The organism is Kocuria sp. UCD-OTCP (assembly GCF_000349605.1).
Taxonomy (GTDB): Bacteria; Actinomycetota; Actinomycetes; order Actinomycetales; family Micrococcaceae; genus Kocuria; species Kocuria rosea.
This window is the reverse complement of record NZ_AOSQ01000003.1, coordinates 1-101,460: the sequence shown is the minus strand read 5'-3', so window position 1 is coordinate 101,460 and position 101,460 is coordinate 1. Positions and strand designations below refer to the sequence as shown.

At 73.0% G+C, this 101,460-nt stretch carries 93 protein-coding genes, 1 tRNA gene, 1 pseudogene and 1 riboswitch; of the genes and pseudogenes, 41 read left to right on the top strand and 54 right to left on the bottom strand.

What is annotated here, in order from left to right; all coding sequences use genetic code 11:
• Both H488_RS21865 and H488_RS21855 read right to left on the bottom strand, forming a co-directional pair.
• On the bottom strand, positions 1-1,370 hold a 1,370-nt coding region (locus tag H488_RS21865), incomplete at its 3' end, for an AI-2E family transporter (RefSeq protein ID WP_081615682.1).
• Positions 1,371-2,182: 812 nt separating this feature from the next.
• Positions 2,183-3,055 (bottom strand): Bax inhibitor-1/YccA family protein, encoded by an 873-nt coding sequence (locus H488_RS21855; RefSeq protein ID WP_017832220.1) that lies wholly within the window; start codon positions 3,053-3,055, stop codon positions 2,183-2,185.
• A 213-nt stretch (positions 3,056-3,268) separates the two neighbouring features.
• On the opposite strand from H488_RS21855, the gene H488_RS21850 reads away from it, so the two are divergent.
• The 7 genes and pseudogenes from H488_RS21850 (at position 3,269) to H488_RS37335 (ending at position 9,046) form a co-directional block, all read left to right on the top strand.
• Positions 3,269-3,535: a hypothetical protein gene (locus tag H488_RS21850; RefSeq protein ID WP_017832219.1), complete on the top strand. Its 267-nt coding sequence runs from the start codon at positions 3,269-3,271 to the stop codon at positions 3,533-3,535.
• Positions 3,536-3,550: 15 nt separating this feature from the next.
• Positions 3,551-3,811 (top strand): hypothetical protein, encoded by a 261-nt coding sequence (locus H488_RS21845; protein WP_017832218.1) that lies wholly within the window; start codon positions 3,551-3,553, stop codon positions 3,809-3,811.
• Positions 3,812-3,949: 138 nt separating this feature from the next.
• Positions 3,950-4,753 (top strand): annotated as a pseudogene (locus tag H488_RS38465) (S8 family serine peptidase); the annotation flags it as partial.
• A 127-nt stretch (positions 4,754-4,880) separates the two neighbouring features.
• A complete protein-coding gene (locus H488_RS38460) occupies positions 4,881-6,551 on the top strand; it encodes a S8 family serine peptidase (RefSeq protein ID WP_017832216.1) in 1,671 nt (556 codons plus the stop codon).
• Positions 6,552-6,711: 160 nt separating this feature from the next.
• Positions 6,712-7,545 carry a hypothetical protein gene (locus tag H488_RS21830; RefSeq protein WP_017832215.1) on the top strand — a complete coding sequence of 278 codons (834 nt, stop codon included), beginning with the start codon at positions 6,712-6,714 and terminating at the stop codon, positions 7,543-7,545.
• Between the two features lie 290 nt (positions 7,546-7,835).
• The gene (locus H488_RS37340) at positions 7,836-8,021 is read left to right on the top strand and encodes a hypothetical protein (RefSeq protein WP_017832214.1); all 186 of its coding nucleotides are present in this window, start codon (positions 7,836-7,838) and stop codon (positions 8,019-8,021) included.
• 266 nt (positions 8,022-8,287) lie between these two features.
• Entirely contained in the window at positions 8,288-9,046 is a 759-nt protein-coding gene (locus H488_RS37335) for an MBL fold metallo-hydrolase (RefSeq protein WP_017832212.1), read from the top strand.
• An 82-nt stretch (positions 9,047-9,128) separates the two neighbouring features.
• On the opposite strand, the gene H488_RS21810 is transcribed toward H488_RS37335, so the two are convergent.
• The gene (locus H488_RS21810) at positions 9,129-9,548 is read right to left on the bottom strand and encodes a hypothetical protein (protein WP_237740408.1); all 420 of its coding nucleotides are present in this window, start codon (positions 9,546-9,548) and stop codon (positions 9,129-9,131) included.
• A 169-nt stretch (positions 9,549-9,717) separates the two neighbouring features.
• Positions 9,718-10,149, bottom strand: a complete 432-nt coding sequence (locus H488_RS21805) for a DUF3592 domain-containing protein (RefSeq protein ID WP_017832211.1) — start codon at positions 10,147-10,149, stop codon at positions 9,718-9,720.
• A 274-nt stretch (positions 10,150-10,423) separates the two neighbouring features.
• Here H488_RS21805 and H488_RS21800 point away from each other — a divergent pair, with 274 nt between their 5' ends.
• A complete protein-coding gene (locus H488_RS21800) occupies positions 10,424-11,257 on the top strand; it encodes a hypothetical protein (RefSeq protein ID WP_109243283.1) in 834 nt (277 codons plus the stop codon).
• Between the two features lie 80 nt (positions 11,258-11,337).
• The gene (locus H488_RS21795) at positions 11,338-11,874 is read left to right on the top strand and encodes a hypothetical protein (protein ID WP_017832209.1); all 537 of its coding nucleotides are present in this window, start codon (positions 11,338-11,340) and stop codon (positions 11,872-11,874) included.
• Positions 11,875-12,253: 379 nt separating this feature from the next.
• Here the strand turns inward: H488_RS21795 and H488_RS21790 are convergent, their stop codons facing one another.
• From H488_RS21790 to H488_RS21775, 4 genes are all read right to left on the bottom strand, one after another.
• Complete coding sequence (locus tag H488_RS21790; protein ID WP_017832208.1) at positions 12,254-12,730, bottom strand: hypothetical protein; 477 nt, start codon at positions 12,728-12,730, stop codon at positions 12,254-12,256.
• Between the two features lie 28 nt (positions 12,731-12,758).
• Complete coding sequence (locus H488_RS21785; RefSeq protein ID WP_031282350.1) at positions 12,759-13,328, bottom strand: dihydrofolate reductase family protein; 570 nt, start codon at positions 13,326-13,328, stop codon at positions 12,759-12,761.
• Between the two features lie 39 nt (positions 13,329-13,367).
• Positions 13,368-13,880 (bottom strand): hypothetical protein, encoded by a 513-nt coding sequence (locus H488_RS21780; protein ID WP_017832206.1) that lies wholly within the window; start codon positions 13,878-13,880, stop codon positions 13,368-13,370.
• 112 nt (positions 13,881-13,992) lie between these two features.
• Positions 13,993-14,400, bottom strand: a complete 408-nt coding sequence (locus H488_RS21775; protein WP_017832205.1) for a hypothetical protein — start codon at positions 14,398-14,400, stop codon at positions 13,993-13,995.
• Positions 14,401-14,580: 180 nt separating this feature from the next.
• Between H488_RS21775 and H488_RS35930 the strand changes: the two genes are divergently transcribed.
• From H488_RS35930 to H488_RS21760, 3 genes are read left to right on the top strand one after another with little or no spacing between them, the layout of a single operon-like run.
• Complete coding sequence (locus H488_RS35930) at positions 14,581-15,027, top strand: hypothetical protein (RefSeq protein ID WP_017832204.1); 447 nt, start codon at positions 14,581-14,583, stop codon at positions 15,025-15,027.
• Complete coding sequence (locus H488_RS35925) at positions 15,024-15,593, top strand: hypothetical protein (protein WP_017832203.1); 570 nt, start codon at positions 15,024-15,026, stop codon at positions 15,591-15,593. Before H488_RS35930 ends, H488_RS35925 begins: the two co-directional genes overlap by 4 nt.
• Positions 15,590-15,934: a hypothetical protein gene (locus H488_RS21760; RefSeq protein WP_017832202.1), complete on the top strand. Its 345-nt coding sequence runs from the start codon at positions 15,590-15,592 to the stop codon at positions 15,932-15,934. The genes H488_RS35925 and H488_RS21760 overlap by 4 nt, the downstream gene beginning before the upstream one ends.
• Positions 15,935-16,128: 194 nt before the next feature.
• Here H488_RS21760 and H488_RS21755 read toward each other — a convergent pair whose 3' ends face one another.
• The gene (locus tag H488_RS21755) at positions 16,129-16,401 is read right to left on the bottom strand and encodes a hypothetical protein (RefSeq protein WP_031282344.1); all 273 of its coding nucleotides are present in this window, start codon (positions 16,399-16,401) and stop codon (positions 16,129-16,131) included.
• A gap of 36 nt (positions 16,402-16,437) precedes the next feature.
• Positions 16,438-16,511, bottom strand: a tRNA-Leu gene (locus H488_RS21750).
• A gap of 288 nt (positions 16,512-16,799) precedes the next feature.
• Between H488_RS21750 and H488_RS21745 the strand changes: the two genes are divergently transcribed.
• On the top strand, positions 16,800-17,045 hold the full coding sequence (locus tag H488_RS21745; RefSeq protein ID WP_017832201.1) for a hypothetical protein: 246 nt from the start codon (positions 16,800-16,802) through the stop codon (positions 17,043-17,045).
• Positions 17,046-17,177: 132 nt separating this feature from the next.
• Here the strand turns inward: H488_RS21745 and H488_RS21740 are convergent, their stop codons facing one another.
• From H488_RS21740 to H488_RS21665, 17 genes are all read right to left on the bottom strand, one after another.
• Positions 17,178-18,587, bottom strand: coding sequence for an NAD(P)/FAD-dependent oxidoreductase (locus tag H488_RS21740; RefSeq protein ID WP_017832200.1), 1,410 nt, complete (start codon positions 18,585-18,587; stop codon positions 17,178-17,180).
• Positions 18,588-18,662: 75 nt separating this feature from the next.
• A complete protein-coding gene (locus H488_RS21735) occupies positions 18,663-20,126 on the bottom strand; it encodes a S8 family serine peptidase (RefSeq protein WP_017832199.1) in 1,464 nt (487 codons plus the stop codon).
• A gap of 31 nt (positions 20,127-20,157) precedes the next feature.
• Positions 20,158-21,108 (bottom strand): Ppx/GppA phosphatase family protein, encoded by a 951-nt coding sequence (locus H488_RS21730; RefSeq protein ID WP_017832198.1) that lies wholly within the window; start codon positions 21,106-21,108, stop codon positions 20,158-20,160.
• 35 nt (positions 21,109-21,143) lie between these two features.
• On the bottom strand, positions 21,144-21,746 hold the full coding sequence (locus tag H488_RS21725) for a DUF501 domain-containing protein (protein WP_017832197.1): 603 nt from the start codon (positions 21,744-21,746) through the stop codon (positions 21,144-21,146).
• Between the two features lie 8 nt (positions 21,747-21,754).
• A complete protein-coding gene (locus H488_RS37600) occupies positions 21,755-22,591 on the bottom strand; it encodes an FtsB family cell division protein (RefSeq protein ID WP_017832196.1) in 837 nt (278 codons plus the stop codon).
• Positions 22,592-22,715: 124 nt separating this feature from the next.
• On the bottom strand, positions 22,716-23,999 hold the full coding sequence (gene eno, locus H488_RS21720) for a phosphopyruvate hydratase (protein WP_017832195.1): 1,284 nt from the start codon (positions 23,997-23,999) through the stop codon (positions 22,716-22,718).
• 184 nt (positions 24,000-24,183) lie between these two features.
• On the bottom strand, positions 24,184-24,918 hold the full coding sequence (locus H488_RS21715; RefSeq protein ID WP_017832194.1) for a MazG family protein: 735 nt from the start codon (positions 24,916-24,918) through the stop codon (positions 24,184-24,186).
• The gene (locus H488_RS21710) at positions 24,915-26,039 is read right to left on the bottom strand and encodes an adenosine deaminase (protein WP_017832193.1); all 1,125 of its coding nucleotides are present in this window, start codon (positions 26,037-26,039) and stop codon (positions 24,915-24,917) included. The genes H488_RS21715 and H488_RS21710 overlap by 4 nt, the downstream gene beginning before the upstream one ends.
• A gap of 32 nt (positions 26,040-26,071) precedes the next feature.
• Complete coding sequence (locus tag H488_RS21705) at positions 26,072-27,778, bottom strand: hypothetical protein (RefSeq protein ID WP_031282339.1); 1,707 nt, start codon at positions 27,776-27,778, stop codon at positions 26,072-26,074.
• A 113-nt stretch (positions 27,779-27,891) separates the two neighbouring features.
• On the bottom strand, positions 27,892-29,199 hold the full coding sequence (locus H488_RS21700) for a thymidine phosphorylase (protein WP_017832192.1): 1,308 nt from the start codon (positions 29,197-29,199) through the stop codon (positions 27,892-27,894).
• Positions 29,200-29,217: 18 nt separating this feature from the next.
• Positions 29,218-29,646, bottom strand: coding sequence for a cytidine deaminase (locus tag H488_RS21695; RefSeq protein WP_017832191.1), 429 nt, complete (start codon positions 29,644-29,646; stop codon positions 29,218-29,220).
• A 7-nt stretch (positions 29,647-29,653) separates the two neighbouring features.
• A complete protein-coding gene (locus tag H488_RS21690) occupies positions 29,654-31,042 on the bottom strand; it encodes an ABC transporter permease (RefSeq protein WP_017832190.1) in 1,389 nt (462 codons plus the stop codon).
• A complete protein-coding gene (locus tag H488_RS21685; protein WP_017832189.1) occupies positions 31,039-32,319 on the bottom strand; it encodes an ABC transporter permease in 1,281 nt (426 codons plus the stop codon). Before H488_RS21685 ends, H488_RS21690 begins: the two co-directional genes overlap by 4 nt.
• Complete coding sequence (locus tag H488_RS21680) at positions 32,316-33,962, bottom strand: ABC transporter ATP-binding protein (RefSeq protein WP_017832188.1); 1,647 nt, start codon at positions 33,960-33,962, stop codon at positions 32,316-32,318. Before H488_RS21680 ends, H488_RS21685 begins: the two co-directional genes overlap by 4 nt.
• 118 nt (positions 33,963-34,080) lie before the next feature.
• Positions 34,081-35,190: a BMP family lipoprotein gene (locus tag H488_RS21675; protein WP_017832187.1), complete on the bottom strand. Its 1,110-nt coding sequence runs from the start codon at positions 35,188-35,190 to the stop codon at positions 34,081-34,083.
• 107 nt (positions 35,191-35,297) lie between these two features.
• Positions 35,298-36,545 carry an amidohydrolase gene (locus tag H488_RS21670; RefSeq protein ID WP_017832186.1) on the bottom strand — a complete coding sequence of 416 codons (1,248 nt, stop codon included), beginning with the start codon at positions 36,543-36,545 and terminating at the stop codon, positions 35,298-35,300.
• Between the two features lie 39 nt (positions 36,546-36,584).
• Positions 36,585-37,712: a mannose-1-phosphate guanylyltransferase gene (locus H488_RS21665; RefSeq protein WP_017832185.1), complete on the bottom strand. Its 1,128-nt coding sequence runs from the start codon at positions 37,710-37,712 to the stop codon at positions 36,585-36,587.
• 224 nt (positions 37,713-37,936) lie between these two features.
• Here H488_RS21665 and sdhC point away from each other — a divergent pair, with 224 nt between their 5' ends.
• The 4 genes from sdhC to H488_RS21645 all read left to right on the top strand — a co-directional run bounded on the left by sdhC (position 37,937) and on the right by H488_RS21645 (position 41,642).
• On the top strand, positions 37,937-38,317 hold the full coding sequence (gene sdhC, locus H488_RS21660) for a succinate dehydrogenase, cytochrome b556 subunit (RefSeq protein ID WP_017832184.1): 381 nt from the start codon (positions 37,937-37,939) through the stop codon (positions 38,315-38,317).
• Positions 38,318-38,322: 5 nt separating this feature from the next.
• The gene (locus H488_RS21655; protein WP_017832183.1) at positions 38,323-38,811 is read left to right on the top strand and encodes a succinate dehydrogenase hydrophobic membrane anchor subunit; all 489 of its coding nucleotides are present in this window, start codon (positions 38,323-38,325) and stop codon (positions 38,809-38,811) included.
• 108 nt (positions 38,812-38,919) lie between these two features.
• On the top strand, positions 38,920-40,671 hold the full coding sequence (gene sdhA, locus H488_RS21650; protein ID WP_017832182.1) for a succinate dehydrogenase flavoprotein subunit: 1,752 nt from the start codon (positions 38,920-38,922) through the stop codon (positions 40,669-40,671).
• Positions 40,671-41,642, top strand: coding sequence for a succinate dehydrogenase iron-sulfur subunit (locus H488_RS21645; RefSeq protein WP_017832181.1), 972 nt, complete (start codon positions 40,671-40,673; stop codon positions 41,640-41,642). The genes sdhA and H488_RS21645 overlap by 1 nt, the downstream gene beginning before the upstream one ends.
• Positions 41,643-41,718: 76 nt before the next feature.
• Here H488_RS21645 and H488_RS21640 read toward each other — a convergent pair whose 3' ends face one another.
• The 8 genes from H488_RS21640 to H488_RS21605 all read right to left on the bottom strand — a co-directional run bounded on the left by H488_RS21640 (position 41,719) and on the right by H488_RS21605 (position 49,553).
• On the bottom strand, positions 41,719-42,825 hold the full coding sequence (locus tag H488_RS21640) for a YihY/virulence factor BrkB family protein (RefSeq protein ID WP_017832180.1): 1,107 nt from the start codon (positions 42,823-42,825) through the stop codon (positions 41,719-41,721).
• A gap of 11 nt (positions 42,826-42,836) precedes the next feature.
• Positions 42,837-43,400: a 2'-5' RNA ligase family protein gene (locus H488_RS21635; RefSeq protein ID WP_017832179.1), complete on the bottom strand. Its 564-nt coding sequence runs from the start codon at positions 43,398-43,400 to the stop codon at positions 42,837-42,839.
• 28 nt (positions 43,401-43,428) lie between these two features.
• Positions 43,429-44,493, bottom strand: a complete 1,065-nt coding sequence (trpS, locus tag H488_RS21630) for a tryptophan--tRNA ligase (RefSeq protein ID WP_017832178.1) — start codon at positions 44,491-44,493, stop codon at positions 43,429-43,431.
• Between the two features lie 57 nt (positions 44,494-44,550).
• Positions 44,551-45,387 carry an exodeoxyribonuclease III gene (locus H488_RS21625; protein WP_017832177.1) on the bottom strand — a complete coding sequence of 279 codons (837 nt, stop codon included), beginning with the start codon at positions 45,385-45,387 and terminating at the stop codon, positions 44,551-44,553.
• 75 nt (positions 45,388-45,462) lie between these two features.
• Entirely contained in the window at positions 45,463-45,990 is a 528-nt protein-coding gene (locus tag H488_RS21620) for a hypothetical protein (RefSeq protein WP_031282329.1), read from the bottom strand.
• 125 nt (positions 45,991-46,115) lie between these two features.
• Positions 46,116-47,003, bottom strand: a complete 888-nt coding sequence (locus H488_RS21615) for a bifunctional methylenetetrahydrofolate dehydrogenase/methenyltetrahydrofolate cyclohydrolase (protein ID WP_031282328.1) — start codon at positions 47,001-47,003, stop codon at positions 46,116-46,118.
• A 2-nt stretch (positions 47,004-47,005) separates the two neighbouring features.
• On the bottom strand, positions 47,006-48,292 hold the full coding sequence (gene glyA, locus H488_RS21610; protein ID WP_017832174.1) for a serine hydroxymethyltransferase: 1,287 nt from the start codon (positions 48,290-48,292) through the stop codon (positions 47,006-47,008).
• Positions 48,293-48,326: 34 nt separating this feature from the next.
• Positions 48,327-49,553, bottom strand: a complete 1,227-nt coding sequence (locus H488_RS21605; protein ID WP_017832173.1) for a heparan-alpha-glucosaminide N-acetyltransferase domain-containing protein — start codon at positions 49,551-49,553, stop codon at positions 48,327-48,329.
• A gap of 238 nt (positions 49,554-49,791) precedes the next feature.
• On the opposite strand from H488_RS21605, the gene H488_RS21600 reads away from it, so the two are divergent.
• From H488_RS21600 to H488_RS21585, 4 genes are all read left to right on the top strand, one after another.
• A complete protein-coding gene (locus H488_RS21600; RefSeq protein ID WP_017832172.1) occupies positions 49,792-50,538 on the top strand; it encodes a response regulator transcription factor in 747 nt (248 codons plus the stop codon).
• A 25-nt stretch (positions 50,539-50,563) separates the two neighbouring features.
• Positions 50,564-52,189, top strand: a complete 1,626-nt coding sequence (locus tag H488_RS21595) for a sensor histidine kinase (protein WP_017832171.1) — start codon at positions 50,564-50,566, stop codon at positions 52,187-52,189.
• A gap of 196 nt (positions 52,190-52,385) precedes the next feature.
• Positions 52,386-55,709: a beta-phosphoglucomutase family hydrolase gene (locus H488_RS21590; RefSeq protein ID WP_017832170.1), complete on the top strand. Its 3,324-nt coding sequence runs from the start codon at positions 52,386-52,388 to the stop codon at positions 55,707-55,709.
• 35 nt (positions 55,710-55,744) lie between these two features.
• The gene (locus H488_RS21585) at positions 55,745-56,281 is read left to right on the top strand and encodes a gamma carbonic anhydrase family protein (RefSeq protein ID WP_017832169.1); all 537 of its coding nucleotides are present in this window, start codon (positions 55,745-55,747) and stop codon (positions 56,279-56,281) included.
• Positions 56,282-56,299: 18 nt separating this feature from the next.
• On the opposite strand, the gene H488_RS21580 is transcribed toward H488_RS21585, so the two are convergent.
• Positions 56,300-56,881, bottom strand: a complete 582-nt coding sequence (locus tag H488_RS21580; protein ID WP_031282322.1) for a TetR/AcrR family transcriptional regulator — start codon at positions 56,879-56,881, stop codon at positions 56,300-56,302.
• A gap of 84 nt (positions 56,882-56,965) precedes the next feature.
• Here H488_RS21580 and H488_RS21575 point away from each other — a divergent pair, with 84 nt between their 5' ends.
• From H488_RS21575 to H488_RS21565, 3 genes are all read left to right on the top strand, one after another.
• Positions 56,966-58,060 carry a Gfo/Idh/MocA family protein gene (locus H488_RS21575; protein ID WP_017832167.1) on the top strand — a complete coding sequence of 365 codons (1,095 nt, stop codon included), beginning with the start codon at positions 56,966-56,968 and terminating at the stop codon, positions 58,058-58,060.
• 117 nt (positions 58,061-58,177) lie between these two features.
• Positions 58,178-58,702, top strand: a complete 525-nt coding sequence (locus H488_RS21570) for an Hsp20/alpha crystallin family protein (protein WP_255219585.1) — start codon at positions 58,178-58,180, stop codon at positions 58,700-58,702.
• A gap of 211 nt (positions 58,703-58,913) precedes the next feature.
• Entirely contained in the window at positions 58,914-61,136 is a 2,223-nt protein-coding gene (locus H488_RS21565; RefSeq protein ID WP_017832165.1) for an NADP-dependent isocitrate dehydrogenase, read from the top strand.
• A gap of 130 nt (positions 61,137-61,266) precedes the next feature.
• Here the strand turns inward: H488_RS21565 and purH are convergent, their stop codons facing one another.
• Positions 61,267-62,877: a bifunctional phosphoribosylaminoimidazolecarboxamide formyltransferase/IMP cyclohydrolase gene (gene purH, locus H488_RS21560; RefSeq protein WP_031282321.1), complete on the bottom strand. Its 1,611-nt coding sequence runs from the start codon at positions 62,875-62,877 to the stop codon at positions 61,267-61,269.
• Between the two features lie 79 nt (positions 62,878-62,956).
• A complete protein-coding gene (purN, locus tag H488_RS21555) occupies positions 62,957-63,538 on the bottom strand; it encodes a phosphoribosylglycinamide formyltransferase (protein ID WP_017832163.1) in 582 nt (193 codons plus the stop codon).
• A gap of 60 nt (positions 63,539-63,598) precedes the next feature.
• Here purN and H488_RS21550 point away from each other — a divergent pair, with 60 nt between their 5' ends.
• Positions 63,599-64,105: a hypothetical protein gene (locus H488_RS21550; RefSeq protein WP_017832162.1), complete on the top strand. Its 507-nt coding sequence runs from the start codon at positions 63,599-63,601 to the stop codon at positions 64,103-64,105.
• Here H488_RS21550 and H488_RS0117825 read toward each other — a convergent pair.
• A complete protein-coding gene (locus tag H488_RS0117825) occupies positions 63,994-65,646 on the bottom strand; it encodes a cell division protein PerM (protein ID WP_237740409.1) in 1,653 nt (550 codons plus the stop codon). The genes H488_RS21550 and H488_RS0117825 overlap by 112 nt on opposite strands.
• A gap of 115 nt (positions 65,647-65,761) precedes the next feature.
• On the opposite strand from H488_RS0117825, the gene H488_RS21545 reads away from it, so the two are divergent.
• Positions 65,762-66,937, top strand: coding sequence for a glycosyltransferase family 4 protein (locus H488_RS21545; RefSeq protein ID WP_031282317.1), 1,176 nt, complete (start codon positions 65,762-65,764; stop codon positions 66,935-66,937).
• A gap of 3 nt (positions 66,938-66,940) precedes the next feature.
• Here the strand turns inward: H488_RS21545 and H488_RS35915 are convergent, their stop codons facing one another.
• A complete protein-coding gene (locus H488_RS35915; protein WP_017832159.1) occupies positions 66,941-67,324 on the bottom strand; it encodes a PIN domain-containing protein in 384 nt (127 codons plus the stop codon).
• Positions 67,325-67,335: 11 nt separating this feature from the next.
• Positions 67,336-67,563 (bottom strand): hypothetical protein, encoded by a 228-nt coding sequence (locus H488_RS21540; protein WP_017832158.1) that lies wholly within the window; start codon positions 67,561-67,563, stop codon positions 67,336-67,338.
• 13 nt (positions 67,564-67,576) lie between these two features.
• Positions 67,577-67,702, bottom strand: a riboswitch (SAM riboswitch).
• Between the two features lie 418 nt (positions 67,703-68,120).
• Here H488_RS21540 and H488_RS21535 point away from each other — a divergent pair.
• Positions 68,121-68,417, top strand: a complete 297-nt coding sequence (locus tag H488_RS21535; protein WP_017832157.1) for a hypothetical protein — start codon at positions 68,121-68,123, stop codon at positions 68,415-68,417.
• A 102-nt stretch (positions 68,418-68,519) separates the two neighbouring features.
• On the opposite strand, the gene H488_RS21530 is transcribed toward H488_RS21535, so the two are convergent.
• The 5 genes from H488_RS21530 to H488_RS21510 all read right to left on the bottom strand — a co-directional run bounded on the left by H488_RS21530 (position 68,520) and on the right by H488_RS21510 (position 70,449).
• On the bottom strand, positions 68,520-68,708 hold the full coding sequence (locus H488_RS21530; protein WP_017832156.1) for a hypothetical protein: 189 nt from the start codon (positions 68,706-68,708) through the stop codon (positions 68,520-68,522).
• 107 nt (positions 68,709-68,815) lie between these two features.
• Positions 68,816-69,022, bottom strand: coding sequence for a transcription antiterminator/RNA stability regulator CspE (gene cspE, locus H488_RS21525; protein ID WP_017832155.1), 207 nt, complete (start codon positions 69,020-69,022; stop codon positions 68,816-68,818).
• Positions 69,023-69,244: 222 nt separating this feature from the next.
• Complete coding sequence (locus H488_RS21520) at positions 69,245-69,568, bottom strand: DMT family transporter (protein WP_017832154.1); 324 nt, start codon at positions 69,566-69,568, stop codon at positions 69,245-69,247.
• Positions 69,568-69,915 carry a DMT family transporter gene (locus H488_RS21515; protein ID WP_017832153.1) on the bottom strand — a complete coding sequence of 116 codons (348 nt, stop codon included), beginning with the start codon at positions 69,913-69,915 and terminating at the stop codon, positions 69,568-69,570. Before H488_RS21515 ends, H488_RS21520 begins: the two co-directional genes overlap by 1 nt.
• Positions 69,916-69,918: 3 nt before the next feature.
• On the bottom strand, positions 69,919-70,449 hold the full coding sequence (locus H488_RS21510) for a TetR/AcrR family transcriptional regulator (RefSeq protein WP_017832152.1): 531 nt from the start codon (positions 70,447-70,449) through the stop codon (positions 69,919-69,921).
• Positions 70,450-70,625: 176 nt separating this feature from the next.
• Between H488_RS21510 and betT the strand changes: the two genes are divergently transcribed.
• The 3 genes from betT (at position 70,626) to H488_RS21495 (ending at position 75,959) form a co-directional block, all read left to right on the top strand.
• Positions 70,626-72,767 (top strand): choline BCCT transporter BetT, encoded by a 2,142-nt coding sequence (betT, locus tag H488_RS21505; protein WP_017832151.1) that lies wholly within the window; start codon positions 70,626-70,628, stop codon positions 72,765-72,767.
• Positions 72,764-74,257: an aldehyde dehydrogenase family protein gene (locus H488_RS21500; protein WP_017832150.1), complete on the top strand. Its 1,494-nt coding sequence runs from the start codon at positions 72,764-72,766 to the stop codon at positions 74,255-74,257. Before betT ends, H488_RS21500 begins: the two co-directional genes overlap by 4 nt.
• Positions 74,258-74,372: 115 nt before the next feature.
• Positions 74,373-75,959 (top strand): GMC family oxidoreductase, encoded by a 1,587-nt coding sequence (locus tag H488_RS21495; RefSeq protein WP_017832149.1) that lies wholly within the window; start codon positions 74,373-74,375, stop codon positions 75,957-75,959.
• Positions 75,960-76,057: 98 nt separating this feature from the next.
• On the opposite strand, the gene H488_RS21490 is transcribed toward H488_RS21495, so the two are convergent.
• The gene (locus H488_RS21490; protein WP_017832148.1) at positions 76,058-79,183 is read right to left on the bottom strand and encodes a hypothetical protein; all 3,126 of its coding nucleotides are present in this window, start codon (positions 79,181-79,183) and stop codon (positions 76,058-76,060) included.
• A 127-nt stretch (positions 79,184-79,310) separates the two neighbouring features.
• Here H488_RS21490 and H488_RS21485 point away from each other — a divergent pair, with 127 nt between their 5' ends.
• The 5 genes from H488_RS21485 (at position 79,311) to purU (ending at position 88,593) form a co-directional block, all read left to right on the top strand.
• Entirely contained in the window at positions 79,311-82,673 is a 3,363-nt protein-coding gene (locus H488_RS21485; protein WP_017832147.1) for a DEAD/DEAH box helicase, read from the top strand.
• A 208-nt stretch (positions 82,674-82,881) separates the two neighbouring features.
• Entirely contained in the window at positions 82,882-84,294 is a 1,413-nt protein-coding gene (locus H488_RS21480) for a TY-Chap domain-containing protein (RefSeq protein WP_017832146.1), read from the top strand.
• A 188-nt stretch (positions 84,295-84,482) separates the two neighbouring features.
• Positions 84,483-85,709, top strand: a complete 1,227-nt coding sequence (locus H488_RS21475) for a benzoate/H(+) symporter BenE family transporter (RefSeq protein ID WP_017832145.1) — start codon at positions 84,483-84,485, stop codon at positions 85,707-85,709.
• A gap of 252 nt (positions 85,710-85,961) precedes the next feature.
• Positions 85,962-87,107 carry a VIT1/CCC1 transporter family protein gene (locus H488_RS21470; RefSeq protein ID WP_017832144.1) on the top strand — a complete coding sequence of 382 codons (1,146 nt, stop codon included), beginning with the start codon at positions 85,962-85,964 and terminating at the stop codon, positions 87,105-87,107.
• Between the two features lie 619 nt (positions 87,108-87,726).
• Positions 87,727-88,593 (top strand): formyltetrahydrofolate deformylase, encoded by an 867-nt coding sequence (gene purU, locus H488_RS21465; RefSeq protein ID WP_017832143.1) that lies wholly within the window; start codon positions 87,727-87,729, stop codon positions 88,591-88,593.
• A 34-nt stretch (positions 88,594-88,627) separates the two neighbouring features.
• Here purU and H488_RS21460 read toward each other — a convergent pair whose 3' ends face one another.
• From H488_RS21460 to H488_RS21445, 4 genes are all read right to left on the bottom strand, one after another.
• Positions 88,628-89,692, bottom strand: coding sequence for a Gfo/Idh/MocA family protein (locus H488_RS21460; RefSeq protein ID WP_017832142.1), 1,065 nt, complete (start codon positions 89,690-89,692; stop codon positions 88,628-88,630).
• A gap of 85 nt (positions 89,693-89,777) precedes the next feature.
• Positions 89,778-90,662 (bottom strand): ATP-binding cassette domain-containing protein, encoded by an 885-nt coding sequence (locus tag H488_RS21455; RefSeq protein WP_370658532.1) that lies wholly within the window; start codon positions 90,660-90,662, stop codon positions 89,778-89,780.
• A 9-nt stretch (positions 90,663-90,671) separates the two neighbouring features.
• Positions 90,672-91,772 (bottom strand): ABC transporter permease, encoded by a 1,101-nt coding sequence (locus H488_RS21450; protein ID WP_017832140.1) that lies wholly within the window; start codon positions 91,770-91,772, stop codon positions 90,672-90,674.
• Positions 91,773-91,801: 29 nt separating this feature from the next.
• Positions 91,802-92,830, bottom strand: coding sequence for a substrate-binding domain-containing protein (locus tag H488_RS21445; protein WP_109243256.1), 1,029 nt, complete (start codon positions 92,828-92,830; stop codon positions 91,802-91,804).
• Positions 92,831-93,021: 191 nt separating this feature from the next.
• Between H488_RS21445 and H488_RS21440 the strand changes: the two genes are divergently transcribed.
• The 5 genes from H488_RS21440 (at position 93,022) to H488_RS0117810 (ending at position 96,768) form a co-directional block, all read left to right on the top strand.
• The gene (locus tag H488_RS21440) at positions 93,022-93,762 is read left to right on the top strand and encodes a GntR family transcriptional regulator (protein WP_017832138.1); all 741 of its coding nucleotides are present in this window, start codon (positions 93,022-93,024) and stop codon (positions 93,760-93,762) included.
• A gap of 65 nt (positions 93,763-93,827) precedes the next feature.
• Positions 93,828-94,745 carry a 5-deoxy-glucuronate isomerase gene (gene iolB, locus H488_RS21435; RefSeq protein ID WP_017832137.1) on the top strand — a complete coding sequence of 306 codons (918 nt, stop codon included), beginning with the start codon at positions 93,828-93,830 and terminating at the stop codon, positions 94,743-94,745.
• An 8-nt stretch (positions 94,746-94,753) separates the two neighbouring features.
• Positions 94,754-96,241: an MFS transporter gene (locus H488_RS21430; protein ID WP_017832136.1), complete on the top strand. Its 1,488-nt coding sequence runs from the start codon at positions 94,754-94,756 to the stop codon at positions 96,239-96,241.
• A complete protein-coding gene (locus H488_RS37780; protein ID WP_017832135.1) occupies positions 96,238-96,390 on the top strand; it encodes a hypothetical protein in 153 nt (50 codons plus the stop codon). Before H488_RS21430 ends, H488_RS37780 begins: the two co-directional genes overlap by 4 nt.
• Positions 96,391-96,402: 12 nt before the next feature.
• Positions 96,403-96,768 (top strand): aldo/keto reductase, encoded by a 366-nt coding sequence (locus H488_RS0117810; RefSeq protein WP_017832134.1) that lies wholly within the window; start codon positions 96,403-96,405, stop codon positions 96,766-96,768.
• Between the two features lie 78 nt (positions 96,769-96,846).
• Here the strand turns inward: H488_RS0117810 and H488_RS21425 are convergent, their stop codons facing one another.
• Together H488_RS21425 and H488_RS21420 are read right to left on the bottom strand one after the other, a co-directional pair.
• Positions 96,847-97,854, bottom strand: a complete 1,008-nt coding sequence (locus H488_RS21425) for a sugar phosphate isomerase/epimerase family protein (protein WP_017832133.1) — start codon at positions 97,852-97,854, stop codon at positions 96,847-96,849.
• On the bottom strand, positions 97,851-99,029 hold the full coding sequence (locus H488_RS21420; RefSeq protein WP_017832132.1) for a Gfo/Idh/MocA family protein: 1,179 nt from the start codon (positions 99,027-99,029) through the stop codon (positions 97,851-97,853). Before H488_RS21420 ends, H488_RS21425 begins: the two co-directional genes overlap by 4 nt.
• 192 nt (positions 99,030-99,221) lie before the next feature.
• Between H488_RS21420 and H488_RS21415 the strand changes: the two genes are divergently transcribed.
• Positions 99,222-100,229: a LacI family DNA-binding transcriptional regulator gene (locus H488_RS21415; RefSeq protein WP_017832131.1), complete on the top strand. Its 1,008-nt coding sequence runs from the start codon at positions 99,222-99,224 to the stop codon at positions 100,227-100,229.
• Positions 100,230-100,379: 150 nt separating this feature from the next.
• Here the strand turns inward: H488_RS21415 and H488_RS21410 are convergent, their stop codons facing one another.
• Positions 100,380-101,417: a Gfo/Idh/MocA family protein gene (locus H488_RS21410; protein WP_017832130.1), complete on the bottom strand. Its 1,038-nt coding sequence runs from the start codon at positions 101,415-101,417 to the stop codon at positions 100,380-100,382.
• Positions 101,418-101,460 lie beyond the last annotated feature (43 nt).

Genomic DNA, 101,460 nt, shown 5'->3' with positions numbered 1-101,460 from the left:
GAACCCGCCCCCTGGCCGCCCCCCTGCTCGTCGCTGCGGCCGCGGCCCTGACCCGTGCCGGCGGCGGCCCGGGCGCGGTCGTCCCGTCGGCCGCGCTTGAGCGCGGCCTGCAGCCGTTCCTTCGCGCGGGTCCGGCGGAAGCGCTGGAGCTGGGCCATGACCTGGTCGCGGGTGAGATCGTTCTTGCGCGCGTGCTTCTTGATCTCCCACGGGAAGTAGTACGGCTCCCACGGGATCTCGTCGTCCGCCTTCCACGTCCCGCCCACGAGGTAGCGCACCACCGTGTTGAGGAAGGCCATCACGGGCACCGCGAACAGGGCGCCTGCGATGCCGAAGAGGATGGTGCCGGACGCGACGGCGAGGAAGACCGCGAGGGGGTGCAGGGACACGGCCCGGCCCATCACGAGCGGCTGCAGGACGTTGGACTCGATCTGCTGCACCAGCAGCACCACGGCGAGCATGGCCAGGGCGGTGCCGAAGCCGTTGGCCACGAGGGCGACGAGCACGGCGACCGCGCCGGTGAGCACGGCGCCCACGATCGGGATGAAGGAGCCCAGGAACACGAGGATGCCGATGGGCAGGGCGAGGGGGACGCCGAGCAGCGCCGCGCCGAGCCCGATGCCCACGGCGTCCACGAACGCCACGAAGCCCTGGATGCGGGCGTACTGCACGAGCGAGGTCCAACCCCGGCGGCCGGCGCCGTTGACGGCCCGCCGCGCGCTGACCGGGAACAGCCGGACGAGGAAGAGCCAGATCCGCTCGCCGTCCATGAGGAAGAACAGCAGGGTGAAGAGCATGATGATGATGCCGGTCAGCACGTTGCCCGCCGTCGAGCCGAAGGACATGGCGCCCGAGAGGATGGCCTCGCTGTTGTCCTGGATCGTGGTGCCGAGGTCGTCGATCCAGTCGTTCACGCTGTCGGCGCTGAGGTTCAGCGGCCCGTCCTCGAGCCAGCCCAGCAGCTGCTGGGTGCCGACCACCACGTTCTCGGACAGCTGCGCGAAGCCCAGCACGATCTGCCGGCCGGCGAGCACGAGCAGACCCGTCACGAGGCCGATGAGCACGAGCACCGCGGTGCCCGAGGCCAGGCCCGCCGGCACGTGCTGTCCGCGCAGCCACTTCACCAGCGGGAACAGGAGCCCGGCGAGCAGGCCGGCGATGAGCACGGGGATGATGACCACCGTGATCGTCGACAGCATGTACCCGAGCAGCCCCACGGCCGCGAGGATGATGATGAGCCGCCACGACCACGCCGCGGCCACCCGCACCGAGACCGCGACGCCACCCGCGGCGTTGCCGTGCAGCGGGGGGAGCTCGGTGCCGGGTCCCGGCCGCAGCGGCCGCTCGGCGTCGTGCGATGTCGAAGGCATGGAGCCATCTTGGCACGGCGGTCCGACCGCCGGGCGCCCCCCGGCCGGGGCCGGACGACGATTCCGCGGGCCGGTCCGGCACGCGGGGCGCGCGCGGTGGAAGACTGGCGGGATGTCACGCACTTTCCTCCGCGTTCTCGCCCAGCGCCGGCCGGCTCCCGGCCTGACCCCGGACGCTCCGCCGCGGGAGGAGCTGGAGGCCGTGCTCCGCGCCGCCGCGGGGACCTTTTCGAAANGCCGGCGGCCAGAAAAGCTCATCGAAAACCGCCGCTCCGCGCCGGAGCTCGCGGCCGCGCTGGCGGGGCTGACCCGGGTGCCCAACATGTCGGCGCCCTTCCCCCGGCTCAAGGGCAAGCAGCTGCGCCGGCTCGCGGCCTTCCGGGGCGCCCTGAAGTGGGCGAGCACGGGCGGCCTGGGGTGCGCGCTCGTCTTCAGCCCCGACGACACCCTGGGCGTCCCGCGGAAGGAGCAGCTGAACGCGGCGCACGGGGCCCGCCCCCTGCTCGAGGCCGCGTTCTGGGCCGCCGGCTGGGGCACCGTGTGGGCCCACCGGGACGGCGAGGGCGAGGACGCGGTCCGCGCGTTCTACGGGCTGACGGAGGAGGAGAAGCTGCTCGGCTGGCTGTTCGTGGGCCGCCCGCCCCGCGCCGTGGCCGCCGAGCACACGACCACCCGCCCCACGCCCGGACCCCGGATCTCGTACCACTGAGCCCCTCCTCCGCGTCCGCCCGCGGGTCGCGGCACGACGACGGCCCGGGACCCGCGGTGCGCGGGTGCCGGGCCGTCGTGGGTGGTGCAGCCGGGGCCTGGACCTAGTTCGAGGTCATCTCCCGGATGATCGCCAGGATGCGCAGGATCTCGACGTAGGTCCAGATCAGCGTGACCGTCAGGCCGAAGGCCGCGGACCAGGCCATCTTCTCGGGGACGCCGACCTCGACACCGCGCTTGATGTTGTCGAAGTCCAGCACGAAGCTGTAGGCCGCGAGCAGGATGGCCACGGCGCCGATGAGCAGGCCCAGCCAGGGGCCGAGCGGGCTGTCCGTGCGGATGTTGAAGCCGAACAGCAGCACCGCGCCCAGGTTGACCAGCGCGAAGACGGCGTAGGCCATGAGCGCGACCATGAAGATCTTGGTGGCGCGCGGGGAGGCCCGGACCTTGCCGGAGCGGAAGAGCACGAGCACCGAGACGAACACCGCGATGGTGCCGATGACGGCCTGCACCACGATGCCCGGGTACATGGCCTCGAACATCCCCGAGATGCCGCCCAGGAACATGCCCTGGAACAGGCCGTAGGCGAGGATCAGCGCGGGCGAGGGCTCGCGCTTGAAGGCGTTGACCAGGCCGAGGACGAGACCGACGAGGGCACCGGGGATGGTGAGGATCGGCATGATCCAGCCGGCGAGCGCGCCGACGACCACGGCACCGAGCACCGTGGCGGTGCGCATGATGACGTCGTCGTAGGTCATCCGGCCGGTCTGGTTCGTCCCGGCGGCCGGGGCGTTGTACATCGAGTCCAGGCGCTCGGCCGAGTACGGGGCGCCCTGCTGGTAGCCGGTCCGTCCGTAGCCGGGCTGCTGCTGGTAGGGGGTTCCGTAGGAGGTCTGTCCGTACTGGTTCCCGTGGGACTGGGCGCTGCCTGCGCCCGGCTTCGAGAGATCGCGGAGAAGCGGGTTACCGCCGGCCATTGAGGGGTCCTTCCGTGGCACTGATGTGCGAGATGTGCGACCAGCGTAGCAAGGCCTGCCTGACGAAAGCATGAGAACTGCTGTGCTTAAGCCGAGGGCGTGCGGGCGGCCCTGCCGGCGCGGGCCCCGGCCCCCAGGAGAGCGGACAGACAGGCCTTTGCAGGTGCACACATGCTGGGGAGAACGACCGCTGTCCCGATCCGGAGGCCCCTCATGCCCGAGTCCCCCGCCCACTGGGTGCCGCTGGCGGCGATCCCGGTGCTGCTCGCCGTCGGGGCCCTGGCCGTCCTGCACTGGAGCCGCTACCTCGGGGCGATCGGCCGGCTGGAGCGCGCGCGGACCTCTCCGGACGCCGCCCCGGCGACCGCCGCCTGGCTCGAGCTCCGCAGCGAGGAGCACTACCGCAGGGCCTACCGGCTCACCTGGGCGGTGGCCGCGGTGCTCGCCGTGGGCCTGACCGCCGCCGTCCTCGCGGGCTGAGCGGCGGCACGCCCCGTGGTCCCGCTGCCCGGAACCGTCCTCCTCTACGGCTGCCTCGTCGTCGCCGGGGCGGGCGCCACTGCCCTGTGGAGCCTCGTCCAGGTCGCGCTCGACCTGGCCCCGGCCGCCCGCCGCCGGTCCCGCGGCGCCCGTGCCTCCGCGCGGAGGCACCTGGGCCGCGCGACGTCCGCGACCGCCGTGGCCCTGCTGACCGCGGGCGTCCCCTCGCTGCTGCGCCATCTCGAGTGGCTCGCCGTGCTGGTGGGGACGGCCTGAACCGCCCCGACGGGCCGTGGGCCGACGGGACTGGCGTCACACTTCGTGATGAAGCCGTGATCTTGTTTTAGATCTGTTCGCATTGATTTGCATGTGAGAACCTTTTCCGGGATCCCCCCAGCCCCCAGGAGTTCGCCCATGCAACGATCCATGCTCGCCCCCACCCTGTCCGCCCTCTCCCTGGCCCTCGTGCTGGCTCCTCTCACGCCCGCGACCGCCGCCCCCGCCGAGAACGCCACGACCCTGTCCGCCCAGCAGGTCAGCGCCGAGGCCCCGCCCGAGATCACCGACCGGATGATCGTCAAGTACCGCACCCCCGTGACCGACGCCGAGTCGGAGCAGGTCGTCGAGGACGCCGCCGCCGAGGCCCACGTCCCGGAGGCCGAGGACACCACCGAGGTCCGGACCACCGGCGACGGCGCGGCCGTCGTCGAGCTGGCCGGCGAGGTCTCGACCGACCAGGCCGAGAAGCTGGCCGAGGAGCTCACCAAGGACCCGGCCGTGGCCTACGCCGAGCCCGACCGGCTCGTCTCGACCGCCCGGATCCCGGGCTCGGACGAGGCGGAGCCGGAGGACATGGGCTCCGTCGCCGCGACCGCCGCGGACCCGGGCGTCCCGTCCCTGTGGGCCCTCACCAACCTGCGCGCCTTCGAGGCGTGGGACACCGCCACCGGCAAGGGCGTGACCGTCGGGGTCGTCGACACAGGCTTCGCCAACCACCCCGACCTGGACTCCCAGACCATCGGCGGCTACGACTTCGTCTCCACGGCCGCTCTCGGCAACGACGGCAACGGCCGGGACGCGGACCCGCGGGACCCGGGCACCTACTCCACGGCCGGCCAGTGCTACGCCGGCTCCGCGGCCACCAACTCCATCTGGCACGGCACGCACGTGGCCGGCACCGTCGCCGCCAAGCGGGACAGCTACGGCACCGTGGGCATCGCCCCCNGCTCTCGGCAACGACGGCAACGGCCGGGACGCGGACCCGCGGGACCCGGGCACCTACTCCACGGCCGGCCAGTGCTACGCCGGCTCCGCGGCCACCAACTCCATCTGGCACGGCACGCACGTGGCCGGCACCGTCGCCGCCAAGCGGGACAGCTACGGCACCGTGGGCATCGCCCCCGACGCCACCCTGCTCAACGCCCGGGCCCTGGGCGCGTGCGGCTTCGGCTACGTCTCCGACATGGCCGACGCCGTGCGCTGGCTGGCCGGCGACGCCGTGGCCGGGGCCCCCGCCCCGCGCAAGCGCGCCGACGTGATCAACATGTCCCTGTCCATGGGCGGGGGGTGCCCGGCCACGCTGCAGAACGCCATCAACACCGCCTGGTTCCGGAACATCCCGGTGGCCGTGGCCGCGGGCAACAGCGGCCGCCCGGCGATCGAGTACGCCCCGGGCAACTGCTACAACGTCATCACGGTCGGGGCCATCGGCTCGGACCGGGTGCGGGCCAGCTACTCCAACCACGGCGGCGCCGTGGACATCTACGCCCCGGGCCACCACATCCTGTCCGCGGGCAACACGGGCACCCGGGGACCGGTCGCGCCCAACAGCCGCTTCGACTACGGCACGTCGATGGCCACCCCGCACGTGGCCGGGACCCTGGCCCTGCTCAAGCAGAAGAACCCGACGCTGAGCTCCGACCAGTACAAGCAGCTGATCCTCGACTCCGGGGACGCCTGGGACAGCCTCCCCGGGGGCAAGACGCTGAACTCCCACGACGCGCTGTGGATCACGAAGGCCGCCGACACCGCCGCACCGGCCGCGCCCACCCCGACCTACACCACCAAGGGCGCGATCGGGGCCCTGTACCAGCGGATCAAGAGCCAGACCGGGGCCCCGACCTCCCACGAGCAGGCCGTCGCCGGCGGGGTCCGCCAGAGCTTCGCCAAGGGCACCATCTACTGGTCCTCGGCCACCGGCGCCTACTGGGTGCGGGGCGGCGTCGAGACCGCCTACAAGCGCAACGGCACCGCCGCCGGCGTCCTGCGCTTCCCCCGTTCGGACGAGAAGTCCAACGGCATCGGCGGGGCCTACCAGCTGTTCCAGAACGGCCGGATCCTCTGGTCCTCCCGCACCGGGGCCCACGCTTTGACCGGGGACATCGAGACGGTCTTCGCCGCGGCGGGCAACGAGAAGGGCGCCCTGGGCTACCCCACCGCGGACCGGCGGAGCAACGGCATCGGCGGGTTCTACCAGACCTTCCAGAAGGGCCGCATCCTCTGGAGCTCCGCCCACGGCGCCCACCCGATCACCGGCGCCACCAGCGCGGCCTACTCACGGGCCGGCAGCGAGCGCGGGTCGCTGGGCTACCCCACGTCCGGGGCCGTCGCCGACGGACGGGGTGGCACCTCCCAGTCCTTCCAGAAGGGCCGGATCGTCTGGAGCGCCGCCGGCGGGGCGCACGCCCTCAAGGGCTCGATCGGCGCCCAGCACAACCGCTCCGGCGGCACGGCCGGTGCCCTGGGCTACCCCACCACCGACGAGGCGTCCACCGGCACGGGCGGCGTCTACCAGGTGTTCCAGAAGGGCCGGATCTACTGGAGCCCCAGGACCTACGCCCAGGAGACCAAGGGCTCGATCGGCAACGCCTACGTGGCGCTCGGCGGCACGAAGAGCCGCCTGGGCTTCCCCCGGACGGGTGAGATCACCCGCGCCGACCGCTCCGTGGTGCAGTACTACCAGGGCGGTTCCATCACCTGGCGCCCGGGAGGATCCATCCGGATCGACTACCGCTGACCCGGCACCGGTCCCGCCGCGGCCCCGCTCCGTCCTGTCGGAGCGGGGCCGCGGCGCGTCCGGCGCCCTGCTGGGCACCGCACGCGCCGAGGTCCCGGAGTCCACGCGCCGGCCGCCCCACCGGTCCCGCCACCGGCGTCCCCGCAGTAGAGTCACGCCCATGGGGACTCTGCTGTACGAGTGGATGACGGCGCGCCAGGCCGCGGACGCGCTCGACGCGTACCTCGCCGAGCGCGGTCCGGCACTCGAGCGCCTGCGCGCGGCACTGGCCGAGCACGGCCTGGAGCCCGACGAGATGCTCGACGGCTCCCTCTACTCCTTGTCCCCGCTGTGGGCCTGGATCAGCGCCCGGGCCTCCGAGCTCGGCGTGGACCCGCGTCCGCTCGCCGAGGACCCCACCCGCCCCGCGTGGCCGAGCTGGGCCCGGCACGGCAAGCTCGTGGACCCGCACCCGCCGGCCGCCACCATCGCGCTGCTGGACGGCTTCGTCTCCTACCTCGGGCAGCTCGTCGGCGACGCGGCACCGGAGGCGACCTGGCAGGTCGGCGAGCACCTGATCGCCGACCACCCGCTGCTCAACTACCCGGTGCTGGGCTCGGAGCACCACCAGGTCTTCCTCCCCGGCATCCCGCTCTACAGCGCCTACCAGTCCGCCCACGGGCGCGCCCCGATGACCGGGACCGAGATGCTCGCCCACATCCGCCGGACCGTGGACGCCCTCCACGGCGGGGGCCCGGAGGCCGCCGCCGTCGAAGAGCCGCTGGTGACGGTGGTCGCCGAGGTCGACTGCTTCGACGTGGGGCTGCGCGAGGACATCCCGACCCTGCACCCGCAGGTCGTGGAGCAGCTGATCGACGAGCTGTGCGACCGCGACGGCGTCGAGTCGGTGCACCGGTACGGGCCCGCCGCGCTGGTCGTGGACGTCTCCGGCTGGGACGAGCTGCGGCTGAAGCTGTGGTGCACGCTGTGGCTGCAGCGCCACCTGCCGCGCTGAGACACACCTCCGAGCAGGGACTCGGCCGCCTGGACCGCCCGTTCCCCCACCGGGGAGGAATTGGACCCGCTGACGCTGCACACCGCGGTCACCGACTCGGCCTGGGTGACCGGACCCATCATCGGGACGGCGTTCATCCTGGGTGCTCGGACGGAGTCCGCTCACGCCAGGACGATGGACTCCTCCGCGGGATCCCGCCGGCGCCGGCCGCCCCCGAATGAGGGGTCAGACCGTCCTGGTTGCTGCGTGGCACGATGCGAGGACCACGACGGCGATCCGGGAGGTCCACCTTGTCGAGACGGGCCAGGCTGCTGACGCTGGACGTCGTCGTCCTCATCGCCTGGGTCATCGGGATCCGTCTGATTCTCGGCGAGTGGGACTGGCTCATCACGGGCATCGGCGCCGTGTTCCTGGGGGCCCGGATGGCCTGGGACGCCCGTCCCCGCCGCGACCCGGGGATGGAGGCGTCCCGATGACGCAGGACCGGCGAGGTCGTCGCGGCGGAGTGTTTCCGGCGCATGGTGCGGCGGCTGCCCGTGGTCGGCCCACTGGGGGTCGCCATGATCGTCCTGTGCTCGCACGAGCAGGCGCTCAGTTCCGGTCGGTGCCGGCCGGCAGAGCAGCCGGCGGCCCGGGTACGCCGTCCGGGCACGGCCATGGTGGCCCACCGACCGCGGGCAACCATCCAGGTAGGCTCGTTGCACAGCGCCGCCACCGCCTTCCCCCAGGAGCTTCGAGCCGCATGACCCGATGGACCACCGCGGAGAACCTGCACGACCTGGGCTCCGGCACCACCCTGGTGACCGGCCCCGCCGCCAACTGGCTGATCCTGCGCGAAGGCAGCAGCTGCACCCTGATCGACTGCGGCTACCCCGGTGACCGCACGCTCGTCGACGCCTCCCTGCGGGCGGCCGGGGTGCCCGGCCTGCCCGACGCCGTGGTCATCACCCACGCCCACGCCGACCACATCGGCACCCTGGGCCGCTTCGTCGCCGCCGGCGTCCCGGTGCACTGCTCGGCCGCCGAGGTGCCGAACATGGCCGGCACCGCCCGCGAGCAGATCGGGCCCAGGAAGTCCCTCCCCCGGGCTGCCCGCTCGTGGAAGTGGCTCACCTGGAGCATCCACGCCATCCGGGTCGGCGGCCTCAAGGACGTCACCGTGGACCCCGAGGCGCTCACTCCTTTCACCCCCGACGCGACCGCCCTGGACGTCCCCGGGAGCCCGCGCCCGGTGGCGACCACCGGACACACCTCCGGGCACACCTCCTACCTCATCGGTGGCACCGGGGTGCTCGCCTCCGGCGACGCGGTGATCACCGACCACATGGTCGCCGAGAAGCACGGTGTCCCGCAGCTTCTCGCCGACCCGTTCCACCACGATCTGCCGACCGCATCGCGGACCGCGGTCCGGCTGCTCTCCGACACGGACTTCGACGTCCTGGCACCGGGCCACGGCCCGCCCCTGCGCGTGCCGGCCGGCCGGCGTCTGTCAATCCACTAGAGCGCCCGCGCCTCGTGTGCTCGAGGTGGTCCGCTCGGGTCCCGACAGCTTCGACGGCGCCGGCAGAGGCCGCGGCCTGCGGTCATCCGCTACGAGGGCAGGCTCCCGCTGGTGCCGGGCTCGGGGACGCCGCGTTGCTTGCGCACCCTGGACGCGCGGTACTCGTCCCTGGCCATCCTGAGGGTGTACCAGCCGATGAGCCCCCGATCCCGGTGAGGAACAGGGCGCTCCACATCGGCGGCTCGCCCTGCGCCACGGGGGCGAAGAGCAGCATCCAGGAGAAGACGAAGCCGAACCAGAGCACCGTCGTCACGATGCCCATGCCCCACCAGGTGCTGACCTGCACATGGCCGCGGCCCGGAGTGAACCCGATCTCGTCACCGGCGTAGCTGTGCAGCGCGCCGGTGGCCGTCGTGCGGAGCACCCGCTTCTCACCATTCGCCAGCGCCTGCTGGTGCTCTGCCCGGGTGACGTCATCACGCCGCTGGCGGTCCTGCATCATGGCCTGTCCTCGCTGATGGGTGGGATGAACGGTGGGGCGCGCAAGCGCAGCGGCTACTTCTCCCCCGGTCGCCGCTGCCCGGGCATGACGCCCGCGTCTGCTCATCGGTTCGGCGGCCGGGGCCGCCATCGACTGGAGAGCGGCCCCCTCCACGAGGGACAGGTTGCGGTCATGGCAGCGGGAGGACGGTGATGAACCAGAACAGGACGGCGGCGAAGACGACGAAGAACGGGATGAGGCAGCCCAACGCGACCCTCGTCTGGTTCGAGACCTGGAAGGACTCCATCGGGTCCTCCGGGTTGTAGGCCACCTCCACGACCGTCCCCGGCACAGGCCGTGCGCCGCAGGAGATCTCCGACGCCCCGGTGAACGCCGTGCCGTGCAGGTCGGCGAACCGGTACGTGGGCCAGAAGCGGCGTGACCGGCTGGTGCTGCCGACGCCGCTGGTCCAGCCGGCCCGGCTGCCGGTCACGGTGGCCTCCGCCCTCGGCCAGTGGGCGGTCAGCCGCTCGTGCCGCCTGTTCTTCCGGACCGTGTGGACGACGGAGCCGGCGGCCCCGGCGACGAACAGCGCCCAGACCGCGTACAGCACGGTGCTCACCCGGGCATCCCAGAACCGCCGCGCACCAGCGGGGCGGCGGGCATCGTCGATGCCTGACCGGAGTCGAGGACGCAGGGAGCGCAGCAGAGGGCTCGTCGGGGGTCGGCCATGGTCTCAAGCTATCCTCCCACCCGCCGTTGTCCCCGCACCCCCGGGCTGTCACGCACACGGAGGGTGGCAGCCGGGAGGCCTTCAGCACGATCCGCCGGGTCGGCTGGCCGCGAAGCGCACCAGAGGTTCCGCAGCTTGCGAACCCGGCAGTAGGGTCACGCCCATGGGAGACCAGCCGTACGAATCGATGGACGCGCGCCAGACCGCCGACGCCCTCGACGTCTACCTCGCCGAACGCGAACCGGCCCTGGAGAGGCTTCGCGCAGCACTGACCGGCGCCGGCTTGGACACGCGCGAGACGCTCGACGGGTCCCTCTACTCCGTCTCCCCGCTGTGGGCATGGCTCACCGCTCGAGCCGCGCGGCTCGGCGTCGACCCGCGGTCACTGGAAGACGATGCCACCCGCCCCTCCTGGCCGTCCTGGGCACGCCACGGACGACTCGTGGACCCGCACCCACCGGCCGCCACGATCGCACTCGTCGACGGCTTCGCCACCTACCTCGGCCAGCTCCTGACCGCCGCGGTCCCCGCTGCGTCCTGGCAGGTCGGTGAGCACCGCATCAGTGACCACCCGCTGCTGAACTACCCGGTGCTCGCCTCGGACCACCACCAGATCTTCCTGCCGGCCCTGCCGCTCTACAGCGTCTACCAGTCGGCCCACGGCCGCGATCCGATGTCCGGCACCGAGATGCGCACCCACGTCCAGCGGACCGTCGACGCTCTGAACGGGCGAGGACCGGAGGCCGCTGCCGTCGACGAGCCGCTGGTGACGGTCGTCGCCGAGCTCGACTGCTTCGACCTGGGCCTGCGCGAAGACATCCCGGCCGAGCGCCCGGAGATCGTGCCCCTGCTGATCTCCGAGCTGTGCGATCGCGACGGCGTCGTATCGGTCCACCGGTACGGACCCGCCGCCCTGATCGTCGACGTCCCCGGCTGGGACGAGCTGCGCCTGAAGATGTGGTGCACCCTGTGGCTGCAGCGGAACCTCCTGCGATGACCCGCCGGCGTCACGATCTCCGCCGCCGGCCTCGTGGCCGTGCGCGCCGGCGCCCGGACGGGGCCGGTAGCCTCGGCACCATGAACGAGTCCGCCCAGCAGACCGCCGAGGTGCCCGTGCCGACCGGCGGCCAGGTCCTCGCCCGCGCCGTGCCGGCGGCCGCCGTGCTCACGGTCGGGTTCCCAGCCCTGGTCCACTGGGGACTGGACGACAGCGGTACCGCACGCAGCCCCTGGGTCACCTTCGGACCGGCTCTGCTCCTGGGACTGGCGCTCATCGTGCAGCGCCTCGTCCAGGCGCCCCGTGCCCGCCTCGACGTCCACCAGGACAAGGGAGCGCTGCGCCGATCGATCGGGATCACCGCCTCCTCCGGTCTGATCCCGGACGATCCGGGCACCCGCGTCGCCGCCGGGGTGCTGGCTTGCACTCAGCTGGAGTCGGCGACCACGATCGTGGCCGGGATCGCCGGCGTCGTCGCCGTCTGGATCCTGCGCACCGAGACGTGGTGGGCGGTGACCGCCGTCCTGATGATGCTGATCGCAGTGGTCCCGGTCCTCCGCGCCCGCCGCGGCTGGGCCTACCTGGACGCCCTGCACGCCGCCGAGCGCACCGGCTGACGGCCTGCTGCCCCGGCGGGGCACTAGGGTGACGGACATGACAAGCCGTACGTCCGCAGCCCTGGCTGCCGCCGCTGTGCTGCTGATGATCACAGCCTGCGGCCCGTCAACGGAGTCCTCATCGGCTCCCTCGGTCGACCTCGAAACGTGGGCGGCCAACACCCTTCCTGCTGTCGCCGAGGGAGGATTCTCCATCGCCGGCAGCACCGGCACCGACGGCAGTCGCGCCACCGGTTCGACGACCGATGTGGAGCCCGGGTGGTACGCGGTCACGATGGCGTGCGCACCGGCTGACCGGGGGGCTGACGCCGGTCTATCCTCCGGACGGATCAGTCTGAGCGGGGAACACGGGTCCTACGGCGAAGGGGACTGCGCGGGCTCACCGGTGACCACGACCGTGCAGCTCGGCGCCCCCGACGACACGACGCCGGAGACGGTCACGGTGGCAGCTGAAGCCGAGGGCTACGAGGCCTTCTGGGGCGTGTCCGCCGCACCAACGACTGCACCCGAATAGCGCACCTGCCGCACCGGTCGACGACCCGATGACCGGAACGAGCAAGGCCTGCTCGTCCGGCACGTAGGCCGGCAGCTCCGCGTCGTCGGCGACCTCCAGCTGCACCCGGTAGGCCAGCACCTCGTGCTCCCGCGTGCGCCCCGGCAGCTGCGTCCCGGCGCCGGGAACGGCGTCGAGCTCCACGGCCACTTCGCTGTCGGGGCGGATGATCAGCTCGCCGGGGTCCGCGCCCTCGTCGAAGGCGTAGTGCAGCGCCTGGACGGAGCGCACGACGCCGGTGACCGGCAGGTGCGGCACGTGCTCGGGTGTCCGGTCGTGGTGCTCCTCCCAGTACCCGGGCATCGGCCGGCCGCTGTCCTGGCTCGGGTCGTCAGGCCGTCACTCGCGCGGGCCGGTATCGCTGGGCGACCGCCCCCGACCGGAACTCATGGCGGTCCACGAGCTCGAGCTGGACGCGCTCGCGCAGACCGGCGAGCAGCGTCGGCCCGTGTCCGGCAAGAACCGGCTGCACCACGAACTCGTACTCGTCGATCAGCCCCAGATCCACCAACGCCGTCGGCAGCGTCACGCCGCCCACCCACAGACCCTCGCCCGACTCCTGCTTGAGCCGCTCGACCGCTTGCCCCACGTCGCCTTGCACCAGCTCGGCGTTCCAATCGACGTCGCTCAGTGTGCTCGACACGACGTACTTCTTCACCCGGTCGATGGCCTCGGCGAACGGGATCTCCCACTCCTCCATCCAGTCAGGCCACGTGCCCGTGGCCGGCTTCCGCCATGCCGACTCCATCATCTCGTAGGTCACCCGGCCGAACAGCAGGGCATCGGCTCGCTCCATCTCAGCGGTCCAGTAGCGCATCGACTCCTCGTCCGGGGGAAGCCCTGCCTCGTGATGGCAGCAGCCGTCGAGCGTGACGTTGATCGAGTATCGAAGTGGTCTCATCTCGTTGTTCTCCCTTGCTGTGGCGCCGGCGCGGTTGTCTCAGCGCCCGGTCGGTTCCGTGCCTGATGCTCGCTCGGCGATGACGTGCTCGCGCTGACGCTGGATCGCCCCGACGACTCGGTAGGACTCCTCGGCCGAGACCACCACCGACTCCGCCCCGGTGGTGATGCGCACGCTGGGCCCGCCCATCAGGTAGCCGGTGGCCCCATCCGTCAGGCGACGCCGGCCGATGCGCCACCACTCGGTGCGCGGCCCGACGGCTGCTTCGGTGATCTGCTCGTACGGGATCTGCTGCTGCTTGCGCCAGCCCTGCCGGATCTCCACGGCGTGGTCCCCCAGACGGATGGCGACCGATCGGTGCACAGCGAGCGAGAGCGCTGTGTAGCCGACGAAGAAGACGGGTCCGGTCGTCAGCAGATACGGTCCCTCCGGCACGAGCTCGGCCGCGACCACGATCAGCACGAGGAACACGACGACGATCGCGATCCGGATCCGCCACGGCCGGAACGTGACGAACTGCGGTGTCTCCTCCGGGTCTGCGTGCTCGGCCATGCCTCATGATCGCCGACCACACCGGCCGGGGGTAGACCCGATCCCCGGAACAACGGCCGACATCCCTCACGGCCGCCGGCGGCACGCAGTCTGTCGCCGCGACGCGACTGGATCAGCCGGTCTCGATCTGCAGCTGTGGGGTGAGCCGCACCCATCCCTCTGGTTCCTCCCCTGGAAGGCCGGCCGGAGCGAAGTCCGCCTTGATGCCCAACTGCCCGCTGGTGCCCACGCGCCCGCCGGGAGTGCAACCAGCGACCCAGTCCCCGGCTGCCGTCGGGTCGTAGGTGAGCAGGCAGTCGCCTTCCTCCCCGGCCACGAGGTAGAACTCGGCGCCCTCGTGGATGGCCAGCAACCGAGAGCTGTCGGCATCCCAGCCGTACTCCGCGGCATCGATCTCCGCGGGAAGCGTGTCGTCCTCGGTCTGCTCGCCGGCGTACAGGTCGACCGAGTCCTGCGAGCAACCAGCGACGACGAGAGCGATCGTCACCGCCAGCATCGCGCGCGTGCACCGGGTCATCATCTGCTGCTCCTTCGCTTCACCGACACAAGCCTCCGATGCCTTCGACCGTCTCACGGAGGGCGCGCCGAGGGGCTGAGGCCACGCCCGGTGGGGCAGGTGTCTCCGCCCCGGTGTTCGAGTACGAAATGCTCGCCTGCTCGCGGCCCTCAGGTCGTGCGGGTCGGCCGCGGTAGCGGAGGTGTGACGGGTGTCGAGGTGGATGGGGAGTACTGCTTCGAGACCGGAAGGTTGCTGGTGCTGGAGATCCGGGCCACGGGCCGCGTCGCGGTGAACGTCCCCGGTTCCACCCGCTTCGCCGCCGAGGCGAAGATGCTCTCCGTGATGGACCCGCTGCCGCTGGGCCGGCTCGGTTCCGACCTGGACGGCGAGGTTTGCCGTTGGCCGGTGGGCCCTGATGACTTCAACGCCGAGGACGCGCTGAAGGTCCGCGCCTCCTCTGGTCGCCCAAAGCGTTTCGAGGACATCTCTCGAGCAATCCTTCGGCTCGAGCGGCGAACGCGGCCAGACGCTTACCGGCTCTTGAAGGCTCGTTGTCGCCGTCGGGACGACTGCTACGGTGCGACCAGCAGGCACCGGGCGAACACGTCGCTCACCGCCTCCGACCCCCCGAGGAGCACCGCGCGATGAGCACCCCCACCTGGCAGAACCCCGAGGTCCTCGCCGCCGCGGCCGGTCCCCAGGGCCCGCAGGTCCAGGCCGTCTTCGCGAAGGCTGCGGACATCGGCCTCGAGCAGTCGCAGGCGCTGCGCAAGGCCGCCGAGCTCCACCAGAAGTTCGTCACCGACAACACCCCCGTCGAGGTGGACTACGACGCGCTCGGTCAGGGTGCCGTGAAGCTGGCGGTCGGCGCCGCGGCCGCCGCCGGGCGACAGGACGCCCTGGACCAGATCCTCGGGTCGTGGCGGAGCCTGTCGCAGGCGATCGCCACCGACTTGTTCCTCCTGATGCACCGGCACACCCGCCCCGACTCCGCTCCCCCGTCCGGAGACGCCCTGGAGCGCGCCGCCGAAGCCACCGCCACCAGCTTTCAGATGCCCGTGGCCCACGCCCTGATCGCCCTCGCCGCCCGGGACCTGATCGACCCCGACGGCTTCCCGCAGGACGCCTACGACTTCCTGACCACCCCGTGGAACTGGGCCTTCGGCCCCGCCCACCCCGACGACGACACCGGGCAGACGGTGAAGAGCTCATGAGCGAGGACCTGGCCGCCTGGGCACAGTCCCGCCCGCAGTCGCTGCCCGCGGTGCAGTCGCCGGCCGACGGGCGGATGACGCCGATCGAGCTGAAGGTCGTGCGCGAGGACGTGGAACGGATCGAGGCGTACACCGCCGAGGTCGCAGATCACCTGGCCGCCCACCTGCTCGAGCACACCGGGCCCGACCCGGTCTTCGAGGTCTACGACCGCGACGCCGACATGCCGGCCCTCGATCTGCCGGGCGCACCGTTGCCGCTCACGGCCAGGTGGTGGCGGGCCGTCGCCTACCAAGTCGCCGAGGATGTTCCGGGCCTGCGGATCGTCGAGGCGCCGAAGTAGTCCAGGCAATCGGCGTCGCAGCACCACATGCTTGTGCACGGAAGTGGGGCTGCCGGGGTGCGGTCAGGCTCTCTAAGCTGAAGCTGTCGGTGAGCAGCTCATGAGCGGCCCGACACAGCGCAGGCCACGTCGGGGGGCGTGGCCGCGCAGCACGCAACGTCCCTGTCGGCGCGCGCCGCCCGTGGCGAAGGCGATCAGTCCCCGGACATCAGGAAGCCGCCGGCGGCCAGGAACAGCGCGGCCGAGACGGCGAGCAGCACCGGGTAGCAATGCTCGGCCAGAATGACCTCATGGTGGAAATCGTCGGCGTCGAGCCTCGCGTCGAGCCTGGTGGAGTGCTTTTTGGACTGCCAGTCGGATGGCGACCGCTGAACGCGCTCCCACCGGACCTCGGGCCGCCTCTGGTGCAGATTCCATGTCGGAAATGGAGGCCAAATGTCGAATCGGCCCCAAGTGACGGTGAGCAACTCCGCCAGTCTGGGCGGATTGCCAACGATTCTTCGTGCCCCCAGTCAGACTCGAACTGACACTAGGCGGATTTTAAGTCCGCTGCCTCTGCCGATTGGGCTATGGGGGCCGGTCCCGGACGCGTCACCGGGACGCCGCCCACCCTATCGCCTCGTCCCGCTCCCACCACCAGGACGGGCCGGGGCCGCGGCCGGGAACCGCGCCTGTCGGCCGGGCGCAGGATCCAGTACGCTGGCACGGTGGTCGAGCAGCCGGCCGCGATGTCGTCGCATCCGCAGGAGGCTGCTCCCGTGCACCACCCCGCTCTCCCGTCCCACCGGTTCCTGCCGGGATCCGGACGTCCCCCCGTCCCCGCCCCGTACGGGTGCACCCCGATGCCGTTCCGGACGACCGCGGTATGAGCGAGGTCGTCGCCCGGCCCACCGGCAGGACCTACCTGGCGCCGGAGGACGCGTTCCCCGCCGACCTGACCGAGCTGTCCCTGGCCGAGCTGCACGTCCTGCACAGCAGGGTCGGCCGGCAGCTCGACCTCGAGTACCTCGGCAGCGCGTCCGGCGCCCACCCGGTCACGCTCGAGCGCCACCAGGAGCTGAGCGTGGAACTGGACGCCCGCGAGATCGCCCACCCCCGGAACACCCACTGACGGACGGGCGGCCTGCCGGCCCCCGGGGCAGGCGCCACGGGGGCCGGGCCGGGGGCGTCACGGCCCCCGTGGAACAGCTCGACCCCGCCGCGGCACGTGGCCGGGACGGGGTCGAGCGGTGGACGGATCGGATCAGAGGTTGGCCTTGCGCGGGGCGGGGGCCTTGCCGGCGGCGGTCTGGAACCGCGTGCGCGGGTCCCGCTCGTGGCGCAGCGTGGTGGTGTCCCGGCCGAACACGAAGTTCAGGGCCCACTCGGTGAAGACGCGGGCCTTGCGGTCCACGGTGGGGATCGCGTAGCCGTGGTAGAGCCGGTGCATCGCCCACGCGGCGACGCCGGAGAACTCCAGGCCCTTCGCCGGCAGACCGGGGAGGCCCTTGATGCTGGCCACGCCCTTGTAGAGGCCGAGCCCGGCGACCGCGCCGAGGTTCTCGTGGTAGTAGTCCTCGAGCGGCTTGCCCGCGCGGGCGGCCATGATGTTCTTGGCCATCGTGTGCGCCTGGCGCACCGCGTGCTGGGCGTTGGGGACGCAGAACCCGCCGACTCCCCCACCGGTGAGGTCCGGGACGGCGGAGACGTCGCCGGCGGCCCAGGCACCCTCGAGGGGCCCGTCGTCGCCGGTGATCCGCAGGTCGGCCCCGGCACGGACGCGGCCGCGCTCGTCGAGCGGGAAGTCCGTGCTCTTGACGAGCGGGTTCGCCTGCACCCCGGCGGTCCAGATCAGGGTGTCGGTGCCGAACTCGCCGGCCGGGGACTTGTCCTGCATGTTGACGAGCTTCAGGTGCTTGTCCACCGCGGAGGCGAGCGACGTGTTGAGCAGCACCTCGATGCCGCGGCTGCGCAGGTGCGCCACGACCTTCTCCGCGCGCTCCTCGGAGACCTCGGGCATGATCCGGCCCATGGCCTCGATGAGCACGAAGCGCAGGTCGGAGACCGTGAGCCGCTCGTTGCGCTCGACGGCGCTGCGGGCCATGTCCTCGATCTCGGCGATCGTCTCGGTGCCGGCGTAGCCGCCGCCGACCACCACGAAGGTCAGCGCCCGGCGCTTGGCCTCCTCGTCGGTGGTGAGGGAGGCGACCTCGATGCGCTCGAGCACCCAGTTGCGCACCGCCACGGCCTCCTCGATGGTCTTGAGGCCGATGCCGTTCTCGGCGAGGCCCTCGATCGGGAAGGCGCGGGTCACGGAGCCGCCGGCGATGACGACCTCGTCGTAGGTCAGCTCGAAGGTCTCGCCCTCGTCGATGCCCTTGACGGTCGCGGTGCGGTTCGCGTGGTCGACGCCGAGCACGTGCCCGGTGACGATCTCGCAGTCCTTGAGGTGCTGCCGGTGGGGCACCACCGCGCTGCGGGCGGAGACGTTGCCGCCGGCCACCTCGGGCAGGAAGGGGAGGTACATCATGTACGGGTTGGGATCCACCACGGTCACGACTCCGCCGGAGTCCTTGATCCGCTTCTGCAGTTCCTGCGCCACGGTGAAGCCGACGTAGCCGCCGCCGACGATCAGAAGGCGCGGACGGTCCTTGGCCAGTTGAGTGAAAGACATGCCCCCGAGTCTACTCAGAACGCTGTCGATATCGGTTCTCGTCCGGGGCCTCCGCGCCGTGTTCCGGCGCACGCCTCAGGGACGGCCGCCCGGGCCCCCGTCCGGGTCGGCGGCCACGATGCGGCGGATGTGCACCACGGCACCCGCCGTGAGGCCCAGCACGAGCAGCCCGAACCCGGCGAGCACCACGACGGGCAGCAGCCCGGTCTCGTCGATCGGGGCGACGGGCTCGGGCGGGGCGACCTCCGCCTCGACCTCCTCCGTGACGGGCGCCGAGCTCTCGGCCGGGCCCGCCGTGGGGGTCGCCGCGGCGCTGCGGCGGTGCACCCGCACCCACTGCTCCATGCTGCCGAGGGGACTGCGGTCGACCTCGGGGACGTCCTCCGTGAGCGCGGCCTCGACGTCCAGCACCCCGTACCCGTAGAGCGGGTCCTTGCCCGGCGAGCCGGTGTCCCGGGCGGTGGAGACGATGCGGTTGGCGATCTGGGCGGAGCTCATCTCCGGCCACTTCGCCTTGATCAGCGCGGCGGTGCCGGCCACCACCGGGGCGGACGCGGACGTCCCGGCCCACGAGGCGTAGCGGTCGCCGGGGATGGCGCCCACCATGTCCTCGGACGGGCCGGCCACGGCGATCGAGATCCCCTGCGAGGAGGACTCCCAGCTCGCCTCTCCCGTGCGGCCCACGCCGCCCACCGTCAGCACGCCGGGGATGGTGGCGGGGGCGCCGACCTGGACGAGCCCCGACCCCCGGTTGCCCGCGGAGGCGACGACGAGCACGTCCTTCTCCTCGGCGTAGAGGAAGGCCTCGTCCCAGCTCTCGGGCCACGAGGTGGCGTTGGAGCCCACCGACATGTTGATGACGTCCGCCCCGTTGTCCACGGCCCACCGGACGGCGTCCGGGAGCTGCTCGTCGACGCTGCGGACCTCCGGGCTCTCGTCGCCCAGCCAGGTGGACACGGCGAGCACCTCGGCGTCCGGGGCCACGCCCACGATGCCGGCGGGCCGGCCCGGGGCGTCGTCGTCCCGACCGCCCGGGGGCACGTGGCCGCGGCCCGCGGCCACGGACGCCACGAGGGTCCCGTGCTCGGGCTCGGTGCCGAGACCCTCCTGGCCGTCGGCGGAGCCGCCGCCCGAGACGTCGGTGCCGGCCACCACGGCGCCCTCCAGGTCCTGGTGCGAGCCGTCCACCCCGGTGTCGATGACGGCGATGCGCACGCCCTCCCCCGTGGACTCCGCCCAGGCCTCCCGCACGCCGTACTCGTCCAGCCAGTACTGCAGCGGACGGATCCCGTCCTCGGCGATGCGGGAGGTGTCCGGGGCGGGGGTGGCGCCGTCACCGGGTGGGGGTGCCACGCTGACGGGGTCCTCGAGCGGGATGCTGGGGGCGGGGCCGGGCTCCGGGGGCCGGGCCTGCGCCGGCCCCGCCCCGGGCAGGACCAGCGCGCCGGCGCCGACCACGGCCGAGGCCGCCCCCACCGCGCCCCACCGGGTGAGGGCGCGGTGGCGCGGGGGGCGGGGGCGGGGTGCGCTGGAAGACATGTGTCCTTCCGGGTCGGGGGGTCCGGGCGGGTCAGCCGACCTGGGACAGGGCGATCCCGTCCAAAATATCGTGCTCGCTCGCGATCGCCGAGTCCACCCGCCCACCGGTGGCGGCGCCCACCCGCTCGACGATCCGCCGCCACACGAGGGCGCCGCCGCCGATGACGTCGACACGGCCCTCGTGCATGTAGGGCAGCGCGGCGCGCTCCGCGCGGGTCATGGCCGTGAGCTCCCGGCACGCCTGCGCGATCCGCTCGGCGGGCAGCTCGGTGCCGTCGATGGCCGCGGGGTCGTAGGCGGACAGCCCGAGGGCGTGCGCCGTGACGGTCGTGATGGTGCCCGCGACGCCCACGAGGTGGGTGGCCTCCGCGAGGGGCACGGTCTGCAGGACCACGTCCACGGCGTGGTCGACGTCGCGCAGCACGGCCTCCTGCTGGGCGGCGGTGGGCGGGTTGGAGCCGAGGTGGCGCTCGGTCAGGCGGACGCAGCCGATGTCCACGCTGCGCTCCGCGCGCACCCCCTGGGCGTTGCCCAGCACGAACTCGGTCGACCCGCCGCCGAGGTCGATCACCAGGACCCGGTCCTCCGGATCCGCGCCGCCCACGGCGGCCGCGGCGCCGCGGAAGGACAGCTCGGCCTCCTCGTCGCCGCTGATGACCTCGGGGGTCACGCCGAGGCGCTCGCGGATCCCGGCGAGGAAGACGTCCCGGTTGCCGGCGTCGCGGGTGGCGCTCGTGGCCACGAAGCGCAGCTGCTCCACCCCGTGCTCCGCCAGCAGCCGGGCGTACTCGTCCGTGGCCGCGAACGTGCGCTCGAGCGCCGCCTCTGCCAGCCACCCGGTGGCGTCCACGCCCTGGCCGAGCCGGACCACGCGCATCTCGCGCACCACGTCGTCGAGCACCGTGCGGCCCTGCTCCTCCCGGGTGTCGGCGATGAGCAGTCGGATGGAGTTCGTGCCGCAGTCGATGGCGCCTGTGCGCATGGGGAGTCCTCGGGGGTGTCGGGGGCGGGTGGGTCTCAGGCCTCGCGCCAGGCGGGGTCGCAGTGGCAGGCGTCGGGGGTCCACCACTCGGCGATGGCGGTGAGGGTCTCGTCGCCGAGCGGGTTCACGCCGGGCCCGGCCGCGAGCGCGTGGCCGGCGAGCACGTGCAGGCACTTGACCCGCACGGGCATGCCGCCGGCGGAGATGCCCTCGATCTCGGGCACGGGTCCGGTGCCGGCCGCGGCACCGATCCGGGCGCGCTCGGCGAGGTAGTCCTCGTGCGCGGCCCGGTGGGCTGCGGCCAGCGCCTCGTCCTCGGCGATGCGGTCCGTCATCGTGTACATCAGGCCGGCGGCCTCGAGCCGGGACACCGCCGCGGTGATCACGGGGTGGGCCAGGTAGAACACCGTGGGGAACGGGGTGCCGTTGGCCAGCCGCGGCGCGGTGGCCGCCACGAGCGGGTTCCCGCACGTGCACCGGGCCGGGATCTCGACGACGTCGCGCACAGGACGCCCGAGCTGCCGGGAGAGCACCTGGAGGTCCAGGGCCGTGGGCTCGACCGTCGCGGCCGTCACGCCGAGTCCCCGGGGTGCGGGGGCCGGCCGGTCGCCGGGCTCGTGTCCGTGCTGGGGGTTCACGCCGTTCCTCACTCCGCGGCGCTGCCGCGGCTGTCCGTCGCCGCGTCCTGCGGCGCGCCGGCCCCGTCCGCCGGGGCGGCCGGGACGCTCTGCTCTGTCTGCTCTGCCTGCTCGGTGGTGCCGGGGTCCTGGCCCGCGCCGGGCTCGTCCGTGCTGCCCGGCTGTCCGGGGGCCGCGGGCTCGTCGGTGCCGCCCGGCTCGGCGGCGGTGCCCGCGTCCTCGGCGGTGTCCGCGTCCTCGCTGCCGGCCGGTTCCCCGCCGGCGTCCGTGTCCCCGGCGGCGTCCGTGTCCCCGGCGGCTCCCGTGCCCGCCGCGGGACGGGCGTCCTCGTAGGCGGAGGCCACCACGGACTGCCAGAGGGCGTCCACCCAGGCGGGCTTCTCGGCCTCGACCTGCGCCGCCGAGGAGTCCACCACGGCGCCGTCCATCTCCTCGGCGCCCACCACGAGGTAGGACCGCTCCCCCGGCATCACGTAGAGGAGCCGGTCCCGGGCCTGCTGCTTGACGTAGGTCTCGTCCGACCACTGGTCCACCTGGTCCTCCAGGGAGGCCTGCTGGGCCTCCATGGCGGCGATGGCGCGCTCGAGCTGGGCGATCTCCGCCCGCTGCTCGAGGAAGATCTTGGTGGTCGGCGCCGCCAGGAACACGATGAGCACGGCCACGAGGGTGAGGATCAGGAACCGCCCGCTGAAGGTGCGGGCGGGGACCGGCGACCCCACGGCGCTGGACCCGCCACCCGGCCCGTGGCCCGGGCCGCCGCCCGTCCCGCCGTCGCGCCCGCGGGTGCCCGGCGCGGCGTCGCGCCCGCCGAGCAGGCGGGTGGTGCGCGGGCGGGGAGCGGGCATGGCGACCTCACGGGGGAAGGGCGGGGACGGGGACCAGTGTAGCGCTCACGGGGGGAGCGGCCGCCGGGAGCGGCCGCTCCCCCCGCACGACGACGGACCGGCGGGGCCGGTCAGCCGCCGGTGGTCACTTCGCGGTGTAGCGCGGGAACGCGGAGGCCCCCGCGTAGCGCGCGGCGTCCCCGAGCTCCTCCTCGATGCGCAGCAGCTGGTTGTACTTGGCCACGCGCTCGGAGCGGGCCGGCGCCCCGGTCTTGATCTGCCCGGCGTTGGTGGCCACCGCGATGTCCGCGATCGTGGTGTCCTCGGTCTCGCCCGAGCGGTGGGAGATCATGCAGTGGAACATGTGCCGCTGGGCCAGGGAGATGGCGTCGAAGGTCTCCGTGAGGGAGCCGATCTGGTTGACCTTCACCAGCAGGGCGTTGCCGGCGCCCTCGTCGATGCCGCGGGCCAGCCGCTCCGGGTTGGTGACGAACAGGTCGTCGCCCACGATCTGGACCTGGGTGCCCACGGACGCGGTGAGGGCCTGCCAGCCCGCCCAGTCGTCCTCGTCCAGCGGGTCCTCGATGGACACGATCGGGTAGTCGCGCACGAGCTCCTCGTAGTAGGAGGTCATCTCCGCGGCGCTGAGCTGCTTGCCCTCGAAGCTGTACTTGCCGTTCTCGAAGAACTCGGAGGAGGCCACGTCCAGGGCGAGCGCCACGTCGGTGCCCACGGTGTACCCGGCCTTCTCGATCGCCTCGGAGATGAGGTCGAGGGCGGCACGGTTGGACTCGAGGTTCGGGGCGAAGCCGCCCTCGTCGCCCAGCCCGGTGGCCAGGCCGCGCTCCTTGAGCACGCCCTTGAGGGAGTGGTAGACCTCCACGCCGGTGCGCAGGGCCTCGGAGAACGTCGCGGCGCCGATCGGGGCGATCATGAACTCCTGGATGTCCACGTTCGAGTCGGCGTGGGAGCCGCCGTTGAGGATGTTCATCATGGGCACCGGGAGGACGTGGGCGTTGGGCCCGCCCAGGTACTTGTAGAGCTCGAGGTCGGAGGCGTTGGCGGCGGCGCGGGCCACGGCCAGGGAGACGCCCAGGATGGCGTTGGCGCCGAGGCTGCCCTTGTTGTCCGTGCCGTCGAGGTCGAGCATGGTGCGGTCGACCAGCCGCTGGTCGGTCGCGTCGAGACCGATCACGGCCTCGGCGATCTCCTCGTCGACGGCCTTCACGGCGTCGAGGACGCCCTTGCCGAGGTAGACCTTCTTATCGCCGTCACGGCGCTCGACGGCCTCGAAGGCACCGGTGGAGGCGCCCGAGGGCACCGCCGCCCGGCCGTAGCTGCCGTCCTCCAGCAGCACCTCGACCTCCACGGTCGGGTTGCCGCGGGAGTCGAGGATCTGGCGGGCGTGCACTGCGGTGATCATGGCCATGGGTTGCTCCTGACGTTGGTGCTGAGCTTGTCGCTGACGTGGGTGGAACGTGTGTGGTGGGGCGGTCGGGGCCCCCGTGCGGGGCACCGGCCGAGGGTCCGCACCGGCGGGGCCGGGCGCCCCCGGCGGCTCCAGCCTAGCGACTCGGCGCCGGTGGCGGCCGCGGGGGCGGCCCGTGACGGGATCAGTCCCCGTTCCGGGCGGCGGCGTACGCGCGGGCGGCCCCGCGCAGGGCCCGCTCGGCGTCCAGCCCGCGGGCGGAGGCGGAGCGCACGAGCGCGAACAGCGCCTCGCCCAGCTCCTCCTCGGTGCGCGGGCCGCCGGGCTCCTCCGCGGCGGGGACCGCGGGCTCGAGGTCGTGCTTGCGGGCCCGCGCGAGGGTCTTCTCCGCGAGGGCCAGGGCCGGCAGGTGCGGCGGGATGCCGTCGAAGGGCCCGGTCCGCTCGGGCTTCTCGGCCCGCTTGAGGTCCTCCCAGCGGGAGTGCAGCTGCTCGAGGGTCTGCTCCCCCGCGACGTCCCCGGTGGCGCCGGCGCCGAAGACGTGGGGGTGGCGGCGGACCAGCTTGGCGGTGATGGCCTCGAGCACGTCGGCCACGTCGAAGCCGCCCTCGGCGCGCGGGCGCTCCTGGGCGACCCGGGAGTGGAAGACCACCTGCAGCAGGACGTCCCCGAGCTCCTCGACGAGCAGCCCGGCGTGGGCCGCCGGCCCGCCCTCGGCCTCCACGGCCTCGACGACCTCGTAGGCCTCCTCCACGAGGTAGCGCACGAGGGACTCGTGGGTCTGCTGCCCGTCCCACGCGCACCCGCCCGGGGAACGCAGCCGGTCCATGACCGCCACGAGCTCCGCGAAGCGCTGCCCGGTCCGCTCCGGGACGCCGAGCCCCGCCGCGACGTCGTCGGTGCCGTGCCCCTGGCTCATGCGTGCATCCCCTCGAAGCCGTCGGTGATCATCCCGTCCAGGGCGGTGCGGTCCTCGAGCGGGAGGAAGGCGGCGGCCGCGGCGTTGCGCTGCAGCCGCTCCAGGTCCTCGAGCCCGTAGCCGAAGTGCTTCACGAGCAGGGCCAGCTCGTCCGTGACCGTGGTCCCGCTCATCAGCCGGTTGTCCGGGGAGATGGTCACCGTGAAGCCGGTCCGGTAGAGCATGTCCACCGGGTGCCGCTCGGGACCGCCGCCGAACGCCGCCACGGCCCCGGTCTGGAGATTGGACGTGGGGCACACCTCGAGGGCGATGCCCCGGTCCCGGACCCACTCGGCCGTGCGGCCGAGGTCGACGACGGCGACGTCCTCCAGGTAGTCGATGTCGATGTCCTCCGCGATGCGCACCCCGTGGCCCAGGCGCAAGGCGCGGCCCGTGGCCAGCGCGTCCCGGATCGACTCGATGCCGGCGGCCTCCCCGGCGTGGAGGGTGACGGGCACCAGCTCGTCCGCGAGCAGCTCGAGGGCGGCCCGGTGGCGGGCGGGCGGGTAGCCGTCCTCGGGTCCCGCGAGGTCGAAGGCCACCACGCCGCGGTCCCGGTTGTCCACCACGAGGCGGGCGACCTCGAGGGAGCGCTCGGCGTGGCGCATGGCGCAGAGGATCTGGGTGACGGACACGATGTGGCCCGCGTCCTCCGCGGCCAGCACTCCCTCCGAGAGCCCGAGCCGGACGGCCTCGACGGCCTCCGCCATCGACAGGCCGCCGGCGGTGTGCTGCTCCGGGGCCCAGCGCACCTCGGCGTGGACCACCCCGTCCGCCACGAGGTCCTCGACGTACTCCCGGGCGCAGCGCACGAGCGCCTCGGGGGTCTGCATCACGGCGACCGTGTGCTCGAAGGTCGCCAGGTAGCGCAGCAGCGAGCCGGAGTCGGCGCTCTCCCGCACCCACCGGCCCAGCGCCTCGGGCTCCTCGGCCGGCAGCCGGTGCCCGGCGGCTGCGGCCAGCTCGACCACCGTGGCCGGGCGCAGGGCGCCGTCGAGGTGGTCGTGCAGGCACACCTTGGGCAGGTCGCGCAGGACCCGGTCCGGCACGCGGCCCGGGTGCTGTTCGGCGGAGGTCAGCATCACGGTCGGGACGGCCCCTGTCTCGGTCGGTCTCAGTAGTTCCAGTCCTGCAGGGCCTCGTTCATGTGCTGCGGGATGTGCGCCCCGGTGCGGGGGTACATGCGCAGCTCCTCGAGGTAGTTCTGCGCGGGCAGCCGGTCCTCGTAGCGCACGAAGGCCTCCTCGTCCGCGTAGTCGAAGGACACCTCCGGGGGGATGCCCGGGCGGAAGCGGAACATCATCGCCAGCGGGGCCCCGTTGCCCTCCACGTAGGACTCGTCCTTGAGCTCCTGCACGTGCAGCAGCTCCTCGGGGACGAGGTCGAAGGTGCGGCGCTGGTCCCAGAAGCCGTTCTTCCGCACGTGGGTCAGGGCGTCGTAGTAGGTGCCCAGGGCCCGCACCCGCACGAGCACGGTGGAGACGTCCATCGCCGTGCCGTCCTCGCCGAACAGGCGCCGCTGGGCGTCCGCGAGCCGGCGCAGGACGTCGACCTCCTTGAGCACGAGGTTGCCCTCGGCCAGCTTGTCCTGGGAGGGCCGGTCCTGGGCCCCCGCCGGGGCCCGGTAGGACGGGGAGACGTCGGTGGAGACCGCGGTCTCCGGGGCGGAGGAGTCGTGGTCGTCCCCGGCGGCGGTGCCGGCGGCGGCCGCGGCGGCCGTCGCGGCCGCCGCCCCGGTGGGCGCGGCCGGCTCGACGTCCTCGTGCCACTCCTCGTGGTCGACGTGGTCGGGGACCGCGTGCTGGGCGGCGCCGTGGTCGGGGACGTCGTGGGCGGTGGCCTCCCGGTCGGCGGTGCGGTGCTCGTCCTGCTCCCGGCCGGCCGCGGGGGCCTCCGTGGCGGGAGCGGCCCCGGGAACGGGCTCCGCCCCGGTGGTCGGCTCGGTGATCGGCTCGGCGGCCGGCTCAGCGCTCCGCGCGGAGACCGGGACGCCGGTCGGCTCGGAGACGGGGCCACGGGCGGCGCCGGCCGCGGAGGACCCGGCCCCACCGGCAGCGGCTCCACCGGCAGCGGCGGCCGCCGCGGCGGCGGGGACTCCCCCGGCCGAGTGCTCCGCGGCCGGGCCCGTCGGCTCGGACGCGGCGCCGGTCCCGGCCGGCCGGCGCTCGTCGTCGGACCGCTCCCCGGTGGGGCGCTCACCGGCGGGCCGGTCCTCGGCGGAGATCGTCTCCGCAGTGGACCGCGTGCCCGCGGCAGCGGCGCCCGGCGTGGGCCGCCCCGACTGCCAGGTGCGGACGTCCTCGCTGCCGTCGGCGAAGCCGTAGGTCGTCACCACGGGGCGGACCCCGTCCTGCTCCGGGCCCACCTCGATGCGGGCGTTCTGCCACGCGCCGCGGGGCGAGGACATGGCCTCGCTGTAGAGGTCGGCCACGGGGTCGAAGAGCGGTGAGTCCTGGTCCACGGTGCCGGACTCCACGGACGGGTCGGCGTCCCCCACGGACTGCTGGGTCTGGTGGGTCATGGTGTTGCCGCGCTGGACGAGCGTGAGCACGGCGCGGTCGGCCCCCCGGGACGTCAGCCGGTCCACGAGGAAGGGCAGCGGTCCGCGGTCCGGCAGCGGCCGGACCTCCTCCGGGCCGTGCTCCTCGTGACCGTGCCCGTCCGGACCCCGGGAACCGGTGCCCCGGTCGCCGTCCCGGCCCGTTTCCCGGGTCCCGGTGTCGGGGCCGGCGGTCGGACCGGCCGGCTGCTCGGGCCGTCCGGTCTCGTGGCGCGGTGTGCTGTCCTCGGTGTTCTTCCGGAAAATGCCTCGCAGACCCAACTGGACCCACCCTTCCGAGCGTGTGCGCACGCCCTCGGTTCTCGTTTCGCGCTGGTTCTCTCCGCAGTATAGGCGGGCCCGGCATCCGGCCCCGGCGCTTCAGCGGCCGGCGATCACCGCACGGTCTCCAGGACCACGGCGCGGTCCGGCCGGGACGCCGGCGCCTCCGGGGCGATCACGGCGGCGCCCTCGAGGGCCTCCCGGGCCCGTGCGAAGCGCTCGGGGGTGTCGGTGAGCAGGGTCAGCAGCGGCTGCCCGGCCCGGACGGCGTCCCCGGGCTTGGCGTGCAGCAGCACGCCGGCGCCGGCCTGGACGGGGTCCTCGCGCCGGGCGCGGCCCGCCCCGAGGCGCCAGGAGGCCACCCCCACCCGGTGGGCGTCGAGCTCGGCGAGCACGCCGTCGGCCTCGGCCACCACGGTCTCGGACTCCCGGGCCCGCGGCAGCGGGGCGTCGGGGTCGCCGCCCTGGGCGGCCACCATGGCCCGCCACACGTCCATGGCCCGGCCGTCCCGCAGCGCCTCCGCCGGGTCGGCGTCCGGGACCCCGGACGCGGCGAGCATCTCCGCGGCGAGCGCCACGGTGAGCTCCACGACGTCGGCCGGGCCGCCGCCGGCGAGCACCTCGACGGACTCCTGGACCTCCACGGCGTTGCCGACCGCCAGGCCGAGGGGCGTGGACATGTCGGTGAGCAGGGCGGTGGTCGTGACCCCAGCGCCGGTGCCGAGGTCGACCATCGTGCGGGCCAGCTCGCGGGCGGAGGCCAGGTCCTTCATGAACGCCCCGGAGCCCACCTTGACGTCGAGCACGAGGGACTGGGTGCCCTCGGCGATCTTCTTGGACATGATGGAGGACGCGATGAGCGGGATCGACTCGACCGTCCCGGTGACGTCCCGCAGCGCGTAGAGCTTCTTGTCCGCGGGCGCCAGGCCGGAGCCCGCGGCGCAGATCACCGCGCCCACGTCCCGCAGCTGGGCCAGCATCTCCTCGTTGGACAGGGCCGCCCGCCAGCCGGGGATGGACTCGAGCTTGTCCAGGGTGCCGCCGGTGTGGCCGAGGCCGCGCCCGGACAGCTGCGGGACGGCCACGCCGTACACGGCCACGAGCGGGGCCAGCGGCAGCGTGATCTTGTCCCCCACCCCGCCGGTCGAGTGCTTGTCCGCGGTGGCCGAGCGCGCCCCGGAGCGCACGAGCGCGGAGAAGTCCATCCGCTCGCCCGAGGCGATCATCGCCCGCGTCCAGGCCGCGATCTCGTCCCGGTCCATGCCCCGCAGGAAGATCGCCATGGCCAGGGCGCTCATCTGCTCCTCGGCCACGACACCGCGGGTGTAGGCGTCCAGGACCCACGCGATCTGCCCGGGCGAGAGGGCACCGCCGTCGCGCTTGGTCCGGATGACGTCCACGGCGTCGAACTGCTCGGTCATGTGGGGTCCTTTCGGGGACTAGAGGTTCTCGGGGCCGAAGGCGTCGGGCAGCACCTCGGCCATGGTGCGCACCCCGGAGACGGTGAGCAGCCGCAGGCCGGGCGCGCGGTGCTCGTGCAGCAGCTGCCGGCACCGTCCGCAGGGCATGAGGACGTCGCCGTTCCCGTCCACGCACACGAACGCGACGAGCCGCCCGCCGCCGGACATGTGCAGCGCGGACACCAGGGCGCACTCGGCGCACAGGGTCAGGCCGTAGGAGGCGTTCTCCACGTTGCACCCGGAGACCACCCGCCCGTCCTCGGTGAGGGCTGCCGCGCCCACGGGGAAGCGCGAGTACGGGACGTAGGCGTGCTCGCGGGCGGCCACGGCCGCCTCCCGCAGCCGGTCCCAGTCGATCCGGGGCCCGTCGTCGGTCGCCTCGCCGCCGGGGCGCAGGGGCTCGTTCACGGGACGCTCACTCCTTGGTGTAGGGCTTGCCGATGGCCGCGGGACCGCGGGAGACCCCCACGAGCCCGGCCACGGCCAGGATGGTGACGACGTACGGGAGCATGGCCAGGAACTGGCTGGGCACGGGCGTGCCCAGGAAGGACAGGATCGACTGCAGGTTGGACGCGAAGCCGAACAGCAGGGACGCGAGCAGCGCCCCGACCGGGTTCCAGCGGCCGAAGATCAGGGCGGCCAGCGCGATGTAGCCGGCGCCGGAGGTCATGTCCCGGGTGAACGCGGAGACGGAGACCAGCGTGTAGAAGGCGCCGCCGAGACCGGCGACCATCCCGCCGAGCAGCACGTTGCGGAAGCGCAGGGCGTTGACCTTCACGCCCAGGGTGTCCGCGGCCTTGGGGTGCTCCCCCACGGACCGGGTGCGCAGCCCCCAGCGCGTCCGGTAGAGCGCGAACCACACGAGCGCCACCGCGGCGTACATCAGGTAGCCGATCACGGACTGGTCGAAGACGATCGGCCCGATCAGGGGGATCTCCGAGAGCACGGGCACGGCGAAGCGCGGCAGCCGCGGCGGGGAGTTGAACACGCCCGGGTCCGACTCCAGCACCGTGGCGAAGAGGAAGCCGGTCAGCCCGGACACGAGCACGTTGAGCACCACGCCCACGATCACCTGGTTGACCCGGTAGGTGATCGAGAAGACCGCCAGGACGAGCGAGACGAGCCCGGCCCCCAGCACGGCGGCGAGCAGCCCCACCCAGGCGCTGCCGGAGAGGGAGCCGGCCACGGCCGCGGAGAACGCGCCGAACAGCAGCTGGCCCTCGATCGCGATGTTGATCACGCCGGAGCGCTCGCACAGCAGGCCGCCCAGGGAGCCGAAGATCAGCGGGATGGCCAGGGCCACGGACCCGGCCAGCAGCCCGGACAGGGACACGTCCGGGCTGCGCGCGCTGCCAACGACCCACACGAGGAAGCCGCTGACGAAGAAGAAGCCGAACACGAGCACCGCCCACCGGGGCAGGTGCGCCCCGGCCCGGGCGCGCAGGACCGCGAGGACCGTCAGCCCGGCGAGCACGGCCACGGTGACCCAGCCCCACAGCACGCCGTGCACCACGAGGTCCGGCACGCGGAAGAGGTCGCCGGCCTCCGAGACGCGGAAGCTCACCGTGTTGTCCGGGGCGTTGAGCCCGAACAGCAGCAGGGCCACGAGGCTCAGGAGGCCGAGGACCACCGGGGTGCGCCAGCTGGTGACGCCCACGACCTCGTTGGCCGCGGTCGTGGACAGCTCCGCCTCGGCCGGCGGGGGCAGGGTCGTCGCGGCGGTGCCGCCGGACGGACCGCCGGCCGGGCCGCCGGAGTCCCAGGGCGCCTGCTCGGGGCGCGGTTCCGGATGCTGCGAGCTCATGCCCGGCCTCCCTCGGTGGCGGTCGCGGTGGCGGTCGCGGTGGCGGCCGTGGTGGTGGCGCTCCCGCCGCGGCGGGAGCGGACCCGGTCCTGCCCGGTCCGCACCAGCGGCGGCAGGGCGATGAACAGGACGATCAGGGACTGCACGACCAGGACGATGTCGATGTTCGTGCCGGTCATCGACTGCATGGTGACGCCGCCGGCGCGGAACCCGCCGTAGAGCAGGCCCGCGAAGAACGTGCCCCACGGCTTCGACCGGCCCAGCAGGGCCACCGTGATCGCGTCGAAGCCGAAGGACGCGGCGACGCCCGCGGTCAGCGCGCGCTCGGTGCCGGAGATCTGGGCCACGCCCGCGAGTCCCGCGAGGGCGCCCGCGAGGACCATGACGACGACGAAGCCGCGCGTGACCGAGATGCCGGCGGTCCGGGCCGCGCGCGGGTTGGCGCCCACGGCCCGCAGCTCGAAGCCGATCGTGGAGCGCTTGAGCAGCCAGGCGACGAACACCGTGGCGAGGACCGCGAGCACGAACCCCCAGTGCAGCCGGAACTGCTCGCCCAGCAGCTTGGGGAACATCGCGGTGTCCGCGACCTGGGGGCTGACGGGGTTCGAGGAGCCCGGGCGCAGGAACGCCGGGCGGGTGAGCAGCCAGGCGACGAGGTTGAGCGCGATGTAGTTGAGCATGATCGTCAGGATCACCTCGTGGGCGCCGGTGCGGGCCTTGAGCACGCCCACGACCGCCCCCCACAGCGCGCCGCCGAGGGCCCCGGCGAGGATCACGGCGAGCAGGTGCACGCCCACCGGCAGCTGCCAGGAGAAGCCGACCCAGGCGGCCAGCGCCGCGCCGATCAGCAGCTGCCCCTGGGCGCCGATGTTGAACAGCCCGGCCTGGAAGGCCACGGCCACCCCGAGCCCCGCCAGGATCAGCGGCGTGGCCACGGTGAGGGTCTCCGCGAGCGGGTAGACCCGCTGCGCGAACGTGCTGCCGTTCGGGTTGTAGACGGCGCCGTAGAACATCGCCTCGTAGGCGGAGGACGCGGCGGCCCACATGGCCGCGACCGTGTCCCCGGGGCGGGCGAAGAGGTAGCTCGCGGCGTCGGCCACCCGGTCGTCGGTCAGGGCGATGAGGAGCCCGCCCAGGAGCAGGGCGGCGACGATCGCGAGCACGGACTGCACCGCGGAGCCGGTCCAGTCCCGCCGGGAGCTCCCGGGGGCGACGGCTGTGGGCGGCGGCGCCTTCTGCTGGTCGGCGGCCGCGGGGGCCGCTCCGGTGGCACTCATGCCTGCTCCTTCGGGTGCTGCGCCGTGGCCTGCGGGGCGCCGGCCTGCGGGGCATCGGTCGGTGGGGCGCCGGTCTGCGGGGGGACGGCCGGCTGCGCCCCGGTCCGCCGCGCGCCGTCGGGCCGGACGCCGGCCGCGCCGAGATCCTCGGCGGTGGCCCCTGCCATCATCTGGCCCAGGACGTCGCGCGGGGTGTCGGGGCCCACGATCCCCATGATCCGGCCGTGGAAGAACACGGCGATCCGGTCCGCGAGCGCGTACACCTCGTCGAGCTCGGTCGAGACGATGAGCACGGCCACGCCCTTGTCCCGCTCGGCGACGATCTGCTCGTGGATGAACTCGATGGACCCCACGTCCACCCCGCGGGTGGGCTGGGAGGCGAGGAAGAGCTCGAGGGGCCGGGAGAGCTCCCGGGCGATGACGACCTTCTGCTGGTTGCCGCCGGAGAGGGTCTGCACGGGGGCGTCCACGGAGGGGGTGCGGACGTCGAACTGCTCGACGGCGCGGCGGGCGTTGGCCTGGACCTCGCCCAGCCGCAGGGACGGGCCGCGGGAGAAGCGGTCGTCGCCGTAGAGGTCCAGCACGAGGTTCTCGGCGACGGTGAACGGGCCCACGAGCCCGTCCGTGGAGCGGTCCTCCGGGACGAAGCCCACGCCGGCGTCGAGGACCTGGCGCACGGACTTCCCGAGCAGCTCCGTGCCGCCCAGCCGGATCGAGCCGGTGGCCCGCTCCCGCAGGCCGAGGATCGCCTCGGCCAGCTCCGTCTGGCCGTTGCCCTGCACGCCGGCCACCGCGAGGATCTCCCCGCGGGCCACGTCGAACCCGACGTCGTCGAGCAGCTTCACGCCGTTGTCCGCGACCACGGTGAGCCCGGAGACCTCCAGGGCCCGCTCCCCCGGCTCGGCCTCGCCCTTGGCGACGGACAGGGACACGTCCCGGCCCACCATGAGGGCCGCGAGCTCGGAGGTCGAGGCCTCCGGGGACGTCTGGCCCACCACCCGGCCCCGGCGGATCACCGTGATGACGTCGGAGATCGCCTTGACCTCCCGCAGCTTGTGGGAGATGAACAGGATCGACTTCCCGGACCCGCGCAGCTGGCGCATGATCTCGAGCAGCTCGTCGGTCTCCCGGGGCGTGAGCACCGCGGTGGGCTCGTCCAGGATGAGCACCTGCGCCTCCCGCACGAGGGCCTTGATGATCTCGACGCGCTGCTGCACGCCCACGGGCAGGTCCTCGACCACGGCGTCCGGGTCCACGTGGAAGCCGTAGCGCTGGGAGATCTCCCGGATCCGGCGGCGGGTGGTCTCGAGGTCGAGGGTGCCGCCGCGGGTGCTCTCCGCGCCGAGGGCCACGTTCTCCGCGACGGTGAACACCGGCACCAGCATGAAGTGCTGGTGCACCATGCCGATCCCGGCGGCCATGGCGTCCCCGGGGCCCCGGAAGGACACCTCGGCGCCGTCCACCAGGATGCGTCCCCCGCTCGGCCGGTACAGGCCGTAGAGGACGTTCATCAGGGTGGACTTGCCCGCCCCGTTCTCGCCGAGGAGGCAGTGGATCTGCCCGGGCTCCACGACGAGGTCGACGTCCTCGTTGGCCGCGAAGGAGCCGAACCGCTTGGTGATGGACTGCAGTTCCAGCTTCATGGTGGGGTGGTCCTCCTCCTGGGCCGTCCGCCGGCCCGGGGCGGGCACGCCACCGCCGCCAGCTGCGGCCGGGGCCCTCGCTGGCGGCGGTGGGTGCGGTGGTCGGTGTCGTCCGGGATCAGGCCTGCGGCGAGTTCTCGGACTCGACGGTGACCGTGCCGTCGATGATGTCCTGGCGCAGCTGCTCGACCTCGGCGGCGAGCTCCTCGCCCACGGCCTCCTCCTGGTCGTGGAACGGGGCGATGCCCACGCCGTCGTTCTCGAGGGTGCCGACGTAGGGCTCGTTGCTGAACTCGCCCTCGGCGGCCGACTCGACGACGTCCTGCACGGAGGTGCTCATCTGCTTGAGCACCGAGGTGAGCTGGTACTCCTGGCCCTGGTCGAGGGTCTCGTAGCCGTCGGCGTCGACCCACACGAAGCGGACCTCGTCGCCGCCCCCGCCGTTGGCCTCGACCACGGCGTCGAGGGTGCCGAGGGCGGCCTGCCCGGCCACGGGCAGCACGATGTCCGCGCCCTCGTTGATGAAGTTCTGCGTGGTGGTCTTCGCCGCGGAGGTGTCGGTGAAGCTGTTGACGAAGGTGCCGTCCTGGGAGTCCTTGTCCCAGCCCAGGAGCCGGACGTCCTCGCCCTTGGTCTCGTTGTAGTGGTCGATGCCGTCGGCGAAGCCGTCCATGAACACCGTCACGGTGGGGATGTCCATGCCGCCGTAGGTCGCCACGGTCCCGCTCTGGGTGCTGCCCGCCGCCACGTAGCCGGCGAGGAACGCGGCCTCGGCCGTGTTGTAGACGAGCGGCTTGACGTTGTCGAGCTCGATCGAGGCGTCGTCGACGATCGCGAAGTTGGACTCGGGGTTGGCCTCGGCCACGGCCCGGGTGGCGTCGGCGAGGAGGAAGCCCACGGACAGCGTGAGGTCGCACCCGGACTGCACCATGGACGTCAGGTTGGGCTCGAAGTCGGTCTCGGCCTGGGACTCGGCCTGGTTGACCTCGATGCCCATGGACTCCTCGACGGCCTGCAGGCCCTCGTAGGAGTTCTGGTTGAAGGAGCGGTCCTGGAACCCGCCGGAGTCGGAGACGATGCAGCCGGTGAAGTCGGTGGCCTGCTCCTGCGCCTCGCCGCCCTCCTCGGGGGCCGCGCCGCAGCCGGCGAGCACGAGGGCGGAGGCGCCGAGCAGCGCGGCGGCGGAGAGCGGGCGGGTTCCTCGGGACGTCCGGGGCGGGAAGGTCATGGTTCCTCCAGGAGACGGGCGCGGCCGGGCGGTGATCCCGGTCACGCGGCAAGCGCGACGTGGTGCCACTCTACCCACGGGTAGTGGCGGGGCGCCGGAGGCCCGCGTTAATTCGTGGTGACGTCCGGCCGTGTCTGCCGGGAGTGCAGCCGGATGGCGCGCAGGGCCGTGTTGGTCATGACCTGGATGCCGCAGCCGATCGCGGCCTCGTCCGCCACGTAGTCCGACTGGTGCAGGTCGTAGGTGTGCCCGCCCCGCGTGCGCGTGCCCAGCCGCATCATCGCCCCGGGCACCTCCTGGAGGAACCACGCGAAGTCCTCCCCGCCCATCGACTGGTGCACCAGCACCACCGCGTCCTCGCCGAGCTCGGCGCGGGCGGCGTTCTCGATGAGGGTGGTCTCCACCTCCCCGTTGACCACGGGAGGGACGCCGCGGATGTGCTCCAGCTCCACGTCCACCCCGTAGGGCGCGGCCACCTGGTGCACGACCTCGTCGAGCAGCGTGCCCGCCCGGTGCCAGGCGTCGGCGTCGAGGCAGCGCATCGTCCCGGACATGAACCCGGTGGCGGGGATGGCGTTGGGCGCCACGCCGGCGTGCATCTGGCCCCACACCACGGCCACGCCGGAGCGCACGTCGATCCGCCGGGAGAGCACGGCCGGGACGTTGACGGCGATCTGGGCCATCGCGTAGACGAGGTCCTGCGTGAGGTGGGGGCGGGAGGTGTGCCCGCCGCGGCCGGTGAACTCGATGCGCACGGTGTCGGAGGCGGACGTGATCGCGCCGATCCGGGTGCCGACCTGGCCGACGTCGACCTTGGGCTCGCAGTGCAGGGCGAACATCCGGGGCACGCCCTCGAGGACGCCCTGGCGCAGCACGGTGAGGGCGCCGCCGGGCAGCTGCTCCTCGGCGGGCTGGAAGACGATCCGCACGGTCCCGGCGATGTGCGCGGTCCGGTGCAGGTCCGCGAGCACCTTGGCCACGCCCACCATCACCGTGGCGTGGATGTCGTGCCCGCAGGAGTGCGCCACGCCGTCGTTGACGGAGGAGTACTCGAGGCCCGTGCCCTCCTGGATCGGCAGCGCGTCGATGTCCGCCCGCAGGCCCACGCCGATCGGGCCGTGCCCGATGTCCACGTAGCACCCGGTGTCCGAGAGCCGCACCGGGGACAGGCCCATGTTCTCCAGGGCGCCCACGATCCGGTCCGTGGTGCGGAACTCCTGGTAGGACAGCTCCGGGTGGCGGTGCAGGTCCCGCCGGAAGGCGATCAGGTCGGGCAGGTAGCGCTTGAGCAGGGGGCCGATGGCGGGCGGGAGGCCGGCCTCCAGGGCCGCGGCGGAGGATGGCGCGTCAGGCATCTGTCCAGACTACTCCCGGGCGCGCGCCGCTCCCGACGCTCACAGGACGTCCGTGTTGCCGCTCTGCTTGAGGGAGGCCACCGCGTCCTTGACGCGCTGGGCGTGCTCCCGGGTGGTCACCAGCAGCGCGTCGTGGGTGTCGACGACGACGATGTCCTCGACCCCGATCAGCGCGATCAGCCGGCCCGTGTCCGAGACGACGATGCCGCTGGAGCTGTCGGAGAGCACCCGGCTGTTGTCGCCGAGGACCGTGACGTCGGGGTCGGTCTCGGGGTCGACGTGGTTGAGCCGCCGGATCGCGGCGAAGTCCCCGACGTCGTCCCAGGTGAAGCTCGCCGGGACCATGGCCACGTCCCCGGCGGCCGCCGCGGGCTCGGCCACGGCGTAGTCGATCGCGATCTTGGGCAGCCCGGGCCACACCCGGTCCACCACCTCGTCCTGGGCGGGCGTGCCCCAGGCGTCGGCGATCTCGGTGAGCCCCGCGTGCAGCTCCGGCTGGCTCGCGGCGAGGTGGCGCAGCATCAGGGACGCGGGCGCCACGAACATCCCGGCGTTCCACGTGTAGTTGCCGCTCGCCACGTAGTGCCGGGCGGTGTCCTCGTCGGGCTTCTCGACGAACTCCTCGACCTGCAGGGCGTGGGGCGCGTCCGGCAGCCCGAGCTGGGCGCCGGCCCGGATGTAGCCGAAGCCGGTGGCCGGGGAGCTCGGCGGGATCCCGATCGTCACGATCCGCCCCGAGGCCGCCGCGGCCACGGCCTCCCGGACCACGTCCTGGAAGGCGCCGGCGGGCTCGATCACGTGGTCGGCCGCGAAGGACCCGATGATCGCCTCGGGGTCGCGGCGCTGGACGAGCATGCAGGCCAGGCCGATGGCCGCCGCCGAGTCCTTCGGGGACGGCTCGAGCACGAGGTCGCCGGTGGAGAGCTCCGGGAGCTGGCGGCAGACCGCGGCCGCGTGCGTGCGCCCGGTCACGACCATGACCGGGCCGTCGCCCAGGCCCGCGAGCCGGTCGTACGTGGCGCGGAGCAGGGAGGAGCCGGAGCCGGTGAGGTCGAGCAGGAACTTGGGGGCGTCGGCCCGGGAGAGGGGCCACAGCCGGGAGCCCACCCCTCCGGCAGGGATGAAGGGGTGGAAGTGCGCGAGTGGGGAGGTCACGGAGAACACCATACGACGTCGCCCGGGAGCCCGCGGAAAACGACGTGCGCGCGCGGCGGAACCCGTGCGCCCGTGCGGGACAGCCTGTCAGTAAACACCGGTCGTGCTGGTATCGTGGGAGGGAACTCGCGCATCATCCGACACAGAGCCGGAGGGCTCCGCTCACGTCGTGCGCAGTGCGAATTCCCGAACATTTCTAGAGCGCACGACGGCGAGCGACTCAGGGAGGTTTTTCAGTGGCGAAGACATCCAAGGGCACCCTGTACCGCGGCCAGGCTCATGGCCAGTGGTCCTGGGTGGCCCATCGCATCACCGGCGTGGCCATCTTCTTCTTTCTCTTGGTCCACGTCCTGGACACGGCGCTCGTGCGGGTCTCCCCCGAGGCCTACAACGCGGTCATGGCGACCTACAAGAACCCGGTCATGGGCCTGGGCGAGGCCGGCCTCGTGGCGGCCATCGTCTACCACGCCTTCAACGGCCTGCGCATCATCATGGTCGACTTCTGGTCCAGCGGCACCAAGTACCAGAAGCAGATGCTCTGGGGCGTCCTGGCCCTGTGGGTCGTCGTCATGATCCCCTTCCTCATCCGTCACCTGTCCCACGTCTTCGGGGGTTAATCACTATGAGCACTCCGCTCAAGGCAAGCATCTCGGTCCCCCGGAGCAAGGACCTCGAGGTCAACGGCATCAAGTACAACCGCTCCTCGTCCCGCCGCAACAACTTCGAGATGTTCGCGTGGCTGTTCATGCGCCTGTCCGGCGTGATCCTGCTGGTGCTCGTCTTCGTCCACCTCTGGGTCAACCTCGTGGGCCCGGAGGGCGGCGTGAACGCCGTCGACTTCGCGTTCGTGGCCGGCAAATGGGCCAGCCCGTTCTGGCAGGTCTTCGACATGCTCCTGCTGTGGCTGGCGATGCTGCACGGCACGAACGGGCTGCGCGTGATCATCGACGACTACGCGGAGAAGGACCGGACCCGGTTCTGGCTGAAGGTCTTCCTCTTCACCACGTCCGCCTTCGTGATCCTGCTCGGCACCCTCGTCATCTTCACCTTCGAGCCCTGCCCGGCCGGCGCGGACCCCGCGCTGCTCGCGAGCTTCTGCACCGCGGGCTGATCCCTGCCGGAGACGGCCCGCCCCGCGGCGGGCCGTCTCCGCCGTCCGGTCACAGGCGACCGGGCCCCAGCACATCCGACGGAACACCCAACAGAAAGAACAACCGGTATGCAGGTTCACAAGTACGACGTGGTCATCATCGGCGCCGGTGGTGCCGGTATGCGCGCCGCCATCGAGGCCGGTCAGCGCTCCCGCACTGCCGTACTGACCAAGCTGTACCCCACGCGGTCCCACACCGGCGCGGCGCAGGGCGGCATGTGCGCGGCCCTCGCCAACGTCGAGGAGGACAACTGGGAGTGGCACACGTTCGACACCATCAAGGGCGGTGACTACCTGGTCGACCAGGACGCCGCCGAGGTGATGGCCAAGGAGGCCATCGACGCCGTCCTCGACCTCGAGAAGATGGGCCTGCCGTTCAACCGCACCCCCGAGGGCAAGATCGACCAGCGACGCTTCGGCGGCCACACCCGCGACCACGGCAAGGCCCCCGTGCGCCGCGCCTGCTACGCCGCGGACCGCACCGGCCACATGATCCTCCAGACGCTGTACCAGAACTGCATCAAGCACAACGTGGAGTTCTTCAACGAGTACTACGTCCTGGACCTGATCATGACCGAGGTCGACGGCCAGCGCCGCGTCGCCGGCGTCGTCTCCTACGACCTCGCTTCCGGGGAGCTGCACGTCTTCCAGGCCAAGTCCGTGGTCTTCGCCTCCGGCGGGGCGGGCAAGGTCTACAAGACGACCTCCAACGCCCACACGCTCACCGGCGACGGCATGGCCATCGCGTTCCGCAACGGCCTGCCCCTCGAGGACATGGAGTTCATCCAGTTCCACCCCACCGGCCTGGCCGGGCTGGGCATCCTCGTCTCCGAGGCCGCCCGCGGCGAGGGCGGGATCCTGCGCAACGCCGACGGCGAGCGGTTCATGGAGCGCTACGCCCCGACCATCAAGGACCTCGCCCCCCGCGACATCGTGGCCCGCTCCATGGCCAACGAGGTGCGCGAGGGCCGCGGCGCCGGGCCGAACAAGGACTACGTCCTGCTCGACCTCACCCACCTGGAGCCGGCGCACATCGACGCGAAGCTGCCCGACATCACGGAGTTCGCCCGCACGTACCTGGGCGTGGAGCCCTACACCGAGCCCGTCCCGGTGTTCCCGACCTGCCACTACGCCATGGGCGGCATCCCGACCAACATCAAGGCCGAGGTGCTCCAGGACAACGAGAACGTGGTCCCGGGCCTGTACGCCGCCGGCGAGGTCGCCTGCGTGTCCGTGCACGGCTCCAACCGCCTGGGCACCAACTCGCTGCTGGACATCAACGTGTTCGGCAAGCGCGCCGGCATCTACGCCGCCGAGTACGCGCAGCGGGCCGAGTTCGTGCCCGTGCCGGACACCGCCCTGGACAGCACCGTGGCGCTGCTCGACAACGCCCGCAACGGCACCGGCACCGAGAAGGTCGCCGCGATCCGCAAGGACCTGCAGGACACCATGGACCTCAACGTCCAGGTGTTCCGCACCGCCGACACCCTGCAGACGGCGCTGGACGACATCGCCGCCCTCGAGGCCCGGTACGCGAACATCTCCATCCAGGACAAGGGCAAGCGCTTCAACCTGGACCTGCTGGAGGCCGTGGAGCTCGGCTTCCTCCTGCAGCTCGCGAAGGTCATGACCGTGGCCGCCCTGCACCGCACCGAGTCCCGCGGCGGGCACTTCCGGGAGGACTTCCCGGAGCGCGACGACGCCAACTTCATGAAGCACTCGATGGTCTACCTCGACCCCTCCTCCCCCACCGCGGGGATCCGGCAGGAGACGAAGCCCGTCATCTTCACCCGCTACGAGCCCATGGAGCGTAAGTACTGATGTCTACCGCACACACTCCCGACCGGCCCGAGGACGGCCGCGACGACGACCCCCAGGACCGCGCCCCCGAGCACGGCCACGCCCCGGGCCACGCCCAGGACGACCGTGCCGGCTACAAGACCGACGCGGACGCCGGGTCGGTCGACGAGCGCGACGAGGCCGCGGCCCCGGCCGTGGACCCCGCCGCCGAGAACGCCGAGGGCGGGGAGCCCGCCGCGCGCGTGGACCTGCCCGAGGAGCAGCAGGGCAGCGACGAGATCCCGACCTTCGACCTCACCCTGCAGATCCGCCGCTACAACCCGGAGGTCTCCGACGAGGTCCGCTGGGACGAGTACAAGCTGACCATGTACGGCACCGACCGCGTGCTGGACGCCCTGCACAAGGTGAAGTGGGAGATCGACGGCTCGCTGTCCTTCCGCCGCTCCTGCGCGCACGGCGTGTGCGGCTCGGACGCCATGCGCATCAACGGCCAGAACCGCCTCGCCTGCAAGGTGCTGCTCAAGGACCTCGACCTGTCCAAGCCCGTCACGGTGGAGCCCATCAAGGGCCTGCCGTGCGAGAAGGACCTGATCGTGGACATGGAGCCGTTCTTCCAGTCCTACCGCGAGATCATGCCGTTCCTCGTGGCCGGCGGCAACGAGCCGACCATGGAGCGCTACCAGTCCCAGGAGGACCGGGCGCGCTTCGACGACACCACCAAGTGCATCCTGTGCGCCGCGTGCACGTCGTCCTGCCCCGTGTTCTGGACCGACGGCCAGTACTTCGGTCCGGCGGCGATCGTCAACGCGCACCGGTTCATCTTCGACTCCCGCGACGACGCGGGGGACCTGCGCCTGGAGATCCTCAACGACAAGGAGGGCGTGTGGCGCTGCCGCACGACCTTCAACTGCACCGAGGCGTGCCCGCGCGGCATCCAGGTCACGAAGGCCATCGCCGAGGTCAAGAACGCCATCCTGAGCCGCTCCATGTGAGCGTGCCCCCGGACCGCCGCGGCCCGTCCCCTGCACGGCAGGGGGCGGGCCGCCGTCGTCCGTGCGCGGCGGCGGCTCAGCGGCGCCCGGTCAGGGTGGCCATGGGCACCACGGTGATCGCCACGTTCTCGCCGTCGGGGTGCACCCGCCCGCCGCGCTGGTCCGCGTGCACGATCGCCCCGATCGCGGCCGAGAACAGCAGGATCTGGTTGAACAGGTAGAACCACAGGAGCACGCCCACCACGAGGGCGACCGAGAGAAGGTACGGGTTGGTGGTGGCCCCGGCGACCACCGTGCCCCCGATGTAGCGCAGCGCGAAGCTGCCGGCCGCCGCGGCGAGCACGGTGACGGTCAGGGCGCGGCGGGTGATCCGCAGCCCGGCCACGCCCCGCACGAGCTCGAGGGCGAACAGGGCGTCCAGCACGACGACGAGCAGGGTGCTCAGCGCCCAGGTCAGCCCGGTGCGCAGCCAGTCGGGGCCGCTGCCCCAGCCGAGCTCGCCGGCGGTGTCCAGCAGGAAGCCCAGGAGGCCCGAGGCCGCGCCGTTGGCCACGACCGAGAGGGCGAGCAGCACGCCCAGCAGCAGCAGCCCCAGCAGGTCCCGCGGCACGGCCGCGATGGGCAGGCCCTGCGCGGGGGGCACCTCGAAGAGCCGGCGGAACGCGAGCCGCACCCCGGAGACCCAGCGCCAGCCGGAGAAGAACAGGACCGCGGCGCCGATCACCGTGGCCAGGGTGAAGGGCCGGGTGTCCTCGAGCAGCTCGAGGGGGACCACTCCCCCGTCCCCGGTGTCCAGCAGGCCGGGGACGCGCTCGGTCACGGCCTCCACCACGGCGTCGCGCACCAGGGGGTCGTTGCCGAGGAACACGCCGATCACGGAGAAGCCCATCACCAGCAGGGCGGTGGACGCGAAGATCAGCACGAAGGACAGGCCCGCCGCCATGAGGGGCCCGCCGTGGAAGAGGTAGTGCAGGACCACGCGGACCGGCATCCGCCGGTAGGTCTCGGCGAGCGCCACGGCGAGCACCGAGCCGGCCAGCCCGAGGGCGCCGGCGCCGGCGGCCCGCTTCTCGCGCAGCAGCGCCCGCTGGCGCAGGGCCTCGCGCCGCATGCCGTGGCGGTCGATCGCGCGCGGCGGCAGCTCGGGGGCGGGGCCGGTGCGGGGGCCGGCGCGGGTGCTCATGGCCGGGCGGCTCAGCGCCGGTCGCGGTCGCGCCCCGTGAAGGGGAACTCCTCGCGGATCCGCCAGACGCCCCGGCCGTCGAGCTCGTAGAGACCGATCCGGTCCACGAGGAACCCGGCGCGGTAGGTCCGCAGCATCTCCTGGGCGCGGTCGAGGTCCTCCTCCTCCACGGCCTGGGCGATCGTGACGTGGGGGTGGAACTCGAAGGGGGACGCCGAGACGAGCTGCTCCTCGTGCAGGGCGTCGTGCAGCGCGCGGCACTGCTCCTCGCCCTCCTGGATGCGCAGGTAGACCACCGGGCTCACGGGGCGGAACGTGCCGGTGCCGTTGATCTCCACCCGGAACGGCTCCCACTCGCGGGCCACGGCCCCGACCCGCTGCACGACGTCCGCCCAGCGCTCCGCCTGCGGGGCGATCATCAGCGTGATGTGCGCCGGCACGGCGTAGGAGGCGGGGTCCCCGAAGGACGCGCGCCAGTCCTGGAGCTCCCGGCCCACGGGCTCGGGCAGCTCGATCACCACGCCCGCGTACACCTGGCCGGGGCGGATGGTGGGGGACTGCTGCGTTCGGGTCAACTCAACTCCTCACAGGACGGGACCCAGCCTAGCCCAGCCCCCCGGACCCGCCCAGGCGCGGCAGGAAGCCCATCCGGTCGTAGACCCCCGCCAGGGTCCGGACGGTGATCTCGCGGCCCTTCTCGGCGCCCCGGGCGAGGAGGCGGTCCAGCTCCGCGGGGTCGTCCAGCAGCTCCTGGGCGCGGGCCTGGATCGGGTCCAGGGTCTCGGTGACCACCTCGGCCAGCCCCACCTTGAGGTGGCCGTAGAGCTTCCCCTCGTACTCCGCCACGAGGTCGGCCACGGGCCGGCCGGTGAGCGCCGAGTACACGGTCAGCAGGTTGGCGATGCCCGGCTTGGCCTCGCGGTCGAAGCGGATCTCCGTGCCGTCGTCGGTGACCGCGGACTTGATCTTCTTCGCGTTCTTCTTGGCCGGGTCGAGCAGCCGGATCAGCCCGCTCTCGGACGCGGCGGACTTGGACATCTTGGCGGTGGGGTTCTGCAGGTCGTAGACCTTGGCGGACTCGGCGAGGATCTTCGCGTCCGGCACCACGAACGTGTCCCCGAAGCGGGTGTTGAAGCGCTGGGCGAGGTTGCGGGTCAGCTCGAGGTGCTGGCGCTGGTCCTCCCCCACCGGGACCTGGTGCGCCTGGTAGATCAGGATGTCGGCGGCCATGAGCACCGGGTAGGCGAACAGGCCGACCGTGGCGTTCTCGGCGCCCTGCCGGGCGGACTTGTCCTTGAACTGCGTCATCCGGGACGCCTCGCCGAAGCCCGTGATGCAGTTGAGCGCCCAGGCCAGCTGGGCGTGCTCGGGCACGTGGGACTGCACCAGCAGGGTGGAGCGCTCGGGGTCGATGCCCGCGGCGATGTACTGGGCCGCCGTGACACGGGTCCGCTGGGCCAGGGCGGCCGGGTCCTGCTCGGCGGTGATGGCGTGCAGGTCGGCCACGAAGAACACGCACTCGTTGTCGTCCTGCAGGTCCACCCAGTTGCGCACGGCCCCCACGTAGTTGCCCAGGTGCAGGGAGTCCGCCGAGGGCTGCACCCCCGAGACGACACGGGGTCTGCCGGAGGCGGTGGGGACGTCGAACGGTACGGGCTCAGGGGTCACGGTGCGGGGTCCTTCGATCGGGCGGGCGCCGGCGGGGGCGCGGAGCGGGCGAACGGGTCAGAGCTGGTAGTCGACCACCACGGGCGCGTGGTCGGAGAAGCGCGTGTCGTAGCTGGGGGCGCGGTCCACGGCGGCGGTCACCGCCCGGGCCGCGAGCCCCGGGGTGGCCATGTGGTAGTCGATGCGCCACCCGGCGTCGGTGTCGAAGGCCTTGCCGCGGTACGACCACCACGTGTACGGCCCGGGGACCGGTCCGGCCAGCTCCCGGGCGACGTCCTTGTACCCGTGCTCGCCGAAGAAGCGGTCGAAGTAGGCGCGCTCCTCGGGCAGGAAGCCGGCGTTCTTGACGTTGCCCTTCCAGTTCTTGATGTCGAGCTCGGTGTGCCCCACGTTGAGGTCGCCGACGACGAGCACGTGCTCCCGCGTGCGGGCGAGCTCGGGCAGCCGCTCGCTCATGACGTCGAGGAAGCGGTACTTGTCGTCCTGGCGGGGGGTGCCGACCTCCCCGGAGTGGACGTAGGCCGAGACCACGGTGAGCGTGGTGCCGTCGGCCAGGTCGTGGTCCGTCTCGACCCACCGGCCCGCGGTCTCGAAGTGCTCGTGGCCGATGGAGTCGCGCCGCCGCACGGGCAGCAGGGACCCGTCCCGGGCGTCCCGGCGGGTGGCCACGGCCACGCCCGCCCGGCCCTTGTCGGCGGCCTCGGCGTGGTGGACGTCCCACACCTGCTCGTCGAGCAGGTCCCGGACGATCCGGTCGGGGGCCCGGACCTCCTGCAGGCACAGGATGTCGACGTCACGGCCCGCCAGCCAGTCGGCCATGCCGCGCTTGTAGGCGGCGCGGATGCCGTTGACGTTGACGGTGGCGACGCGCAGGACGTTCTCGGGGCGGGACATGCGGGGGCACCTGGCTTCCGGGTGGTGGTGAGCGGGGGTCGTGCTGCGGGGGTTCGTGCCGCGGGGCGGTCGGGGTCAGTCGACCACGGTGCCGCTGAGGGGCTCCTGGCGCAGCATGCTCATCCCGTTGCCGGCCGTGATGTCGATGGTGTCGAGGGCGCGGTCCAGCGCCTCGCGCTCGGGGCCCTCGACGGGCAGCGCGGCGAGCTCCTGCTTGATCACCTTGGACTGGACCAGGACGATCTGGAAGCTGTGGGAGAGCTTCTCGTCCCGCATGGAGCCGGCGGCGGCGGACCCGGTGACGGTGGGGGCGCGGCCGGAGCCGGTGCGCAGCTGCTCCCGGGCCTCGTCGACCTGCCGGCGGCCGAAGCGGGCGGCCTTGCGGACCATGAGCACCACCCAGGTGGCGAGCAGCAGCCAGCCGAGGGCGATGCCGGCGAGCGCCCAGCCCAGCCACGAGTTGGCGTTCGCGGCCTGCAGCAGCGCCACCACGAAGATCACCACGAGCACGGCCAGTCCGATCACCGTGCCCCACAGGGCGGTGCGGGAGGCGGGCTCGGCGGCCGGGGCGGTGGACGGGGTCGGGGATCCGAGGGAGCGCATGGTCCCCATTGTCTCAAATCCCGGCCCGGGCCACGAACCGGCGCGGGCGCCGTCCCCGCCCGGCGCCGGGGACGGCCGCGCCCCGGGAGCGAGGGCTCCCGGGGGCGCGGCGCGGTGGACGGCGCTCAGCGGAGGCCGGCGTGCCGCTCCGCGGTCTCCACCACGTTGAGCAGCAGCATGGCCCGGGTCATGGGCCCCACCCCGCCGGGGTTGGGGGAGATCCAGGAGGCCTTCTGCGCGGCGGCCGGGTCGATGTCCCCGGTGAGCCTCTTCTTTCCCGTCTCGGGGTCCTCCACGCGGGAGACCCCGACGTCGAGGAGCACCACGCCGTCCTTGAGGCTGTCGGCCGTGATCATGTGCGGCCGCCCGGCGGCGGCCACGACGACGTCGGCCTGGGCCAGCAGCGCGTCGAGGTCCTGCGTGCCGGTGTGGGCGAGGGTGACCGTGGCGTTGATCTCCTTGCGGGTCAGCAGCAGCCCGATCGGCCGTCCGACGGTCACGCCGCGGCCCACGACGAGCACGTGCCGGCCCGCGAGCTCGACGTCGTTGCGGCGCAGCAGCTCGATCACCCCGTTCGGCGTGCACGGCAGCGGGGAGGTCATCGGCTCGGAGACGTTGAGCACGAGGCGGCCGAGGTTGGTCGGGTGCAGCCCGTCGGCGTCCTTGTCCGGGTCGATGCGCTCGAGGATGGCGTTGGTGTCGATGTGCCCGGGCAGCGGCAGCTGGACGATGTAGCCGGTGCACGCGGGGTCCGCGTTGAGCTCGTCAAGGACGCGCTCGAGCTCCTCCTGGGAGACGTCCGCGGGCAGGTCGCGGCGGATCGAGGAGATGCCGACCTCGGCGCAGTCCTTGTGCTTGCCGCCCACGTAGGAGTGCGAGGCCGGGTCGTCGCCCACGAGCACCGTGCCGAGGCCGGGGGTGACCCCCCGCTCCGCCAGCACGGCCACGCGCTCGGCGAGCTCGGTCCTGATGGCGGCGGAGGCCGCCCGTCCGTCGAGGATCCGTGCGCCCACGCTCACCACTCCTCGAGGCCGTCGTAGAGCGGGAAGTCCGCGGCCAGCCGGTCCACGCGGGCCCGCAGGGCGTCGATGTCGGCCCCGGGCTTCAGGGCGGTGGCGATGATCTCGGCGACCTCCTCGAACTGCGGTGCGCCGAAGCCGCGCGTGGCCAGCGCGGGGGTGCCGATCCGCAGCCCGGAGGTGACCATCGGCGGCCGCGGGTCCCACGGCACGGCGTTGCGGTTGACGGTGATCCCCGCCCGGTGCAGGAGGTCCTCGGCCTGCTTGCCGTCCAGCTCGGAGTCGCGCAGGTCCACCAGCACCAGGTGCACGTCGGTGCCGCCGGTCAGCACGGACACCCCGGCCCGGGCGACGTCGTCGGCCCCGAGGCGCTCGGCGAGGATCCGGGCGCCCTCGACCGTGCGCTCCTGGCGGGCGCGGAACTCCTCGGTGGCCGCGATCTTGAAGGCCACGGCCTTGCCCGCGATGGCGTGCATGAGCGGGCCGCCCTGCTGGCCCGGGAAGACGGCGGAGTCGATCTTCTTCTTGAGCTCGCCCGTGGTGAGGATCACGCCGGAGCGGGGTCCGGCGAGGGTCTTGTGCACGGTCGAGGTGACCACGTGGGCGTGCGGCACGGGGTTGGCGTGCAGGCCCGCGGCCACGAGGCCGGCGAAGTGGGCCATGTCCACCCACAGCTTCGCCCCGACTTCGTCGGCGACCGCGCGGAACGCCTCGAAGTCCAGCTCCCGCGAGTACGCGGACCAGCCGGCCACGATGACCTGCGGGCGCTCGGCGAGGGCCTGCTCCCGGACCCTGTCCATGTCGATCGTGTAGGTGTCGGGGTCGACCTCGTAGGCCGCGATCTCGTAGAGCTTGCCGGAGACGTTGAGCTTCATCCCGTGGGTGAGGTGGCCGCCGTGGGCCAGGGAGAGGCCCATCAGCTTGTCGCCGGGGGTCATGAGCGCCTGCATGACGGCCGTGTTGGCCTGGGCGCCCGAGTGCGGCTGCACGTTGGCGTGCTCGGCGCCGAACAGGGCCGTGGCCCGGTCCCGGGCCAGGTTCTCGACGACGTCGACGAACTCGCAGCCGCCGTAGTAGCGGCGCCCGGGATAGCCCTCGGCGTACTTGTTCGTCAGCACCGAGCCCTGGGCCTCGAGGACCGCCCGGGGCGCGAAGTTCTCGGAGGCGATCATCTCGAGGGTGCCGCGCTGGCGGCCGAGCTCGTCGGCGATCGCCGCCGCGATCTCCGGATCGACCTCGGCGAGGGGCTGGTTGGTGACGGACGGGGACGTGCTCGTGGACATGCCGCTCCTGAAGTCGGGGACCTGGGTGGACCGTCTACGAGTTTAGGCGATGGCGGAGCACCCGGTCCCGTCCGGCGTGGGCGGCCCGGCCGACGACCCGCTCGAGGGGTCCCTGGCCCCGGGCGCGGTGCCACAGGACGGCGAACACGGTGCCCACCAGGACGTGCACGAGGAACCACAGCACCGGCTGCTCGTAGTGCAGCTCCAGGAAGAGCCCGAGCAGGTGCGCCGAGTACAGGGTGAGCGTCATCGAGCCGGCCGCGACCAGCGGCAGCAGCACGTGCCCGGCCCGGCGGGCCACGAGGAGGCACAGGCCGAGCACGAGGGCGCCGGTGCCCACCCCGCTCAGCAGGGCGAGCGGGGTGTTGGTGTGCGGCCCGGTCACGGCCAGCCACCACCAGGTGGCGGAGGGCAGGACGGGGTCCGGCCCGTACACGAGGACGTCCTGGACGTCCCCCCGGTCCAGGGAGGGGCTCGCGGCGAGCAGCCGCTCGATGCCGCCGAGGGGGTGCAGCAGCAACCAGGAGGTGACGGCGGAGAACACCGCGAGCGCGGCCCCGCCGATCGCGAGGCCGGCCTGCGTGCGCACGGCCGAGAGGTCCAGCCGGCCCAGGGCCAGGCCTGCGAGGAGGTAGACGAGGTACGTCACCCCGGGGTATGAACCGGTCACGAGCAGCTGGGCGAGGGTGGTGCCCGGCTCGGTGACGAGCTCGGCGAGGCCGGGGTTGTAGACGGTGAACCCGGGCAGCACGGGGCCGAGCGAGTGCACCAGCACGGGACCGAGCACGGCGAGCCCCGCCGCCCAGGCGAGCAGGGCGCGCACGGACAGGTGCAGGAAGGGCAGGGCGAGCAGGAAGAACACGCCGTAGTAGACCAGGATGTTGTAGGCGGGCGGGTCGCCGGGCGAGAGCTGGTTGATCAGCAGCCCCAGCGCGGTGATGAGCACCGCGCGCACGAGCAGGCCGGCCCGGTCGGCGGTCGCCCGCCGGCCCTCGTGCACCCGGGTCCCGCCCGAGCCGAGGGCCAGGCCCACGCCGGCGAGGAGGGCGAAGAGGGCGGCGGCCCGGCCCGAGAACAGCGTCCACTGGGCGGTGGCCTCGAAGGTCTCCGGGTCCCAGGACGGCAGGATGTGCACGGAGACCATGCCGAGCAGGGCGAGGCCGCGGGCCGCGTCGATCCCGACCAGGCGCCGGCGGGCGGGCGGGCCCGCGGACGGCGCCGCGGCCCGGGCCTGTCCGGCGGGGTGGCGGGTGTGCAGCATGGCGGTGGTTCCCCTCTCGTGGTGCCCCGCGGGCACCTGCCCGGGGGTCCGGGCCTCCGGGCCCGGTCGTGGATCCACTCCAGCAGACGGGGATGTGGCGCTCTTATCGGGTTCCTGTGCCGGGGCTGTGAAGTGCGTCCGCAAACGATCCGCAGGTGATCGGGGGCCGGTGCGGCGCTACGCTGAGGACGGTCCGAGGACGCCGGTGCCGCCGGCGGGGACCAGGAGGGATTCCGTCGTGACCGAGCCCGTGCAGCGGCCCACCGCCGTGGACCTCCCGCGCCTGCGGCACCCCGACGGGGCACCGGTGCGCGCGCTCGTCGTCGACGACGAGCCGCTGCTGGCCCAGATGGTGTCCATGGGGCTGTCGATGCTGGGCTGGCAGGTGCGCTCCGCCCACGACGGGGACGCCGCGGTGGCCGAGGCCCGCGGCTTCCGGCCCGACGTCCTGGTGCTGGACGTCATGCTCCCGGGCTGCTCGGGGGTGGAGGTGCTCGAGCGGATCCGCTCCTTCTCCCCCACCGTCCCGGCCCTGTTCCTCACCGCGAAGGACAGCACCGAGGACCGCATCACCGGCCTGGCGGCGGGCGGGGACGACTACGTGACGAAGCCGTTCGACATGGAGGAGCTGCTGCTGCGGCTGCACCGCCTGGTGCAGCGCGCGGGCATCGCCCACCCGGACGCCGCGGAGCTGGTCGTGGGCGACCTCGTGCTCAACGCGGACACCCGGGAGGTCAGCCGCGGGGGCGACGAGATCGCGCTGACGGCCACCCAGTTCGACCTGCTCCGCTGCCTCATGGAGAACGCGCGCCGGGTGCTGAGCAAGCCGCAGCTCCTCGAGCAGGTCTGGGGCTACGACTTCGGCGGCCAGACCAACGTGGTGGAGCTCTACATCTCCTACCTGCGCAAGAAGATCGACGCCGGGCGCCCGCCCATGATCCACACCGTGCGCGGCGCCGGCTACGTGCTCAAACCGGCCGAGTGAGCACCCGCCGAGGACGTGCCGCCCCATGAGCACCGGTCCCACGAGCACCGATCCGACCAGCACCGATCCGACCGGCACCGGCCCGACGGGCACCGGCCCGACGGGCACCGGTCCCACGGACCCGGAGGCGACCGGGGCGCGGGCCCGGCCGCGGGGAGCGGGACGGGCGCTGCAGCTGCGCACCAAGCTGCTGCTGACGGTCCTGGCGCTGCTGACCGTCGCGTGCGCCGCGGTGGGCGCCCTGGGTCTCGCGGTCCTCAACGTGTCCCTGGGCGAGCAGCTGGACGGCCGGGTCCGGGACGCCTCGTTCCGCACGATCGAGTACGGGGTCCGTGCCGCCGCCGGGCCCTCGGAGGAGCTCGAGGCCATGATGGACGTCCCCGCGCAGGGCGCCGGCACCCTCAACGCCCGGGTCGTCGACGGCGAGGTGGTCCGCGCCGGGCTCTTCGCCCCCGACGGGACGCGGCAGGAGCTGACCGACGAGGACCGGCGGCGGATCGGGGAGCTCGTGACGGCGCTCGGCGCCGAGTCGGACGAGGAGGGGGGCCGGCAGTGGGGCCCTGTGGACGTGGAGCTGGCCGTGGGCGGCTACCGCGTGCTGGTGGTCGACGACCCGTGGGACTGGGGCCTCGTGCTGACCGGTCTGCCGCTGGCCGACAAGGAGGACACCCTGCGCAGCTTCGGGGTGAGCACCGCGGCGATCTCGACCGGCGCCATCGCCGCCACGGGGCTGGTCGGGCTCGTCGTCGTCCGGCGCACCCTGCGCCCCGTGGAGCGGCTCTCCGACGTGGCGACCCGCGTCTCGGAGCTCGACCTCGACCACGGGGAGGTGGTCCTGCCGGTGGGGGCCGTGGCGCCGGCCGCGCACCCGGACACGGAGGTGGGCCGGCTCGGCCACGCCTTCGGGCGGATGCTGGACAACGTCGCCCACGCGCTTGCTACCCGTCAGCGCAGCGAGACGCGCGTGCGCCGGTTCGTGGCCGACGCCAGCCACGAGCTGCGCACTCCCCTGGCCAGCATCCGCGGCTACGCGGAGCTGATCCGGCTCACGGAGCCGATGAGCGCGCAGGGCCGCAGCTCCCTGTCCCGGGTGGAGTCCGAGGCGGCCCGGATGACCGCGCTCGTCGAGGACCTGCTGCTGCTCGCGCGCCTGGACGAGGGCCGGGCCGTGGTCACCGAGGACGTCGACCTCCTCGAGCTGGTGGTCGAGACCGTCAGCGACCTCCGGGTCGCGGCGCCCGGCCACGTCTGGCGCCTCGAGCTGCCCGACGAGCCCGTGCTCGTGCGGGGGGACCCGGCCCAGCTGCGCCAGGTGCTCATCAACCTGCTCGCCAACGCCCACCAGCACACGCCCGCGGGGACGACGGTCACGGCCTCGCTCGGGACGGAGGCGGGCGCCGGACCGGGGCCCGGCGGCGAGGCCGTGCTCGCCGTGGGCGACGACGGCCCCGGCATCGGCGCCGACTTCCTCGAGCACATCTTCTCCCGCTTCGCCCGGGAGGACCACGCCCGCGCCGCGAGCTCCCGCGGCGCCGGCCTGGGCCTCTCGATCGTCGACGCCATCGTGCGCGCCCACCACGGGCGGATCGACGTCAGCAGCGTCCCGGGCCGCACCCGGTTCACCGTCCGCCTCCCCCTGGCCGACCGCTGAGCGGACGCGGCTTGCCCCCGCGGCCCCCGGGCCGTTTAATGAGCTGGTCAGGAACCGTCGGCACGGACGGCCGTCCCCGCTCCAGTGCCAAACCGCAACGCCGCGTCCGGGGTCCGTCGCGTGCCGCGTGCTGGGGGTTTCTCCGTGCGGTTCCGAGGGGTCGCGGACGCCGCACCCACCTTCCGGAGGAACTCTCGTGAACGCACTGCCCACCGCCCCGTTCACCGCCTCCCTGCCGCGCATCCAGGGCGCGGACGCGCTGCCGCAGGCGGTCGACCAGCTGCGCATCCCCCACGAGGCCGTGATCTTCGACATGGACGGGGTGGTCACGGACACCGCCGCCGTGCACGCGACGGCCTGGAAGACCCTCTTCGACGCGATCCTGGCCGACGACCGGCTCGAGCCGGCCGAGGCCGGCACCACGGTGGACCGCCGACCCTTCGACGCCGACGCCGACTACCGTCACTACGTGGACGGGCGGCGGCGCGAGGACGGGATCCGCTCCCTGCTCGCCGCCCGGGGTGCCTGCCTGCCGGAGGGCGACGAGACGCCGGGGGCGTGGACGGTGCAGGGCCAGGCCGTGCTGAAGAACACCTACTTCCAGGACGCCCTGCAGGTCCAGGGCGTCCGGGTGTTCGAGAAGACCGTGGCGCTCATCGAGCGGCTGCGCGCCGCCGGGGTGCCGGTGGGTCTCGTCACCGCGAGCCGCAACAGCGTCCCCGTGCTGGCGGCGGCCGGGCTGCAGGACTCCTTCGACATCATCGTGGACGGCCACTTCGCGGCCGAGCACGGGCTGCCCGGCAAGCCGGCGCCGGACACGTTCCTGACCTGCGCGAAGATGCTCGGGGTGAACCCGGCCCGCTCCGCGGTGGTGGAGGACGCCGTGTCCGGGGTGCAGGCCGCCGCCGCCGGCGGCTTCGGCATGGTGGTGGGGATCCGCCGCCACGGCGAGCGCAAGGACCTGTACCGGGCCGGGGCCACGGTCGTGCTCAACGACGTCGGCGAGCTCGACCTCGGCGCCCGCCGCGACGACCCCTGGAAGCTGGTCTTCGAGGGCTTCGACCCGGCCACCGAGGCCCGGCGGGAGACCCTGCTGACGCTGGCGAACGGCTACATGGGCGTGCGCGGGTCGGCCTGCGAGTTCCCCGACAACGGGGTGCACTACCCCGGCAACTACCTGGCCGGCATCTTCAACCGGGTGGTGAGCCACCTGAGCGGCCGCGACGTCGAGCACGAGTCCATGGTCAACGCCCCCAACTGGACCCACCTGGACCTGCGGGTCTCCGGCGGCGACTGGTGGTCGGAGGGCGGGCTGCGCCCGTCCGAGGAGCGGGTCGAGCTCGACCTGCGCCGCGGGCTGCTCATCCGGTCCCTGATCCTCACCGACCTCAACGGCGACCGGGGCGAGGACGGGGCCCACGCCCGGCTGGAGATCGTCCAGCGCCGCCTCGTGTCGCTGCGCTTCCGCCACCTGGGGGCGCAGGAGACCACGGTGACGGCCCGGGGTTTCTCGGGGCGGCTGCACCTGCGCACGGGCATCGACCCCAGCGTGCGCAACAACGGGGTCGCGGAGTACCAGGACCTCAACGACCACCACCTGGTGGACCTCGAGTCGACCTCGCTGCCCGACGACCACGAGACCCTGCTCTCGCACGTGCGCACCACCCAGTCCAAGATCGAGATCACCACGGCCCAGCGCACCACCATCGAGGGCGGCCAGAACGTCCGGGAGCGCCGCGAGATCCGGCCCGGCGGCACCGAGTTCCGCCGCCACCAGGTCAACATCGCCGACGGCCGCCCGGTGATCATCGACTCGACCACGGCCGTGGTCACGAGCCGCGACGCCGCGATCGGCTCGCCCCGCGAGGGCGCCCTCGCGGAGCTCGACCGCAACCCCAGCGGCGTCCGGGGCCTGCTGCCCTCGCACGAGATCGAGTGGTCCCTGCTGTGGGACCGCTTCGACGTGGACGTGTGCCCGGACCCGGAGGAGCGCACCGGGGAGCTGGCCATCACCCAGCTGGCGCTGCGGGTGCACCTGTTCCACGTGGCCCAGACGCTGGCGCCGCACATGTCCCTGCGCGACGCCGGGGTCCCGGCCCGCGGCCTGCACGGCGAGGGCTATCGGGGGCACATCTTCTGGGACGAGCTCTACATCCTCCCGGTCGTCAACCTGCACCAGCCGCAGGTGACGCGCGCCCTGCTCTCCTACCGGTGGCGCCGGCTGCCCATGGCCAAGCACCGGGCCACCGAGTTCGGGCTCGAGGGCGCGGCGTTCCCGTGGCAGTCCGGCTCGGACGGCCGGGAGGAGACCCCGCCGGAGCTGTTCAACCACCACTCCAACCGGTGGCTGCCGGACAACTCGTGGCGACAGTTCCACGTGGGCCTCGCGATCGCCTACAACGCCTGGATCTACTACGAGACCACCGGTGACCTCGACTGGCTGGCGGGGCAGGGCTCGGAGCTGATCATCGGGATCACCCGGCTGTTCGCGTCCCTCACCGACTACGACCCCGCGGACGGCCGCTACCACATCGCCGGCGTCATGGGCCCGGACGAGTACCACGACGGCCCGCACGGCCAGCACGGCGGCGGGCTGAAGGACAACGCCTACACGAACGTGCTGGCGGCCTGGCTGTTCCGGCACAGCGCCCACATCTTCCACGACATGGTGGAGCACCAGCGCGAGGAGCTCTCCGCCCGCTTCGACCTCTCGGCCGAGGAGGTCGGGACCTGGCAGCGGATGGCCGAGCGGATGTTCGTGCCGTTCAACACGGACGGCACCATCAGCCAGTTCCACGGCTACGACGACCTCGACGAGCTGGACTGGGAGTACTACCGGGCCAAGTACCGCAACATCGGCCGCCTCGACCTCCTGCTGGAGAACGAGGGCGACATGACCAACAACTACAAGCTGGCCAAGCAGGCCGACACGATCATGCTGGTCTACCTCTTCGGCCCCGACGGCCTGGTCGAGGAGCTCGGCCGGATGGGCTACGAGGTGGACCACGCCGCCATCGAGCGCACCGTCGACTTCTACATCGCGCGGTCCTCGCACGGCTCCTCGCTGTCCCGGGTGGTCAACGCCTCGGTGCTCGCCTGGCTGAACCCGGACCGTTCGTGGTCCGCGTTCCAGGACTCCCTCCTGGTGGACCTCGACGACACCCAGGGCGGGACCACGGGCGAGGGCATCCACCTGGGCGCCATGGCCGGCTCCGTCGACGTCGTGACCCGCGCCTACGCGGGGCTGCGCGTGCGCGGCGGCTGGCTCGAGTTCGACCCGGCCCTGCCGAGCCAGCTGGACACCGTCTCGTTCACGGTGCTGTACCGCGGCCAGGTGATCCGGGTCTGCATCGACCACCACGTCCTGGAGCTCGAGGGGGCCTCCCGGCGCGCGGACGACGTCACGATCCACGTGCACGGCGCGGAGTACGTGCTCAAGGGCGGCCAGAAGATCCGCGTGGCCATCCAGCACGGGCACCAGCGCGCCCCGCGGCCGGCCGTCACGCGGCAGGGCGTCTGAGCCGCGGGCGGCGGGCCCGCCGCTAGGCTGGGCCCATGGCACACTCCACGACGCCCGGCACGGTCCTCCCGCACGGGGGGCACGAGCCCCGGATCGACTCCTCCGCCTTCGTGGCCCCGACCGCCACGGTCGTGGGCGACGCCGAGCTGGGGCCGGAGTCCGGGGTCTTCTACGGCGCCGTGGTGCGCGGCGACCGCTCCCCCGTCCGGCTGGGCGCGCGGTCCAACCTGCAGGACAACGTGGTGGTCCACTCCGACCCCGGCCACCCCTGCACGATCGGCGCGGACGTGAGCGTCGGCCACGGCGCAGTGGTGCACGGGTGCACCGTGGAGGACGAGGTCCTGATCGGGATGAACGCGACCGTCCTCAACGGCGCCGTGATCGGCACGGGCTCGCTGGTGGCCGCGGGCGCCGTCGTCCTCGAGGGCACCGTGGTGCCGCCCCGGTCCCTCGTGGCGGGGGTGCCGGGCAGGGTCCGGCGCGAGCTCACGGACGAGGAGCAGGAGAAGGTCCGTGCCAACGCGCGCACCTACGTCCGGCTCTCCGCCGAGCACCGCCGGCTCACCGCCTGAGCCGGGCTCGGCGGCCCGTCACTGCGCCGCGAGGGTGCGCGCGTAGTCCAGGTACGCGCCGTGGTCGAAGCCGGGCAGCAGGCAGGACTGCACCACCCAGCCCTGCAGCACCGAGAGGATGGCCTGGGCGAACATGCCGGCCCACTCGCGGGCCGCGTCGTCGTCGAGGCCCAGCTCCTCGACCGCCCACCGCCCGTAGCGCTCCTCCACCCGGTCCCGCACGCGCCCGAGGTGCTCCCCGGCCAGCGCGGCCAGACCGGGGTCGCTCACCGCCCCGCCCCACGTGATGAGCAGCAGACGGGTGGTGGCGGGATCCGCGGCCAGCCGCTCCAGCAGTCCCACGACCCACGCCGCGGGGTCGGTGCCGGGCTCGTCCTCCGCGGCGGCGAGGACACGGTCCAGGGCCGCGCGGGCGGCCGCGGCCACGAGCTCCTGCTTGCTCGGGAAGTGGTTGTAGAGCGCCCCCGCGGACAGCCCCGTGGCGGCGATGATGCGGTGCATCGACGCCCCCTCGTAGCCGTGCTCGAGGAAGCACTCGCTGGCGGCGGCCACGATCTCGCGGCGGCGCTCGTCCTTGTACTGCTGGCTCACCCGGGGCACGCCCTCAGCCTACGCCACGAACGGTCGTTCGATCGGAGCCGGCGGGCGGGACCCCGGCGGCGGGCGGCGTGGCAGAATGCGCCCATGCCTGCCCAGACCCTCAGCCCGTTCGTCGACGCCTCGCTCGACGCCGCCCACCTGGACGACCCCGGCACCGCGACCGGCCGCACGCTCGGATGGGGCGTGGTCAGCACCGCCGACATCGCGGAGAAGGTGGTCCCGGACATCGCGGCGCTGCCCGACGCCCGGCTCGTGGCCGTGAGCTCGCGGGACCAGGACCGCGCCGAGGACTTCGCCCGCCGGCACGGGGTGGAGCGGGCCTACGGCGGCACCGCCACGAGCACGGGACTGGACCGGCTCGCGGCCGACCCGGACGTGGAGATCGTCTACGTGGCCACCCCGCACGGCTACCACCACCGGGACGTCTCGGCGCTGCTGCGGGCCGGCAAGCACGTGGTGTGCGAGAAGGCCCTCGCCATGACCGCGGCGGAGGTCCGCGACCTGTTCCGCCTGGCCCGCGAGCACGGCGTCTTCCTCATGGAGGCCGTCTGGACCCGCATGACCCCCGGCTTCCGCACCGCGATGCGCTGGGTCCGGGAGGGCCGGCTCGGCCGGGTCCGCTCGGTCGAGGGGTCCATCGGCACGCACCGGGCCCTGGACCCGGCCCACCGCCTGTTCCGCCGGGCCGACGGCGGCGGGGTGCTGCTGGACATGATGGTCTACCCCCTGACGTGGACCTCCGCGGTCCTGGGGGCCCCGGAGCGCTGGAGCGCCCGCGCTGAGCTCGGCGCCACGGACGTGGACCTGGACACCGCCCTGACCCTGGACTTCGGGCACGGCCGGGCGCACGTGAGCGGCACCCTGTCCGCCACGGTCCCCCACCAGGTGACGATCAGCGGCACGGACGGCTGGCTGCGGGTGGACGGACGGATCAACTGCCCGACCACCCTGGTGCTGCAGACCGCCGAGGGCGCCCGCACGGGCGCAGCCCCCCTCGTGGAGCGCGTGGACGTGGCGGGCGCCGGATACGTGTTCGAGATGCGCGAGGCCACCCGCTGCGTGCAGCAGGGCCTGCTCGAGTCCCCCGTGATGCCGTGGGCCGACTCCCTCGAGCTCGTGGAGCTCTTCGACCGGGTGCGGGCGCAGATCGGCGTGCGGTATCCCCACGACGCCCGCTGAGGGCGGTTCGCCCTGGGCGATGGGGGCCGGGACCCGTTGAAGACCGCGGGGAGCGGGATTATCATGGTCAACAGTTGAGTTGATCGGACTCAACTAAATGTCGAAGACATTGCTCATATGGTTGAGGAGATGATTGACGTGGCCACGATGTTCACCCCGTTCAACGATTTCGACCGGCTCGCCGCCTCGCTGTTCGCCCGGCAGGGCCTGCGCGAGATGCCCATGGACCTGTACCGGGACGGCGACCAGTACATCCTCCGGGCGGACCTGCCCGGCATCGACCCGGAGAGCGTCGACGTCGACGTCGACGGCCAGCTGCTGACGATCCGCGCGGAGCGGGAGCTGCCCGAGGTGCAGGACGTCCAGTGGATCACCCGGGAGCGGCAGAGCTCCTCGTTCGTCCGCCAGCTCAACCTGGGCCAGGGCATCGACATCCAGAACATCGCGGCGAACTACGACAACGGCGTGCTCACGGTCACGATCCCCGTCTCGGCGCAGGCCAAGCCGCGCAAGATCCAGGTGGTCTCCGGCCAGGGCGAGCAGCAGGCCCTGGGCGAGGGCCGGGACGAGTCCGGCGACCGAGTGATCGGCGAGGGCGAGCTCGTCAACGGCGCCGGGTCCACCCAGTCCACGGAGGGCTGAGCCCGGCCCCCTGCACCGGCACGCCCCCGGGCGGGCCCCCAACGGCCACGGGCCCGTTCCCCGCGGGGAACGGGCCCGCCGCCGTGCCCGGGCCGCCCGCGGCCTCCGGCCGGACGGCGGGCCCGGCCAGCGGGCGGGGCGCCGCCTCGGGTATCTTGGCACCAGGAAGCACCACCACCGATCCGACGACATCCTGGGAGACAGCCCGCACATGGCCAAGATCATCTACACCCGCACCGACGAGGCGCCCCTGCTCGCCACCTACTCCTTCAAGCCGATCATCGAGGCCTACGCCTCGACCGCCGGCGTCGAGGTGGAGACCCGCGACATCTCCCTGGCCGGGCGCATCATCGCCGCGTTCGGCGACCGCCTCCCCGAGGAGCAGCGGGTGGACGACGCCCTCGCCGAGCTGGGCGAGCTGGCCAAGAAGCCCGAGGCCAACATCATCAAGCTGCCCAACATCTCCGCCTCCGTCCCGCAGCTGAAGGCCGCGGTCAAGGAGCTGCAGGAGCAGGGCGTCGCCCTCCCCGACTACCCGGACGAGCCCCGCACCGAGGAGGAGAAGGAGACCCGGGCCCGCTACGACAAGATCAAGGGCTCCGCCGTCAACCCGGTGCTGCGCGAGGGCAACTCGGACCGCCGCGCCCCCGCCTCGGTCAAGAACTACGTCCGCAAGAACCCGCACCGCATGGGCGAGTGGACGGCGGAGTCGAGGACGAACGTCGCCACGATGGGCGCCGACGACTTCCGGGACAACGAGAAGTCCGTGGTCATGGACGGCGACGACACCCTGACGATCCGCCTGGTGGCCGAGGACGGCAGCACCACGGTGCTCAAGGAGTCCGTCCCCGTGCTGGCCGGCGAGGTCGTCGACGGCACCGTGATGCGGGCCGCCGCCCTGGACGCGTTCCTCGCGGAGCAGGTCGAGCGCGCCAAGCGGGAGGACGTCCTGCTCTCGGTGCACCTGAAGGCCACCATGATGAAGGTCTCCGACCCGATCATCTTCGGCCACGTCATCGAGGCGTTCTTCCCGGAGCTCTTCGCCGCCCACGGCGCGGCCCTCGAGAAGGCGGGCCTCTCCCCCGCCAACGGGCTCGCAGCGATCCTCAACGGCCTCGACGCCCTGCCCGCCGACGTGCGCGACGACGTGCGGGCCGCGATCGACAAGGGCCTCGCCGAGGGCCCGAAGCTCGCCATGGTGAACTCCGACAAGGGCATCACGAACCTGCACGTGCCCTCCGACGTCATCGTCGACGCGTCGATGCCCGCCATGATCCGCACCTCCGGGCACATGTGGGGTCCCGAGGGCGAGGAGGCGGACACCCTCGCGGTGCTGCCGGACAGCTCCTACGCCGGGGTCTACCAGGTGGTCATCGACGACTGCCGCGCCCACGGCGCGTTCGACCCGACCACCATGGGCTCCGTGCCCAACGTCGGCCTCATGGCGATGAAGGCGGAGGAGTACGGCTCCCACGACAAGACCTTCGAGATCCCCGTGCAGGGCACCGTCCAGGTCGTCGACTCCTCCGGCGCCGTGCTCATCGAGCACGAGGTCTCCCCCGGGGACATCTGGCGGGCGTGCCAGACGAAGGACGTCGCGATCCGCGACTGGGTCAAGCTCGCCGTGACCCGCGCGCGGGCCTCCGCGACGCCGGCCGTGTTCTGGCTGGACCGCACCCGCGCCCACGACACCAACCTCATCGCGAAGGTCGAGCAGTACCTGACCGAGCACGACACCGAGGGCCTGCAGATCGAGATCATGTCCCCCGAGGAGGCCACCGCGTTCTCGATCGAGCGGATCCGCCGCGGCGAGGACACCATCTCGGTCACCGGCAACGTGCTGCGCGACTACCTGACGGACCTGTTCCCGATCCTCGAGCTGGGCACCTCCGCGAAGATGCTCTCGGTGGTCCCGCTCATCAACGGCGGCGGGCTCTTCGAGACCGGCGCCGGCGGGTCCGCGCCGAAGCACGTCCAGCAGCTGGTGGAGGAGAACCACCTGCGCTGGGACAGCCTCGGGGAGTTCCTCGCCCTCGCCGCGAGCCTCGACCACCTGGCGACCACGGCCGACAACGAGCGCGCCCGGATCCTCGGTGAGACCCTCGACCGGGCCACGGGCACGTTCCTCGAGGAGAACAAGTCCCCGAGCCGGAAGGCCGGCGAGATCGACAACCGCGGCAGCCACTTCTACCTGGCCCTGTACTGGGCCCAGGAGCTGGCCCGCCAGGACGAGGACGCCGAGCTGGCGCAGGCCTTCGCCTCCGTGGCGGAGCAGCTGGCGGCCAACGAGGACGCGATCAACGAGGAGCTGCTCTCCGTGCAGGGCCGTCCCGCCGACATCGGCGGCTACTACCGTCCGGACGACGCCAAGACGTTCTCGGTGATGCGCCCCTCGGAGACCTTCAACCGGGTCCTCTCCTCGCTCAGCGCGTGAGCTGAGCGCCTGAGCGGAGCGCGCGGGCCGACCGCGCGCTCCGGCACGGGCAGCACGCACGGCAGCGGCCGCACTCCCCGTGGGGAGTGCGGCCGCTGCCGTGCGCGGGGCATGCCGCCCCGGAGACGGCTCAGTGGAAGAAGTGCCGGGCCCCGGTGAAGTACATCGTCACGCCGGCGGCCTCGGCCGCGGCCACGACCTCCTCGTCCCGGATCGAGCCGCCGGGCTGGACCACGGCGCGCACGCCGGCGTCGAGAAGCACCTGGAGGCCGTCCGCGAACGGGAAGAACGCGTCCGAGGCCGCCACGGCGCCGCGCGCGCGCTCGGCGCCGTCCTCGCCCAGGGCGTTGGCCCGCTCCACGGAGAGCTTGCAGGAGTCCACCCGGTTGACCTGGCCCATGCCGATGCCCACGGACGCGCCGCGGTCGGCGAGCAGGATCGCGTTGGACTTCACCGCCCGCAGCGACGTCCACGCGAAGGCGAGGTCGGCGAGCGTCCGCTCGTCCGCCGGCTCCCCCGCGGCCAGCGTCCAGCCGGCGGGGTCGTCGCCCGCCGCGTCGAGCCGGTCCGAGACCTGCAGCAGCGCGCCGCCGGAGATCTGCCGGTACTCGAGGACGTCCCGCTCGAAGCCCTCGGGCAGCTCGAGCAGACGGATGTTCTTCTTGGCCTGCAGGATCTCCAGGGCCGCCGGCTCGAAGCCGGGGGCCACGACGACCTCGGTGAAGATGTCCTGCACGGTCTCGGCCATCGCCCGGGTCACGGTCCGGTTCGCGGCGATGACCCCGCCGTAGGCGGAGAGCGGGTCGCACGCGTGGGCCTTGCGGTGGGCGTCGGCGATCGGGTCCTCAGCGCCGGGGGTGGCCACGGCCAGCCCGCAGGGGTTGTTGTGCTTGACCACGGCCACGGCCGGCTCGTCGAAGTCGTAGGCGGCGCGCAGCGCGGCGTCGGCGTCCACGTAGTTGTTGTAGGACATCTCCTTGCCGTGCAGCTGGTCGGCCTGGGCGATGCCGGGGGACGCGGCCTCGTCCACGTAGAGCGCCCCCTTCTGGTGGGGGTTCTCGCCGTAGCGCAGGGAGGCCGAGCGCTGCAGGGCCAGGCCGGCGTAGGGCGGCCAGAAGTTGGCGTCCTCGTCCTGCTCGAACTGCTGGGCCGTCCAGGTGGCCACCGCGGTGTCGTAGGCGGCGGTGTGCGCGAACGCCGCGGCGGCCAGCCGGCGGCGTGCCCGCAGGTCGAAGCCGCCCGAGGCCGCCGCCTCCACGACCGCGTCGTAGGAGGACGGGTCCACGACCACGGACACGGCCGCGTGGTTCTTCGCAGCGGCCCGGACCATGGAGGGGCCGCCGATGTCGATCTGCTCGACGACCTCGTCCTGGCCCGCGCCGGAGCGCACGGTGTCCACGAACGGGTAGAGGTTCACGACCACGAGGTCGAACGGCTCGATCTCCAGCTCGGCGAGCTGGTCCATGTGGTCCTGCTTCCGGCGGTCCGCGAGGATGCCCGCGTGCACCCGCGGGTGCAGGGTCTTGACCCGCCCCTCCAGGCACTCCTGGAACCCGGTGACCTCCGCGACCTCCGTCACCGGCACGCCCAGGTCGGCGATGCGCCGTGCGGTCGAACCGGTGGACACGATCGCGACGCCGGCCCGGTGCAGCCCCGTGGCGAGACCCTCCAGCCCGGTCTTGTCGTAGACGGACACCAGCGCCCTCTTGAGGGGCACGCGGTCAAGCTGGGTGGGGCTCACAGGTTCTCCAAGCGTTCGAGGTCTGGGGTTGCCGGCGGGATCCGCCGGGAACCATTTTACGGACCCTCGCCGGGCCTGCTCACCGGGCGTCGTGCAGGGCTCCCTGCCGGGCCGCCGCGCCGAGCGTGCGCACGAGCAGCTCGCGCTCGGCGGCCTTGATCCGCTCGTGCAGCTGCGCCTCGGTGTCCCCCTCCTCCACGGGCACCGCCGCCTGCGCCAGGATCGGACCGGCGTCGACGTCGGCCACGACCTCGTGGACGGTGACGCCGGTGACCTTCACCCCGTGCGCGAGGGCGTCCCGCACCGCGTGCGCCCCCGGGAAGGACGGCAGCAGCGAGGGGTGGGTGTTGACGATGCGTCCCGCGAACGCCTCGACGAACTCGGCGTCCACGATCCGCATGAACCCCGCGAAGACGATCCGGTCGGGCTCCCGGGCGGCCACCGCCTCCTGCAGGGCACGGTTCCACCGCGTCCGGTCGGGGTGGTCGCCGGGCCGGACGAGGAACGTCTCGACGCCGGCCTCCCGGGCCCGCTCCAGGCCGGTGCAGGGCTTGTCCGCGCCCACGGCGGCGATCTCGACGTCGATCCGGCCCTCCCGGACGGCGTCGAGGACCGCCTGCAGATTGGTGCCGGAGCCGGAGACCATGACCACGATGCGCATGCCCCCGAGTCTAGTCGGGCGGGCGGGGAGGGGCCCCCGGGGTGCCCTAGAGTGAAGGGCATGACCCCTCCCCGCCCGACCCCCGAGGCAGCCCCCGCGGACGCACGACGCGCCGCCGCGACCCGCACGGCAGGGGGCGCGCTGGTGTGCGCGGCGGTCGCCCTGGTGCTCGTCGGCTCCGCCCTGTGGCCGACCGTGGCCGGGGTCGCGCTGGCCGTCCTCGGGATCGGGCTGGGCGTCGCGGCGCTCGTGCGCTCCCGCGGGACCGGCAGGCGCCGGCTGCTGGTGCTGAGCGCGGTCGCCGCGATCGTGCTGGGCGCGCTGAGCCTGCTCACCGGCGGGGCCCGTCTGGCCCTGTGGCCGGTGGCCGAGGCCTACCAGGAGTGCGTCGCCGGCACCCTCACCCTCTCCGGGGCGGCGCAGTGCCAGCAGGAGCTCGAGGACGGGATCTGGAGCTATCTCTCCGGCGGCCCGGCGGCGCCGGCGTCGGAGGACGCCGCGGGTGCCTCGGCCGCGTCCACGTCGAACGCCTCCGCGGACCCGGTCTCCGCCACGGCCGGCCCCTGAGCCGCCCACGGGCCCGCGTCCCGGTGCCCGTCCGCGGTGCTGCGGCCGGTCCTGGGCCCGTCCGCGCCGTGCCCCTCGGTCCCGTGCTGGTCGGCCCCGTGCCCGCGTGCGGGCCGCGGCCTCCGCCGGCCGGCCGAGCGCATGGCGCGCCGGGCCGCGGTCTCCTCCCGGCGCCGCCGGCGCGCTGCCCGCCGGCCGGCCGGCGTCCGGTCCTCGCCGTCCTCGCCGCCGCGGGGCGGCGCGAACGGCGGCTCGTGCTCGAGCCACGGTCCCAGCACACAGCCGACCGCCGCCCCGACGGCCACCTCGGCGCCGCACAGCAGCAGCACGGCGGGACCGTCCGGTCCCACGTCCGTGAGCCGCCCGAGCCCCAGCGAGCCGTGCGCGAGCCAGCTCAGCAGCATCACCAGCACGCCGGCGACGGCGCCCACGAAGACCCCGGTCAGCAGCGTCGAGAGCGGGTACGTGATCCAGCGCGCGGGCAGCCGCAGCGCCATCCAGTCGTCCAGGTGGTTCTCCCCCTCGCGCAGGAACCACCAGCCGGCGAGGACGCCGGCCAGGACCGGCAGCACGACCACCACGAGCGCCCAGGCCGGGAGCTCGGCGGGCGGCAGCGCGGCGAGCGCCGGGAGCAGCGGCACGGGCCCGGCCTCGGTGCCCAGCGGAGAGGCGTGCGTGCCGGAGCCGAGCTCGAAGCCCGCGCCCGTGGCCCAGGCCAGGGCGTAGACCGCGAGGTTGGGCAGGTAGCCGAGCTGGAGTCCCGTCAGCGCGGTGTCCCCCGGCACGCCGGTGCCCAGCCGCTGGTAGACGCCCACCACGTCGTTCCAGTTCCAGAACAGGGCGGCGGCCAGCAGGGCGGCCCCGACCCCGACCCCGGCCACGGCCGCGACGAAGCCGGCGCGCAGCACCGCCCACACGTAGGACCCGGCCCAGCGGGAGTACTGGCTCGTGCGCTCGACCCACGCGGCGGCGTTGACGCCGATCAGTCCCGGCAGCGACCGGGAGGCCCGGTACGCGCCCACGAAGCCGCCCAGGGCCACGGGGACGAGCGGGAAGACGGCGGCCGCGGCCGGGCTCGCCGAGACCTCCCCTCCGCTGAAGAGCAGCGCGGCGGCGGCGCCGAACGCGGAGTAGGCGGCCAGTCCGCTGAGGTACGGCTGCCAGAACTGGCCCTCCCAGCAGGCGCGGGCCAGCCGTCTCCCGGCGTGCCAGGAGAGGGCGAACGGCACCAGGGTGAGCCCGAGCGGGACGAGGTTGAGCGTCCCGGTGGTCGCGGGCAGCCCTGCGCCCGGGTCGAGGGCCACCTGGAGCGGGGTGAGGTGGGCGAGCAGCCACACGTGACCGGAGAGCACGAACCCGCCGGTCAGGCCGAGGGTGTCGAAGCCGTCGGCGAGCCACACCATGAGGACGGTCAGCAGGACCAGCAGGTAGGACACCACGGCCACGGAGCCGAGTTCCAGCACGCCCTGCAGCCACAGCGGCATGGGCACACCCCGGCGGTCCGGGCGTGCAGCGGGGGAGGACAGGCCTTGGGAGTTCATCACCGACCATCCTCCCACGCCCGGGCGGCACCCCGGCCGAGGCTTCACGGCGCCTTCACCGGCGGGCCACGCCCCGCTCGCCGTCCGGTCGCCCGGCCCCGGCAGGCTCGGGAGCATGAGAGTCGCCGTGGTCGCCGAGCAGTTCCTCCCCCACCTCAACGGAGTCACCCACTCGGTGCTGCGGGTCGTCGAGCAGCTGGTCGCCGGCGGGCACGACGTCGTGGTCGTGGCGCCCTCCTACGACCCCGCGCCGCTCGGGCGCCCGGCGGAGCAGGTCGTCGAGGACCTCGACGGGGTGCCGGTGCACCGGCTGCCCGCCGTTCCGCTCACCGGCTACCCCGCCGTGCGGGTGGCCGGCGGGACCGTGGCCCGGGTGCGGCGGCAGCTGGAGCGCTTCCGGCCGGACGTGGTCCACGTGGCCTCCCCGTTCGTGCTGGGCCGCCGGGCGATCCTGGCGGCCCAGCAGCTCGGGGTGCCGTGCGTGGCGGTCTACCAGACCGACGTGCCCGGCTACGCGGCCAAGTACGGGGCCCCGTTCCTCGAGCAGCTCCTGTGGGGGCACGTGCGCTCCATGCACAACCTCGCCACGCTCACGCTCGCGCCGTCCACCGCGGCGGTCCGGCAGCTCACCGAGCACGGCGTCCAGGACGTGCACCTGTGGCGGCGCGGGGTGGACACCACCCGCTTCTCCCCCCGGCACCGGGACGAGCGGTGGCGGGAGGAGGTCGGCGGCGGCCGGCGGATCGTCGGCTACGTGGGCCGGATCGCCCCGGAGAAGCAGGTCGAGGACCTCTCCGCGGTCGCGGACCTGCCCGGCACCCGCCTGGTGGTCGTGGGCTCGGGCCCGGAGGAGGACGCCCTGCGCCGCCGGCTCCCGCAGGCCCACTTCACCGGGCGCCGCAGCGGTGCCGACCTGGCGCGCATCATGGCGTCCTTCGACGTGTTCGTCCACCCCGGCGAGTTCGAGACGTTCTGCCAGACGATCCAGGAGGCCATGGCCTCGGGGGTGCCGGTGGTCGCGACCGGCCGGGGCGGTCCCCTCGACCTCGTGGACCGGTCCCGCACCGGCTGGCTCTATCCCCCGGGCGACCTCGGGGCGCTGCGCGGGCACGTGGCGGATCTCCTGGGCGACGAGGCGAAGCGGGCCGCGTTCGGCGTCGCGGCGCACGCGGCGGTCCAGGGCCGGACGTGGGACGTGCTGGTCGGGCAGCTGCTCGAGCACTACGAGCGCGCCGTGGCGCTCTCGGCGCAGGGGCAGGGGCGCAGCCGCCGGCACCGCCGGGCCGTCTGAGGGCTACCGGCGGGCGGGGGACGCGTCCAGCACGGGCGCCCCGGTGCCGGCGTACCGCCCCGGCTCCGCGGTCAGCACGGTCAGCCCGTGGACCAGGGCCGTGGCCGCGGTGAGCCCGGCGAGCGGATCGGCCGCCCCCGTCGCGGCCAGCGCTCCCCACGCCCGGGCCACGGCGGCGTCCGCGGGGAGGACCCGGCCCGGGAAGCGCAGCTCGAGCTGCTCCGCCCACAGCGTCTCGTCGGGCCGCTCGGCGAGCAGCTCCCCGAGCACCGTGGCGGGCAGGAACAGCCGCCGGTGTCCGTGCCGGCGCAGGACCTCGGCCAGCTCGGGGCAGCGCTCCGGGGTGCGCACCCCCAGCAGCACGGAACGGTCCAGGAGGAGGTCCACGGCGGCGGGCCTCAGGCCGCGGCGGCGAGCTCCCCGCGGGCCGGAGCCAGCAGGAAGTCCACGAACTCGGTGCGGACCTGCACCACGCGGGCGTAGTCCTCGACGCTCATGGCGGAGACGCTGATCGCCGGGACGCTCGGCGCGGGGTCGCGGCGGGTCCCGTCCCCGGTGGCCGGGACAGCGGGGGAGGGCTGGGGGAACGCGCCCGTGCGGGCGGCGGAGTGGCGGGGGTCGGACATGACCGGGATCCTTCGTGCGCTCTTGCTCGCACCGGGTACCGCTGCTGCGGCGATGCGAGCCGCTTCGTCATCCGAACCACCCGTGAACATGGGGTTGGTGCCCGGTCAAGTCGGAGCTTGCCGACCGGGTCTCTTGAAGCTCTCCCCATTGAACCACATCGGCCGAACCGTGTCCGCGTGCGGCGCCCCGGCCGGATCCGGTGCCCCCCTCCTGTGCACAGGCCTTCCCCGGGCTGTCACCGCCCGGACATCTCGACGACACATCGTTGCGCTGGAATGGGTCCCGCAGGACCGGGGACGGCGCAGGCGACGGCCCCGCGCATTACGTTTCAGTGACACAACTCACGACTCGCTTGTCGAGGTGTCGGTGCCGCGGGGTAGCCTGAACCTGCTTCTCGAGATGCGGCGTCCACGCCCTCGGCCGGAGATCGACGATCCCCGGCGGAACCGTGGAGGGGCTCCGACCCGCTGCGCGCCAACCCGATGTTCCCGGGTGGATCGGATGACGAAGCGGCGGGCAACGCCATCGGATGCCTGCAAGAACGTCAGGAGAAAACATGACCATGTCCGAAGAAAGAACAGCCATCACCACCGACCAGCGCGAGGAGTGGATCGACGTGACCGTCACCGCCCTCCCCGATCTCCACCTCGTCCGTCTCACGTCGACCGACGGGGACGTGCAGGAGTACCTGAGCCCCGAGGCCGACGACCTGGCCGCCGCGGCGGAGCACACGGAGGGTACGGCGCAATGGTGCGCCAAGTACCGCCAGCTCCTCGTTCCCGGAGCCCTCGCGGCGACCGGACGGCACCCGTTCTTCAAGCTCCACCCCTCGTCCCTCCCGCTGTCGGCATAGCCGGCGGACAGGAGCGCACGGAGGCCGCAGCCCGTCGGGCTGCGGCCTCCGTCGTGCGGGAGGACGGTGACGTCCAGAGCGCCGGTGGGACCCGCGGGGTGCTCACTCGAGGCCGTAGTCCCCCGCCGAGCCCCAGCCGCCGCCGGCCTCGTCGGCGGAGCCGTCGAATCCCCACTCGGAGGCCTCGACCTCGAACGGCACGGAGACGTCCAGCTCGGCGTCGGAGACCCGGTTCACCACGAAGGGGTCCTCCGGCTCCTCCGCGGCGGGGAGCGGATCGGGAACGGTCACGGCGCTTCCTCCCGGTGCTGCTCGGCGGGTACGACGACAGAACCGCCGCCGGGCGCAGCCCGACGACGGTTCTGGAGGATCAACGGGCCGGAGCCCGCGGAAGATCCTTAGGAGATGACGTTGATGTTCGCAGCCTGGGGGCCCTTGGGGCCGTCCTGGGTCTCGAACTCGACGCGGTCGTTCTCGTTCAGCGAGCGGAAGCCGTTCGAGTTGATCGCGGAGAAGTGGGCGAAGACGTCCTTGGAGCCGTCCTCGGGGGTGATGAAGCCGAAGCCCTTGTCAGCGTTGAACCACTTGACGATACCGGTAGTCATGGGAGACCTGATCCTTCATGAGATGAACGTTTCCCGACGTTCGAGAAACAAAACAGTTGTGATGCATGGAAAACGTCTTCTCAGAAAAACTGCTGCACCCGAGTGGGCCGAACTGCTTGAAAGACAAAAACGAACCTCAACAACTGCGGACTACTCTACACGAGATCCGGCGCCGCACCACCCGGGACGGGGCGCCGGACCCGGCCCGGCACCGGGGACCGCTCAGACCGGCGGGGCGCCGAGCTCGATGAGGAGCACTCCGCCGGCGATGAGGGCCACCCCGGCCGCCGTCACCCAGGTGAACGGCTCGCGGAACAGGACCCGGCCGGCCAGTGCCGTCAGCGCCACGCCGGAGGCCGACCAGATGCCGTAGGCGACGCCCAGCGCCATGCCCTCGGCCAGGACGAGGCTCAGGCAGGTGAACGCCACCAGGTAGCCGACGGCCACGGCGGCGTACCAGCGGCGGCGGCCCCGGGCGGCCATCCGCAGGGACAGGGTTCCGGCGACCTCGGTGAGGATCGAGACACTGAGGAAGAGCCAGGCCATCAGGCCGCCTCCTCGGTCTCGGGGGCGGGGCGGCGGGAGCCGAGCTCCACGCAGAGCACGCCGGCCACGACCAGCACGATCCCGGCCAGCACGGCCGGGCTCAGCCGCTCACCGTAGACCACGGCCGCCGCCAGAGCGGTGAGCATCACCCCGAGGGCGGCCCACACGCCGTAGGCGACCCCCACCGGCATGCCGCGGCGCAGCACGGCCGCCAGGAGGGTGAACGCGGCGAGGTAGCCGGCGACGACGAGCGCGTACCAGGCGGGCTCGTCCAGAGCCGCCTTCAGCGACAGTGTGGCCGCCACCTCGGCGAGCACGGCGGCGAGCAGCAGCAGCCGGCGCAGCACGGCTCAGCCCTCCAGGAGCTCGTCGGCGACCGCCCTGACCCGGGCCCGTTCCTGCGGGTCGGGGGCGAAGACGCCCGCGGCGTCGGCGAACCACACGCCGTCGGCGAGCAGCCGCACGGCCAGCAGCCGGCTCCGGCGCTCGGCGGGCAGGTCCGCGGGCAGGTGCACCCACGGCTCCACCCGCGCGACCCAGCGCTCCTTGAGCGTGGCGCGCAGCCGCTGGTCGGTGAGCATCACGAGGTCGGTCTCGTCGACCTCCCCGGACAGGCACCAGTCGAGGTAGGCGCGCAGCCGTTCCGCCGCGGGCACCTGCTCCGGGGGGCCGGGCAGGCGGCGGGCCATCTGCGTGTCCCAGCCGTCCATCACCCGGTCCACCAGGGCGAGCATCAGCGCCTCCTTGGTGGGGAAGTGGTACATCACCCCGGGCTTGGTCAGACCCGCCTGCCGCGCGGCCGACGCCAGGGAGACCGTGCCGCCGCCCCGGATCAGCTCGAGGGCGCCGTCGAGGATGCGCTCGCGGGAGGAGGTGCTCATGAGAAAGAACTTTACCAACCGGAAGGGTGGTGACACGATGTTGAGCATCCCCGGGGCGCGGGTTTCGGCCGCCGCACCGGTCCGCGGGCACGACGACGTCCCGCCCCTGCCCGGTCCGCGCTGGACCCGGCAGGTGCTCCCCGACCCGGATCACCACTTCCAGGAGGACTCGTCCCATGACTTCCGCCCTGCACCAGTCACCGCCCGAGAGCGGCACCCCACCCGCCGGGCGCTCCCGGCCGGCCGTGAACCGGACGGTCTTCGCCGGCTCGGGCATCACCATCGTCCTGTTCTCCCTGTGGGCGATCCTCGCCCCCGACCAGGCCTCCGCGGTGATCAGCGCCGTGGTCGGCTGGATCGCGACCAACATGGGCTGGTTCTACGTCCTCACCGCCACGGTGGTGACGGTCTTCGTCCTGGTCGTGGCGTTCTCCCGCGAGGGGACCATCAAGATGGGCCCCGACCACTCGAAGCCGCAGTACAACCTGTTCACCTGGACCGCGATGCTCTTCGCCGCCGGCATCGGCATCGACCTGCTGTTCTTCTCCGTGGCCGAGCCCGTCACCCAGTACTACGGCCCGCCCGCCGGGGAGGGCGGGACGGCCGAGGCCACCCGCATGGCCGTGGTGTGGACGCTGTTCCACTACGGCGTCACGGGCTGGGCGATGTACGCGCTGATGGGCATGGCCTTCGGCTACTTCGCCTACCGGTGGAACATGCCCCTGAGCATCCGTTCGGCCCTCTACCCGCTGATCGGCAAGCGGGTGCAGGGGCGCACGGGGGACGTCGTGGACATCGCGGCGCTGCTCGGCACGATCTTCGGCGTGGCCACCTCGCTGGGCATCGGCGTGGTGCAGCTCAACTACGGCCTCTACCTGCTCTTCGGGATCGAGGAGGGGACCGCGGCGCAGATCGGGCTGATCGTCGTGGCCGTGGTGATGGCCACCGCCTCGTGCGTCTCGGGCGTGGACAAGGGCATCCGCAGGCTCTCCGAGCTCAACGTGCTCATGGCCGTGGCGCTGATCGTCTGGGTGCTCGTGGCCGGCCGGACCTCGTTCCTGCTCGACGCCACGGTGCAGAACCTCGGCGACTACGTCTCCTCGCTGCCGGGGATGACCATGGAGACGTTCGCCTACACCGGTGCGGCGGAGTGGATGGCGGGGTGGACCCTCTTCTTCTGGGCCTGGTGGATCGCCTGGGCGCCGTTCGTCGGCCTGTTCCTGGCGCGGATCTCCCGGGGCCGCACCCTGCGCGAGTTCGTGATCGCGACCCTGACCGTGCCGTTCCTGTTCATCCTCATCCTGGTCTCGGTCTTCGGCAACAGCGCCCTGGCGATCGTCACGGGAGGCGACGACGCCTTCGGCCAGGCCGCCATGAACACCCCCGAGCGGGCGTTCTACTCGCTGCTCGAGCAGTACCCGGGCGCGCCGGTGCTCATCGCGCTCGCCTCGCTGGCCGGGCTGCTGTTCTACGTCACGAGCGCCGACTCGGGCGCGCTCGTGATGTCGACGTTCACCTCGACGATCCAGGACCCCACCCAGGACGGGCCCAAGTGGCTGCGCATCTTCTGGGCCGCCGCCACCGGGCTGCTGACCCTGGCGATGCTGCTGGTGGGCGGGGTGCCGACCCTGCAGGCCGCCACGCTGATCATCGGCCTGCCCTTCTCGATCGTGATGTACCTGGTCATGATCGGGTTCTGGAAGGCCCTGCGCGCCGAGCGCTCCCAGCGCGAGGGGCGCAGCTCCACCCGCCGCTCCGCGGCCGCGTCCCGCATCCCCGGCCCGGACAGCCACTGGCGCCGGCGGCTCTCCCGGACCGGCTCGTTCCCGGGCCCGAAGGCCGTGCGCCGCTACGAGGACGAGGCGCTCGTCCCCGCCCTCGCGGAGGTCGTCGAGGAGTTCCGGGCCCAGGGCCTCGACGCCGAGCTCACCAGCTCGGTGGTCGGCTACCAGGACCTGTCCGAGCACACGCTGACCGTGCGGATGGGCGAGGACCGGGACTTCTGCTACCAGATCTATCCGGTGGCCACACCCGTGCCGGCCTTCGGCGGGTTCCGCACCAACCCGGACTCCGACCTGTACTACCGCCTGGAGGTCTTCAACGAGACCGGCTCCCAGGGCACGGACGTCATGGACTGGAGCCACGAGCAGGTCATCAACGACGTCCTCGACAGCTGGGAGGCGCACCTGGCCTTCCTGAGCATCCACGACGGGCCGTCCGTCATCCAGGACGGCGAGCAGGGCCACCCCGACTGGTCCACCGACATCCACGACGTGCCGACGGGGCAGATCCCCGCGGCGAAGGAGGCACACCCGTGAGCAGCACCTTGTTCATCGACGGCCAGTGGCAGGCCGCCGCCGAGGGCGGCACCCGCACCATCGTCTGCCCCGCCGACGGCGCCGAGGTCGGCACCGTCGCCGAGGCGACCGCGCAGGACACCGAGCGCGCGATCGCCGCGGCCCGCCGCGCCTTCGACGACGGCCGCTGGTCGTCCGTGCCTGCCCCGGAGCGCGGGGACCTGCTGCTGCGGGTCGCGGCCCGGCTGCGCGAGCGCAAGGACGAGTTCGCCCGCGCCGAGTCCCTCGACACCGGCAAGCGGCTGGTCGAGTCCGAGATCGACATGGACGACATCGCCGCGTGCTTCACGTACTTCGGCAAGGCCGCCGCGGAGCAGGCCGGGCGCGTCGTCGACGCCGGGGACCCCACCGTGGTCTCGAAGGTCGTCACCGAGCCCGTGGGCGTGTGCGGGATGATCACGCCCTGGAACTACCCGCTGCTCCAGGCCGCGTGGAAGATCGCCCCGGCGATCGCCGCCGGGTGCACCTTCGTGCTCAAGCCCGCCGAGCTCACCCCGCACACGGCGATCCTGATGATGCAGGTCCTCCAGGAGGTCGGCCTGCCCGACGGCGTGGCCAACCTCGTGCTGGGCGCCGGCGCCGAGGCGGGCGCGCCGCTGTCCTCCTCCCCCGACGTGGACCTCGTCTCCTTCACCGGCGGCGTGCTGACCGGCCGGCGGATCGCGGCCGCCGCCGCGCCCACCGTGAAGAAGGTCGCCCTGGAGCTCGGCGGCAAGAACCCCAACGTGGTCTTCGCGGACGCCGACTTCGACGCCGCCGTGGACAACGCCCTCAACGCCGCGTTCGTGCACTCCGGGCAGGTCTGCTCGGCCGGGGCTCGCCTGGTGGTCGAGGAGCCGATCGCCGAGCGCTTCGTCGACGAGCTCGTCCGCCGGGCCGAGCGGATCCGCCTCGGCGGCCCCTTCGACGAGCAGGCCGAGACCGGCCCCCTCATCTCGGCGGCCCAGCGCGAGAAGGTGCACGCGTACGTGGAGCGCGCCCGCGAGCAGGGGGCGCGCGTCCGCACCGGCGGCGAGCACTCCACCGGGACGTCCGCCGACGGGTCGCTGGACCTCGGACAGGGCTTCTTCTACCCGCCCACCGTGATCGACCGCTGCACCCGCGAGATGGACTGCGTGCACGACGAGGCCTTCGGCCCCACCGTCACGGTCGAGACCTTCCGCACCGAGGACGAGGCCGTCGAGATCGGCAACGACACGATCTACGGCCTCGCCGGGGCCGTGTGGACCGCGGACGCCGGCCGCGCCCACCGCGTGGCGGGCCGGCTGCGCCACGGCACGATCTGGATCAACGACTTCCACCCCTACCTGCCGCAGGCGGAGTGGGGCGGGATGAAGCAGTCGGGCGTCGGGCGCGAGCTCGGCCCCACCGGCCTGGGCGAGTACCAGGAGCTCAAGCACGTCTACCAGAACACGGCCCCCGCCGTGACCGGCTGGTTCGCCGCACCCTGACCCGTGCCCGCCCGGCGTCGTCGTCGCCCGCACGACGACGACGCCGGCGCGCCCCTAGAACTGCCACGCCCCGAAAACTTCCCGAGACCTTCCCGAGACCTTCCCGAGGAGAGACATGACCACGCCCAGCACCACCCCAGCGCCCGAGACCCCGCAGGAGTTCGACTACCTGGTGGTCGGCGGCGGCTCCGCCGGCGCCGTCGTCGCCGCCCGCCTGTCCGAGGACCCGTCCGTGAGCGTCGGGCTGATCGAGGCCGGACCGCACGACCGGGGCATCGACGAGGTGCTGACCCTCAGCCGGTGGATGGAGCTGCTGGAGTCCGGCTACGACTGGGACTACCCCGTCGAGGAGCAGGAGAACGGCAACTCGCACATGCGCATGGCCCGCGCCAAGGTGCTGGGCGGCTGCTCGTCGCACAACTCGTGCATCGCGTTCTGGGCCCCGGCCGAGGACCTGGACGAGTGGGAGGAGGTCCACGGCGCCGAGGGCTGGAACGCCGAGACCGCCTTCCGGCTCTACCAGAAGCTCGAGACCAACGACGACGAGGGCGCCCACCACGGCCACGACGGGCCCGTGCACCTGATGCAGATCCCGGACGACGACCCGTGCGGCGTCGCCCTGCTCGAGGCCTGCGAGCAGGCGGGGATCCCGCGCACCACCTTCAACACCGGCAAGACCGTGGTCAACGGCGCGAACTTCTTCCAGGTCAACCGCCGCGCCGACGGCACCCGGGCGTCCTCGTCCGTGTCCTACCTGCACCCGGCCGCCGACCGGGACAACCTCACGGTCCTGCACTCGACCCAGGCCAAGCGCGTGGTCGTCGAGGACGGCCGGGCGACCGGCGTCGAGGTGGTCGACAACGCCTTCGGCACGTCCCGGACCGTGCGCGCCCGCCGCGAGGTGGTCGTCTCCGCCGGCGCCATCGACACCCCCAAGCTGCTGATGCTCTCCGGGATCGGACCCGCCGAGCACCTGCGCGAGGTCGGCGTGGACGTGCTCGTGGACGCCCCCGGCGTCGGCGAGCACCTGCAGGACCACCCCGAGGGCGTGCTCCAGTGGGAGGCCCGCCGGCCCATGGTCACCGAGTCCACCCAGTGGTGGGAGGCCGGGATCTTCACCCAGGTGGACCCGGACACCGACCGGCCGGACCTGATGATGCACTACGGCTCGGTCAACTTCGACCTGCACACCTACCGGCAGGGCTACCCCACCTCGGACAACGCCTTCTGCCTCACCCCGAATGTCACCCACGCGCGCTCCCGCGGCACGGTGCGGCTGCGCTCGCGGGACTTCCGGGACAAGCCCCGGGTCGACCCCCGCTACTTCACCGACCCCGAGGGCTACGACCTGCGCATCATGACCGCCGGGATCCGCAGGGCCCGGGAGATCGTCGCCCAGTCGGCGCTGGCCGAGTGGGCCGGTGCGGAGCTGTTCCCGGGCCCGGACGTGCAGACCGACGAGGAGATCGCCGACTACGTCCGGCGCACCCACAACACCGTCTACCACCCGGCCGGGTCCTGCCGGATGGGACCGGCCGACGACCCGATGTCCCCGCTCGACCCGGAGCTGCGGGTCAAGGGGGTGGCGGGCCTGCGCGTGGCCGACGCCTCGGTGATGCCGGAGCTGACCACGGTGAACCCCAACATCACCGTCTACATGATCGGGGAGCGCGCGGCGGAGCTGATCGCCGCGGACGCCTGAGCGCGTCCCGCGCAGCACCCCCGCCGCCGGACCGGGCGCGGACGGGCCCCGGGTCGCACACCGACCCGGGGCCCGTCCGTCCCGGCCGCCCACTCAGCTCAGCTCATGAGCTTGTCCACCAGGGCCTGGGCGAACTCGGGCGTGACGTCCCCGTAGTTGAGCGAGAAGTCCTCGTCCACCTTGGCGGGCAGCAGCCCGGAGCACAGGACGGCGGCGCGGGCGTACAGCCCGGCCAGCTCCGCGCCGATGGGCACGGACAGCAGCTCCAGCTCGGGGTCGTAGGAGACGATCGGCACCCCCGCCTGCCGGGCCGCGAAGTGCTTGCCGATGCCCGAGGCCACGAACCGGGCGTGGCCGGAGTCGACGTCGGCCGGGGTGCGGAACGCGTACCGGGTCCGGTGGTGGTGGTTGATCCGGTACAGCCCCGGGCGGTTCCGGTCCTCGGTGAGCTCCCACGTGGCGTCCTCGGGGACGAAGCGCTCGGCCACCCCGTTGTACTGCATCTCCGCGCGCCGCAGCTGCTCCTCGACCTCGGACAGCGGGGGCAGGGTCTCCAGCATCGCGGGCCCGGCGTCGAAGACGACGTCGCACAGCCCCACCGGCAGCGCCTCCTGCAGCGTCCCGAGGTCCACGTCCTGCAGCAGGGTGGTCCCGTGGTCCTCCGGGGAGAGCACCACCACGGACGCGTCCTGGGCCGCGGCCGCCTCCGCGACCACGGCCTCCTTCTCCGGCGTCCAGCCGCCCGTGAGCAGCACTGAGCCGTCCACGAGCTGGGTGAGGGAGGGCCCGCAGACCTGCCAGCGCCGCACGGTCCAGTGCTCGTCGCGGACCACCTCGAGGAAGCCGAGGGCCTGCAGGTGGCCCACGAACCACTCCTCGAACCGCTCGGAGTCCTCGAGCTGGCGGGCCACGATGGACAGGCTCGAGCGCTTCCCGCCGCCCAGGAACGTGAGGGCGTCCCGGAACGGCGCCCAGGACGTCGGGTACTCCCCCTCGTCCGGGCCGATGAAGCGCAGCGCCTCCACGGAGCCGGTGGAGGTGAGCGCGGAGGGCTTCGTGAGCCGGCCCGGATAGCGCTTCTGCAGCCCGCACTGGGCGCACTGCCCGAAGATCCACGGCGCCTTCGCCTTGGGCTCCATGGCCGGCAGCACGATGCGGTGCCGGCCGGTGGCCAGGCAGGAGCGCCCCTCCGGCTCGGGCAGCGCGTTGGTGCGCTCGAGCAGCAGCTGCCCCTCCGAGGAGTGCCAGCCCGGGGCGCCGGGGACCTCGTGGTCCCCGGCGGCCTCCCGTGCGGGCAGGTTGTCGAACGCGCCCTGCACGTACCGCTCGGGCAGCTCCGCCACGATGCCCGCGGTGACGGGCCACAGGGGCTCCTCCTCGACGTGCACCATCTCGCCCTCGTAGCCGAGGGAGCGCTGGGTCAGGTGGAAGGACGAGTCCCGGAGCTTGAACTCGCGGCGCTGCCGGACCGTGCGCCCCGCCTTGAGGACGAGGGTGTAGTCGTTGGGCTTGAGGGTCCGGTCCGCCCGCGCCATCGGCGTGCCGTGCAGCGAGATCTGGAACGGGGGCACGCGCCCCTCCACGAGCTTGGCCTTCTCCAGCTTGAAGGAGTGCGGGTTGCGCCACTCGCACTCCACGGTGAGGGGCGCGTCCGTGTCCGAGGTGATGGTCACCTGCGGCGGGCGCAGCGCGGACCAGCGCACCACGTCGCCGGGGATCCGCAGCCCGCCGGAGAGGGTCACGGCGGGCACGAGACGGGGCACCAGGCCGGAGAAGTTGTCGTTCGCGGTCAGCTCCGGGTTGCCCGCGCGCAGCACCTGCACGTCGTCGAACATCACCCACCCCTCGGCGAGGCCGTGGCTGCCGGCCTCCACGAAGCGGTAGTCCGGGGAGGCGGAGTCGTCGAGGATCCGCTTGATCTGGGCGATCCACTCCGGCTCGTCCCGGACCATGATCCGGCACGGCCAGGCCGCGGGGATGTGGTCCACGGAGATGAAGGTGTCCGAGAACCCGTCCTTCGCGAAGATGACGACGGGGCGCGGGTGGCGCTCGAAGCGCACGTCCCCGGCGCTGAGCTGCAGGGTCCCGCCCAGCAGCGTCCCCGGGTCCATCCGCGCGGTGTAGGCGGAGACCCCCAGGAAGGCGTCCCCGATGAAGGACAGGAACACGGTGCGGGGCCCCGCCGTGGTCTCGAGCTCCACCTCCCGGCCGGAGAGGAAGCGCTTGGGCACCACGAAGCCGAGCTCGAACACGGGGTTGCCCACGTAGTCGGTGCTGTCCGTGAGGGACAGCGAGCAGGACTTCACGGCGCTGCGGCCGGGCCCCCGGCCGTTCGCGCGGACCTCGGCGCGGGCCTGCTCGCGGGACTGCTCCCAGACCGCGAGCTCCGCCAGCGCGATCTCGAGACCGGGCTCGCGGGTGAGGGGGTTCGCCCAGACCTGCTTCATGGCCTTGGACGCCTTCGTCTCGGCCATGTCGAGCCAGAAGTCGAGGTAGACCCCGAGCTCGGCGGCGGAGAGCCCCTGCGCGGTGGTCATCCCCAGGTCCTCGAACATGCGGTGCAGCTGGCGCCGCTCGGCCTCGCCGAACATCGTCTGGGACAGCGCGAGCCCGACCGGCCGCTGGTTCACCGCGTACGCCGTGGGCAGCCCGATCTCGCCGTTGCGCAGCTCGAGCCAGTAGCGCAGCGCGTCCCAGTACGCCTCGGTGTCCTTCTTGAAGGAGGACTCGAGGGCCTTCGCGTTCTCCGGCCCGGCCTGCAGGAGCACGGTCAGGGGCAGGAAGAACGTGGAGACGGACTTGTTGCCCGTGCGCGCGGCCAGGGTCGACATGTGCCGCCCGGCGAGCGCGAACAGGGCGAGCAGGGCGACGACGGGCGGCGGCGGGATCTCCGCGATGGAGTCCAGGCTGCGGCGGGTGGCGCGGTACCACTGGCCGTTGAGCCGGTTGAACACGTCGAACACCGAGCGCCGCCCGTCCTCGGTCACCAGCAGGGGCGTCACCGAGTCGGCGAGCGCCCGCAGGGTCGAGGGCCCGTCGAGGCCGCGCTCCTCGCCGATCGCGGCGAGCGTCTTGTCGTCGAGGTCGAGGTAGATCAGCTCTCCCGCCCGGTCCGGGCCGAAGAACGCCGCGCAGACCGCGTCGTTCCAGCGGAGGTAGGCGAGCTCCTCGGCACTGTCGGCAATGGCATGGTCTCCGAGGCGGAGCCCAGCAGTGTCGGGCACGAGTCCTCCGTCCGCGGCCGCACGTGGGGCCGCTGTCGTCGTTCGAGGGGTCGCCTCGATTATAGAGAGCCCGCGGGGCCGCTCCGCACGCGCGGCGCCCGGCGCCCCGGCCCGATACGGTGGGACGATGCACTCCCCTCCCGGTCCCCTCGTGGACTCCCGGCGGCTCGTCGCCGCCTCCGGGCCCGCCGTCTTCCGCCGCGGCCAGGAGTACTTCCGCACCGGACGCGTGCGCGCCGTGCGCTGGTCCCCGGGCGCCGAGGGGTCCGGCAGCCTCTCCGCCGAGGTCGAGGGCTCCGGGTCGGTGTACTCGGTCTCCGTGCGGGTCGGGGCCGGCGGCGCACCGGGACCGGCCTGGTGCAGCTGCCCGGCCGGCGGGTTCTGCAAGCACGCCGTGGCCACCGTGCTGCGCCACAACTTCGAGACCGCGGTCCGGGCCCACCAGCAGGGCGGGACCGCGGCGCCGTCGTCCCCGGCCGGCGCCGCGGCCCCCGAGGGTGCCGCCCCCCGGGCGGGCACCGCGCCCGGGCGACGCGGCGGGGCGCCCGACTGGAAGGACGCCCTGACCGAGATCCTGGGCGGGCCGGACCCCGCGGATCCGCCCGCCGAGGAGCCCGAGGGGGTGGCCCTGGAGTTCGACCTGCGCCGGGAGCCGTACCGCTACGTGCACGGCACGGGCCGGGCGGGCTCGCCGTGGCACCTCTACGTCCGCCCGGTGCGCCGGGGCCGGCGGGGCGGGTGGATCAAGGGCGGGCTGGACTGGGAGAGCGTCACCGCCGACGCCGGCCGGTGGTCGCTGAGCCCCGCGCAGGTCGACTGGTTCGACGAGCTCCGGGCGCTGAGCGCCACCCGCTCCCCCTACGCGGTGCACGACCGGCACTGGATCCGGCTCGACTCCTACGCCTCCCCCCTCCTGTGGGGCATCCTCGCCCGGGCGGAGACCGCCGGGATCACCCTGGTCGGCCGGGAGCACGGGCTGCCCGTGACGGTCGAGGAGCCCGGACGCTTCCACGTGGACGTGCTGCGCGGGCCCGGGAAGGACCTCGAGCTGCGGCCCACGGTGGACAGCGGCGGCCGCCGGATCGCCCTGGGCACCGCCCGGATCATCGGGGACCCCGGGCACGGGCTGTTCGCCCCGGACGGGGATCCACAGGACGTCGCCGACACCGAGGACCTCAACGTCTTCCCGCTGCGCCTCGTGCCCCTGGCCACCCGGCTCACCCGCGAGCAGCGGCGGTTCCTGGACACGGCGGGCGGTCTGCGGATCCCCGAGGACGAGGTCGAGGAGTTCTTCGACCGCTACTTCCCGCGCCTGCACCGCAGCATGGACGTGGACACCGGGGACGGGTCGATCGAGCTGCCGCAGGTCGCGGACCCCGAGCTGGTGCTCACCCTGGAGCACCAGGAGCTCACGATCCGCGCCCGCTGGGAGTGGGAGTACCAGAAGGGCCGCGACCGGATCCTGCTGCCCTTCCGCCCCGAGGACCCGCTCGCCGACGAGCCCGTCCACCGCGAGTCGTCCTGGGAGACGGCGGTCACCGCCGCCGTCCGGCACCGGGCGCCGGGGGTGGACTTCCGCCGCTCGAGCTACGTGGCGCAGGACGCGCTGGTGCTCGTGCGGGAGTGGCTGCCCGCCCTCGAGAAGGTCCCGGACCTGCGGATCGAGCACACCGGCGGGCGCATGGCCTACCAGCAGATCGCCGACCCGCCCACCATCACCGTCAGCACCGCCGCCACCGAGCGCCGCGACTGGTTCGACCTCGGGGTCACGGTCAAGGTGGGCGAGTTCTACATCTCCTTCGCCGACGTCTTCCGCGCCCTCGACCTCGGCCAGGACGTGATGCTGGCCCCGGACGGGTCCTGGTTCTCCCTGGACCGCCCCGAGTTCGACCGGCTGCGCGAGCTGATCGCCGAGGCCCGCTCGCTGCAGGAGACCCCCGAGGGACCGCTGCGCATCCACCGCCACCAGGCCGGGCTGTGGCAGGACTTCGAGGACGTCGCGACGGACACCGACCAGGCCGAGGCCTGGCGGGAGGGGGTGCGCTCCCTGCTCGAGCTCGAGGCCCTCGAGGCGCCCCCCGTGCCCGCGACCCTGCACGCCGAGCTGCGGCCGTACCAGCGCGACGGCTACTCGTGGCTGAGCGTGCTGTGGGACCACGGCCTGGGCGGGATCCTCGCCGACGACATGGGTCTGGGCAAGACCGTGCAGGCCATCGCCCTGATCTGCCGCGCCGTCGAGCGCGACCCGGACCTCCCCCCGTTCCTGGTGGTCGCCCCGACCTCCGTGGTGCCCAACTGGACGGCGGAGATCCGCCGCTTCGCCCCGTCCCTGCCGGTCGTGGGCGTGACCGACACCCAGGCCAAGGCCGGCACCGATCTCGTGGACGCCGCCGCCGGCGCCCGCGTGGTGGTGACCTCCTACACCCTGCTGCGCCTGGACGAGGCCGCCTACCGGGGGATGCCCTGGGCGGGGGTGCTCCTCGACGAGGCGCAGTTCGTGAAGAACCCCCGGACCAAGGCGCACCGGGCCGCGAAGGACCTGGACGCCCCGTTCAAGCTGGCGATCACGGGCACCCCCCTCGAGAACAGCCTCGTGGAGCTGTGGGCGCTGCTGTCCCTGACGGCGCCCGGCCTGTTCCCGTCCCGGCGGAAGTTCACGGAGACCTACCAGCGCCCCATCGAGCGCGGGGAGGACGCCGCCGCCCTCGCCCGGCTGCGCCGCCGCGTCAAGCCCCTCATGCTCCGCCGCACCAAGGAGTCCGTGGACCTGGAGCTGCCCCCCAAGCTCGAGCAGACCATCGAGGTGGAGCTCTCCCCCGCGCACCGCCGCATCTACGACACGCGCCTGCAGCGCGAGCGGCAGAAGGTCCTGGGCCTGCTGCGCGACCTCGACCGCAACCGGTTCACGATCTTCCAGTCCCTGACCACCCTGCGCCTGCTCAGCCTCGACGCGTCCCTCGTGGACCCCACGGCGGACGTCTCCTCGAGCAAGCTCGACCTGCTCTTCGAGCACCTGCCCGAGATCGTGGCGGAGGGCCACCGGCCCCTGGTGTTCAGCCAGTTCACGAGCTTCCTCAAGAAGGCTGCGGCCCGCCTGGACGAGCTGCGGATCCCCTACGCCTACCTCGACGGCTCCACGACGGACCGGGCCAGGGTGCTCGAGCGGTTCACGTCCGGGCAGGTCCCCGTGTTCCTGGTCAGCCTCAAGGCCGGCGGCTTCGGGCTCAACCTCACCCAGGCGGACTACTGCTTCCTCCTGGACCCGTGGTGGAACCCCGCCACCGAGGAGCAGGCCGTGGACCGGACCCACCGGATCGGTCAGCAGAAGAAGGTCATGGTCTACCGGCTCGTGGCCCGGGACACGATCGAGGAGAAGGTCATGGAGCTCAAGGAGCGCAAGGCCAGGCTGTTCACCGCCGTGCTGGACGACGACAGGATGTTCTCCAGCGCCCTCACCGCCGAGGACATCCGGGGCCTGCTCACGCCGTGACCTGCGGGTTCGTCCACCGGCCGTTGCTGGACGCGTCATCAGGGGGTCACATTCCCCCGCACGCGCGACGACCGGGGAGCAGGCACTAGCATCGGAAGTGCGTGGTGTCGTGCGGCGGCGTGGTGTCGTACGGCGGCGCGGCCCCCTCGGCCCGGGCGCCTTCCCCGAGCCGATCCGACCATCTGACCATCCGACCGGAGGATCCTCCATGCCCCATGCCGTGGCGGGTCTCGCAGCCTTCGTGCAGCGCTATGGCTCCCTGATCCACGCGATGGCCGACCGCGGGATGACCCGCGGCCAGGTGCGGATGCGCTTCCAGCTGCTGTTCCCCGAGGAGTCGACCGCCCTGCTGGACGCGGCGATCGCCCACCTGGGCGAGCGCTTCCCGCAGGACGCCTCGGCCCCGGACCTCAACGACGGTGCGGTCGGCGCCGGCGTGTGGCTGGTCATGGCCCAGCACCTCGGCCTGGTCCCGGCCCCGGACTACGCGGCGCTGAACCTGAGCACTGCCCTGGTCCGCGACGTCACGGGGCTGCTCGCGGCGTCCGACGCCGACGGCTCGCTCACCCGGCGGACCCTGGGGCTGATCGGGGCGGCCCAGCAGCACTGCGCTGAGAAGGCCTCCTGCCGCCCGCTCAGCGCGCACAGCTACGAGATCGCACGGCTGGGCCTGTGCACGGAGTCCGACTTCCTGTGCGTGCTCGCCCACCACTGGCCCGCGCCCGAGCGCACCGTCTCCCAGCGCCTGGGCGGCGGGCGGTGGGACGTGGCGCTCGAGCGGATCGGGCTGCAGGCCGGCGCGGAGCCCGCCCTCGAGCACGTCTTCACGGAGGAGGAGTACGCGACCGCCGTGACGGCGTTCCTCTCCCACTGCCGCAGCGCCGGCCACCACCCGACCACCGCCCGCTACGGCCGGTGGGTCGTCGAGCAGGAGGCGGGCAGCACCCGCCGCCCCTACTTCGACGGCGTCCGCCGGTTCTTCGGCTCCTGGGAGGAGGCCATGCGCTTCGCCTCCGCCCGCCAGCCGGCCGGGGAGCCCGTCGGGGACGGCTTCGCCGACACGAGGACCTGGTCCGACCTGGCCACCCCGGAGGCCCAGGAGATGCTGGGCCGCGCCGGCATCGGCGTGGTCCTGCCGGACGCGGCGACCCCGGTGGCCGGCGAGGACGTGTGGGAGGACCTGCGCCGGCTCATCGCCACGGTGCTCGCCCGGCTGCCCTGGAACGACTTCCTCGTCGTGGAGTACGAGCGCGACGACGACCGGTCGGAGGCGCCCGTCGCGTGGGCCGGGGTCGGCCCGCACGGCGTGGAGTGCGCCGTGCTCTCGGGCGGCCAGCTCGCGCACGCGGCCTGGCCCGTGGACGCCACCTTCTTCCACGAGGACGAGTGGAACGAGCCCACGGGCTGGGACCAGCCGTGGACCACGGCCCCGCTGGGCTTCCCGGAGGCGGCGCAGAAGCTCGTCGAGGGCCTGCGCTTCGGCTGGGGCTGCGCCGACCCGTACCGCTTCCACTGGGGCGTGGGCTCCTTCCCCGCGGAGACCCGCGACGAGGCCTCGGTCATCGCCCCCGAGCGCCGGCAGTGGCGCACCCCGGCGGCCCCGGACACCGTCGACTCCTGAGCCTTGCCCGCCCACTCATATGCCGGAGGCGGAGAATCATGCAGGATCGATATTTATCCCGGGGTGAGCGGCGTCCTAGGCTGGCACGGTCCGCTGTTCCGCCACCGGGTGGCGCCGTCCGGTCCTGACGCCGCCGTCCGGTCCTGCGGTCGGACGCCGTCACCCGTCCCCGCCCCCAGGAGCACCCCATGAGCCGCCACGTGCCGAGCACCACCCGGCAGGACGGGCAGCCTGCCCGCGGCCTCCGGCGGGACTGGTCGGCGTCGGCGGCCCTGGCGGGCTTCGTGGCCGTCGTCGTCTCCTACTCGGGGCCCGTGCTCTTGGTCCTCGAGGCCGCCCGGGCGGGCGGGCTCAGCCCGGAGCTCACCTCCTCCTGGCTGTGGGCCGTCTCGGTCGGCTCCGGCGTCACCTGCGCCCTCATGAGCCTGTGGACGCGCCAGCCCGTCATGGTGGCGTGGTCCATCCCGGGGGCGGCGCTGCTCATCACCTCGCTCGGCAGCTACTCCTTCTCCGACGCGGTGGGCGCCTACGTGGTCACGGGCGTCCTGGGCGTGACGGGGCTGATCGGCCGGATCCTGGCCGCCGTGCCGAAGCCCATCACCGCCGCCGTCCTGGCCGGCGTGCTCTTCCCCTTCGCCATCAAGGTGGCGGCGGCCGTCGTCGAGAACCCGTGGGTGGCGGGCGCCCTCGTCCTCGGCTACCTCCTGGGCCGGCGGTTCTTCCCCCGCTACGCCGTCTTCGCCGCGCTGGGCCTGGGCGTGCTGACGGCTCTCGTCCGCGGCCGGATCGAGCCCGTGGCCCTGGACCTGTCCCTCACCCAGCCGGTGCTGACCGTGCCCACGTTCTCGTGGGAGGCGATCGCCGGGATCAGCATCCCGCTGCTGATCGTGACCGCGGCCGGGCAGAACGCCCCGGGCCTGGCCATGATGCACACGGCGGGCTACGCCGCCCGCGACCGCCTGCTGCTCGGCGCCTCGGGCGTCGCGTCGGTCGCCTTCGCGCCCTTCGGCAGCCACGCCCTGAACCTCGCGGCCGTCACCGCGGGCATCGCGACCAGCCCCGAGTCCCACCCGGACCTCGGCCGCCGCTACGTGGCCGGGATCTCGTGCGGGGTCTTCTACGTCCTCTTCGGCCTGTTCGCGGACACCCTCGTCGCCGCGTTCGCCGCGATCCCCCCGGGGATGATCACGGCCCTCGCGGGGGTGGCCCTGCTGGGCGCCCTGCAGGGGTCCTTCTTCGACAGCATGCACCCCGGCCGGCACCAGCCGGCGGTCATCGAGGCGGCGCTCATCACCCTGGTGGTCACGGTCTCCGGCATCGCCCCCTACGGCATCGTCTCCCCGTTCTGGGGCATGCTCGCGGGCATCGGGTCGTACGCGATCCTGCGCCGCCCCGCGGCGGCCGCCACCCGCTGAGCACTCCCGCGCGGCTTCGGCGCACCGAATCCCGGGGCCGGCGCCCCGGGTCTACACTCGTCGGGAAGCGAAGGGGAGTAGTTCCCGGGTGCCGTGCACCCGTCGGTCTGTCGCCATCCCGGTCTCGACGAGGAGTCCCGGCAGCCCACCCGTGCCCGCGGGCGAACGAGACCTTCCGGACGACACCGCACCCCGGTCGGACCCCGCGCGCCCCGTGCCGCCCCGGGCCGCGCCGGGCCCGAGGAAGGCCGCATGACACCCGCACCCGACGCCCACGCCCCCACGCCCCGGGGAGACCGCGCCCGCCCGGCCCGGCCCGAGCGCGGACAGATCCGCCGCTGGCGCAAGTACCTCGCGGAGGAGCGCGCCGAGGCGCGGATCTACAGCCTCCTCGCCGCCCGCAGCACCGGCCGGGAGCAGGAGATCCTGCACCAGGTCGCCGAGGCCGAGCAGCGCCACGCCGAGCACTGGGTCCGGCTGCTCGGCCCCCACGCGGAGGCCGAGGCCCGGCCGTCCCTGTACTCCCGGCTGCTGATCTTCCTCGCCACGCACTTCGGCTCCGTCTTCGTCCTGGCCCTGATCCAGCGCGCCGAGAGCCGCTCCCCCTACGACCGGGAGGAGGACGCGTCCGACGCCATGGCGGCCGACGAGGCGGTGCACGAGGAGATCATCCGCGCCCTCGCCACCGAGGGCCGGCACAAGCTCTCCGGCAACTTCCGGGCAGCGGTCTTCGGCGCCAACGACGGCCTCGTGTCCAACCTCGCGCTGGTCATGGGCGTGGGCGCCACCGGCACCTCCCCCGGGATGGTGCTCTTCGCGGGCATCGCCGGCCTGCTCGCGGGAGCGCTGTCCATGGGGGCCGGGGAGTTCGTGTCCGTGCGCTCGCAGCGCGAGCTGCTCGACGCCTCCCAGCCGACCCAGGTGACGCTGCACGTGGCGCCGAACCTGGACCTGGACGCCAACGAGCTCGTGCTGATCTACCGGGCGAGGGGCATGAGCGAGGAGGCCGCCGAGCACCGTGCGGCGGAGCGGCTGGGCTTCTTCGAGTGCGACTGCGATCCCTCCCGGTCGTTCCGCGACACCGTCGAGGACGAGCCGGCGCCGCACTCCACCGTGGCCCTCGGCACCGACCTGGGGGCCGCGGCGTCGAGCTTCTGCTTCTTCGCCTCCGGCGCGATCATCCCGATCCTGCCGTACCTGGCGGGCCTCACCGGGGTCCCCGCGATGCTCGTGGCCCTCGTCCTCGTGGGGCTCGCCCTGCTGGTGACGGGCGGCCTGGTCGGGCTGCTCTCCGGGGCCTCACCCTGGAAGCGCGGGCTGCGCCAGCTGGCCATCGGCTACGGCGCCGCCCTGGCCACGTATCTCCTCGGCCTGCTCTTCAACACGAGCGTCGCCTGACCGGTCGTCACGAAGGCAAACCGAGGCTGTCCTCACTTGAGGGGACATCCCGGGCGGCCGGCGGAGCCCCCGGCTCCGCAGCCGTCCGCGAAACCCCTGGTCGGAGCGGATTCCCTGCCGATTCCGCCGCCCCCGCGCCCCGCCGACGGGCCCACGTTCCGGGGGCGGCCGGCGGCTCAGGGCCCGCCCCGCGAATTCCCCGCGGAAACCGGGTGCGGACGCGGCACCGCGTCGGATAAGGTTGCGATCGTGGTGAGAACCACAGCAATGGGGGAAATTGCACGGATCGGACCGATTCGGACGCACTGGGGGGTGCACCGTCTGCGGCATCCGTGTTCTGAAAGCCGCTCAGCCCACGGCTCTCCTCTGTTGAGGCGTTCAACGCCTGCCGATGGCCGCGGGTCCTCCATGGGAGGCGCATCTCTCCCCGCGCCGGGCGGACTCCTACCGCCCGTTCCCGCGGCCATCGGTCTACACCGCACCACCTCCGCCCCGGTCGTCCCGCTCCGCACGCCGTCCCGGCGCCCTGCCCGCTGGGGCTAGGATCGTAGGGCCGCGCCCGCCGTCGTCGAGACCGGACCGCGCGGCGCACCCGTCATCAGCGCCGAGGAGCCCGCCCATGCCCGCCCAGGGGACCGTCGAACACGTCCTGACCGTCCACTGCCCCGAGGCCCACGGGCTCGTGAGCGCCATCACGTCCAACCTGACGCAGCAGGGCTGCGACATCTTCGACGTGAAGCACTTCTCGGACCGTTTCACCGACGAGTTCTTCATCCGCTGCCACACCGTCAGCGAGGCCGGCACCGCCACCGTGGAGTCCCTGACCGAGGGCTTCGCCCCGGTCGCGGAGCAGCACGACATGCGGTTCCGGCTGGTCTCCGTGCAGCGCCGGACCCGGGTGCTCGTCATGGTGTCCCGCTTCTCCCACTGCCTCACGGACCTGCTGCACCGCACCAGGATCGGCGAGCTGCCCATCGAGATCGTGGCCGTGGTCTCCAACCACCTCGACCACAAGAGCCTCGTGGAGTGGCACGAGGTCCCCTTCCACCACATCCCCGTCACGGCAGCGACCAAGCCGCAGGCCGAGGGCCGGCTGCTCGAGCTCGTGGACCGCTACGACGTCGAGCTGGTCGTGCTGGCCCGCTACATGCAGGTGCTCTCCGACGAGCTGACGCGGGAGCTGTCGGGGAAGTGCATCAACATCCACCACTCCTTCCTGCCCTCGTTCAAGGGCGCCAAGCCCTACCACCAGGCCTACGCCCGGGGCGTGAAGATGGTGGGGGCCACCGCCCACTACGTGACGGCGGACCTCGACGAGGGCCCGATCATCGCCCAGCGCGTCATGCCCGTGGACCACGCCCACACCCCGGCGGACCTCGTGGCGGTGGGCCGCGACGCCGAGATGCAGGCGCTGTCCCGCGCCGTGAAGTGGCACGCCGAGGGCCGCGTGGTGCTCTCCGGCAACCGCACCATCGTCCTGGTCTGACCCGGCCCCCGCGCCCCGGGGCGGCCGGGCGCGCTCATGCGCGGGCGGGCCGGCGGACCGGCGGCGCCGAGCCGTCGGACGCCCCGAGAGGCTCCACCCGGACCGGGGCGCCCGTCTCGAGCGAGTGCTGCGCGGCGTCGGCCACCCGGGAGGCGGCCACGGCGTCGCGGGCCGTGCAGGGGCTGGCGATCTCCCCGCGCACCACCCGCACGAAGGCCGCCATCTCGCGGCGGTAGGCCTCGGCGAAGCGCTCGTGGAACGTGGTGTGCGGGGGCCCGGCCGGGAACCCGACCCCGGGCTCGGCCGAGCGCATCGCCATGTGCTCGTCCATCCCCACGGCCACCGAGCCCTTCGAGCCCTGCAGCTCGAGCCGCACGTCGTGGCCCGCGCCGTTGTAGCGGGTCGCGGCCACGGTGGCCACCGTGCCGTCGTCGAGGGTGAGCACGGCCAGCGCGGTGTCGACATCGCCCACCTCGCCGATCCGGGGGTCCCCGCGGTTGGACCCGCGGGCGTACACCTCGACGACCTCGCGGCCGGTGATCCAGCGGAGGACGTCGACGTCGTGCACGGAGCAGTCCCGGAACAGCCCGCCCGAGGTCGCGAGGAACTCGACCGGCGGCGGGGTCATGTCACCGGTCATCGCGCGCACGGTGTGCAGCCAGCCCAGCTCGCCCGCGGCGTACAGCTCCCGGGCCCGGACGTAGCCGGGGTCGAAGCGGCGCTGGTGACCGATCTGGACCACGCCCTGCACGCGCTCGATCTCGTCGAGCAGGGGCAGCGCCTCCGCCACGGACAGCGCCACCGGCTTCTCGCAGAAGACCGGCAGCCCCGCGGCCAGGCCCGTCCGGATCAGCTCCGGGTGCGTGGCCGTGCCGGTCGCCACGACGAGGCCGTCCACCCCGTCCTCGAGCAGCGACTCGACCGTGGGCTGCGGCACCGCCCCCGTCCGGCCGGCCACGGCGGCCGCCTGCTCGGGCACGGCGTCCACGATGCTCAGCCGCACCGCCGGCTCACCCCCGGGACCGCGCAGGGCGGCGAGGTGGGCGGCGTGCATGGCGCCGATGCGGCCGGCGCCGATCAGTCCGATCCGGACGGTCATGGCGGGGAGTCCTTTCGACGGGGAGGGGTGCGGTGGGACCGACCCCGCGCCCGGAGTTCTCCGGGGGCGCGGGGCCGGGGTCCGGTCAGGCGCGGGGGCGGGCCTGGGACTCGGCCATGTCGGCCTGGACCTGCTGCATCTGCGAAGTGTGCCCGCCGAGCTGCTCGAGCTCGTGGGTGAGCTCCTCCAGCTCGGCGCCGCCGGCCATCTGGGCGGTGAGGTCCCCGAGCAGGATGTCCTTCTTCTCGTAGTAGCCGATGGACCGCCCGCGCTTGAGCAGCAGGAACCGGTCCCCCACGGGGTAGGCGTGGTGCGGGTTGTGGGTGATGAACACCACGCCCAGGCCGCGTTCCTTGGCCTGGAGGATGTAGCGCAGCACCACCCCGGACTGCTTCACGCCCAGGGCCGCGGTGGGCTCGTCCAGGATCAGCACCTTCGCCCCGAAGTGCACCGCGCGGGCGATGGCCACGCACTGGCGCTCCCCACCCGAGAGGGTGCCGATGGGCTGGTCCACGTCGCGCAGGTCGATGCCCATGTCGGCGAGCTCCTGCTTGGTGGTCTCCTTCATCCTCGCCACGTCCAGGCGCTTGAACGGCCCGAACCCGGTGGTGAGCTCGGAGCCCAGGAAGAAGTTGCGCCACACCGGCATCAGCGGGACCACGGCCAGGTCCTGGTACACGGTGGCGATCCCGGCGTCGAGGGCCTGCCGGGGCGAGGTGAAGGTGGTCTCCTCCCCGCCGACCCGCAGGGTCCCGTCGGTGTGCTGGTGGAGTCCGGCGATGATCTTGATCAGGGTGGACTTGCCGGCCCCGTTGTCGCCGAGCACGCAGGTGACCTTCCCGGCGTCGACGGTCATGGTGACCTCGCGCAGGGCGATGATGTTGCCGTAGCGCTTGCCGACGTCCGCGAGCTCCACCAGGGGCGCGGCGGTGTCGGTGGTGGTGCCCGTGGGCGTGTTCTGCGTCGACACGGTGGTCACCTACTTCCTCTCGACGCGCTTGCGCACGTACATGTTCACGATGGTGGCCAGCAGCAGCATCAGGCCCAGGAAGAACTTGAACCAGTCCGGGTTCCACTCGGCGTAGACGATGCCCCGCGACGCGATGCCGAAGATCAGCGCGCCCAGGGCGCCGCCGATCGCGGAGCCGAAGCCGCCGGTGAGCAGGCACCCGCCGATCACGGCGCCGATGATGTAGAGGAACTCGTTGCCGACGCCCTCCCCGGACTGCACGGAGTCGAAGGCGAAGAGGTTGTGCATGCCCAGCAGCCAGCCGCACAGGCCCACGCCCATGAACAGACCGATCTTGGTCTTCGCCACCGGCACGCCCACGGCGCGGGCGGCGTTCTCGTCCCCGCCCACCGCGAAGATCCAGTTGCCGATCCTCGTCTTGAGCAGGATGAACGTGGCGACCGCCACCAGGGCGATCCAGTAGAAGACGGTGATCCGCACGTTCACCCCGGCGATGGTCACCGAGGAGGCGAAGATCGCCTTGGCGGAGTCGAAGCCGTCCATGGTGCTGATCGAGGGCGAGGAGACCGAGCCGCCGATCAGCCGGGTCAGGGCCAGGTTGAGCCCGGTGAGCATGAGGAACGTCGACAGGGTCACGATGAAGGAGGGCAGCTTGGTGCGCATCAGCAGCCAGCCGTTGATCAGCCCGATCGCCAGCGAGGTCAGCAGGGCGATGCCCACCCCGACCCAGACATTGACGGCGAAGAACCAGCTGAACATCGAGGCGGCCAGCGCGGAGGTGATCACGGCCACCCCGGTGGAGAGGTCGAACTCCCCGCCGATCATCAGCAGGGACACCCCCACCACCATGATCCCGATGGTCGAGGCCCCGTACAGCACGGTGGAGATGGACTGGGCCTGGGTGATCGAGGGGGCGGCGACGGCGAAGAACAGCGCCACCACGATCGCCCCGACCAGCGCCCCGATCTCGGGGCGGGCCAGGAAGGTGCCCAGCAGGCCCTTGGTCTGGATGCGCTCGTCGGCCGGGGCCGCGGCGGTGGGCGTGGAGGGGGCTCCGGAGGAGCCGCGGTCCGGCGCCGGTGCGGCGGCCGGTGTACGGGTGGAGGTCATGGTCTTCTGCTCCTGGGTCCCGGGCCCGCTCAGCGGATGCCCTCGTTCGCGTACTCGAGGACGTCCTCGGCGTTCGACGAGTCCACGACGGCGGGACCCGTGAGCGTCGCCTGGCCGCCGCCGATCTTGAAGGCGCCCCGGTGGTTCTGCCACAGGGAGTCCACGGACAGGTAGCCCTGCAGCCACGGCTGCTGGTCGATGGTGAACAGCACGTCGCCGTCGACGACGGCCTGGGCGAGGTCGCCGTTCATGTCGAAGGACGCGACGGTCGCGTCGCTGCCGGCAGACTCCTTCGCCTCGAGCAGGGTCATCGTGTAGGGCGCGCCGAGCCCGATGATCGAGTCGGCCTCCGTCGAGGCCTGCAGCTTGGCCGTGGCGGTCGAGGACACCTGGGTCATGTCCGTGCCCTGCACGTAGAGGATCTCCGTCTCGGGCAGCGCCTCCTTGACGCCGGCGCACCGGGCCTCGAGGCCCACGTGGCCCTGCTCCTGGATCACGCAGATCGGGTGCTGCAGGCCCTCCTCCTTGAGCCGCTCCCCCGCCGTCTGCCCGGCCAGCTGCTCGTCGGACCCGAAGTGCGCGAACGCGCCGAGGTCCTCGAACTCGTTCTCGCCGGCGTTGAGGGTCACCACCGGGATGCCGGCCTCCTCGGCCTGGGCCAGCACGTCCCGCAGGGCGTCGGGCTTGGCCAGGGTCACGGCGATCCCGTCGACGCCCTGGTCGATGTACTGCTGCACGAGCTGGGCCTGGCGCCCGCCCTCGGGATCGGAGGCGTAGAGGAACTCCACGTTGTCCTTCGCCGAGGCCTCCTCGGCGCCCGCGCGGATCCGGTCCCAGAACGTGTCGCCCGGGGCGGCGTGCGTGATCATGGCGATCTTGATCTGCTCGGTCTGGGCCGCCTGGCCACCGCCGCCCTCGCCCGCGGCCGTGGTCTCCCGGCCGCCCTCGGACGAGCAGCCGGCGAGCGCCATGGCCGGGACCAGCAGGGCGGCGGCCGCCAGGAGACGCCGGGGCGCCCTGGGCCGCAGGCTCTCGGGGGAAGGACGTCGTGCACTCATGGGAATTTCTCCTCGTGTCGTTGCGGGGCCTCGCGCCTCGGGGCGCCGCCTCGGCCGTCCGCTTGGGGATCATCCTGGGTGACCCGGATCACAGATGTCAATAGAATGTATGGACATATTCACATCTCCCCCTTCACAATGGAGGAAGTCGGCGGTCCCGCCCGCTCGGTTCCACTCCTTGGAGGTCCACCATGTCCGGCCCACTCCGTCTCACGGTCGACAAGACCTCCCCCGTGCCCCTCTACCACCAGGTGGCGCAGGGGCTGGAGGACGCGATCCGCAGCGGTGAGCTGCCCCCGGGAACCAAGCTGGACAACGAGATCGACCTCGCCAACCGGCTCAACCTGTCCCGGCCCACCATGCGCAAGGCCATGGACCAGCTCGTGCGCGCCGGGCTGCTGGTGCGCAAGCGCGGTGTGGGCACCCAGGTGGTGGGCAGCCAGGTCCGCCGCTCGCTCGAGCTGACCAGCCTGCACGAGGACCTCCAGCGCAGCGGGGGCAGTCCCAGCACGGACGTGCTGGACTTCGCGCGGATCCCTGCCGACGACGAGGTGGCGCTGCTGCTGGGCATCGCGCCGGGCGACGAGGTCTACCACCTCGTGCGCCTGCGCGGCACGGACGGCGAGCCGCTGGCCCTGATGGAGAACTGGATCCCCTGCGCGCTGTGCGAGCTCACCCGCGAGCAGCTCGAGCAGGAAGGGCTGTACTCCCTCATGCGCGGCCAGGGCGTCAACTTCCAGCTGGCCCACCAGCGGGTGGGCGCCGTCTCGGCCGACGCGTTCCAGGCGGAGCAGCTGGGCGTCGAGCCCGGCGCCGCGCTGGTCAGCATGCACCGCACCGCCATGGACGACCTCGGCCGGCAGGTGGAGACCGGCCGGCACGTGTACCGGGCCGACAAGTACACCTTCGAGCTGACCCTCGTCCAGCGCTGAGCGCCGGACCACCGCCTCGGCCCGAGACCACCGCACGACGACGACACCGGAAGGCACACCGACCCATGCACACCGACAGCCCCCGCCCCGAATGGGTCCACCCCAAGGACTCCGCCGCCCAGGACGGCTGGTTCGTCTCCCTGGGCGGCCACGACTCCGCCGCCGAGGTCCCCGGCTGGGCCCACACGGGCCTGCGCGTGGCCGACCTCGGCCCGGGCGGACGGATCCACCTGGACGCCGCCGAGGAGGAGCGCATCGTGGTGCCCCTGGCGGGGAGCTTCACCGCCGAGACGGGCGGCGAGCGCTACGACCTCGCCGGCCGGCCGTCGGTCTTCGCCGGCCCCACCGACGTCCTCTACACCGGGATCCGCCGGGACCTGACCGTGTCCACCGCCACCGGCGGCCGGGTGGCCGTGGCCTCGGCGCCCGCCCGCGCGGAGCACCCGACGCGGCTCGTGACCCGCGAGGAGATCCCGGTGGAGCTGCGCGGGGCGGGGAACTGCTCGCGCCAGGTGCACAACTTCGGCACGCCCGCCGCGCTGGAGGCCGACCGGTTCATCGTGTGCGAGGTGCTCACCCCGGCCGGCAACTGGTCCTCCTACCCGCCGCACAAGCACGACGAGGAGAAGGACGGGGAGACCGCCCTGGAGGAGATCTACTACTTCGAGACGCAGCTCGCCGAGGGCATGCCCGCGCCGGAGGGCGGCGGCACCGACCCCATGGGCTACCAGCGGGTCTACGCCTCGGACGACCGCCCCATCGACGTCAGCGCCGAGGTGCGCTCCGGCGACGTCGTCCTGGTGCCCTACGGCTGGCACGGGCCCGCCATGGCGACCCCCGGCTACGACCTGTACTACCTCAACGTCATGGCCGGGCCGGGCCGGGTGCGGGAGTGGCTGATCAGCGACGACCCCCACCACGGCTGGATCCGCCGGACCTGGGACGAGTCGGCCGTCGACCCCCGGCTGCCCTTCGGCCGCTGACCGGTTCCGTGCCGATCCGTCCGGGCGACGGCACCCGGAGTCGTCCCCCGGACGACGGGACCGCCCGCACATGGAGCCGCCGGCTCGCGCTGCTCGTGTCCACCGTGCTGTTCATGGAGCACCTCGACGGCACGATCCTCGTCACCGCGGCGCCGAGCATCGCGGCCGATCTCGGCGTCGGCAGCGCCGAGATCGGCCTCGCGATGACCGTCTACCTCGTCACGGTGGCCACGTTCATCCCCGTGGGCGGCTGGCTCGCCGGCCGATTCGGGCCCCGGCGGGTGTTCTGCGCATCCATTGTCGTCTTCACGCTCGCCTCCCTCCTGTGCGCTGCCGGCAGCAGCCTCCCGGCACTGGTGGCGGCGCGGGTCCTTCAGGGCCTCGGCGGGGCCATGATGGTCCCGGTCGGGCAGCTCATCGTCCTGCGCGCCACGGACCGGCGCGATCTGCTGCGGGCCATCGCATGGATCACGTGGCCGGCGCTGCTCGCGCCCGTGCTGGCCCCGCTCGTGGGCGGGCTGCTGACCTCCTGGGCGAGCTGGCACTGGATCTTCCTGATCAACGTCCCGGTGGGCGCGGCGGCCCTCGTCGCGGCGCTGCGGCTCGTCCGCGACACGGAGACCGAACGCCGGTCCCTCGACGTGCCGGGGCTGCTGTGGTGCACGGTCGCCGTGTTCGGCCTGGTCGCCGGTCTGCAGCTCGTCCCGCACGCCGGATGGGCCGGCGCCGCGGTCGGGCTGCTGTGCGTCGCGGCCCTCAGCGGAGCCGTCGCCGTGCGCTGGCTGCTGCGCGCCGCGAACCCCCTGCTGGACCTTCGGGTCTACCGGATCGCCGGCTACCGGGCGGCGAACTCGGGCGGCTTGGTCTACCGGGCGGTCGTCAGCTCGGTCCCGTTCCTGCTGCCGCTGCTGCTCCAGGACGGATTCGGCCGGTCGCCCGTGGAGTCCGGTCTGCTCGTCACCGCGGTGTTCCTCGGCAACGTGGGCGTCAAGCCGGCCACCACCCCGCTGCTGCGCCGGTTCGGGTTCCGCACCGTCCTCATCGCCTCCGTGTCCGGCGGTGCGGTCTGCATCGCGACGTTCCTGCTCCTGGCTCCGGGCACGCCCCTGTGGCTCGTCACCCTGCTGCTGCTGGCCAGCGGGGCGCTGCGCTCGATCGGATTCACCGCCTACAACTCCCTGCAGTTCGCCGACGTGGAACCGGCGCAGATCTCTTCGGCGAACACCCTGTCCGCCACCAGCGCGCAACTGGCCACCGGGCTGGGGATCGCCGTGGGAGCCCTCGTCCTGCAGCTGGCCTCGGCCGCTGCCGGAATTCTCCCCGAGGCCGGAGACCTGCTCCCGTACCGGGCGGCCTTCGCCATCATGGCAACCCTGCTCCTGCTGCCCCTGGTCAGTGCGCTGCGGCTCCCACCCTCGGTGGCCGAGCACGTCAGCGGGCACGCCACCACCGTCCCGGCGCCACCCCGCACCCCTTCAGGAAAGAGGACACCATGACCGCTCTTACCGAACGCCCGCTCAGCGACGCCACGACCCTGCCGGCCCTCGGCTTCGGCACCTTCCCGCACGAAGAGGCGGACTTCGCCGCAGTCACCGAGCACGCCCTGGACGTGGGCTACCGGCTGCTGGACACCGCCCTGAGCTAGGAGGCCACCGGGGTGACTCCGGCGGTGAACCAGATCGAGATGCACCCCTATTTCGGACAGCGCCCGCAGCGACAGTTCCACGCCGAGCACGGCATCCTCACACAGAGCTGGAGCCCGCTCGGGCGGGGCGGGGCCCTGCTGGCCGAACCGGCACTGGAGGAGATCGCCCGCGCCCACGGCGTCGGGACCGGTCAGGTCGTGCTGCGCTGGCACGTCCAGCAGGGGGTCGTCCCGATCCGCACCTCCGCGAACCCGGAGCGACGCCGCGTCAACCGGGAACTGGATTTCGAGCTCAGTCCCGAGCAGATGGCCGCCGTCGACAGGTTGGAGCAGGGTCGCATCTGGGGCCAGGACCCCGAGGAGTACGAGGAGTTCTGAGCCCCCGCTCCACCGGCCCAGATGCGCGACAGGGCCCCCTCCACCCGGAGGGGGCCCTGTCGTCGTCCGTGGACGGTGTCAGCGCAGGGCGCCGACGGACGCGGCGGCGTCCTTCAGGACGCCGGCGGCGATCTCGAGGCCCTCGATCCGGCCCAGGGAGGTGTCCTCGTGCTCGATGTTGACGGCCATGTCCGGGTCGACCTCGTGCAGCGCGGTGAGGAACTCGGCCCAGTAGGCGGTGTCGTGGCCGCGGCCCAGCGCCACGAAGTCCCACGCGGAGTCCTTCGGCCACTCGTTGGCCCACTCGTCGCCGCCGAGGTTGGTGCGGTCCTCCTCGGCGGAGAGGCGGCGGAAGCTGTTGTCCAGCACCCCGTAGAGCGCGGCGTTGTCCTTGTTGATCCGCACGTCCTTCGCGGCCGCGTGGAAGATCAGCGGGCCGAGCTCGCGGACCACGGCGACCGGATCCATCTGCTGCCAGAACAGGTGCGAGGCGTCGAGCTCCACCCCCACGTGGGTGGCACCGGTCAGCTCGACGAGCTTGCGGACATCGGCGGTGTTGAACACGACGTTCTGCGGGTGCAGCTCCAGGGCCACCTTCACGCCGTGGTCGGCGGCGAGGCGGTCGGTCTCCCGCCAGAAGTCGGCCACGATTCCCCACTGGTAGTCGAGCACGTCCAGGGAGGCGGAGTTCCAGGCGTTGACGACCCAGTTGGGCACGGTGGCCCCGGGCTCCCCGCCGGGCAGCCCGGACATGGTGACCACCCGGGTCTGGCCCAGCCGCTCGGCCAGCCGGATGGAGCGGCGGATGTCCTCGGCGTGCTTCTCCCCGATGGCACGCTTGGGGTGCAGCGGGTTGCCGTTGCAGTTCAGCCCGGCCATCGACACGCCGGTGCCCTCGAAGATCGCGAGATAGTCGTCGCGGGCGGCGTCGCTCTCGAGGATCTGGTCCATGTCCGGGACGTGGACGGCCGGCAGGAATCCACCGGTGTTGATCTCGATGCCGGTCAGGCCGAGGTCGGCGATGACCTTCAGGGCCTCCGGGAGCGGGCGGTCGTGCAGGATCGCGTTGTAGACGCCGAGCTTCACAGGACGACCTTCTTTCCGTGGTGGGTGGCGGACTCCACGGCCGCCCCCAGGATCTCCATGTTGTGCACGCCGTCCGCGAAGGAGGCGTTGCGCGGCAGTGAAACGGACTCGTCGAGACCTGCGACCTCCTCGAGGAAGGCGCGGGCCTGGTAGCCGAAGGCGTCGTTCTGGCCGAAGCCGACGCCGGGGGCGTCCATGGCCAGTCCTCCTCCGATGTAGGGGTGGCCGGGGCCGAGGTTGACGGTGCGGTAGCCGTTGGTGGCCTCGGGCCCCTCGTGGAGGAACAGCTCGATCTCGGCCGGGCGCAGCTGGTTGAACCGGGCCGCGCCCTTCTCGCAGAACACCTCGAAGGTCAGGGTGTTGGGGTGCCCGGCCGCCACCCGGGAGACCTCGAGGCTGCCGGCGCCGGAGGCGAACTCCGCGGAGTAGGCGGCGTAGTCGTCGTTCTCGACCGGCTCGTGGACGTCGCTGACCTCCACCAGGTGGTGGCCGGTCACCGCGCCCAGGGGCAGGGGGCGTTCGGTGATGGTGGTGGCCAGGCGTCCGCCGGACACGGAGGCGATGTCGCCGCAGAGGAACTCCGCGACGTAGGCCAGGTGGCTGCCGACGTCGGCCAGGGCGCCGGAGCCCGGGCCGCCCTTGTAGCGCCAGCTCATCGGGGCCTTGGGGTTGAACCCGTAGTCGGTCCAGTACCGGCCGCTGAAGTGCAGCACCTTCCCCAGGGTGCCGCCCTGGATGAGGTCGCGGATCGCGGCGATGCCGGGGGTGCGCCGGAAGGTGAAGCCGATCCGGGCGACGGACTCCGCCTGCTCGGCGGCGGCGGCCATGGCGCGGGCGTCCTCGAGGGTGTCGCTGAGCGGCTTCTCGCACAGCACGTGCTTGCCCGCCTCCAGCAGGCCCTCGACCGCCCGGCGGTGGAAGCGGTTCGCGATCACGACGCTGACCACGTCGATCTCCGGGTCCTCCGCGACCGCCTCCCAGGACCCGACGGCCTTCTGGTAGCCGTAGCGGCGGGCCACGTGCGCCCCCAGGGTCTCGTTGACGTCGCCGACGGCCACGTAGCGCAGCGGGGGCAGGACGGGGTCGTAGAGCGTGGGGGCCACGCGGTAGGCGGCCGCGTGGGCCTGGCCTGCCATGCCGGCGCCGATGACGGCGATGCCGATGCTGTCGGTCATGTTTCTCTCCTGGACTGGGGACGGGACGGGGACGGTTCGGGAAAGGGGACGAACACGCACGAAGAGCGGCCGTCGCTCCGGGCCCTGTGGCACCGGTCACGATTGGAGCGCTCCAACGAGCGTAGGATCTTCTGCGGACCGGGTCAAGAGATTTGTCAGGACAAATTCGGGAGAGCGATCGGGGACAATGCTGTGGTGAACACTCGACCGCCCACCATCTACGACGTCGCCCGGAGCGCGGGCGTCTCCAAGTCCTTGGTGTCCCTCGTCCTGCGCGGCTCCCCCAGCGTCTCCGAGGCCCGGCGGACCGCCGTCCTGGAGGCGGTGGAGCGGCTGGGCTACCGCCCCAGCCAGGCCGCCGCGGCGCTGGCCGGGGCGACGACGCGCACCATCGGGGTGGTCATCGACGACTGGCGGAACCTGTGGTTCGTGGAGCTGCTGCGCGGTCTGCAGGAGGGCCTGGCGCCGCACGGGCTGCGGATCGCGGTCGCCGACCACACGCTCAACGCGCACGTGGAGGCGCACCCGCTGGACGGCTTCCTGTCGATGCGCGTCGACGGGCTGGTGATCGCCACCGAGCCGACCGGGGCCATGCGCGTGCCCGAGGGACTGCCCGTCGTGGTGGCCGGCCACCGGGAGGGCGTGGTGCCGGGTGCCGAGGTCGTCGCCAACGACGACCGGCTCGGCGCGCGCCTGGCGACGGAGCACCTGATCGGCCTCGGCCACCGCGGCATCGGCCACCTCACGGGCGGCGGCGGAGCGGCCCGGCTGCGGGCGGAGGGCTTCGCGGCGGCGATGGCCGCGGCCGGCCTCGAGCCCCGCACCGTCGCCGGGCACGGTGCCACCACGGAGGAGGACGGCTACGCCGCCGCGGTGCGCCTGCTCGACGCCGTCCCGGAGACCACGGCGGTCTTCGCCGCCAACGACACCATGGCCATGGGGGCGCTCGCGGCGGCCGGTGAGCGCGGGCTGCGCGTGCCGCAGGAGCTCTCGGTGGTCGGCTACGACGACTCCCCCATCGCCTCCACCCATCTCCTGCGGCTGACCACCGTCGACAGCCGCAACGCGGAGATCGGCGCGGTGGCCGCCGAGCGGCTGGTGGCCCGGATCGGCGGGGGCCCGGACACGGGGGCGGCGGTCCTGCTCGAGCCGGAGCTGGTCGTCCGCGGCTCCACGGCGGCACCCCGCGCGACCGGGTGACGGCGGGGCCCCGCGAGCGCCCCGCCGCCGCGCCGGGGAAACGGGTCAGGTTTTCGACGGCTTTTTACTTGCTGGAGANCGTCGTGTTCAAAAAGGACCTCGAAAAGGGCCCTCGCCCCGCCGCGCCCTGACGCCGGCCCCCGCTGCTGCTCAGGCGCGGGCGGCCACCGGTGCCGTGCTGTAGAGCTCCGGCTTCGGCTGCATCCGCACGGGCACGATCTCCCCGCTGGCCTGCGCCCGGACGCCGGCCTCGCAGCACGCGGCCGTGGCGTAGCCGTCCCATGCGGAGGGCCCGCCGATCTGCCCGCGCGCGGCGGCGTCGACCCACGCCTGGATCTCGCGGTCGTAGGCCTCGACGAAGCGCTCCTCGAAGCCCGGGGTGACGCTGCCGCCCCAGGTGCCGGCCGTGCGGACGTAGGGTTCGGTGTCGCCGCCGATGCCCACCACGCCGGTCTCGAAGGACGCCTGCGTGGCGACCTGGTAGCCGAACTGCGCGTTGACGTAGGCCTCGACCTGGGCGAGGATCCCGGACTCGGTCTCCATGAGCACCAGCTGCGGGTCCTTCTGGCCCTCCGGGGCGTTGCGGGTGGAGCGCCCGATCCGGACCTGGACCGAGGTGATCTCCTCCCCGGTGAAGAAGCGCACGGCGTCGAACTCGTGCACCACGGAGTCGTTGATGATCATCTCGTTGGTGAACCCGGGCGGGGTGGTCGGGTTGCGGTGCTGGTGGTGCAGGGTCAGCAGCTCCCCGTAGGTCTGCTCCTCGATCATCCGGCGCAGGGCGAGATAGCCCGCGTCGAAGCGGCGCATGAAGCCGACCTGGATCAGCTGCCGGCCGGCGGCGACCTCGGCCTCGACCACGCGCCAGGAGGACTCCGCGTCCGGGGTCAGCGGCTTCTCGCACAGCGTGGGCAGCCCGTGCTCGATCGCGGACAGCAGCACCTGCTCGTGCAGGAACCCGGGAGTGGCGATGAGGGCGGCGTCGATGTCGTCCCGGTCGAGCACCTCCTGGAAGTCGGTGTGGGCCACCGCGCCGGGGATGTGGGCGATGGCGGCCTCGGCCCGGGCCCGGTCGATGTCGACGACGGCGGCGATCTCGGCGCCGTTGATCCGGCGGTGGATGCGCTCGATGTGGTCGGCGCCCATGCGGCCGGCTCCGACGACGGCTACGCGCAGCGGGGTGTTCATGGTGTTCTCCTTCCGTTTTCGCCATACTTTTTGTTCGTCCATG

Bases quoted from the DNA above. Each gene is read 5' to 3' on its own strand.
- H488_RS21855 (WP_017832220.1), bottom strand. From the start codon at position 3,055: ATGGCCGGCGGTAACCCGCTTCTCCGCGATCTCTCGAAGCCGGGCGCA.
- H488_RS21850 (WP_017832219.1), top strand. From the start codon at position 3,269: ATGCCCGAGTCCCCCGCCCACTGGGTGCCGCTGGCGGCGATCCCGGTG.
- H488_RS21830 (WP_017832215.1), top strand. From the start codon at position 6,712: ATGGGGACTCTGCTGTACGAGTGGATGACGGCGCGCCAGGCCGCGGAC.
- H488_RS37335 (WP_017832212.1), top strand. From the start codon at position 8,288: ATGACCCGATGGACCACCGCGGAGAACCTGCACGACCTGGGCTCCGGC.
- H488_RS21810 (WP_237740408.1), bottom strand. From the start codon at position 9,548: ATGATGCAGGACCGCCAGCGGCGTGATGACGTCACCCGGGCAGAGCAC.
- H488_RS21800 (WP_109243283.1), top strand. From the start codon at position 10,424: ATGGGAGACCAGCCGTACGAATCGATGGACGCGCGCCAGACCGCCGAC.
- H488_RS21795 (WP_017832209.1), top strand. From the start codon at position 11,338: ATGAACGAGTCCGCCCAGCAGACCGCCGAGGTGCCCGTGCCGACCGGC.
- H488_RS21790 (WP_017832208.1), bottom strand. From the start codon at position 12,730: ATGCCCGGGTACTGGGAGGAGCACCACGACCGGACACCCGAGCACGTG.
- H488_RS21785 (WP_031282350.1), bottom strand. From the start codon at position 13,328: ATGAGACCACTTCGATACTCGATCAACGTCACGCTCGACGGCTGCTGC.
- H488_RS21780 (WP_017832206.1), bottom strand. From the start codon at position 13,880: ATGGCCGAGCACGCAGACCCGGAGGAGACACCGCAGTTCGTCACGTTC.
- H488_RS21775 (WP_017832205.1), bottom strand. From the start codon at position 14,400: ATGATGACCCGGTGCACGCGCGCGATGCTGGCGGTGACGATCGCTCTC.
- H488_RS35925 (WP_017832203.1), top strand. From the start codon at position 15,024: ATGAGCACCCCCACCTGGCAGAACCCCGAGGTCCTCGCCGCCGCGGCC.
- H488_RS21760 (WP_017832202.1), top strand. From the start codon at position 15,590: ATGAGCGAGGACCTGGCCGCCTGGGCACAGTCCCGCCCGCAGTCGCTG.
- H488_RS21745 (WP_017832201.1), top strand. From the start codon at position 16,800: ATGAGCGAGGTCGTCGCCCGGCCCACCGGCAGGACCTACCTGGCGCCG.
- H488_RS21740 (WP_017832200.1), bottom strand. From the start codon at position 18,587: ATGTCTTTCACTCAACTGGCCAAGGACCGTCCGCGCCTTCTGATCGTC.
- H488_RS21735 (WP_017832199.1), bottom strand. From the start codon at position 20,126: ATGTCTTCCAGCGCACCCCGCCCCCGCCCCCCGCGCCACCGCGCCCTC.
- H488_RS21730 (WP_017832198.1), bottom strand. From the start codon at position 21,108: ATGCGCACAGGCGCCATCGACTGCGGCACGAACTCCATCCGACTGCTC.
- H488_RS37600 (WP_017832196.1), bottom strand. From the start codon at position 22,591: ATGCCCGCTCCCCGCCCGCGCACCACCCGCCTGCTCGGCGGGCGCGAC.
- eno (WP_017832195.1), bottom strand. From the start codon at position 23,999: ATGGCCATGATCACCGCAGTGCACGCCCGCCAGATCCTCGACTCCCGC.
- H488_RS21715 (WP_017832194.1), bottom strand. From the start codon at position 24,918: ATGAGCCAGGGGCACGGCACCGACGACGTCGCGGCGGGGCTCGGCGTC.
- H488_RS21710 (WP_017832193.1), bottom strand. From the start codon at position 26,039: ATGCTGACCTCCGCCGAACAGCACCCGGGCCGCGTGCCGGACCGGGTC.
- H488_RS21700 (WP_017832192.1), bottom strand. From the start codon at position 29,199: ATGACCGAGCAGTTCGACGCCGTGGACGTCATCCGGACCAAGCGCGAC.
- H488_RS21690 (WP_017832190.1), bottom strand. From the start codon at position 31,042: ATGAGCTCGCAGCATCCGGAACCGCGCCCCGAGCAGGCGCCCTGGGAC.
- H488_RS21685 (WP_017832189.1), bottom strand. From the start codon at position 32,319: ATGAGTGCCACCGGAGCGGCCCCCGCGGCCGCCGACCAGCAGAAGGCG.
- H488_RS21680 (WP_017832188.1), bottom strand. From the start codon at position 33,962: ATGAAGCTGGAACTGCAGTCCATCACCAAGCGGTTCGGCTCCTTCGCG.
- H488_RS21675 (WP_017832187.1), bottom strand. From the start codon at position 35,190: ATGACCTTCCCGCCCCGGACGTCCCGAGGAACCCGCCCGCTCTCCGCC.
- H488_RS21670 (WP_017832186.1), bottom strand. From the start codon at position 36,545: ATGCCTGACGCGCCATCCTCCGCCGCGGCCCTGGAGGCCGGCCTCCCG.
- H488_RS21665 (WP_017832185.1), bottom strand. From the start codon at position 37,712: ATGGTGTTCTCCGTGACCTCCCCACTCGCGCACTTCCACCCCTTCATC.
- H488_RS21655 (WP_017832183.1), top strand. From the start codon at position 38,323: ATGAGCACTCCGCTCAAGGCAAGCATCTCGGTCCCCCGGAGCAAGGAC.
- sdhA (WP_017832182.1), top strand. From the start codon at position 38,920: ATGCAGGTTCACAAGTACGACGTGGTCATCATCGGCGCCGGTGGTGCC.
- H488_RS21645 (WP_017832181.1), top strand. From the start codon at position 40,671: ATGTCTACCGCACACACTCCCGACCGGCCCGAGGACGGCCGCGACGAC.
- H488_RS21640 (WP_017832180.1), bottom strand. From the start codon at position 42,825: ATGAGCACCCGCGCCGGCCCCCGCACCGGCCCCGCCCCCGAGCTGCCG.
- H488_RS21625 (WP_017832177.1), bottom strand. From the start codon at position 45,387: ATGTCCCGCCCCGAGAACGTCCTGCGCGTCGCCACCGTCAACGTCAAC.
- H488_RS21620 (WP_031282329.1), bottom strand. From the start codon at position 45,990: ATGCGCTCCCTCGGATCCCCGACCCCGTCCACCGCCCCGGCCGCCGAG.
- glyA (WP_017832174.1), bottom strand. From the start codon at position 48,292: ATGTCCACGAGCACGTCCCCGTCCGTCACCAACCAGCCCCTCGCCGAG.
- H488_RS21605 (WP_017832173.1), bottom strand. From the start codon at position 49,553: ATGCTGCACACCCGCCACCCCGCCGGACAGGCCCGGGCCGCGGCGCCG.
- H488_RS21595 (WP_017832171.1), top strand. From the start codon at position 50,564: ATGAGCACCGGTCCCACGAGCACCGATCCGACCAGCACCGATCCGACC.
- H488_RS21585 (WP_017832169.1), top strand. From the start codon at position 55,745: ATGGCACACTCCACGACGCCCGGCACGGTCCTCCCGCACGGGGGGCAC.
- H488_RS21575 (WP_017832167.1), top strand. From the start codon at position 56,966: ATGCCTGCCCAGACCCTCAGCCCGTTCGTCGACGCCTCGCTCGACGCC.
- H488_RS21570 (WP_255219585.1), top strand. From the start codon at position 58,178: ATGGTTGAGGAGATGATTGACGTGGCCACGATGTTCACCCCGTTCAAC.
- H488_RS21565 (WP_017832165.1), top strand. From the start codon at position 58,914: ATGGCCAAGATCATCTACACCCGCACCGACGAGGCGCCCCTGCTCGCC.
- purN (WP_017832163.1), bottom strand. From the start codon at position 63,538: ATGCGCATCGTGGTCATGGTCTCCGGCTCCGGCACCAATCTGCAGGCG.
- H488_RS21550 (WP_017832162.1), top strand. From the start codon at position 63,599: ATGACCCCTCCCCGCCCGACCCCCGAGGCAGCCCCCGCGGACGCACGA.
- H488_RS0117825 (WP_237740409.1), bottom strand. From the start codon at position 65,646: ATGAACTCCCAAGGCCTGTCCTCCCCCGCTGCACGCCCGGACCGCCGG.
- H488_RS21545 (WP_031282317.1), top strand. From the start codon at position 65,762: ATGAGAGTCGCCGTGGTCGCCGAGCAGTTCCTCCCCCACCTCAACGGA.
- H488_RS21540 (WP_017832158.1), bottom strand. From the start codon at position 67,563: ATGTCCGACCCCCGCCACTCCGCCGCCCGCACGGGCGCGTTCCCCCAG.
- H488_RS21535 (WP_017832157.1), top strand. From the start codon at position 68,121: ATGACCATGTCCGAAGAAAGAACAGCCATCACCACCGACCAGCGCGAG.
- cspE (WP_017832155.1), bottom strand. From the start codon at position 69,022: ATGACTACCGGTATCGTCAAGTGGTTCAACGCTGACAAGGGCTTCGGC.
- H488_RS21520 (WP_017832154.1), bottom strand. From the start codon at position 69,568: ATGGCCTGGCTCTTCCTCAGTGTCTCGATCCTCACCGAGGTCGCCGGA.
- H488_RS21510 (WP_017832152.1), bottom strand. From the start codon at position 70,449: ATGAGCACCTCCTCCCGCGAGCGCATCCTCGACGGCGCCCTCGAGCTG.
- betT (WP_017832151.1), top strand. From the start codon at position 70,626: ATGACTTCCGCCCTGCACCAGTCACCGCCCGAGAGCGGCACCCCACCC.
- H488_RS21495 (WP_017832149.1), top strand. From the start codon at position 74,373: ATGACCACGCCCAGCACCACCCCAGCGCCCGAGACCCCGCAGGAGTTC.
- H488_RS21485 (WP_017832147.1), top strand. From the start codon at position 79,311: ATGCACTCCCCTCCCGGTCCCCTCGTGGACTCCCGGCGGCTCGTCGCC.
- H488_RS21480 (WP_017832146.1), top strand. From the start codon at position 82,882: ATGCCCCATGCCGTGGCGGGTCTCGCAGCCTTCGTGCAGCGCTATGGC.
- H488_RS21475 (WP_017832145.1), top strand. From the start codon at position 84,483: ATGAGCCGCCACGTGCCGAGCACCACCCGGCAGGACGGGCAGCCTGCC.
- H488_RS21470 (WP_017832144.1), top strand. From the start codon at position 85,962: ATGACACCCGCACCCGACGCCCACGCCCCCACGCCCCGGGGAGACCGC.
- purU (WP_017832143.1), top strand. From the start codon at position 87,727: ATGCCCGCCCAGGGGACCGTCGAACACGTCCTGACCGTCCACTGCCCC.
- H488_RS21460 (WP_017832142.1), bottom strand. From the start codon at position 89,692: ATGACCGTCCGGATCGGACTGATCGGCGCCGGCCGCATCGGCGCCATG.
- H488_RS21450 (WP_017832140.1), bottom strand. From the start codon at position 91,772: ATGACCTCCACCCGTACACCGGCCGCCGCACCGGCGCCGGACCGCGGC.
- H488_RS21445 (WP_109243256.1), bottom strand. From the start codon at position 92,830: ATGAGTGCACGACGTCCTTCCCCCGAGAGCCTGCGGCCCAGGGCGCCC.
- H488_RS21440 (WP_017832138.1), top strand. From the start codon at position 93,022: ATGTCCGGCCCACTCCGTCTCACGGTCGACAAGACCTCCCCCGTGCCC.
- iolB (WP_017832137.1), top strand. From the start codon at position 93,828: ATGCACACCGACAGCCCCCGCCCCGAATGGGTCCACCCCAAGGACTCC.
- H488_RS37780 (WP_017832135.1), top strand. From the start codon at position 96,238: ATGACCGCTCTTACCGAACGCCCGCTCAGCGACGCCACGACCCTGCCG.
- H488_RS21420 (WP_017832132.1), bottom strand. From the start codon at position 99,029: ATGACCGACAGCATCGGCATCGCCGTCATCGGCGCCGGCATGGCAGGC.
- H488_RS21410 (WP_017832130.1), bottom strand. From the start codon at position 101,417: ATGAACACCCCGCTGCGCGTAGCCGTCGTCGGAGCCGGCCGCATGGGC.